Genomic DNA, 115,343 nt, shown 5'->3' on the forward strand with positions numbered 1-115,343 from the left:
CTGGCTGAAGGGATCGGTCTTGAAAACCGACAGGCGGGTAACACCGCGCGGGGGTTCGAATCCCTCTACCTCCTCCAGTTTATTTTATAAATGGCGCTTGAAAAACTCGAAAAGAATATTTTATTAACGCGGGGTGGAGCAGTGGTAGCTCGTCGGGCTCATAACCCGAAGGTCGTTGGTTCAAATCCGGCCCCCGCAACCAAAATGGTCCCGTGGTGTAGCGGTTAACATGCCTGCCTGTCACGCAGGAGATCGCCGGTTCGATCCCGGTCGGGACCGCCATTTTTTAAAAAATATGGGTCAGTAGCTCAGTTGGTAGAGCATTAGATTGAAGCTCTAAGTGTCGGCGGTTCGATTCCGTCCTGACCCACCATATGCGGGTGTAGTTTAATGGTAAAACCTCAGCCTTCCAAGCTGATGTCGTGAGTTCGATTCTCATCACCCGCTCCAATCTATGGGCCTATAGCTCAGCTGGTTAGAGCGCACGCCTGATAAGCGTGAGGTCGATGGTTCGAGTCCATTTAGGCCCACCATTATTCCGAAGTAGCTCAGTTGGTAGTAGCACCTGACTGTTAATCAGGTTGTCGCAGGTTCGAGTCCTGCCTTCGGAGCCATTTTTTTGTGGGGAAGTACTCAAGAGGCTGAAGAGGCGCCCCTGCTAAGGGTGTAGGTCGGGTAACCGGCGCGAGGGTTCAAATCCCTCCTTCTCCGCCATTGGCCCGTTGGTCAAGTGGTTAAGACACCGCCCTTTCACGGCGGTAACACGGGTTCGAATCCCGTACGGGTCATACTAAAATACAGTAGATGTAATTTACATCTACTGTATTTTTTTGTATTTCCAAATGGTCCAAAGGTGACGAATGTAATACTATTTGTCTTTAAGATACACTACAAAAATAGCATGTTACTTTTCATGTCTTTTTATTGCTAGTACCCTAATGGGATATAAAAGGTGTTTTGTGCACGTACTTTGCATTATCAATATGATCAATGATAAAAGTGGCTATATCTTGATTCGTAATTTTTGTACCAGGCATATCAGTAAGATTTTCCTTTATCTGATTAGATGTTAAGCTATCTTTCACAAATGGTAATCTAAGTAGTGTCCATTTAATTTGTTTATTATTTAATAAAAGTTCCCATTCCAATTTTTTATCCTTCATCATTTTCGGAAAGATAACTTCAAACATCTTTGCTCCAAAAAGATTCATCATGCTTTTTTTGTCCTCTTTTATCGTTAGAGAACCACCGGAAACACCTATATATCGACTAATGTTTAAATCTTCCATCACATTAAAAATAGTAGCTGTAACTTTACTATAAATAGGTTCCTCTTTAGGTGGTTGACCAAATGTATTAATAACAACTTGACAATCTTTAAGAAGTTCTCGAATGCTTTCTATCTCTTGAACCTGTCCTTTTACTATTTCAATTTTATCATTTTTATATAGTACCTTCTCCGGGTTCCTAACAAGCATCCGAACATGATATCCTTTTTCTATTGCACGAGCTGCTATATACCTTCCTACTTTCCCTGTTCCTCCAATTATCGCAATTCTACTAGGGTTATCCATTTTAAACCTCCAATTGAATATACTGGTACATATACGATGAATCTCATTAATAGGTTTCAAACTTTTCTTTTTCTATTAAGTTATTTTCCAAAAGATTGTTGCTGTTAAAACAAAAAGGCAGATTTAATCTACAAAATGTGTAGAATAAATTCCGCCTTTTTGTTTTTTAACTAAAGCCCCGTTTTAGGAAAAACAGCGATGCTTTTTAAACAATCGTGCCTTTTTGTGGAATACTTGAATACGAAATAATCTTGAAAAGTTCTGAAGGAGCTTAATCCTCTTCCTCTTGATCTAAAGATGCAGCGATATCATCACGTACATCAGACAGTTTCTTCTTATCACCATTTGGATACACAATACTCCACAATGCATAGCCATTGTAACGCTCTGTGTAATTTTCACCTTTAACGGAATTTACTGCGGCAATGGCAGCGGCTGAAGGACTACTATATTCTTTTTCTTCAAAAAGGACCTTGCCACTTGTTAGGTCGATTTCTGCCTCTCTTACGGCACCTCCATAAGTAGCTTCTAGATTTTTTTCGTCTTCATTTAGTCGTGAATACAACTCTTTCCAAGAGATATTTGATTTACGAATCGGAGAAGACGTTTTGACCGTCCTTTTTTCAGGTGTCTCATTTTTAACCGCATCGAATATCTCATCTAATACATCTTTATATTTATCGTATATTGCTACACACAACCCATCATTTACTCTTGCCATCGGCTTATTCACTCCTTTATAGACCATACGAAGATTATGTATATATTCTTCTAAAATATTTTTATTTGCTGTTGTAATTTTTGGGTGATTCAAGCAAGGCAATATGACGAAATCATATAACCCTTGATAATCAATTTGAATAAACTCGGGACATTTTGGTTTTACCGTGGCATCTGGAGACAAAAAGACCTTTAATTCATATGTATACGAGTCATCCAATTGTTTTAAGATTTTCGTATAGGTTTCGGTCTGGTCTTTGTTTTCTCTTGCCAACACCTTATTCTCCACAATGATTTTCACCAGATCGTTCGTCAAACATAAATCAAATCGAGCCCGTAATTCCTGGTTTGTCTCTGGATCGACCGCAGACTCCGATACCTCAGTTGCCACTTCCATTTCCTCTAGTTGGAGTGAGTCCGATTCGATTAAATCAAAATCAATAACGGTTTTCGCATTTGAGACATTTTCCTCAGAAATATAGTAGAGAAAACGCTTCAGTGGGAACGTCCCTAAATTTAACGAAGACGTTGGTGAAAGCAACCAACTGATAAAAGAGCTGTGCATCGTTTCGCGGTGTCCAAAACCCAATAATTGAAACAAGCTTTGTTTTTCAAAAGATTCTTGTAAACGCAAGAAATCAGAATCACTAATCAACTGATTCAGCTTGGTTTTCAACTCTTTCTCATTTCTTATCATATTCTAACCTCTCAAACTCAGTAGATTTAAAGTATAGAAAACTATTATAGCAATAATCTATTCGAAAACAGCCTTGTAGTATTTTTTTGTGATGCTATAAGCTAAGATAAATATAGAAACAAAAGTAGGGGGATGAAGATGGAAAAATTATTATGGACAAACAACCAACAATATTTGTTGCAGAAGAACGTAGAACAAGTAGTACCTTTTCTACATCATTTTTCATCAGAACAAGTAAACCGTGTTGGTAGATTTCAACGTACATATGAGAAATTTGAAAGCACACCATTACGAAGCTTAAATGCTTTTGCATCACTAGTTGGCGTACAAAGTATTTTTGTAAAAGATGAATCATATCGATTTGACTTAAATGCATTCAAAGTATTGGGTGGTGTTTATGCAATTGGGCAGTATGTTGCCAAAAAGTTAGATAGGAATATTGATGAGTTATCGTTTGAGCAGCTTAAATCATCAGAAATAAAGGAACAGCTAGGAGACTTAACATTTATTTCAACGACCGATGGCAATCATGGTCGTGGAGTAGCTTGGGCTGCTAGAGAGCTTGGTTTGAAAGCACGCATTTATATGCCAGCAGGTAGTGCTGAGGAGCGCCTCCAAAATATTAAAAATGAAGGTGCATATGCTGAAATAACGACAATGAATTATGATGATACAGTTCGTTATACTTCACAACTAGCAACAGAAAATGACTGGGTAGTTATTCAGGATACGATGTGGGAAGACTATGCGGAAATTCCTTTATGGATTATGCAAGGCTATACAACGCTAATAAAAGAAGTCGCTCTGCAGTTGAAAAAAGCACCTACCCATGTATTTTTACAAGCTGGAGTTGGATCTTTTGCAGGTGCAGTTGTAGCTTTCTTACAACAATACTATGAGCAAGAGATTACATTTGTCTTAGTTGAGCCTTTTGTAGCGAATTGCTATTATGAAAGCTTTAAAGCAGGAGCTGAGCAATTTGTAACGGTTGGTGGAGAGATGCAAACCATTATGGCAGGTCTTGCTTGTGGTGAGCCGAATCCACTAGCTTGGGATTTATTAAAGACTTATACGAAGGTGAGTATTTGCTGTGATGAGGAAATTGCCGCTACAGGTATGCGCATTCTTGGGAATCCACTAGCAACAGATGCAAGAATTATTGCTGGAGAATCTGGAGCTGCCCCAGTTGGATGTTTTTATGAGTTGATGATGAATGAGCAATATATAGAACTGAAAGATACATTACAAATAGATGAAAATTCTCGTATATTGTTTATTAACACTGAAGGTGACACAGATGTAGAAAACTATAGAAATATTATGTGGCATGGGAAATATGCAAACATTTAACTTATTATAGCGGGTGTCCAAACACCCGCATAATAGAACCCCACGTCCTGTGGCAATCTATCTGTGCGAAAGCGACAGCAACACGGTTTTAACTGTGCGAAAGCGAAGCGACAGCAACACGGTTTTAACTGTGCGAAAGCGAAGCGACAGCAACAACAACAGCAACAGCAACAACAACAGCAACAACCCACGACTGAGGGACCTACTTCATGCTGCTGACGCTGCGTTAGCACTACGCTGTCGCACAAAAAACATCTGTTGGCCCAAAGCCGATTTCGGACGCAATTAGCCAAGGCATAATTGATAATGAGCAAACTAGTGATAATAAAAATTCTAGTTTGCTTTTTTTTATACGCATGTATTGAAGGATGAAATTTGAAAGACTTATGCAATTTATATAAGTTGACCTTCGTTACGAATGGGCGACTCCTTCGTGACCAACATCGGTACCGCTGCCGCTTCGTTAGCACTATGCTTTCGCGCAAAAAATATCTGTTGGCCCGAGACCCTGAAGCGAAGCGAATGTTTTCTGTGCGAAAGCGAAGCGACAGCAACAACAAATGGTTTCTGTAGCGAAAGCAAAGCGCCCAGTCGGAACGGAAATCAACCACACTTTATGGCGAGGAACAAATTTTTTTATTTTTTTCCTTGACCTTAACGTTGCGTAAAGATTTACAGTAGTAGTAGAGGGGGTGAACAGTGTGGAATTTACGATTCAAGAGCTTGCTCAATTATCCGGAGTTAGCACAAGAACACTACGCTATTACGATGAAATTGGATTACTGAAGCCAGCAAGAACCAATGAGGTGGGCTATCGATTTTACGGACAGTTTGAAGTTGATATGCTCCAGCAAATTTTATTTTATAGAGCATTAGATATGAAGTTAGCGACCATTAAGGAAATTATTCAATCGCCAGATTTTGAACATACAGAGGCACTCAAAACCCATCGTACGGCTTTACTGAAACGCAAGGAACAGCTTGAAAAGATATTACAAACAGTGGAAAAAACCATTCAATCTATAGAGGAGGAACAACCAATGGCAAATGAAGAGAAATTTAATGGATTTAAAGAAAAACTAATCGAGGAGAATGAAAAGCAATATGGTCAAGAGGTTCGTGCAAAATATGGTGATAAAACGGTTGATGCATCGAATGCGAAGCTAATGAATATGACGGAAGACCAGTATGAGGCTATGCAGCAGCTAGAACAGCAATTATTTGCTCGTTTAAAAGAAGCGATGGCAATCGGCGATACAAACAATGATGTGGCAATGGAAGTAGCAGAGCTTCATAAACGTTGGCTTAGCTTTTCGTGGGCACAATATTCTAAGGAAGCACATGCAGGTATAGCACAGATGTATGTAGCGGATGAACGCTTTTCAGCTTATTACGATGAACGTGTTGCTGAAGGAGCAGCGCAATTTTTACATGATGCCATCCAAAATTTCACTTTAGCGTAATTATAGCTGACGTTTCGCTGTCGCTATAAAAAACGTTTACTAAATGAAAATAAATATACAAAAAATAAGTGATTCCTTCTCATCCTTTCATGTTTTAGAAATATTAATTTAGGAAAAAATGAAGGCATGAGGAGGAGATTTTTTTGAACCCACAAGTAATGGAAAAATTGAAAAAGCAATTAGAGCAGGAGCTACAGGAAATAGAACAGCAACTGGAGGAATCAGAGCGTCCACAAGCGACAGAGCTATCTAATTATGATAATCATCCAGCTGACAATGCGAGTGATTTAACGGATCAGCTAACGGAAATGGCGATTGATGAGCACCGTGGTGACGATGCTGAAGAAATAAAGGCTGCACTACAAGCGATGGAGGACGGTACATATGGTAAATGTGCTGTATGTGGTGAAGAGATTCCGATTGGTCGCCTAGAAGCTATGCCGAAAGCATTGACATGTGTTGAGCATGCGGAGCACAAAGAAGATAATTTAAGGCCAGTAGAGGAAGATGTATTGTCTTCAACCCCAAAATCAGATGATTTCATAGAACTTGAGGAATTTGGCTCTTCCGATACACCACAAGATAAAAGTTAGTAAGCATTTTCACTCACAGGCAGTATAATAGCTGTATGGGGTGAGAATATGGATATAATTGATTTACACTGTGATGCTCTATTGAAATTAACAACTTTAGAAGCGGCAAAATTTGAAGATGATGCACGTTTGCATGCCAATCGAGAGAGATTACATTTAGGGCGGGTTAAGGCACAAGTATTTGCTATTTTTATAAACCCTAACATTCCGCAAAGCATGCAATTTTTAGAGGCGGTGCGGCAAATTGAAGCCTTCCATACACATGTATTACAAACTGAGGGCATGGTGCATATTACGGATTGGTCCCAATTAGAAACTTTAGCTCCGCATGAAATTGGAGCCATTTTAAGCTTAGAGGGCTGTGGCCCAATCGGAGAAGATTTAGCAAAGCTTTCTGCCATATTAGACGCAGGTGTAAAGCTTGTTGGTCTAACGTGGAATGAAGAAAATGCTGTAGCCCACGGTGCTGAACAGGATGCAAGCCTTGGTTTAAAATCATTTGGTAAAGAAGTTATAAACTTGCTAAATGAGAGAGATATTATTATCGATGTCTCCCATTTAAATGAACAGAGCTTTTGGGATGTTTTACCACTAGCGAAGCATCTAATTGCTAGTCATAGTAATGCACGTGCAATTTGTGATCATCCTAGAAATTTATCGGATGCTCAGGCGAAAGCACTTGTCGAGCATGGCGGTCATATACATGTCGTATACTACCCGACTTTTATCCGAGACAATGCTAAGATAGATGATATAGTAGCGCATGTGAAGCATCTAGCGAATATAGTAGGGGTAGAGCACCTTGGACTAGGTTCAGACTTCGATGGTATAGATGTTACTGTCAAAGGATTAGCGCACGCAGGAGAGGCACAAAATTTGTTAGAGGCATTACGTGAACATTTTTCAATCGAAGAAGTTTGCGGTATTGCAAGTAATAATTTTCGACGCTATGTAAAAGATGCAGCAACCTTTTAAGGCTGCTGCATCTTTAATGATGGGTCATACTAATAAAAGAAATATTGAATCAATAAACCGATTCCTAAGAGGAAGCCGAAGAATGTATTTGTTTGCGCTGTAAATTTCATCGCAGGCATCACTTCTTTAGCTTCTTTTTTATCGCGGAAAATTTGAATCGCACGAAGTGGTTTTGGAACACTTAAGAATATGATTAGAGCCCAAAAGGTAATACCATCAATTGCTACAAGAGCGATTACCCATAAGTACGAAATGATAAAAAAGCCAGATAGGACAGAAATGGCATTGTCTCGGCCTACTAAAATAGCAAGCGTTTTTCGACCACCTTCTGTATCGCCAACGATATCACGAATGTTGTTGGACAGCATGATTGCCCCAACTAAAATCATACTAGGTACTGAAAGTAAAACAGCATCAAAAGTTACTGTAAGTGTTTGAATATAAAAGGCGATTAAGATAATACCCATCCCCATAACAGCGCCAGATACAAGTTCTCCAAATGGTGAATAGGCTATAGGGTAAGGTCCTCCAGTATATAAAAAACCGATCAGCATACAAACAAGTCCTACGGCAGCAAGCCACCAAGAGGTAGAGGCACATATGTAAATGCCAAGCAGCATAGCGATTGCATAAAAGCTTAAGGCAATCATCATAATAGTTTTTGGTTGAACACCGTGACGTACAATCGTTCCACCAATACCGACAGAGTTTTCGTTGTCTAGTCCTAATTTGTAATCGTAATATTCATTGAACATATTTGTTGCTGCTTGTATAAGCATACTTGCAATGAGCATAGCAAAAAATAGTCCATAATCGATTGTTTGTTTTTCAATTGCCAAGGCAATCGCTGTTCCTAAAAATACTGGAACGAATGAAGCGGTTAAAGTATGTGGACGTGTTAAATGCCACCAAACTTTAAAACCCCTATCAGCTTCAATGACTTTGGTCATAAGGTCTTTCTCTCCTTCAAATGTTGTAGACTATTCTTATTTTATACGAAGAATGAGAAATTGGATAGGTTCACAGCTTATTATATACAGTTCAGATCAATTATGCCTTGGCATAATTGCGTCCGGAATAGGCTTTATGCTTGCACAAAGAACTCCTTTCCGATTACGTGACATCCGCCGGGGGCTTTTCACTTCTTTCAGCGGCTGTTTGGACACCCGCTGAAAAGTAGCTTAAATCCGCATTCATCTCACCACCTATAGAGGAGGGAGACTTCTGTACCTGTCGCTACGCTTTCGGTACAAAGGACATTTGCTGAAAGAAGTTAAAAAAAATGATACAATAGAACATGCATTTATGAACTGAAAACAATAATTAAGATAATAGCAACAGTACAAAGAATAAGCTAGCAAAATAAAATGACAGCTATTTTAACAATATAAATATGATGTGGTAAAAGTGCAAACACTCACTTTATTATGCAAAGGTTTGTCCAATTTGTGTTATAGAAAAGCCAAAGCAGTTAAAATTTATATTGAAAGTTAGAGCGAGTACAAAACATACCGTGCGTCATTCATTATGTACATTGCAACAACGGAGGTAATTTTCATGCAACAGAAGTGGTACCAAGCCACAGAAGTAGAAGTGGACTCTTTGGGCCAAAGCCTTCATTTTTATATGGAAACAATTGAAGTAAGTCGCTTATCGGCGCTCGCATTTTATGCGGCGGGTGAGGAACATTATAAAGGTGAACGATTTTATTGGCAAAATAGAGAAAAGACAATGACATTAGTAGGGCTAGGACATGCCTATACAATACAAAATAACGCCAAAAATGATCGCTACGATGCAGTAGAAGCGGAATGGAAAAACTTAACGAAAAACTGTGTTAAGGGACAAAGTGAGCTACAGCCAATTTTATTTGGCGGATTTACATTCGATCCACAAAATAATGTTGCTGGGGAGTGGACAGACTTTCCAGAAGCTTTTTTTGCGCTCGCAACATATCAGCTTGTCATACGTGATGACAAAGCATTTGTAAGTATCCATCTTCTTTCAAAAGATGGGCAAGCAGAGCCTCAGTTTGACGCGTTACGAAAAGAGCGAGATCATTTAATTCATGCTGCGCAGGTAAAAGAAGTGAAAACGTATTCAAAGCCTGAAATCACAAGTTATTTTGAGCCATATAAGGAACCATATTTAGCTTCGATTGACCAAGTAACAGCATTGATTAAGCAAAAGAAGGCAGATAAAGTTGTTATTGCACGCTCGCTAGCATTGCAATTTAAAGAAGAAGTTTCTTCACCACAAGTATTATCACAAATTATTCATGAGCAGCCAGAGAGCTATTTATTTGGTTTAGAGCATCAAGAATTATTGTTCTTTGGTGCGTCCCCTGAACGTCTTGTAAAAGTAGAAAAGGGCCGCGCCTTTTCATCTTGTGTGGCAGGTTCTATTAAACGTGGTAAGACAGCAGAGGAAGATGAAGCCTATGGACAAAGCTTATTAAATGATTCGAAAAACGGTGGCGAGCATCAATATGTTGTCGATATGATTGCGGAAACTTTCCGTAAAAATTGTGTCGAGATGAAAGTACCAGATAGCCCTCGCTTACTAAAGATTAGAGATATACAACATTTATATACACCTGTTGAAGGTCAGTTGAATAATGGGGCAACTATATTACAACTGACAAAGTCTTTGCATCCAACGCCAGCTTTAGGCGGTGTGCCAAGGAAAGAGGCAATGGCAGCTATACGTAAGTATGAGCCTATGAATCGTGGACTTTACGCAGCTCCAATTGGTTGGGTAGATGCTGAAGGTAATGGGGAATTTGCAGTGGCCATTCGTTCTGCTGCTTTAGTTAAGGATAGGGCTTATTTATATGCTGGTGGCGGTATAGTAGCAGATTCAGAGCCACAATCTGAATATGATGAAACATTAGTGAAATTCCGTCCAATGCTTCGTGCGCTAGGAGGACAATTACATGAGTGAACGAGAAATATTAACGGATTATGTTTATAAAATGGTAGCGTCACTAGTGCAAGCTGGTGTTGAAAACGTTGTTGTCAGCCCTGGCTCACGTTCTACACCTTTAGCTTATGCATTTGCTTCAACGAAACAGCTCCATATGTATCGTCAGGTTGATGAGCGATCTGCTGCCTTTTTTGCGTTAGGAATTGCAAAGGCTACCGCAAAACCTGTTGTTCTTTTATGCACATCGGGAACAGCTGCGGCAAACTATTTTCCTGCCATTGTTGAAGCAAGCTATGCCCGTGTACCGTTAATTGTAATCACAGCTGATCGTCCGCATGAATTGCGAGAGGTAGGTGCACCACAGGCTATTAATCAGCCGAATTTATATGGCTCCCATGTCAAGTGGAGCGTGGATTTCCCGTTGGCAGATGATGCAGCACCAACATTGCCGTTCATCGAGCGTCATATCGCACGTGCGGTAGCGATTGCAATGAGCGCACCATTTGGACCAGTGCATATTAATGTACCGTTTAGAGAACCTTTGTTAATTGATTTTCGAAAGGAACTTCCTGAAGCGACATTTAAGCACAGTAGTATGGGTCAGTTAATACCTTCCATGGCGACTCAACAAGAGTTATCGGAGATTATACGTGCAACTAAAAAAGGCTTTGTTATTATTGGGGAGTTAGCACTTGATACAGATTTAACAATGATGTGGGAGTTTGTTCGCCAATTAAAATGGCCGGTCATTGTCGAGAGTTTATCTAATATGCGCTCGTCTGTCCCAGAGGATTGTCTACCATATATGATCACAACGTACGATGCAATTATGAAGAGCGAAGATTTTAAAGCATTAGTTAAACCAGATACGGTACTACGTTTAGGAGCACAGCCTGTTTCTAAATTTATTATGCAATTTATTACTAAATCGCAGCCAGATGCTTATATTGTGGTCGATGAAGATCCGATGTTCCGTGATGCTACAGGTGCGTCTACTCATTTTGTTCATGCAAGTATTGGCGAGTGGCTCACGCAATTAGAAGTCTCTGAAACAGCACTAGAAGCAGCGTATTTAGCTGAGTGGCAAGATGCTAATGATATAGCACTAGAGTATATTGAACATTATTCTGATGGTGCGATTGATGAAGGTGCAATGGTAAGTCGATTACTCAAAATGATTCCTAATGGTAGTGATATTTTTGTAAGTAGCAGTATGCCAGTGCGTGATATTGATACGTTTTTAATGGCAACACCAAAAGATCTTCGTATTATTGCGAATCGTGGAACGAACGGTATTGATGGCGTCGTATCGACAGCAATGGGCTTTAGTCAAGGAAATAACCGCGAAACCTACTTGCTTATTGGCGATTTAGCCTTTTTACATGATGTCAATGGGTTAATTGCTTCAAGATACCAAGAATGCAACCTAACAATAATCGTTATGAATAATGATGGCGGCGGTATTTTCTCTTATTTACCACAATCTACAGTCGAGGCACATTATGAAGATTTGTTCGGGACACCAACTGCCCTAGAATTCTTCGATATTGCCAACATGTACGGAATGGACTATATACGTGTAGACGATATTTCAGAGCTATCAGTAAAGTTCACTACTATGAAGAAACGACCAATGCGCTTAATCGAAATTTTCACGAACCGAGAGGAAAATGTATATGCGCATCGAGCGTTGTGGAATCGCATTAATGCGGGGCTAAAAGCATGGCAAAGCTAATGATTCGTGGACTTGAAACGAGCGTGGAAATCTGGAATGAAGAAGCGGAGCAAACGCTCGTTGCATTGCATGGTTTTACAGGAAGTACGGCTACATGGCAAAATTTAGCGAAAGCTCTACCTAATGTACGAGTTATTGCCATTGATTTAATTGGACATAGCCAAACGGCAATACCTCAGCAAATTAGTCGTTTCTCTATGCAAGAGCAAATCCAAGATTTAGAGGAAGTCTTTAGCCAATTAGAGCTAAAAAAAATTACGCTGCTAGGCTATTCAATGGGGGGAAGAGTTGCATTATCGTATGCAATCTCCTACCCTGAACGCATTGAAAAGCTAATTTTAGAAAGTGCTTCGCCAGGTTTACGAACGGCAAAGGAACGTTCTGAACGTTGTGAGAGGGATAACGCTCTCGCTGAAAAAATAATTAGTAATGGTTTGATATCATTTGTTAATACATGGGAGACTATTCCTTTGTTTGAATCTCAAAAGCGTTTACCACACAATGTGCGAAAAGCGATTAGGTTCGAACGACTTTTTCAGAAAGAGGAAGGCTTGGCAGGTAGCTTACGAGGCATTGGTACAGGAAGCCAACCATCAAATTGGATAGCATTGGAGAAGCTTGAATTTCCTGTGCTTTTAATTACAGGATCACTCGATGAGAAATTTTGTAAAATAGCACTAGAAATGAAAGCGTTATTAAAAAATGCCAAGCATACGACAGTAAATGAAGCTGGACATGCAATTCATGTGGAAAATCCCGCTGAGTTTGCTACAATAGTAGAGGAGTATTTAACTTCTTTCAACACCAATGAGAGAAGTTAAAGTCGATTCCAGACGCAATTATGTCGAGGCATAATTGATAGTAATAAAATTTTTACGTTTTCGCCTCGATTTGAACGAGACGAATTTAATTATTAGGAGGCAATTCAATGACACGTCAATGGACAAGTTTACATACTTATGAAGACATTAAGTATGAGTTCTATAACGGTATCGCAAAAATTACGATTAACCGTCCAGAAGTACGCAACGCGTTCCGACCAAAAACGGTAATGGAAATGATCGATGCTTTTTCACGTGCACGTGATGACAAAAATGTTGGAGTTATCATTTTAACAGGTGAAGGTGAACATGCCTTCTGTTCAGGTGGAGACCAAAAAGTACGCGGTCATGGCGGCTATGTTGGTGAAGATGAAATCCCACGCTTAAACGTCCTTGATTTACAACGTTTAATCCGTGTTATTCCAAAACCTGTAGTAGCGATGGTAGCAGGTTATGCAATTGGTGGAGGACACGTATTACACGTTGTCTGTGACTTAACAATTGCTGCTGACAACGCTCGTTTTGGACAAACTGGACCAAAAGTTGGTTCATTCGATGCTGGATATGGCTCAGGCTATCTTGCACGTATTATTGGTCATAAAAAGGCGCGTGAAATTTGGTACCTTTGCCGTCAATATGATGCACAGCAAGCACTTGATATGGGATTAGTTAACACAGTTGTTCCTTATGAGCAATTAGAAGATGAAACTGTACAATGGTGTGAAGAAATGCTAGAAATGTCTCCAACTGCTCTACGCTTCTTAAAAGCAGCAATGAATGCAGATACAGACGGTTTAGCAGGTCTTCAACAAATGGCTGGCGACGCTACTCTTCTTTATTACACAACAGATGAAGCTAAAGAAGGTCGTGACGCATTTAAAGAAAAACGTCAACCAGATTTCGGTCAATTCCCAAGATTCCCTTGATGATCTGAAGCGATGAACGGCTCGTATCTTACTGAGATACGAGCTTTTTGTATATCTAAATGGGCAAGTCGGATAGACTTGGCAGAGTAACGGGACTCCATGTCCAACTGAAGGATTCTATGATGAAACGGCAAGATAAGGCAGATTGGAGGAATAACGAAATGTATCTGAACTGGGTTTTACAGCGAGCGTATTTAACACCATTACGAAACGGTTTAACATATAATGGGCAGACTTGGACATTTCAAGAGTTAAATGATTTATCTTTAAAACGTGCTCGTCAACTTACAACACTGGATATTAAGCAAGGCGACCGTATTGCAATAATGGGGCCGAGTAAGCCTTCACTTGTTATTATGATGTACGCATGTATGCATTTACAATGTGAAATGGTCATGCTAAATCGTAGGCTAACACAGGATGAAATTGCTTACCAGCTAGAGGATTCAGAAGCTATGGCAGTATTAGTTGCCGATGAGGATATAGAAAAATTACCATCACATACGACTAATTATTTATTTTCTACAATAGAAAAAAGTACAGAAACGGCAATTGATATTACGAAAGAATGGTCTTTAAACCAAACAACATCGATTATGTATACATCTGGTACGACTGGTTTTCCAAAGGGCGTTTGTCAAACAGTAGGAAATCACCAGGCAAGTGCAACGGCCTCAGTGTTAAATATAGGTTTGCATGCGGATGATACTTGGTTATGTGCTGTACCACTTTTTCATATTAGTGGCTTTTCTATTTTAGTGCGTTCACTGTTGTACGGAAATAAAGTGCATTTATATGATCACTTTGATGCAGAAGCAATTTCGCAAAATATAATGGATGGCGAGGTTACACATATGTCGGTAGTCGCTGTCACATTAGAAAGGATTCTACATACTCTTGAACAGAGAAACGCACAAGCCTCACCGAAATTTAAAATGATGCTCGCAGGTGGTGGACCTGTGCCAGTGGATTATTTAAAAAGAGCGCATGCATTACATTTAGCTGTAGCTCAAACGTATGGTATGACAGAAACTTCGTCACAAACTGCAACATTAGCAAATGAAGATGCGATGAAAAAAATTGGTTCAGCGGGAAAACCATTATTTTTTAATCAAATTCGCATTGCTGAGCAGAATGACAATGGTGAAGGAGAAATTTGCATACGTGGTCCACATGTTACACCAGGGTACATTGGTCGTTTTGCTCAAAAAGAAGCAACGATTGATGGCTGGCTCCATACTGGGGATATTGGATATATAGATGAAGATGGTTATTTATTTGTTATCGATCGTCGGGCTGATTTAATTATTTCAGGTGGCGAAAATATTTATCCTGCTGAAATAGAAAATGTGCTACTTACACATCCTGCTGTAAAAGAAGCGGGAGTATGCGGCATTGATGATGATAAGTGGAGACAAGTACCAATAGCCTTTGTTGTATTAAAAGAACATGTTCAAGTAGAACAATTACAAGCATTTTGTCAAAAGAAACTTGCGAAATATAAACTTCCAAAAGAGATTATTGTTACGGACAAGCTCCCACGAAACGGCGCCAATAAGCTACTTCGGAGAAAATTAATGAACTAATACAAAAAGAAGCTTTCAAGATATTTGGATTTTATTAAAGCAGGAACAATTGCTGAAGATATAAATCCTGAAAAGCAGTTCGTTCACTATCAAATTCCTTGTTTGAACCATATAATCGATATTATTTCATATGATGAGCCTATAATTACTGAGACAAAAAGAAATTAATAATTTTCACACTAAAAGAGCATCGGAATCGATGCTCTTTTATGTGTTTAAAAAAACAAAATGATCAGGGAAATAGTATAAGCTTCTGCCAATCAAACACCACTTACTATAATTTTGTTTTATGACTCTATAAGAATGACATACTTTGTGACTTTGTTTGATTTCCGTTCCGACTGGACGCCCCCAGGAAAGCGCCTAGCCGGAACGGAAATCAACCCCTCGTTTTACAGAACAGCCATACTTTCATTTATTTCAACTAAATAATAGTTTTTTTCAACACTATAAAGGGAAGCCTTTATTATAAGAAGGCTTTTTTTATTCGTTTTAAGAGTCATCTTTAGTAAATTTTTAGGATTAAATTAATCATTCATTAACATAATAAGAAATGACAGGCATAAACTATTTAGTAAAGGAGAATGACTCATATGAGAAAATATATATATAATGTTTTCATTATATTATTTGTTCTACAAATGAGTCATGTGCAAGTATTCGCAAACTATGAACAAAAGAACACAACAACAGCCAATTCAATAGAATCCCTACAATATCAAATTCAAAAACAAGTCATGCAATTAACTACTGAATTTGACATTCAATATACTGGTAAAACGACGGAAATAAAAGATGAACTATCAGAGCTTATTAAACATGCTATTCAAGATCCATATATTTACGCCAATATTTCTAGTTTTAAATGGAAATATGAAGGCTATACCAATAATATTGTCATTAGATTTGAGTTTACCTATCATATTTCACAGCAAGAGGAAGTGTTTGTAGAACAGACTTTGGCGAATATTATTGCACCTATGCATGGATTAAGTGAATTGCAAAAAATACAAGCTGCACATGATTTTATCGTCCTATCTGCTGAATATTCAAAGGAAACGGAAGGAAGTCCATATTCCCCCTACACATTGCTTACAGAAAAAAAGGGAGTTTGTCAGGCATATGCTTTAGTACTTTATCGAATGCTAGAGATGCAAGGCTTTGAGGTACAATATGTACCAGGAAAAGTAGGGGAGCAACTACACGCCTGGGTCTTAGTAAAGCTTGATAATGCATGGTATCATATCGACGTTACTTGGGATGATCCTTTGCCTGATCATAAGGGAGAGGTACGTTATAATTATTTTTTAGTTTCTGATCGCCAATTAGAAAAAGATCACTCTTGGGACTATTCGAGTTTCCCAGCTGCTACAAACGAAGCCTATAGCGATTTACAAAAAACAAGTAAGATTGAAGTTCTTACAAAGCCAATTATGGATAGTCAGTTTTCCTTTGATAAAGGGCTGTCCGTTTTAAGTAAAAATAAACAACTAGTAAAGCCGTTAATAGAACAATCTACACTGCTTTTGAAAAGTAATAAAAGCGATAAGAGTGTTCAGGTACATCTAAATGAATGGGAACCAATTATTTTAGAAAATAATATAGCCCAATTAAAGGCTAATCGAAAGATAATACAAAATACTTTGTATAAGAAAAAAGGGCTAATAAGTATTGATAGAACGGAAAAACGAATGCCACAAGAAAAGTACGTCATAATAAAGGAGGTGTCCCCATACGATTTTCGGGGCACCTCCTTACTCATTTATTTGTGTTCGTTTAAGGCAGTATTTAAGGTTTGAATATTTTTCTTCATAAGGGTGAAGTAAGTTTCATTTTTCTTTACATCCTCTGTTGTTAAAACGCTTAAATTATGCAAGACAAGAGATTTCGCACCGACTTCTTTTTGGATAACCTCTGCTAATTTAGAAGAGACATTTTGCTCGAATAAAATGTAGTGAATATGCAATTCATTTGCTTTATCAACAATCGTTGTAAGTTCTTTTTGAGAAGGCTCATTTTGCGAGTTTAAACCGGCTATTGGTACTTGCTTTAAGCCATATTGTCCTGCAATATAGCCAAATGCTGCATGTGATACGAAGAATGTTTTCTCTTGCGCTTTATCCGCCGTTGCTTTGAATTCGTTATCTAAATCTTGTAGTTCTTTTACCAATGTCTCGTAGTTAGCTGTAAATGTAGCTTTTTGTTCTGGCATTTTTTCGACTAAAGTATTTTTAATGGAAAGTGCTAAGTCTTGACTGATCGTTGGTGATAGCCAAACATGTGGATCTACATTACCGTGATCATGATCTTCATGACTGTCTTCATGACTGTCTTCATGACCGTCTTCATGACCGTGATGTGCTTCCTCTTCATCATCATGTGAGTGACCTGAGCTCATAGCTAATTTTTCATCTGAAACCTGATCTGCTGTTGCCACCATTGTTACATCTTCATTAGCTAGAGTCTTTTTGGCATTCTCAACAAAGCCCTCTAGCCCTAAGCCAATATAGAAAAATATATCAGCATCTGCTAATTTCATCATATCTTTTTGTGTTGGCTCAAATGTGTGTTCATTGGCACCGGTAGGGTAAATAGAAGAAACCTCTACAAAATCGCCACCAATTCGTTGTGCAAAATAACTTAATGGATAGACAGTCGTGTAAATTGTTAATTTATCTTTTGTCTCTGACTGTTTGGACGTTGATGATTTATCCCCACAGGCAGCAGTGAATAGGGCAAGTACTGCAACTGAAAATAACAAAAATAATTTTTTCATCTTATTGTATACCTCTTTTTTAATAGTAATCATTACGATTTATTTTTTGAACAGTTTCTATAATAACGTACATCTTAAAAAAGCACAAGAAAAAATGACCCTCGAAAATTAATTCTTTTTCGAAGGCCATTTTTCAGGTACTGGATCAAAGCCGCCTGGATGGAATGGTTGGCATTTTGATATACGTTTAATCGTTAAATAGAATCCTTTAATGGCACCGTGTTTTTGAAAAGCTTCAAGTCCATAAGAGGAGCATGTAGGATGGAAGCGACAGGATGGCGGTGTCATGGGTGATATAAATTTTCTGTAAAACTTAATGAGCCATATAAAGGGATATTTCATATTTTTTTGTCCTCTTGTTGAGCGTTGGATTGCTTAGGCTTAGCATCGATAGTTTGTGTAAAGAAATTGCTTTTTTTCTTCAACAGGACAATGACAGATACGCCAAACATAAGCATCATCATTGCGATCATAATGATTATTGGTAATGGTACTCCCATTGCGTTCACTCCAAATTCTACTTGATAATAATATTATAAAAGAATTGCTAAAAAAAATGTACAAATTGAACTAGTCATCATCTCGATGAAAGCTTTGCTGAGGTTTTTCGTCAACTGTATGTTTAAAAGCATACGCACGATTGACACTAATAATAGTCGCGACCGTTATTAATACAACGATGATTGCGGCTACAATTAAGAGTGTGACTAAACTCATGGCATTCACTCCGTTCCTGATTCATCACTTCTATTATAAAATAGATAAACTTACTTAGTTGTGAAGGAAGTTTGACATTCCAGCGAATAAAACAGTACTTTTACCGCCATACTATGGTAAAAGGAGTGTTTTGTAAAAATGGATCGTCAGCGTGTATATTTTTCACTTGCCAATAGAACATATTATACAAATCCATATGCAGGACCGTGGAATTTTGAGCTCAATGTAGACCGACAAGCATTAGATGTATTTGAAAAAATATTTCAGCAAATGCAGATGTTGGAGATTGCGAATGCGTGGCGTGCGCAATTGCCATATATCCAATATCATCTTGATAGAGAAAATGATGAAATTGATTTACGATTAAAAAAAATCTATGCACTAGTTCATGAATATGGGGATGCGGATACAAAGGCATTTGTGGAGCAACTTCCTTATTTCAACAAACGTGCTTAAAAGTTAAGGTCACTGAATACTTCAGTGATCTTTTTTATTTAAGAATTAATTAGTGAAAACTACTTTTATTGTACTTTCAATTATAAAAGGCTGTTTTCTCAAAGATCGTTGCTAATAACTCTCATTCATGAAAATCAAACTTAATGACATGATATTTACACTTTGTAAATATTGGAGTTGAAAAGTAGTGAATTTTATTTGTTGATTGTAGCTACATGATTACACTATAGTGAAAATAAAAGACTATCACCATAACACCGAAGAATACCAATCTCTATTAATTGATTGGGCTCAGTGTGTGAAATAAGGCTTTAACATGAACAAAGGAGTTGATGAGCATGTTCTCATTTACAGATTTAAATGGTTTACGAGTGGATTTAAGTTTTATAAGAGGCGTATTGGACGTTAAGCCTAAGCATGTACTTGTTTTATTAAAGCATGAAAATAAGTGGTTATGTACGATTCATAAACGCCGTGGTGTAGAGGTTCCAGGTGGAAAGCTAGAACCTGGGGAAACATTGGAGCAGGCAGCGGTTCGGGAAGTATTCGAGGAGACTGGTGTTCATGTAAAAAACCTTAGATGGTTTGCTGAATATGCCGTTCATGATGATAATTTATTTTGTAAAACGGTCTTTACTGCACAGTTTGCGGGGCAGGAGGACATTGATTTTGATTTAGAAACTTCAGGGATGACTTGGCTAACAGATGAAGAATTTACTAATCATCCAAATTTAAGTTTTCATATGAAGGATGAAGGAATGAAGAAAATGCTGGAGGAGTTGAAACATTATGACCAATGGTAAGATCGTTAAAAAACGTCCTTATCCTTCGCCCAATCCAGCTATTCGTTTAACGGAAATCACGTATATGTCACAGGGTCTACGTGTGAAGGGATTATTAGCGGAACCTAAGGCAGAAGGTACATATGATGGTTTTTTATATTTACGTGGAGGGATGCAAAGCATTGGTATGGTTAGACCTTCGCGTGTCGCTCAGTTTGCAGCACAAGGCTTTATCGTTTTTGCCCCATATTACCGTGGCAATCGAGGTGGAGAAGGTCGAGATGAGTTTGCAGGAGCTGATCGTTATGACGCTGTATACGCAGTAGACGTACTAAAGCAGTTCTGTAATGATAATATTCATGTCTTTGGTTTTTCACGTGGCGGTATTATGGCACTTTGGACTGCAATCTTACGTAGAGATATTACATCTGTTGTAACATGGGCAGGAGTATCTGATGCAACAGCTACATATTGGGAGCGAACAGATATGCGCCGAATGATGAAGCGTGTAATTGGAGGGACACCTAATCGTGTACCAGAAGCTTATGATGCCCGAACACCACTTTTTGAGGTAGAGCATATGACAGCTCCTGTCCTTATTATTCATGGCTATCGTGATGAAAATGTAGATATTGAACATGCTAGACAGTTAGAATTTTATTTAAAAGATGCCAATATATCATATGAGACATGGTATGATCATCGCTACGCTCATCAGTATCCGCCTGCCAAAAATAGAGAGACAGTACATGCACTTTGTGAATGGATGAAACGACAATAGATGAAGTTCGGTAAAATTAGATAATTAACTCCATTTTGATTAACTCTTTTTCAAAATGGAGTTTTTTTGTTAGAAAAACTGCTCAGGTAGCCCCAAAAAACGTTCAGGTGCTTTACTGTAGGCACATGAACGTTTGGAAAAAGGAAACTTACTTTACGTATTTCACTAAAAAGTTATTAATAGTTTCCCAGTACGAATCACCAGCAACGCTTTCTGCACTGCCATGTCCAGCACCTTCAACTATCATTTTCTCCTTCGGTACATTGGCAGCCTCATATACTTCATTTAGCATATAAGATGGCACAAATGTATCATTACTTCCATGAATAAATAACATCGGCATTTTCGATTTGGCAACTTGCTCGACAGTAGTAGCTTCACCAAGCGTATAGTCAGCTCTTACTTTCGTAACAATTGAAGAGAAGTGCATAATAGGAAAGGCCGGTAAATGAAAGATTTCTTGTAATTGGTAGGAGAATTCATCCCAAACTGAGGAATAACCGCAATCCTCAATTATAGCTTTAACATTGTTAGGTAGATCTTCTCCTGAGGCCATCATCACTGTAGCGCCTCCCATGGAAATACCATACAAAATAATTTCAGCGTTTTTATCTGAATTGGTAACATTATTAATCCATGAGACTACATCAAGCCGATCGTGCCAGCCCATCCCAATATAGTCACCCTCGCTTTTTCCATGAGCTCTTGCATCTGGTATGAGAACATTGTAGCCTGTATCATAAAAATGCTTAGCATACTTTGACATTTGTGAGCCATCAGATGAATATCCATGGAAAACAATTGCCCATTTATTTGTTTCGTTTGTATTTTTAAGCGTATAGGCATGTAATTTCAAATCATCAAAAGACTTTACATAAGAATCCTGGTAATTCTCCTTAAACCATTTTTCACTCTCTTCTTTTTCTTTTGCTTCCTTAGGATTACCAGCGATTGAATTGTGCGGTGCATCAAGCACAGCTGATTTATCTGTATTAGGATTTAAGGCGAGATTATAAAAATAATTCCCTGCAAAAAATCCAGCACCAACAAACAATACTAATAGAAGACTGACAATGATAATAATCACTTTATACTTTCTTTTCATATATTTCCTCCTAAAACTACTATTATGAATTATACACAAAGTTACCAATATGAAAAGTGGACTTTTCTAAAATAGGGGAAAATAAAAAAGGGAATGACTTGAATCGATCCCTTTGTATGTTGTCGAACTACTATTAATTTAGTGTGGCTCTTCGGCAAAAATGAGGGATTGATTTCCGCTCCGACTGGGGGCGTCCGATGAGCCGCTTCGCTGCAGGGTCTCGGGCCAACAGATGTTTTTTGCGCGAAAGCGTAGTGTTAACGTAGCGACAGCAACAGGTTTTGGTTTTGTTTGTGCGAAAGCGCAGCGACAGCAACAGGTTTTGGTTTTGTTTGTGCGAAAGCGCAGCGACAGCAACATCAGGATGTTGGTCACGAAGGCGTTATCACAGGACGTGATGCTTTTAGCCTTCGTTCCTCTATATCGCTGATCGCCCAGTCTCCGCTCCAATCAATCCATTCACTCAGCGTGTATCTTCTGGCATGCTACTGTAATTAAAAGTGTTAAAACGCTAATGTTTTAAATACGAAATGGAAGCGGCAACAAAATGCAAGGCAGTGGAAGTGGCTAGATATAAAGGATAGCGAGTAGCCTAGTATGGAAATCTCTCTCATTTTCATAAAAATTTTCTCTTTCAACAAAAAAAGGGAACGACTGAAATCGTTCCCTTTGCTTAGTAAATTATTTTAATGGACCACCAAGGTTTGTGATAGCTTCAGAAACATTTGAGAATTTCTTGAAGTTTTCGTTGAATAAACCAGCAAGTTCAGCAGCTTTTTTATCATAAGCAGCTTTGTCTGCCCATGCATCACGAGGATTAAGCACTTCAGTTGGTACACCCTCAATAGTAGTTGGGATGTTTAAACCGAATACTGAATCTTGAATTGTTTCAACATCAGTTAATTTACCATCAATTGCAGCGCGCACCATTGTACGAGTGTAAGAAAGCTTCATACGGCTACCAGTACCATATTCGCCACCAGTCCAACCAGTGTTCACTAAGAATACTTGTGCACCGTGCTCGTCAATTTTTTGACCTAACATTTCAGCATAAACTGTTGCTGGAAGTGGAAGGAATGGAGAACCGAAGCAAGTAGAGAATACTGGTTCTGGCTCTGTTACACCACGTTCTGTACCAGCAAGTTTAGATGTGAAACCGCTTAGGAAGTGGTACATTGCTTGCTCTTTTGTTAATTTACTGATTGGAGGTAATACACCAAATGCATCAGCTGTTAAGAAGATGATTGTTTTTGGGTGACCAGCAACAGATGGATCAACAATATTTTCAATGTATTGAATTGGATAAGCTACACGTGTATTTTCTGTTAATGAACCGTCATCATAGTCACAAACACGAGTTTCTGGATCAACAGCTACGTTTTCTAAAACAGAACCGAAGCGAATTGCATTGTAGATTTCTGGTTCTTTTTCAGCAGAAAGGTTAATTGTTTTTGCGTAGCAACCGCCCTCAATGTTGAATACACCGTTATCAGACCATCCGTGTTCATCGTCACCGATAAGCTTACGATCAGGATCTGCTGATAAAGTAGTTTTACCAGTACCAGATAAACCGAAGAATAATGCAACATCACCAGCTTCACCAACGTTTGCTGAGCAGTGCATTGAAAGGATGCCTTGTTGTGGTAATAAGTAGTTCATAATACCGAAAATAGACTTTTTGATTTCACCAGCGTATTCAGTACCACCGATTAGGATGATTTTCTTTTCAAGTGATACAATGATGAATGTTTCAGAAGCAGTGCCATCAACGGCAGGGTCTGCTTTGAAATTAGGAGCTGAGATAACTGTGAAGTCAGCAACATGAGAAGCTAATTCCTCTTTAGTTGGACGGATAAATAATTGATGAGCGAACAGATTGTGCCAAGCATATTCATTGATTACTTGAATGCTTAATTGAGAATCTTTGTCAGCACCAGCAAAGCCTTTGAATACGAATAATTCGTCCTGTTCTTTTAAATATTTTACTACTTTTACATATAAGTTATCGAACACTTCAGAAGAAATTGGTCGGTTAACTTTTCCCCAGTCAATTTTATCTTTTGTGCTCTCTTCTTCTACCGTATATTTATCTTTAGGTGAACGACCAGTGTATTTGCCAGTTTCTGCACGAACTGCGCCATCTACTGTTAACATAGCTTCACCACGAGAAGTAGCTTTTTCAGCTAATTGTGGTACTGAAAGTTGAACATTAATGTTACTGCCGCTTAATAATTCCTTCAGTTCGTTTGCAATTTCTACTGAATTCATCGATTAAATACCATCCTTTTTTATAGTATTCCCTTGAGTCTGAGGGAGATTTTCTTAATTTCAAAAATAGTATAACACAATTGCTTAAATAATCTATACTAATTCAGAAATTATTTTTCAGATTTTATTACTTTTCAAGAAAACGACAAAAAGTAAATTGATTCGTTTTGATAATGCTTTTTACCCTATTTATTATAAGTGATCAGTCAATCACTTTCGACACAGCAAAATTGTGTTCTAGAAGCTTTTGGCTTATATGAGGTTCGCACAGGATGTGAAGTTTTCAGCTTGTTTTTTATTAGTTGGAGCTTGTCTTCGATTGAAAAGGGCTACAATCATTTTCATCCACCACATGTTCCGTAGCTGACGCTTTGCTTTCACTACAAAATGTGCTGTAAAGGGTTACACATATGTTAACACATGATGTGAGGTGGAGAGTAGGGATTATTTTGTTTGAATTTACAGGATAATACAAATGAGTTTCATAATAATGGTATAACTGTAGCTAACGCTTTGCTTTCGCTATAGATAAACAAAGCGTCGGAATCGGTTTTGTGCTTATGCCTGTAGACGTTATTTTGCGAAAGCGCAGTGTTAACGTAGTGACAGCAATGTGTTTTTGTCTTTGCGACAGTGACAGCAAGAGAGCTGACATGATTTTCGCTTTCGGTAATGCTACAGGACGTGGCGTTCTTACACTGAGTTTCCCTATTTTAGCGGGTGTTTGGGCACTCGCTGAAAGAAGTTAAAAATATTTGACAACGTTCGACCTTTTCCGTATTATGAGATATTGAACGGATACTCTTATCCCGAGCTGGTGGAGGGTCAGGCCCTGTGAAACCCGGCAACCTGCATGAACTATTTCACGACATGCGCTGGTGCCAATCTGATGCAAGGGAAACCCCTTGAACGATAAGAGTGAAAGGTTACGAAGTCATTATTCCTTTCCTCATGTAAAGTAAGCGTGAGAAAAGGATTTTTTTATTGTTAAAAACGAATGTAAAGGTAAGTATATAGTCCTTTCCTTATTATAATGACGGATCTTTCGAAAACCTCGTGTTAAAAGCAGTAGTTGTTTTTTGTGCGGAAACGTAGCGACAGCGACAGTTGTTTTTTTGTGCGAAAGCGTAGTGAAACGTAGCGACAGCAACAACTGCTTTAGAGTTCAATCTATAGGAGCGGGCTTGACATGGGTAATGAGTACCGTATTAATTCGCAAATATTATTTGTAAAAGTAATTGGAGGAAAACCAAATGACAAAACGTCGACTGTTTACATCAGAAAGTGTAACAGAAGGACATCCAGACAAAATTTGTGATCAAATCTCGGATGCCATTTTAGATGCTATTTTAGCAGAAGATCCAAACGCACGTGTAGCGTGTGAAACAACAGTAACTACTGGTTTAGTATTAGTAGCAGGAGAAATTACTACGTCTACTTATGTAGACATTAAAGGTATCGTTCGTGATACTGTAGCAGAAATCGGTTATACACGTGGGAAATATGGCTTTGATGCTGAAAATCTAGCAGTACTTGTTGCTATTGGTGAACAATCACCTGATATTGCTCAAGGTGTTGACCAAGCATTAGAGGCACGTGAAGGCTCTATGACAGACGCTGACATTGAAGCAATTGGCGCAGGTGACCAAGGCTTAATGTTCGGTTATGCATGTAACGAAACACCAGAGCTTATGCCGTTACCAATTAGTTTAGCGCATAAATTGGCTCGTCGTTTAACGGAAGTACGTAAATCTGGTGAACTAGGTTATTTACGTCCAGATGGAAAAACACAAGTAACAATTGAGTATGATGAAAACAATGTACCAGTGCGAGTTGATACGATTGTCATTTCTACACAGCATGACGAAGAAGCTACACTTGAGCAAATTCAAGCAGACTTAAAAGAATTCGTTATTGCTCCAGTTGTTCCGAGTGAATTATTAGATGCCGAGACTAAATATTTCATCAACCCAACTGGCCGATTCGTAATTGGTGGTCCAAAAGGAGATGCTGGTCTAACTGGACGTAAAATCATCGTTGATACATACGGTGGCTATGCCCGTCATGGTGGTGGTGCTTTCTCTGGTAAGGATGCAACTAAGGTAGACCGTTCAGCGGCATATGCAGCCCGCTATGTGGCAAAAAATATCGTAGCAGCTGGTTTAGCAGATCGAGCTGAAGTACAACTAGCTTATGCGATTGGTGTTGCTCAACCTGTATCTATTGCTGTTGATACATTCGGGACAGGAAAAGTTACGGAAAGTGAAATTGTAAAATGGGTACGCGAGCTATTTGACCTACGCCCAGCAGGGATTATTAAAATGCTTAACCTTCGTCGCCCAATTTATAAGCAAACTGCAGCATATGGTCACTTCGGTCGTACAGACTTAAATGTACCTTGGGAACAAACGGACAAAGCAGACGCATTAAAAGAAAAAGCAGGTTTATAAACTATTCAGCTAAAGTAATAAAGTAGTTGGACAAATATTTTAAGATACTATTACAGAAAGGGGCTTAACATGCTATTGCCCCTTTCGTTGTTTTTAACTTCTTTCAGCGGGTGTCTAAACACCCGTTGAAAGAAGTTAAAGCCCCCGGTGGATGTCACGGAATCAGAAAAGAGTGCTTAGGGGATGTTAGCCTAAAACCATCGCATTCATGCGATAACGACTAACTGACCTACATCGGTAAAAGGGACATGTCCTGTGGCATTACCGAAATGACCGACATCGTGTCGGCCTTCACGCAGGCCTAAGCACAAAGCCGATTCCGGACGCAATTATGCCGAGGCATAATTGATCAAAAAATAAGCGACATATACAATCACGTGGGGATCGGTTGTCCAAGCAACGTGGAGCTGCTTTGATTTAGTTGAAATAACTATTTATTTTTTGGTTGAAGAGATTTATAGTATTGGCCTTTTTCTACATATTCATGTATGATGCGTTCCATATCTTCTATATCTTCATCATTTAATTCTCTTACAACTTTTGCGGGACGCCCTAATGCTAAGCTATTTGGAGGAATGACTTTGCCTGGAGGAACAAGGCTACCCGCCCCAATAAATGCACCCTCTCCAATCTCCGCTCCGTCTAATATGATAGAGCCCATACCTATTAAGGCTTTCTTACGAATCGTACAGCTATGTAAAGTTACTTGATGTCCGACTGTTACCTCATCTTCGATAATTAGTGGATATTTAGGGCTTTGATGCAAGCAACAGAGGTCTTGAATACTAACTCTTTTTCCGATAATTGTCGGTGATACATCCCCTCGAATAACTGTGTTAAACCAAATAGTTGTTTCAGCACCTATTGTAACGTCACCAGTTATGGTCGCATAATCGGCAATAAATACAGATGGATCAATATTGGGTGTTTTACCTTTAAATGGATAGATCATGAGAATCGCCTCTTTTCTTTCTATGATGTAATATTATCGTATCAAATACGCAACTTGATGGAAATATTAAATTAAAATGAGCTAGATATTTCGTTATAATCATTGTGTAATTATTTTTTTAGGAGGACTATGTGAAATGTGGAAATGGGAAGCTGATGGACAAGCAAAGGCTGTGGTTGCAATTCTTCATGGTGCATATGAAAATCACCGCTGGTATGCATGGCTTATAGAAAAATTAAGATTGGAAGGCTTCCACATAGTCATGGGGGATTTACCTAATCATGGAGTGAATAAAGGGTTTTCAAATGTTCACGATGAAGATTTTAAAGAATACAACAAATATACAAGGCATTTGATCGAGAATGCTTTTTCGTATAATCTACCTGTCTTTTTAATAGGACATGGGCTTGGTGCGACACTATTACTACATACCATGCAAAAACGAAAATATGAATGCGCAGGAATTATTTTAACTTCACCATGGCTTCATTTAAAGCTACTGCCAGGTAAATTATCAAATGCTTTAACTAGTTTAAGTGCCCTGACTGCAAATGTGAAGCTGACTCATGAAATTACTATAGAATCTTTAACGCGCAGTGTAGAAGGTAGAGATGAGATGAAGGATGAAGTTCCTTTTTCGTCAATTGTTTCAGTGAAATGGTATCGAGAACTACAGCAAATGATGCGCAATTTAGTGTTATTGCCTAAGGCAGAATTCCCTAATAGACCTATGTTAGTGATGACAGCTGAAAAAGATAATATTACTGAAACTAAACAAACTCGTAATTGGCTTCATCTGCAGGACTTTACAGAGTTTCAATTTAAAGAATGGGCAAACAGTTATCATAATCTATTTCATGAAGTAGAGCGTGACGAGATTTTTGTTTATATACGTGATTTTATTAATAATGCTCTTCGAAACATTGGCTATATAATTAAGTAGTGAATGACCTCTCCAATTAACTAGAAAATTACTAACTTTTTGTTACTTGAATATAATGTTGTAATTTTCTGAAAAGTGTAATACTATAATGACCTAAAGTATTATTTTTCAAATTGGAGGGGTAAAATGGAAGCAATCGTTGGGAAAATGAATGAGATTTTATGGGGACCGTGGTTTATTTATGGCATTTTGTTAATTGGGCTCTTCTTTTCAATCATTACAAGGTTCCTACAAGTAAGACACATTAAAGATATGTTTGTTTTAATGTTTAAAGGCGAAAAATCGGAAAAGGGGATTTCATCTTTCCAAGCAATGTCTATTGCATTATCTGGTCGAGTAGGGACAGGTAATATTGCCGGTACAGCTACAGCAATCGGGATGGGGGGACCTGGTGCTGTTTTTTGGATGTGGGCAATCGCCTTTATCGGTGCGGCAACTGCTTATGTTGAGTCGACATTAGCTCAAATTTATAAAGAAGAGAAAGATACAGAATATCGTGGTGGGCCAGCTTTTTACATAGAAAAGGGAATGGGGCAAAAATGGTTTGCTGTCATTTTCGCTGTTGCTGCATTAGCTGCCATGTTAGTGTTGATGCCGGGTGTTCAATCAAATGCAATTGCGACAGCTGTTGAAAACGCTTTCTCTGTTGACACTTGGATTACAGGACTTATTATTGTTGTATTATTAGGTACTATTATTATCGGTGGGGTAAAATGGATTGCCAATGCTGCACAGGTCATTGTACCGTTTATGGCATTAGCATATATTCTTATGGCCATTGTCATTATCGCAATGAATATTAAAGAAGTACCAGCTGTATTTTCATTAATTTTTTCTAGTGCATTTGGTGCGCAAGAAATCTTCGGTGGTATTGTTGGCTCCGCTATTGCATGGGGGGTTAAACGTGGTATTTATTCAAATGAGGCAGGGCAAGGGACAGGTGCGCATCCGGCTGCTGCAGCAGAAGTATCACACCCTGCTAAACAAGGTATCGTGCAAGCGGCTTCTGTATACATTGATACATTATTAATTTGTTCAGCTACTGCATTTATGATTTTATTTACTGGCATGTACAATGTACAGGATGAAAAAGCTGCAGAAGGCACTGATTCATATGTTTATGTTGGTGATTTCAATAAAGGTGGATTAACTGGAGATGAGCAAGTAACATTTGCGAAAAGTATTAAAGAAGGGGCAGCATATACACAATATGCAGTTGACTCTTCATTACCAGGCTTTGGTGGACCATTCGTAGCGATCGCATTATTCTTCTTTGCTTTCACGACGATTATGGCATACTACTACATTGCCGAAACAAATGTGGCTTATTTATTCTCAGGAACTACAGAGAAGGTCGTCATTTGGCTAGCTAAATTTGCAATTTTAATTGCTGCGTTTTACGGTACTATACGTACTTCCGACCTTGCTTGGGCTATGGGGGATGTTGGATTAGGACTAATGGTTTGGATTAACGTTATAGCGATTTTAATTATTATGAAGCCTGCTATAGTTGCATTAAAGGACTATGAGAGACAGAAAAAAGAAGGAAAAGATCCTGTTTTTGATCCTCGTAAACTAGGAATTAAAGGTGCAGATTTCTGGATTGATTATAATGAAAAACGTAAAAATAAATAGATAATAAGATAGGAAGCTGTCTAATAGATTGAAAGATTCTATTAGATAGCTTTTTTGTTTTGTCTTTCCCGCGCTATCAGGGATATTCTCTTTTCTAAATTAAAAGGCACGATTCCAATGAGTTATCGGAATTGTGCCTTAAATAAATTATCAAGTGTGTTGATTAAACATTTTTATCTACTCAAATTACTTAGATGGCTCTGATTTCCGCTGCGGGTTACTCGCTTTGTTGCTGCCGCTACGCTTTCGCACAGATAAAACAATTGTTGCTGCCGCTACGCTTTCGCACAGATAAAACAATTGTTGCTGCCGCTGCCGCTCGCCCGCAGGAAGCCTTGCTCAGCGCGAAAGCGTCGAGCTGCTTCCTCGGCTGCGCTCCATGCAGGGTCTCGTCTGTCTCGCTTTCCTGCGGGAGTCGAGTAGCCCACCGCTACAATCAGTAAAATGGACATCCATTAGCAAAGTATTAACAAAAAAACCCTTTTATCAGTCAATAATAAACCTAAATTTGCCTAATCAACATGCATGTAAAATTTATATTAAATTATCTAACTAACTTAACGAATAATCTTTCATTTTTTCTAAAGCAATTACAAAAGGTGGATCATTTTGTTGATTTAAAAACTCGTATTTTAAAACATGTACACATTTTTGGGGAAGTTGACTGACATAGTCAATCACAGCATCTCGCTCTTCCTTCCCGCCCGGATGACCATGATAAATGACGAGGACAATAAGACCCCCTATTTTTAGCATCTTTAGCAAATCATCAATTGCTTGTATCGTCGTATTTGGCTGTGTAATGATGTCGTGATCGCTACCAGGCAAATAACCAAGATTAAAAATTGCAGCTGCAACTGGTTTGTGGATATAGTTGACTACTTCTTCATGCCCTCTATGTAAAACAAGTGCACGATGCTCTAAGCCATTATCTAAAAGGCGATGGAGAGTGGCATCAACAGCGCTCTTTTGAACATCAAAGGCGTATACTTGTCCTTCATCGCCGACAAGCTGTGCTAGAAACAAAGTGTCGTGGCCATTTCCAGCTGTGGCATCTACTACAGTGTCGCCCTCTTCAACAGTATCTTTTATTAGCTGTTGGGCATATTGTAAAACTCGTTGTAGCTTCATTTGTCATCCTCAGCTTTATAAAATTTTCCTTGCCAGCTTCCGCGGCGTTCAAGCTCAGCATCAATTCCATTTAATACTTCCCATTTATTAACACTCCACATCGGGCCAATCATTAAATCAATTGGTCCATCGCCTGTAATACGGTGAATAACCATATCTGGTGGTAGAATTTCAAGTTGATCGGCAACAAGCTTTGTATAAACATCTTGATCTAAAAATTCTAACATTCCTTTTTCGTATTGCTTAACCATTGGAGTACCTTTTAAAAGATGCAGTAAATGTATTTTAATACCTTGTACATCAAGCTTTGCGACTTCACGAGCAGTTTCCATCATCATGTCAGAGTCTTCGAGAGGAAGACCATTAATAATGTGTGAGCATACACGAATACCATGTTTTCGTAACTTTTCAACACCTTCCACATATGTTGCATAATCGTGGGCACGGTTGATAAGATTGGCTGTTTTTTCATGTACAGTTTGAAGTCCTAATTCAATCCATAAATAGGTACGCTCATTTAATTCAGCTAAATATTCAACTACATCATCTGGCAGACAATCTGGGCGTGTTGCGATGGATAATCCGACAACCCCCTCTTGGGCTAATGCAGCTTCAAATTTTTCTTTTAATACTGGTAGCGGTGCATGTGTATTTGTATACGCTTGGAAGTAAGCCATGTATTTGCCATCTTTCCATTTTTGATGCATTTTGTCACGTATTTCAGCAAATTGCACCTCGATAGGATCAACTTTGTTGCCCGCAAAATCACCTGAACCTGCAGCACTACAGAACGTACAACCGCCAAAGGCAACTGTACCATCACGGTTTGGGCAGTCAAAGCCTGCGTCTAGTGCTACTTTAAAAACTTTATGACCAAATTGCTCACGTAAATAGCGATTCCATGTATAATACCTCTTCCCGTCTGATGGAAAAGGAAAGTTAGTTTCTGTCATTTATTTCACTCCTCTAAAACTATATTTTATCACGTGCTGGTGTTTCCGTCATGAGGGAAGAATTTAATAATATGTGGATGTACTATGAGAGGAGGCAATCGAAAAGTACATCGACCATCATATATCATCAGGAGGCCCCAAAAAACTACACAAAAAATATTCTAAAGCATATGTAAAAAGAGTAAATTTATTTTTCTTGTGCTTTTGTATGTTTAAACATAAACTAACTATTTAGAGTAGCGAAATAATGGAGGACATTCTATGCCAAAAAGTGTTTGGTTTTTAATTATTGGTATGCTTGTGAATACGACGGGCAACTCTTTTTTATGGCCTTTAAACGCCATTTATATGCATGATTATTTAGGGAAGTCGCTTGCGATGGCTGGCTTTGTGTTGATGTTGAATTCTGCTGCTGGCGTATTAGGGAATCTCTTAGGTGGTTACTTATTTGATAGAATAGGTGGCTATAAATCAACAATGTTTGGCATTCTTTTGACGATTGCATCATTAATTGCTTTAACGATTTGGCACGGCTGGCCACATTATGTGTGGATTTTAACGATACTCGGCTTTAGTGGGGGTATTGTATTTCCAGGAATGTTTGCTTTAGCTGGTACTGCGTGGCCGGAGGGTGGACGAAAGGCTTTTAACGCAATTTATTTAGCTCAAAATTTAGGTGTAGCAATTGGTCCTGCACTTGCGGGTGTTGTTGCTGCTTATCAATTTGACTACGTCTTTAAGGTCAACTTAGCCATGTATATTTTGTTCTTTTTTATAGCATTTTTTACTTTTAAACGATTAGAAGCGGGGAGCATTGCGCCGAAGAATGTCGTGAGTGAAAGTAAGCGAATAATAAATAAAGCACCGTTTTTTGCATTATTAATTATAAGTTCTTCCTCTGTACTATGCTGGGTAGCTTATTCACAATGGAGTGCGACTATTTCTGCCTATACACAAGATCTAGGGTTAGGATTGAAACAGTACAGCTTACTTTGGACTATTAATGGTCTGCTTATCGTTTTAGGGCAACCGCTAATTGCGCCGCTAGTGAAACGTTGGGAAAATAATTTGAAGCGTCAATTAGTATTTGGCGTTGTCCTTATCGCGATATCCTTTGGAATCATTGCGTTTGCAAGCGATTTTAAAATGTTTGGAGCAGCAATGGTCGTGCTAACTTTTGGTGAAATGTTTTATACGCCTGCCTTACCTACAATCGCCAATCAACTTGCACCAAAAGGGCGTCAGGGCTTTTATCAAGGGATTATTAATAGTGCAGCAACAACTGGTCGTATGATTGGCCCTCTATTTGGTGGTATAATGGTTGATCAGTTTGGTATGATTGCACTCGTTTCAATTCTAGTAATAATTGTATTGCTTGCGATTATTCCATGCCTTATCTATGATTATCCTTTACGAAAGAATAGCACTGCGACAGATTAATAGATAAATTTAACAAAAATATTTTCAAAACGAGCAAAAACTGTGTGGGAAACACGTTTTTTGTTCGTTTTTTAATGTTTGACATTGAAAGTTAGCTTATATTAGCGTACAATCAACTATACATATTCAAATATTTGAATATATGAATATGATTCATGGAGGGATTTATGTGGAAGATTTGCAGCAATTTAAGGCAGATTTTTTTAAAGCTTTAGCACATCCATTACGAATTAGAATATTGGAATTACTAGTAGATGGTAAGAAAAATGTCAATGAAATTCAAAGTTACTTAGAAAAAGAGGGCTCAGCTGTTTCTCAGCAGTTAAGTGTATTACGAGGCAAAAATATTGTGTATGGAACGAAAGAGGGGAAAAAAGTTTATTATTCTTTAAGCGATCCGATGATTGGAGAGTTACTTGGCGTCGCAAAAGAAATTTTTAATAATCACTTAATAAATACAATTACAAGATTAGAAGAAATGACTATTAATGAAGATAATGAAGAGGATATGTAAACTGGAGTTTTTACGAAACATTTACCTTGCTATTATTTTGAAGGGAAGATTTATAGATGAAGTCACTGTTTACAGGGCGATATGAAGGATATTCTGTTCATCATTTGAAGAAAGATTTAATCTCAGGGACAATTGTCGGGATTGTAGCAATACCACTGGCAATGTCCTTTGCCATTGCATCAGGTGTTAAGCCTGAGTATGGAATATATACAGCTTTTATTGCTGGCATACTTATTTCTCTTTTTGGTGGTTCGAAGTTCCAAATAGGGGGACCTACAGGTGCCTTTGTGCCAATTTTATTAGGGATAGTCATTTCGTATGGCTATGAAAACTTACTAATCGCTGGATTAATGGCCGGGATTATTTTGTGCTTAATGGGTATTTTTAAACTAGGCTCATTAATAAAATTTATTCCCCGACCCGTGACAATTGGATTTACAGCAGGAATAGCCGTTATTATTTTTACAGGTCAAATTGCTAATTTCCTAGGTTTAACAAATATTAAACGACATGAGTATTTTATTGACAATGTAAAAGAAATTGTTATGCATATTGGTACGACAAACTTTTATAGTGTTTTAACGGCGATCATAAGTCTTATCATTATTTTAATAACACCGAAAGTATTACCTAAAGTTCCAGGAGCGTTAGCGGGAATTGTTGTTTCTACACTAGTGGCAACATTCTTTTTTTCTGGACAAGTTGCCACAATAGCAACAGCCTATGGTCAAATTCCTAATACACTACCAAATTTCGCAGTTCCAGATATCACATGGGAGCGTATTCAGCTACTTATTGGACCAGCTTTTGTGATTGCGATGCTTGGTGGAATTGAATCACTTTTATCTGCTGTGGTAGCGGATGGAATGACAAATACAAAGCATAATAGTAACCGAGAACTTGTTGGTCAAGGGATTGCTAATATCGTCACTCCTTTCTTTGGAGGGATCCCTGCGACAGGCGCTATTGCTCGTACTGCGACAAATATTAAAACAGGTGGAGTATCACCAATATCAGGTATTATTCACGGTGTATTTGTATTAGTCACTTTATTATTACTTGCGCCTTTTGCTTCACATATTCCATTAGCTAGTATGGCTCCAGTTTTAATGGTTGTTGCTTGGAATATGAGTGAGCAAAAGCATTTTGCACATATTGTTAAATTAAAATCAGGAGATTCCCTCGTTTTAATCATTACGTTCCTTCTTACTGTTTTTACAAGTTTAACATTAGCTGTAGAGGTGGGGCTTGTACTAGCGGTCGTATTATTTGCAAAGCGTATGAGCGAAAAGCTTGTCGTAACAAAGGTTTTACCGGATCATTCGAAAGAGAGTGGAAAGGTACAATCACATGTTGTTCATCAAAAACGAGACTGTCCACAAATTAGTATTTATACAGTTGAGGGTCCTCTTTTCTTTGGCGCAGCTCAAACCTTTGAGCAGGCAATTGTAAGTTCTATTCAGCACGAACAAAAAGTTTTAGTATTACGCATGGGTAAAGTACCTTTTATGGATGCAACAGGTGAGTCGTATTTTAGTAATGTCATTCGGAATTTTAAAGCACAGGGTGGCACTATTTTAGTTACAGGAGTACAAGACGAATTAAAAAAGGCACTACAGCACAATGGCTTATATGATGAAATTGGTGAAGATAATTTCTATCCGCATACAGGAGAAGCGATTAATAAAGCTTTAAGCTATTTAGATACAAATAAATGTATTGGCTGTAAGCATTTCGCTTTCCGTGAATGTCAGGAGCTATCCCGCAATAAAGGGCAGTAAGAATAGATGAACTGCCCCTAATTGCCCGATTGGTGAAGACTAATGATCAGTGGGGTACAGAAAATACCCCACTGATAAAGTTTCACTGTATCCCGCAATAAAGGGCAGTAAGAATAGATGAACTGCCCCTAATTGCCCGATTGGTGAAGACTAATAATCGATGGGGTGCAGAAAATACCCCATCGATTAAAGTTTCACTTTATCCCGCAATAAAGGAACGCAATTATGCCGAGTACGAGTATATTTAGACAAAACTTTCATTTTACATAGCAAATTAGAATTCGTTTTTAAATATATTTCGAGGGGTATCATAGCGGGAATCTTCTTTGAATAATTATAGAAGTATGTCTACAAATAGGCTCCGTAAAATGTGACAAAACTTATAGGGGAGGATTAAGATGAAAAAAATTATGAATCAACCTGAATCACTTGTTATGGAAATGTGCAATGGGATAGTTATGGCTCACCCGGAACTTGAGCTGTTAAAAAAATATAAAATAATTAAGAAAAAAGCAATGAATGCAAATAAGGTAACTTTAATTAGCGGTGGCGGTAGTGGACATGAACCAGCGCATGCAGGGTTAGTAGGAAAAGGAATGCTAGATGCTGCGGTATGTGGTGATGTGTTTGCCTCTCCTTCACAAATACAGGTATATCAAGCAATTAAAGCAACAGCCAGCCAAAAAGGTACACTGCTCATAATTAAAAATTACAGCGGAGATATAATGAATTTTAAAAATGGCGCCCACTTAGCCATGGAGGATGGCATTCAAGTAGAGTACGTTCGCGTAGAAGATGATATTGCAGTAGAAGATAGCCTTTATACAGTAGGACGCCGCGGCGTTGCAGGAGTTGTGTTAGTACATAAAATTGCTGGTGCAGCTGCAGAAGAAGGTATGGATTTGATGCAGGTTAAAGCTGTAGCGGAAAAAGCAGCGGCAAATGTTCGAACAATTGGTCTGGCACTAACTTCCTGTACGGTTCCTGTTAGTGGATCACCTACTTTCAAATTGGGTGAAGACGAGATGGAATATGGTGTCGGTATTCATGGAGAGCCAGGAAGAAAAAGAGAAAAAATAATGGCTGCAGATGAATTAGCTTTACGTATGACAAATGACCTTATGAAAGATTTAGGATTAGATAAAGATGCTGAAATTGCTGTTCTAGTAAATGGATTTGGTGGTACACCACTTCAAGAACTTTATCTGTTTAATAATGCGGTTACTAGAGAGCTGAGTAAAAGAAATATACGAATCAATAGAACGTTTGTCGGCAATTACATGACAAGTATTGATATGGCTGGGATCTCTCTTACAGTAATGAAACTAGATAATGAACTGAATACATTATTATCGAAAGAATGTAATACACCTGCATTTAAGGTAGATGGACCAGTTGAACGTGTAGAATATGTAGATATTAATGATAACGTAGAAGAGAAAGAGGTATTCTTTGAGACGGAAACAGAAGAAGAACACGCTATCATTAAAAACGAGGTAATCACATTAAATAATATGATTTATCTTGTAGATAAAATGAGTGAGATTATTATTAAGAACGAAGTGCCTTTCTGCGAATTGGATACCCATGCAGGTGACGGCGATTTCGGAATGAGTGTCGCAAAAGGTTTTAAGGAATTAAAACGAGGATGGAGCTCGATTCTAAATCATGAACATTTAAGTATTGGGACTTTCCTTGATGGTTGTTCCATGATCATTATGGAACATTGTGGAGGAGCTTCTGGTCCAATTTGGGGCGGGGCTTTCCGAGCTGCTAGTAAAGCAGTGGAGGGAAAAATGGAATTAACTGTCGGAGAGTTTGCTGAAATGTTACAAGCTACGCTGAAAGGTATCCAATCTGTCGGTGAGCGTTCTTTCGGAAGAGGGGCGGAGGTAGGCGATAAAACGCTTGTAGATGCGCTTGTACCTTGTGTGAATTCCTGGTCAGAAAGCGCTGCAACTGGTGCGGACTTTAAAACAGCTTTTGAGAAAGGGGCAGAGGCTGCTGTTAAAGGAGCGGAATATACAAAGGAAATCGTAGCTCGAATGGGTCGCGCTGGAACAGTTGGTGAAAGAAGTCTAGGTTATCCGGATGCCGGTGCTTATGCGCTAGGAGTTATCTTTACGGAGCTTTCTTGTAGTTTAAAATAAAGCGAGCACTATGGATACAACTTATTTCGAATATTGTTACCTTCTTAGGGATTTAATTTGTTCAAAAATGGTTAGTATGTAAACAAAGTCTTGTGCTTTTCAGTACTTTCCATTAGAATAAATGCAATACATGTAAGACAATGATGAGGAATAGTAAATTTGTGTTTCTTTTTAGAGAGCTAGCGGTTGGTGGGAGCTAGTAGGAAAGCAAATTGAACTCGCCTTCTGAGTCTGCCCGAGTGAAACAACTCGTGCCGTTCCTTCCGCGTTAAGGAAGCTAAAGCCGAGTGTGATCACTAATGTGGGTGGTACCGCGGGAGATACGAATTCTCTCGTCCCTTTCTAATGAAGAAAGGGGCGAGTTTTTTTATTTTTTAAATATTTTGTCAATTCTTAAGTTGAAGAGCATGACACATTCAAAGGAGGAAAAATAATGAGTTTTAATCATCAACAAATCGAAAAAAAGTGGCAGCAATATTGGGCTGATAATAAAACGTTTAAAACTGAAAACGAAACAGAAAAACCAAAATTTTATGCGTTAGACATGTTCCCATACCCATCTGGAGCTGGTCTTCATGTAGGGCATCCAGAGGGCTATACAGCGACAGACATCCTTTCGCGCTTCAAGCGTATGCAAGGTTATAACGTCCTACATCCTATGGGCTGGGATGCATTCGGTTTACCTGCAGAGCAATATGCGCTTGATACAGGAAATGACCCTGCAGAATTTACAGCGAAAAATATTGCAACATTTAAGCGTCAAATTCAAGAGTTAGGTTTTAGCTATGACTGGGATCGTGAAATTAACACAACAGATCCAGAATATTATAAATGGACACAATGGATCTTTATCCAACTTTATAACAAAGGCTTAGCCTATGTAGATGAAGTAGCTGTAAACTGGTGTCCAGCACTTGGAACAGTACTTGCAAACGAAGAAGTTATTGATGGAAAGTCAGAACGTGGTGGTCACCCTGTAGAACGTCGTCCAATGAAACAATGGATGCTTAAAATTACTGCCTATGCTGATCGTTTAATCGATGACTTAGAGGAAGTTGATTGGCCAGAGTCTATTAAGGATATGCAACGTAACTGGATTGGTCGTTCGGAAGGTGCAGAAGTAACATTTAATATAGATGGAACAGATGAAAACTTCACGGTGTTTACAACTCGTCCTGATACATTATTTGGTGCTACATACTGTGTTATTGCACCCGAGCATAAATTAGTGGATCAAATTACATCTGCTGAACAACGACAAGCTGTTGAAGCTTATTTAGATAAAGTAAAATTGAAATCTGATTTAGAACGCACAGATTTAGCAAAAGAAAAAACAGGCGTATTCACAGGTGCCTATGCAATTAATCCGATTAACGGTAAAAAAATGCCGATTTGGGTTGCGGACTATGTATTAGTATCATACGGTACTGGTGCAATTATGGCAGTTCCAGCACATGATGAGCGCGACTATGAATTCGCTACAGAATTTGGTTTAGAAATTATTCCTGTCCTTGAAGGTGGAGACATTAGCAAAGAAGCCTTCACAGGTGATGGTAAACATATTAACTCTGACTTCCTTGATGGCTTAAACAAAGAGGAAGGTATTGCTAAGGCAATTCAATGGCTTGAAGAAAAAGGTGTAGGAGAGAAGAAAATCTCTTACCGTCTTCGCGACTGGTTATTCTCTCGTCAACGTTACTGGGGTGAGCCAATTCCTATGATTCATTGGGAAGATGGTACAACGACGCCAGTACCGGAATCAGAATTACCATTAGTACTACCAAAAACAGATAATATTCGTCCTTCAGGTACGGGTGAATCTCCGTTAGCGAACATTTTTGAATGGGTAAATGTTGTTGATCCTGAAACAGGCAAAAAAGGTCGTCGCGAAACGAATACGATGCCACAGTGGGCAGGTTCTAGCTGGTACTTCATTCGTTATATTGACCCAACAAATAAAGAAGCAATCGCAGATCCTGAATTACTGAAACGTTGGTTACCGGTTGATATTTATATCGGTGGGGCAGAGCATGCGGTATTGCACTTACTATACGCTCGCTTCTGGCATAAAGTATTATACGATTTAGGTGTTGTACACACGAAAGAGCCATTCCATAAATTATTTAACCAAGGGATGATTCTTGGTGAAGGTAATGAGAAAATGTCTAAATCAAAAGGTAATGTCGTTAACCCAGATGAAATTATTTCTTCACACGGTGCTGATACTTTACGTTTATATGAAATGTTTATGGGTCCACTTGAAGCATCTGTTGCATGGTCAACAAATGGCTTGGACGGGGCACGTCGCTTCTTAGATCGTATTTGGCGTCTATTTGTTAATGAAGAAAATGGTACAATCGCTGCGAAAATTCAATCTTCTAATGATAAAACATTAGAAAAATCATATCATCAAACTGTGAAAAAAGTGACAGAGGATTATGAAGGTATTCGCTTCAATACAGCTATTTCACAAATGATGGTATTCATCAATGATTGCTACAAAGCGGATGTAATTCCAACAGAATACGCTGAAGGCTTTGTGAAAATGCTAGCTCCAATGGTGCCACACGTTGCTGAAGAACTATGGCAGATATTAGGTCATGAAGAATCACTTTCATATAAGGAATGGCCAACATATGATGAGGCTAAACTTGTAGATGATGAAGTGGAAATCGCTGTACAAGTACTAGGCAAAGTACGTGCAAAAATCGTCGTAGCGAAAGATGCTTCAAAAGAAGAAATCGAAAAAGTAGCTCTTGCAGATGATAAAGTACAAGAGTATATGGCAGGCAAAGACTTAGTAAAAATAATTGTCATTCCAGGTAAGCTTGTTAATATCGTTGTGAAATAATAATGTCAAAAGTGTCCAATATTTGGGCACTTTTTTCTTTTTTGCTGAAACCATATAAGATTTTGATACGACTATAGTGTGAATAGGAGGTGTTTGTTTGAGTGAGCATTTAGCAAATATTATGGAAGAGCATGGTGAGTATTGCCTTCGTGTAGCTTATTTATTTGTGAAAGACTGGGCTATTGCAGAAGAAATCGTTCAAGATGTCTTTTTTGCTTATTATCGGCAACAGGAGCGCTTTGAACAACGATCCTCGCTAAAAACATATTTAGTAAAAATAACAGTACATAAAAGTCATGACTATTTACGAAGTTGGAAAAATAAGCGACATATTTTATTTGAAAAGCTGCACATTGGCGTCAATAAACGATCGCCAGAAACAAATTTGATTGAAAAGGATGAACGAAGAATTGTAACAGCAGCTTTGTTTGAACTTCCCATCAACTACCGAGAAGTAATTATTCTTTATTATTACCAAGAATTAAAGGTTCGTGAGATAGCGGAGGTACTTGCATGTACCGAAAACACAGTGAAAACAAGACTTCGTAGGGCTAGACAAATATTGCAGGGAAAACTGGACAAAAACCATTGGGAGGTGCTAGAAGATGACATCATTTAAAAATAAACTGGATAAAGAGCTTGGAGAAGCCCCGCGTTTCTCACAACAATTGCAGGAGCGTATTTTGCACAATGTAGTTCAGCAAAATAAACAACCTCGTAGATGGCAATATCCAATGGTTTTCATTGGAGCAGTCGTGACGATCCTCTTCTTGATTGTAATTGGTCCATGGAAGCAAGTAGATTTATCTAAGCATGCTACGATTATTGAACTAGCCCAACATGAGGTTAAACAGTTTACGAGTGCGTATAATTGGGAGGAGGATACCTTTAAGGCCGGAAGAACTGGCTGGATTTTAGGGCAACAGTCTTATAAAAATGATTCGGAAACAAAGCTCATTGCCAATACGCTTCAAAAGGCAGTTATTTCGAAGAAGGATGATGATTACTATGCATATCGTGATGTATGGGTAGAGTTTGACAATGGGCAGGTTGTGCAGCTAAAAATGTACTTAAACGATGAGCTGTTAGCTTTTAGCGATAGACATACAAATATCTTCTACAAGGTGGAAGATGCTGACACTGCGTCAGCATTTATTGCCCTTATGCGAAAAGATGATAAAGATATTAGTTTCGGTGAGATGGTTACTTTTTTAATAATTGCTCTCTTTCTAGGGTTACTTATCGAGATAGTTATTAGAAAAAAGTTTAGCATCTCAAAGGAGCCAAAATATATAAATACAGGCCATCAACGTACAACGTATATTGTTAAGTTTATAGAAGGGGCAATTTTAATTTTAATGAATCTATATGGATGGTTTATCTATATAGCTGCAATATCCGGATTTTTAGCTGTCGCCATGATAAGTTCTATTGCGATTGACTATTATTATGGGCGAGAGGAAAAAAGACATTATATATCAATTGGATTGTTTATTATGTCACTAGTACTAATAATTGTATTTATCATTTATTTTTCATAAAAAGGAAAGAGGTGCTCTGAAATTCTTCGAGCATCTCTTTTTTTGATATGTAACTAGATTAATGGGGAACTTCATTTCAAAATATGTCTTGAAGATCGCCTTAGATTGACCGTCTCTAATAGAATGCATACCTTCGTCAAAGTTAGTATTTACATAAAAAAATCTATAATTGGTTTTTATAAACATTAACAGTATTTGGTTGAAAAGTACTGTTTTTACTTGTGCGCTATAGCAAATATTTCTGTTATAACTGATTGGTTTAGTTGTTTTTTAGTTTGAAAAGTATAACTAGCCATAGCTAAAAAGAATGTGTAGGATTTTTACTAAAAGAAAAAATATATATTTGAATAATAAAAATCAATAAGTAATTATTAATCGTTTTAAAGTATGCACAATGTGTATTGTATTTATTTAATTGAATATCCATTAAAAGTTAATTAAATCATTTAATATGATTTTCACATTCCCTTTTGCATGAACGAAATTTGTCTATTTAGGCTTTAAAATTCTCTTTTATCCACGTTATTTCTACTTAATGGATATTTGTTTATGACCCTTTATAGAAACACGAAGAAATAATAAGCGTTAGAAAAAGTGGGGTATACATTGATTGTATGTGAAAATATGCACAAAATTAATTATATTAATATAGTTAATGCGAAGTTGGATAATAGAGTAGAAAAATAATAATAGCTAAAAAATGTTATGGTTTTTGTTTAAAAAACATCTATTTGCTTAGAGACTGTAGGGTTTACGTTATAAAATTATTGGGGTGAAAAATAAAATACTTTTTGCAGAAATAATATTTTTTTAAAAAACATCTTGCATTTGAATAATTCTAAGTGGTAAATTGTTTTACAGAGACGTTCATAAAATTTTCACAGGTAGCAAAAGAGGGGAGAAAAGAGAAATTATGAATAAAAATAGATGGTTAATTGCATTATCTGCAATCGCTATTCACCTTTCAATCGGTGGAGCATATGCATATAGTGTATACAAGATACCGATTGTTACAGAAATGGGATGGAGTGAAACAAACGTAACGGTTGCCTTCACAATAATGATGGGGCTTGCTGGTTTTTCGGCAGCATTATTTGGTAACTTAGTAGAAAAAATGGGGCCACGTAAATCTGCGATGATAGCAGCTGTTCTATTTGGGGCAGGACAAGCTGGTGCAGGTGTAGCTATTTCAATGGATTCCGTAACATTATACTGGTTAACATATGGTTTACTAAGTGGATTGGGTATGGGTATTGGTTATATTGCGCCTGTATCGACATTAGTAAAATGGTTCCCGGATCGCCGAGGACTAGCAACAGGTATGGCCGTACTTGGATTTGGTTCAGGAGCACTTATTACAGCGCCAGTCGCAGCTAACTTAATGGGGGCTGTGGGAATTTCTACAACGTACTTTATTTTAGGGGCAAGTTATTTCACGTTAATGATTTTAGGGGCTTCATATATAGCACCGCCTAAACCTGGTTATATGCCAGCGAATATGAAGGCGGCTGCAGATAATGGTAAAGAAGTAGTGAAGAAAGATTTAGCTGTCATGTCAGCACGTGAAGCTGTGAAAACTAAGCATTTCTGGATGCTTTGGTCAATGCATTTAGTAAACGTAACAGCAGGTATTATGATGATTTCTGTTGCATCTCCAATGGCTCAAGAAATTGTAGGTTTATCAGTTGCGGGAGCCGCAGCAATGGTAGGTATAATGGGATTATTTAATGGTGGTGGTCGTTTAATATGGGCTGCTGTGTCTGACTATATTGGTCGTTCGAATGTCTTTGTAATTTTCTTTATCGCACAGCTAGTTACATTTATCGTCTTACCGCATACTACAAACGTTATTATTTTCCAAGCACTTATTTTCTTAGTTGTTAGTTGCTATGGTGGAGGTTTCTCTAATCTACCTGCATTTGCAAGTGATTTATTCGGTACGAAACAACTTGGAGTTATTCATGGTTATTTATTAACGACTTGGTCTTTAGGTGGTATTTTTGGTCCACTTTTAGTAAGCACTATTAAAAATGCTTATGGTAGCTATATTCCTGTATTCTATGTATTTACAGGGTTAATTGCAGCTTCATTAATTATTGCATTAACATTACGTGCAGATGTACGTAAACGAACAGCATTAAAAGAAGCTTCTCAAAAGGTTGGAGACGTCTCCGCTACACAATAAAGTTTACTTTCAATTCGCACTTGAAGGTAATGGCCATATGAGTGTCATTTCGCACATGACGCTTGTATGGTCTTTTTTTGTAGCTATTGTTATATAACACTCGATTAATCTCTGTTTAATGTATAACAGTTGATGTCTGCTGTCAATATCATTATGGGAAATAAAGTGATTTCGCTACTAAAAGAGAAATTTTGTAACGGAAAGCAAATGCGAGGTGTATGAACTAATTTGCTAGTGGGTTTAGATACCATTTCATTTTTTGAAATTTCATGAATAAAAGATTCAACGCATCATTCAATCGTTTGTTTTTACCCCTCGGATAATTTGGTTGAATCTTTCCGGAACTTAAAACGTATATAAAATAAATAAGGAGGCATTGATATATGGGGAAATTTTCTTTAAATGAGTTTATTAATAAAACACAGCAGGACGATAGCGAAAATGAATATTTCGAGTTAGAAACTGAGCGTGTATTAGAGGTTAACCTAAATGGCGAGGTTTGGTCGAAAATGGGCGCAATGATTTCTTATGTAGGAGATATTAAGTTTGAGCGTGAGCGTGTGCTGGAGCATGGCTTAGGTAAAATGTTTAAAAAGGCATTAACCGGTGAAGGTACTCAACTTATGAAAGCGATGGGTAAGGGGCGACTTTATTTAGCCGATCAAGGGAAAAAAGTAACAGTCTTCGATCTAAAGGATGAAACAATTTGTGTAAACGGTAATGATTTACTCGCATTTGAGCCTAGTATTGATTGGGATATTCATTTAATGCGTAAAATGGCAGGAGTTATGTCTGGTGGATTGTTTAATGTAACTTTACAAGGAAGAGGGAAGGTTGCCATTACAACTCATTTCGAACCGTTAACCTTGTTAGTAAAGCCTGGTGAAACGGTTTATACTGATCCACATGCTACTGTAGCTTGGTCAGGTACTTTGTCCCCAGAGTTTAAAACAGATATTAGCTTCCGAACATTTATCGGTCGAGGTAGTGGTGAATCTATTCAAATGGCATTTTCAGGTGAAGGGTTTGTCATCATTCAACCATATGAGGAATTATATATGTCAAAAGAAAGCTAAAAAAGCGTGTCCGCGTTCTCAGGACACGCTTTTTATAATGTGGAAAAATAAAATGTTCAAGGAAATCTTTGTGAATGTTATGGCGCATTTAATGAGGTGATTTCCGTTCCAGGCTACTCGCTTTGTTGTTGCTGTCGCTACGCTTTCGCACAGATAAAACATTTCTTGCTGCCGCTACGCTTTCGCACAGATAAAACATTTGTTGCTGCCGCTGTCGCTGTTGCTGCCGCTGTCGCTGTTGCTGCCGCTGTCGCTGTTGCTGTCGCTGTCGCTACGCTTTCGCGCAGAGCAAGGCTTCCTGTGGGCGGCTCATCGGACGCCCATAGGAAAGCGCTCAGTCGGAAACGGAGCTTAACCCCTCGCTTTGCCGAAGAGCTTTATTACCCAATAGTTTTTATGTGATAAAACCACTAATATAAGTCCGAAATAGAGTATCTTACATTCCTGCGTTCATCCCTGCAATACGTCCTGTAACGAGTGCAGACGTAATATTATAGCCACCTGTGTAGCCATGAACATCAAGGATTTCCCCGCAGAAAAATAAACCATTCTTTTTCTTCGAAGCCATAGTCTTTGGTTCAATCTCTTTAACAGAGACGCCACCGCCAGTGACAAATGCTTTTTCAAGAGATTGTGTCCCGCTAACTGTCATTGTGAAATTGACGAGTAATCTAGCTAAGTTGCGGACTTTCTCCTGTGATAATTCAGCGCCTGTCATTTGCACATCGATATTTGCACGCTCACATAAAAATAGTAGCCAGCGTTCAGGAGCAATACCCTTCCATACATTTTTCACCGCTTTTTTGGGATCTTCTTTAATGAGTTTGTTTAAATGTTGCAAGCACGTTTCCTCATTATAATCAACAAGTGTTTGAATACGCATTGTCACAGGTTCGTATCCTGTTTTCATCAATTCTTTCACGATAAATTGACTGCAGCGTAAAACAGCAGGACCGCTTATCCCAAAATGAGTGAAAAGCATGTCCATTTGATGTGTTACTAGTACTTTGCCCTTCTTGTTTAAAACAGAGACAGCGACATCGCGTAACGCAAGTCCTTGTAGCTCACGAGCTTGAATGAAATCCTCTTTTGATAGAACAGGAACCTCAGTAGGGAAAAGTGTAGTAATTGTATGGCCGGCACGCTCTGCCCATGGATAACCATCGCCTGTTGAGCCAGTTTGTGGAACAGCTTTCCCACCAACGGCAACGACTACTGCCTCGCTACGAATTTCTGTGCCATCTGTAAGGCGTACCCCGAGAATTTTTTCTTCATCCATTAGAAGTTTATTAACGGGTGTGTTTAAGCGCACTTCAATATGAAGTCTCTGAAGCTGACGAATAAGTGCATCTACAACATCCTGCGCGCGGTTAGATACAGGAAACATACGTCCGTGATCCTCTTCTTTTAATGCCACACCAAGTCCTTCGAAAAATGCAATAATATCTTCGTTATTATAAACCGTGAATGGGCTGTAAAGAAAACGGCCATTTCCAGGTATGTGCTTGACTATTTCTTCAACGGGCAAACGATTAGTGACATTACAGCGACCACCGCCTGAAATGGCCAATTTTTTGCCGAGCTTTGTTCCTTTTTCTAGTAATAAAACTTTCTTTTTACGTTCTCCAGCGGCTATAGCAGCCATTAAACCGGATGGGCCACCACCGATAACGATAACATCGTACATATATTTAAAAACTCACTTTCTTTTCAAATTAGGAATCTTTCCTATTATACATGAAGTCTATATAGAGAGGCTTCTTTCACATTGAAAATACGACAAAAGTATTTTATAATTTCTTATCTTCTACTTTCACGAAGGGCTCGTCATCAAGTGTTGGGGATGCCATTTGTTAAAACATATGCCATGCCATATTAGTTGATCTTCGTTACGACTGGGCGACTCCTTGGGGATCAGCGATATAGAGGAACGAAGGTTAAAAGCATCACGTCCTGTGATAACGCCTTCGTGACCAACATCCAAAGCGCCCGGCCGGAACGGAAATCAACCACACGTTTTAATGAAGAGCTTTCATGTGTGGATTTTGGATGGAAGATGTGAAATTGAAGTGTTTTTAAATGAGATAAAGTGCTCGTTGGTTGAACGAATAATCGGTGTAGAATAAATTAACTGATGAAAGTTTTGCTTTATATGTATTGTCGGTATGAAATGAATGTCTTTTCATGCTATTATGGTAAAGGTTATGCACTAAATTATGAGGTGAAAAATAGAATGTGCGGATTTATAGGCTATATTAATGGAACAAATGTGATTGATCATCATCAAACGATTGAAAATATGATGAATACAATTATTCACCGCGGACCTGACAGCGGTGGGATTCATAGTGATGATAAAATAACGTTAGGATTCCGTCGATTAAGTATTATCGACTTATCAGACGTGGCAAATCAGCCGTTGTACAGTGCGGATGGTAATATCGTTCTAGTATTTAATGGAGAAATCTTTAACTTCCAAGAGCTACGTGCTGATTTGGTTGAAAAAGGTCATAACTTTAAAACACACTCTGATAGTGAAGTTATTATTTATGGTTATGTTGAATATGGTGTAGAATTTGTCAAAAAGCTTCGCGGAATGTTCGCATTCTGTATTTGGGATAAAAAGAATGATTTACAATTCATCGCTCGTGATGGCTTTGGTATTAAGCCACTGTATTATACAGAAAACACAACAGATGGTACGTTTATTTTCGGATCAGAAATTAAATCATTTTTACCACACCCATCATTTATTAAAGAATTAAATAAAGATGCGCTACGTCCTTATTTGACGTTCCAATATTCTTCAATGGACGAAACGTTCTTCAAAGGTGTGTACAAATTACAACCAGCACACTATATACTAATTAAAAATGGACAAAAGCAAATTGTGCAGTATTGGGATAAAAAATTCCATGCAAAAGAAGCTCCAATTGAAAAATATGTAGAAGAAATTCGTACGACAGTAAGAGAATCAGTAGATGCGCATCAAATTAGTGATGTGAAGGTCGGTTCTTTCTTATCAGGTGGTATTGATTCAAGTTATATTACTTCATTATTACGCCCTGATAAATCCTTCTCTGTTGGTTTCTCTGACTACGAGGATATGTTCAATGAAACAAATTTAGCAAAAGAATTATCGGATACATTAGATATTCAAAATGAGCGTAAATATATTTCGGCAGATGAGTGTTTTGAAGCATTACCGAAAATTCAGTGGCATATGGATGAGCCACAATCGAACCCATCTTCTGTACCGCTATACTTCCTTTCTGAGTTAGCATCGAAGGATGTAACAGTAGTACTTTCAGGTGAAGGTGCGGATGAAATTTTTGGTGGCTATTCATGGTATCAAAACTCTGGCAAAATGCAAAAATATGAAAAAGTTCCATTTGGTATCCGTAAAGCGTTACGAGGCATAGCAGAGGCGTTGCCTAAAAATCAATATACGCACTTCCTTGTTAAAGGTGGTCAAACAGTAGAAGAGCGCTTCATCGGAGAAGCGGTAGTATGGGATGAAGAAGATGCATTAAATGTCTTGAAACCAGACTATAAAAATGGTCCATCTGTAAAATCGATTACAAAACGTATTTACGATGAAGTTCCAGGCGATGATGATGTTACTAAAATGCAGTATCTTGATTTAAATCTTTGGATGCCAGGCGATATTTTATTAAAAGCAGATAAAATGAGTATGGCCCATTCAATTGAATTACGTGTACCATTTTTAGATAAAGAAGTGATGGAATTAGCGAAAAACATTCCTTCGAAATATCGCGTAAATGATATTGATACGAAATATGTTCTTCGTCAAGCTGCGCATCAGGAATTACCTGAAGAATGGGCAAAACGTCCAAAACTTGGCTTCCCAGTGCCAATCCGTCACTGGTTACGTGAAGAAAAGTATTATAAACTGGTAAAAGAAATGTTTACAACGGACTTTGCCAATGAATTCTTTGATACAAAACAATTAGTAGGCTATCTAGATGAGCACTATGAAGGAAAAGCAAATCGTGGGCGTTATATTTGGACAGCCTATGTGTTCTTAGTATGGTATAAACAATTTTTCGTAGATATGTAATAGAGAAGTAGCTTTAATCGGTGGGGGTTTTCGTAATCTCCACCGATTATTTTGAAACTTCTATTTTCCTTTGGGAGGACATAACTGCTATTTTTTTTTGAGTGCTAGAACTTTTTAATGTATTTATGCGTCTGTTTACCTAGTAAATGTGTTAAGATTACAGTTGCTTTACTTTTTTAATGTTTTCTAGGGTTATTGTATTCTGAATTTTGTTAATGTAGTTCTGTAGTTTTTACAGTGAGAGTAAGTTTTTTATATGGCAGCGTTTACAAGTTATTGTGAAACAAGTGCTTTATTCGCAGAAAGATCTGCTCAAGAAGTAGCTTAAACCTTGAGTACATTGAAATTATGCCTAGGCATAATTGATTGGCAAATAGTTTATAAGTTTTTTTTAAGTGTTAAGATAATGAAATTATTGACTTTAAAATGAATGGATGGTTACAATGTCCAATTTAATGAAAGGTACTGCGATATTAACGATGGGGATGTTTTTATCGAAGGTGCTCGGATTAATTTATATTTTTCCATTTTATGCGATTGTGGGTGAGGAGAATGTTGCCCTCTATCAATATGCATATATTCCCTACTCGATTATGCTAGCAGTAGCCATCTCGGGTGCGCCAATTGCTGTATCCAAGTTTGTTTCTAAATACAATGCAATGGGTGATTATCAATCAGGCCGCAAGCTTATGAAATCCGGCATACTTATTATGATGTGTACGGGGTTAGCGGCGTTTGTTGTTCTCTTTATATTAGCTACACCAATAGCAGGCCTTGTTATTAAAAGTGATGAACAGGCATTTTCGGTAGAGCAAATTGCCTCAGTTATTCGCTGGGTTAGCTTTGCGTTAATTGTAGTGCCATTTATGAGTCTTTGGCGTGGATTTTTCCAAGGCTATGACAAAATGGAGCCTACTGCAGTTTCTCAGCTAGTAGAGCAAATTGTTCGTATTGTAGTGTTATTAGGTGGTTCATTCTTAGTTGTAGTAGTTTTTAATGGGAAACCAGAAACAGCTGTTTCCTTTGCGGTGTTTGCTGCCTTTATTGGAGCAATTGGCGGGTTGCTAGTACTCTATTATTATTGGAAAAAATATCAACCTGAATTTGATTTATTGCGCAGTCAAAGTGTTACATCTACACAGCTACCAATGTCCAACATATATAAAGAAGTAATTACGTATTCGATTCCGATGGTGTTTGTAGGTGTTGCTAACCCATTATTCCAATTAGTGGATATGCTTACGTTTAATGGAGCTATGGCATCTATAGGCTTAGCGGAAGTAACGGATAAGTATTTATCAATGATTAACTTTACAACACATAAGGTTGTCATTATTCCAGTAATGCTAGCTACAGGTTTTTCAATGGCGCTAGTACCGACGATTACAAAATTTTTTACGCAAGGTGAATATTTATCGTTACGAAATGCAATGGATAAGACATATCAAATATTAATTTTCATTACATTACCAGCAGTAGTTGGAATTTCGTTGTTATCGAATGAAATATATTTTATGCTCTATTCGGAAAGCGAGATGGGGGCTATGATTTTAGCCCATTATGCACCTGTTGCTATTTTATTTGCATTATTCCAAGTGACCGCAGCACTTTTACAGGGGATTGATTTCCAAAAGTGGATTGTCCTCAGCTTATTATCTGGGATTTTAGTCAAACTAGCGATTAATATTCCGTTAATTCGTTTAATGGAGGCAGATGGTGCACTTCTTGCCACAGCCATTGGCTATAGTGTTTCAATTATCATTAATATACTTGTGCTACGACAAACATTGAACTACAGATCAGAAATGGTTATTCGTCGTGTCATGCTCATTTCTCTTTTGACAGCGATAATGGCGGTAAGTGTATTCATCGTTCATACGCTTTTAGAGTTATTAATGGGACCAGTAGGTGGTAAATTCTCAGCATTAGTTTATTCTGTTATTTGTGCTGGAGTAGGTGTAGCAGTATATGGCTTCTTGTCTTTACGCCTAGGCTTAGCACAAAAGCTTCTCGGTGAACGATTGACAAGAATAACGAACAAACTGGGATTTAAATAGGAGGTACTAATGCGATTAGATAAATTACTGTCGAATATGGGTTACGGGTCACGCAAGGAAGTTAAGTTGCTTCTAAAGCAAAAAGCAGTGACAGTAGATGGCGCATATGTGAAGGATGCAGCATTACATGTTGATCCTGAAAAGCAGGAGGTTTCTGTATTTGGGGAGCGTGTGAACTATACAGAGTTTGTATATTTTATGATGAATAAGCCTCCAGGCGTTATTTCTGCAACAGAGGATTTACGAGATGAAACCGTCATCGATTTGTTAGAGCCTTTACATCAGCATTTCCAGCCTTTCCCTGTTGGTCGCCTTGATAAAGATACAGAGGGATTATTGCTAATAACAAATGATGGTTCTTTAGCACATAATTTATTGTCTCCTAAAAAACATGTGCCAAAGGTTTATTATGCACAAATAGAAGGAATTGTGACTGAGGAAGATTGTGAGAAATTTGCTCAAGGTGTTGAGCTAGATGATGGTTATGAAACCAAACCAGGAGAGCTCATCATATTAAAATCTGCTCAACAATCTGAAATTGAGTTAACGATTCAAGAAGGTAAGTTTCATCAGGTGAAGCGTATGTTTGAGGCTGTTGGAAAACGTGTAACCTATTTAAAACGTCTATCAATGGGCAACCTAAAGCTAGATGACAGTTTGAAATTAGGTGAATATAGAGAATTAACGGCTGAAGAACTAGCCTGCTTACAAAATAGGGATTAGAGAATTCCTCGATGCTAACGACGATTAGTATCGGGGTATTTTTTATATACATACTTATACCAGTAACTGTATAATTAATGTAACCTATGTTAAAAGCTATTTAGTCTATGGTACTAAAAATCACTAAAAGTTTCGAAAAAAATGATGGTGAAAATAAGTAGAGGACACGTTAATGAAAAACCTAAGAATTAAATTATTAATATCTTTAATTGCTTTTGCATTAGTACTAGTTGCTGTAATTTTTTATTTCAATAGGCAAATACTTACATCTGATATCAAAAAACAAGAAGTTATGAATAGAACATTAATTGAAAATCATATTTTGACAGATATGCAAACGGTAGATAATGCACATTTTTATTTTGATAAAACTCTCTCAGAGAAAATGGAAACGGTATTACGAAACCTAATTACATATTATGAAGAAAACCCTCATATAGCAAAGTGGGACTTGGAGAAAATAAAAAATGAGCATGGAATGGATGTGTACATACTCGATCAATCAAATACTGTAATTTATACAACTTTTGAAAAAGATAAAGGTTTAAATTTTTCTCAATGCTGCACACGTTTTTCTGCTTTACTAGACGAACGTCGAATAAGTGGGGAATACTATGTTGATGGTATAGATATTTCAACAACTACTGGGGGATATCGAAAATTTGGTTATTTAGCAACACCTGACAAGAAATATTTATTCGAGGTCGGTATAGACTTACTTAAAGATCCTGTATTCCAAACTTTTAACTTCGAAAAGACTGCTGACTATTTAATTGATAAATATGCTGATTTATTAGAAGTACAAACGATAACGGCGGGAGGGGTTTTCTTTGAGGATTCTAAATCTCGTAAAACTGTAAATGATCAATCGAAAATATTTCAAGAGCATTATAAAATGGCCAAAGAAACGATGAAGCCAACGGAATATCAAAAGGAGTTTGAAAATGGTTATATCGAAAAGTACCGTTTTTTACCTTATGAAGCAGAAGCGGAAAAGATTCGGGGAGAATCCTCTAAAAGAGTTGTATATGTAAAATACGGTAATTTCACAGAAATTAGAGCGCTTACTAAAAATACAAAGCAGTTTCGAATCTTACTGTTTATTGCCTTAGTAACTTCTTTCATCATGCTATTAGTCATCAATAAACTTCTTTCCAAAACGATTCATCTCGCAACATATGATCCATTAACGAATGTTTATAATCGTGCTACCTATATTAGAAAAATGGGCAATTTATTAAGGAAAAGGAAGACGAATCAACCAGGTTTATTGTTGTTAGATTTAGATAATTTTAAACAAGTAAATGATCGATTTGGTCATGTTGAAGGTGACAAGATCCTGATTGAAACAGCTAGAACTTTAAAACGAGAAGTAGGGAAAAATGGCTTTGTTGTTAGATTTGGTGGAGATGAATTCGCAATTGTATTATATGATACGGAAGATGAATATATGGAAAAATTAGCGCATTCTATTTTGGAGAAAATTCATCACTTGAAGTTTGCGGATAAAATTTCTGTTGATAAATGGTCTGTGCTTTCAGTCAGTTTGGGCGGTGCCATTTGCAGTCATCCAGATGAGTCAGAAAGAAGCTTATTTGAGCGCGCAGATAAGGCATTATATCAATCGAAAAATGCTGGTAAAGACCAATACACCATTTATGAAGAAGTTACAGTTGAGGGAGAAAGTTAAAGCCACTTTAAAATTTTGGATATAATTGTAAAACCAATCATTAGCTCGCTCCAATCCTATTAGTAAGGTCAAGCAAGTATATCAAATGCTTGAGATTCGCTGATAGACATGGAGCGATTTTTTCCTTTGACTGTTAACTCCTTAATAACCCGATTGGTGAAGACTAATAATCAGTCGAGGAAAGAACTCGGTGATAAAATTTATCCCTGTTGTGGCTTATGATCTGATCTGTAAAATATACAACTACATAAAACAAGAACAGCAATAACCGCAAACATTGCATCCGTGTAATGTGTTAAAAGCCACCCGCCAATAATTGGTCCAATAAAGCCACCTAAATTTTTAAATTGGGCTGCTCCTAAATAGACACCCTTTTGAGTATCAGGCGCAATTTCATCAATCAAGATGCTCATAGTTGGAAAGGCAAAAATTTCACCAATCGTGAATATAACCATAGCGATCATATATAGTGGATAGTTATTCGAGAAGCCGAATAGTAAAAGGCCAAATGCAAAGAACAGAATTCCTACTAATAGCGTAGCCGAGGATGAAAAACGTTCTGAAAGTATACTAATCGGCAATTGAAGTAATAATACAACCGCTGCATTTAGTGAAATTAATACAGAATAGAGCTTGGTACCTTCTTCGATTTTAAGCTCAATGATTTGTGGCAGTGTCGAATCAAATTGAGAGTAACCAATATTTATTAAAATTGCCCCAAAAATAAAGCTTAGTAGTACACGATTCGTCAAAAGTATCGTGAAGGTTTGCAGTATTTTTGTAGGTGTTGGAGCTTTTGGTTGCTGCATTTCATAGTGATTTAAAACTAAAAATAAAAATAAAGCATAAATAATATACATAATTCCTGTCAGCATAAACGGAATACTTGGGCTAGACAATTGAGAAATATAAACACCAATAACAGGACCGATGACAGCTGCTATGTTAATCGCTGTATAGCGAAGCGAGAACAATCTTTTCCGTTTTTCCACAGGCGTAAAATCAATCATTAATGCTTGTGTCGAGGGTTCAAAGAAGGAGCGACATAAGCCATTTAAGGCATTCAATGCTACGAAGAGCCAAACCGTATGCGCTGTTGCAAAGCCAAAGAATACAATGCTCCAAACAACAATAGTAAGTAAAATGATGCTTTTCCTGCCAAACCGGTCAGTTAGATAACCACCAAAGAATCCTCCTACAGTGGAGATTAACGGTGCAATACCAATCGTCAAACCTATTTGTAAAGGGGATGCTTCAATTTCGTTATGTAAGTAAATGGCTAAAAAGGGCATTGCCATAAAACTTGCTATGCGTGTAAAAATAGTTCCACCTAAAATGATCCAAACTAGAGGATGAAACAGTTTAGAAAGCTTCATAAAAATCCTCCTTTCAAAATGTAGAGTGTTTCGATTTTAACGGATTGTTAAGTAATTGTAAATAGTAGGAAAAATAATTTAATATAATACCGAGGAAGCAAATGTTGTAAAATAAATGAATTCTTAGCGAATATAGTGCTTGTATAAATACGGTTCATCACCATAATGTGTGGTTGATTTCCGTTCCGACTGGGCGCTTTGTAGCTGCTATTTTCGCTTTCGCGCAGTTAAAACAATTTGCCGCTGCCGCTGCCGCTACGCTTTCGCGCAGTTAAAACATTTGCCGCTACGCTTTCGCACAGAGTATAGCTTTCTGGGGCATCCGATGAGCCGCTCAAACCAACAGATGTCATCCTCAACTTTAATGATGAGCTAATGAATATTTATCGTTAGAGGGAAATTTCACTAAAAGTAACCGTGATTTTTTTGGAGTATTTGCTTGATAGTTTGATAAATTGTGGGGAATCAAAAAAAGTAGAAAACAAAAAAAAGAATGACCACGACGAAAGGTCATTCTTTTCCAATACAAAATGTTTTACGTGTTACACGTAAAAACTAAGACGTCAATTTCACTTTTTTCTTCGTCGTTGTCCATTTGCCTCGACTTGGACTCATCACCAAATCGTTAAAGGCTAACACGTTCAAATCTCTTTGAACGGTGCGAGGAGTGATACTAAACTCTTCGACTAAATCCTGTGTAGACACGGTTCCTTTGTCTAAAATAAACATGTACACATCTTTAATACGATTAAGCATTCGATCAGTAGTTGGTTTCATAAATGAACCACTCCTTCATCTTAATTCTCTTGGCAAAGACTAGCGGACGACAATATGTGCGGAGTGCACTTAGGCTAATAAGTAGCTGCCTTAGACATCCCCTTTTCTAATTTTATATTCAGAAAAATAATTCTGATAAGTTCATTATATAGAAAAACAAGTCAGTTTTCTAGTGAATGCAAGAGGAATTTACAAATCAGACATAAAATTTTCACTGTATTTTGTGGGAATAAGTGAAAAACGTGCTATATGTGGTAGTGATTGAAGTAAGTTTTTGAAAACTTGCCAGAAAGATGATTGTAAATTATGTTGTAAAGAGTAGAATAATGTTATTACTTTAGAGGAGGTACATCATATGGATTGGTTACAAGCTGCAAAGGAAAGACAAGATGAATTGATACAAGATTTACAGGAGCTTGTGCAAATTAATAGTGTTCTCGATGAGAATACGATCACTACTGAAGTACCTTTTGGTGATGGTCCATTAAAGGCTCTTGAATGGTTATTAACAAAGGGCGAAGCTGAAGGATTACAAACTAAAAATATTGATAATTATGCTGGTCACATACAGATGGGCGAAGGTGACGATTTATTAGGTATTTTATGTCATGTTGACGTGGTACCAGTTGGTGATGAAACAGATTGGACATACCCACCCTTTAGCGGCACTGTAGCAGATGGAAAGCTATTTGCTCGTGGTGCAATAGATGATAAAGGCCCAACAATTGCAGCATGGATGGCCATGAAACTTGTCAAGGATGCAGGTATTGAGCTTAATAAAAGAGTACGTATGATAATCGGTACGGATGAAGAAACAGGCTTCCGCTGTGTCGACCACTATTTTAAACATGAGGAAATGCCGACGATTGGCTTTGCACCAGATGCGGATTTCCCGCTCATCAATGCTGAAAAAGGCATTGCAGAGCTAGTGTTCTCTCAAAATAGAACAGGCGATGCTTCGAAAGAACAGCTATTACTATTTAATGCTGGAAAGCGACCAAATATGGTACCGGATTTTGCAAAAGCAACAGTTCAATTTGTTTCCGAACAATTCGAACAGAATTTTCACACATTTTTAAGCAAAAATCAGCTAGAAGGCTCTTTATTAATCGAGGGTTCTCGCTATATAATAACTATCAAAGGTAAAGCAGCCCACGCAATGGAGCCGGAAAAAGGTGTCAATGCAGCTGTTTATCTTACAGCATTTTTACAACAAGAGTTGACGACAGAGGCAAGTAAGCAATTTGTCGACTTTGTCGCAGATGTTTTTTATCAAGACCATTATGGCAATAAGCTTGCTTTACAATTCGAGGATGCAATGTCTGGTAAAACTACATTAAATCCCGGTATTGTAACTTACGATGTAACTAAAGGTGGTAGCCTGGTCATTAGTATGCGCTATTCTGTCACATATCCGTTTGATGAAAAAATCACGGAAGCACAACCTTTAGCTGTGGCAAAAGGATTTTCATTGGACATTCAAGATGACTCTAAACCTCATTATGTAAGCGAGGATGATGAATTTATCCAAACTTTAGCAGATATCTATAGACGTCAAACAGGAGATTATGAAACGCCTTTATTGTCTACTGGTGGTGGTACGTATGCGCGTGTTATGAAAAAAGGTGTAGCATTTGGCATGCTATTCCCAGGTGAACCTGATGTAGCGCATCGTGCGGATGAGTTTGTTGTCATTGAAAATCTTATAAAAGCAACAGCTATTTATGCTGAAGCAATTGTTGAACTTGCAGGAAATAAATAAATTAGATATGAAAAGGATGAACGAAACATGGCATATTCATTATGGAATGATCAAATCGTAGAAGAAGGATCTATTACAGTCTCTCCAGAAGACAGAGGTTACCAATTTGGTGACGGCATTTATGAAGTAATAAAAGTATATAACGGAAATATGTTCACAGCACAAGAACACATTGATCGTTTCTATGCGAGTGCCGAAAAAATTCGTCTTGTCATCCCTTATACTAAAGACGTATTACACAAATTATTACATGAACTTATTGAAAAAAATAATTTGGAAACAGGCCACGTTTACTTCCAAATCACACGTGGTACAACTTCTCGCAATCATATTTTCCCAGATGCAAGTGTTCCGGCTATATTAACAGGGAATGTTAAAACAGGCGAGCGTTCATATGAAAACTTTGAAAAAGGTGTTAAAGCTACCTTTGTAGAGGATATTCGCTGGTTACGTTGTGATATCAAATCATTAAACTTATTAGGTGCTGTAATGGCAAAGCAGGAAGCATCTGAAAAAGGTTGCTATGAAGCTATTTTACATCGCGGTGACATCGTAACAGAATGTTCATCAGCAAATGTTTACGGCATTAAAGATGGTAAGCTATATACACACCCTGCAAATAACTTCATTTTAAACGGTATTACACGCCAAGTTATTTTAAAATGTGCTGAGGAAATTAATTTACCTGTTATTGAAGAACCAATGACTAAGGCTGATTTATTAACAATGAGTGAGATCATTGTGTCATCTGTATCTTCTGAAGTAACACCTGTTATCGATGTTGATGGTAACAAAATTGGCGCTGGAGTTCCAGGTGAATGGACTCGTAAATTACAACAAGCATTCGAGGCGAAATTACCGCTTTCTATTTAATGGAAAATAAATGTAAGAGAGCTACCCTAAACTTTAGGTAGCTCTCTTTTTCTATAGAACAAATTATGGATGTTTTCTCCTGGAACGTCATGTAAAATAAAAACGATGACTACAGTTGTAGAATGATTGCCATCGGGATTTAATTTCAATGAGCAAATGTCGATGTAATGTATGCAATTGTCTATTTCTCTTCATTTAGCAATGATTGCGACAGCACAATTACGCCAAGGCGAATTGATATTGCGATTGATTTGCTTTCTAAGCAAGAGTGGAGAAATTAGCAAATTAGATATAGGGCGAGTAAGATTGGAGTGACCAAAACACATGGCACAATTGGTGAAATTACAAGATTATATTTCACGCTATCAAATTGATTTAGCAAGATATCCAACACAGTTTGTACGCTTAAAGCAAAGTCAATGGGAGCGTGTTAAGCGACAGTGGGAGTTAGGAGAAGAAATTAGCGAGTGGCAACATAACGACGGCGGTTCAGAAAATGATTCTTTTGAGGAAAAAGAAAGGTTCTCTTTATTCAAAAAAATATTTGCCGGTCGTCAGAGGGAAGAAATTGAGGATATTGAAGAGGTCGAAATAACGAATGAGCTAGTGAGTGATGAAGATAGCATACCAGAAGAAGAAACAACTTTAACATTTGAACCAAAAATTGTTTATGCACCACAATCTATTCATGAATTAAAACGAATGTTTATCGATCAATTTTTCCATTTCCAAATGAAATGGGCAAGTTCAACACTACGTGAAAAGTCGTATGTGGATCCTCGTTTTATGCGTGATCCCCTGTTGCGAAATTTGTTACAAAAATTACCGGATAACTATTTGCTTTTTTATTATCCTATTTTACAAATTAGAAAAGCACCTATAGAGCTTGATGTCGTGCTAATGTCACCGACAGAATGTATTTGTATAACAGTACTAGAAGCTGAAAATCAAGCAGTTTATGTAGGAGGCAGTGAGCGATTCTGGATAAAAAAAGTAGGGACGAAGGATTCAAAAGTACTTAATCCAATGATAAGTTTGAATCGTATGGAGTCCGTATTAACTCAATTATTTAAGCAGGACAATATAAATATGCCGATTCGCAAGGTTATTTTATCACAGAATGGCTATTTCGATTATCCAGGTTCACCTTACGGAATTCAATTTGTTGATCGTCGAAATTATGGAGAATGGATGGAGCATTTAAGGAAAGTTTCCTCTCCTATGAAGCATATGCAAATTCGTGCTTCTCAAACGATTTTAAGCAATGTACAAACAACTTCCTTTAATCGAGATATTTGGCAGCAATCTTCTCAACCAGCCGGGGATTAGGTAATGCAAGTATTATTTATTGTGAATGAAGCAGCGGGGCACGGTAAAGGTAAAAAAGTTTGGCACCGTCTTCAACAGCATTTAACAATTAACTATGACGTCGCCTTTACAGAATATGAGGGACATGGTCAAGAGCTTGCGAAAAATTGGGCGCAAGATGCTCAAACAAAAAAATTAATTGTTATTGTTGGTGGTGACGGCACAATACATGAGGTTGTTAGTGGCGTTGTACATAATAAATTAATAATTATTGGTGTAGTTCGTGCTGGTTCTGGAAATGATTTTGCACGATACTTTTCTACATTTCAAGATGCCGTTCAAATTGAAAATTATATACAAAATGAAATGGTTTACCTCCCAATGGATGTTGGTGCCGTTCAGCTTGGAGATTATCAACAAGAAATATTTGTCAATAATGCGGGTGTGGGCTTTGATGCATTTGTCACTAAACGTATTAATACATCTCGTTTGAAGCTTTACCTCAATAAAATAGGGCTCGGTAAGCTATCCTATGCTGTGGCTGTTGTAAGAGGACTTTTTAGTTTTAGACGCTTTGATGTAAAGATACAAGCGGACAATCAAGAATGGCACTTTCAACAGGCATGGTTTGTTGCGATGTGCAATCAACCTTATTTCGGAGGGGGAATGAAAATTTCACCTACTTCTAAACCTGATGATGGACAAATCGAAATAACAATCGTTCACGGTATTTCCCGACTTAAATTATTACTAGTATTTGTCACTGTGTTTTTTGAAAAACATACAAAATTTAAAGAGATTACTTTTTTGCAAGGCCATCAATTTAACATTTTCGTGCACGGAAATGACGTTGATTGTCATACTGATGGTAACTATATTGGAGAAATAAGAGAGGGAACGAGGATTCATAGTACAGTGCAACGCGATGCTTGGCAGGTACTATCGGAGGAACATTGAAAAAAATGGTCTTTCACTAAAAGTTGAAGATGACAATTGTTAAACTATGCTATGCATAAAAGTTGATTGGAGTGGAGACTGGGTGACTCCTTGAGGATTAGCGATATAGAGGAACGAAGGCTAAAAACATCACGTCCTGTGATAACGCCTTCGTGACCAACATCCTATTGGCCCGAGACCCTGGAGCGAAGCGGCTCATCGGACTCCTCCAGAAAAGCGCCCAGTCGGATCGGAAATCAACCCTACGCTATAGTGATGAGTCTGAAAAATACCATTTCGCAATAATTTCATGCGAATTTAATAGTAATACGTTATACTATAAAAAATTAATAATTTCATGAAAAAGAAATGAGGAAGAAAATTGAGATTAAGAAATAAGCCTTGGGCGGAGGAAATGATTACGGATCATCCAGAGGTGATTGTTCCAAATCCTGAAGACTTTAAAGGAAATTGGCAGGCTGTTTTCGGAAATGACAACCCAATACACATTGAAGTAGGTACTGGGAAAGGACAATTTGTCACAGGTATGGCCTTACAAAATCCAGATATAAATTATATTGGCATTGAGCTTTATGATAGTGTAATTGTTTGTGCATTGGAAAAAATTTTAGAGGCTAAATCTCCAGCGAATTTACGACTATTAAAAGTAAATGGCGCAGATTTAAATAAATATTTTGAAAAAAATGATGTAGACCGTGTGTATCTGAATTTCTCAGATCCTTGGCCAAAAACGCGCCATGCTAAGCGACGTTTAATGCACGAGGGTTTTTTGAAATTATATGAGTCGATTTTGGTGGATAATGGGGAAATCCATTTTAAAACGGACAACCGTGGTTTGTTTGAGTATTCATTAATGAGTATGTCTGAATATGGTATGTTACTTAAGTATGTATCACTCGACCTACATGCGAATATGCCTGAGGATAATGTTATGACTGAATATGAGGAGAAATTCTCTGCTAAAGGACAGCCAATTTATCGTCTAGAATCGCAATTCTTAACTAACTAGGGGGAGAATGGATGGATCAGTTAAAGTTTCACAATATGTCATTATCATGGCTAAACGGGGGTGTCACTTGCCTTGATGGCGGTGCTATGTTTGGGGTTGTGCCAAAGCCACTTTGGGCACGCAAATATCCAGTCAACGAAAAAAATCAAATCGAGTTACCAACTGAGCCGATATTAATTCAATATGAAGGCAAAAATTATATTATTGATACAGGCGTTGGTTTTAACAAATTAAATGAAAAGCAGCTACGTAACTTTGGGGTAACTGAGGAGTCAACATTAGCGGCTAGTTTACAGGAGTTAGGATTAACAACTGCTGATATTGATGTAGTATTAATGACGCATTTACATTTTGACCATGCTGGAGGTTTAACGCAATGGGAAGATGATGTACTTGTGCCAACATTCCCGAATGCAAAAATCTTTGTAACGAAAATTGAGTGGGATGAAATGCGTGAGCCAAATATCCGCTCGAAAAATACGTATTGGAAAGAAAACTGGGAGCCAGTTCAGCACTTAATCGAAACGTATGAAGGTACGTTAGAGGTAGCTCCGGGTATTGAAATGATTCATACTGGTGGTCATAGTGATGGACATGCCATTATAAAATTGACTCAAAATGGCGAAGTATTATTGCATATGGCAGATATTATGCCAACACATGCACATCAAAATCCGTTATGGGTTTTAGCGTATGATGATTATCCAATGACGAGTGTCTTTGCGAAGGAACGTATAATGAAAGAGGCGCTGGCGAAAGGCTACGGCTTTATCTTCTACCATGACGCGTATTATCGCATGATAAAATGGGATGAAACAGGTAAAGAAGTTGTAGATAAATTAGAACGTGGCAGACAAGCTGTTATTACATTCTAAATAAAAAACGTGTGAACCTTTTGCGTTCGCACGTTTTTTTATTGATGTGTAGAAAAGTATTGAACAATGAAATTAAGGTAAATAAACATGTGATTGGGGAAATAAGGTTTATTAGTAGCTGATAGAAAGAATTTTTTGATATTTTGCTAATGTATGACTATTTTAACTGATTGTAGCGTAGGGCTACTCGACTCCCGCGGGAAAGCGAGTAGCCCGTAGAGGAAATCAGAGCCTTTAAATTAATTAGAGTAGATAAATAACTAAAGTATGGCTCTTTGGTAAAACTACATTATGGTCTGTAGCCTAATTCCCCTTTTTTTTGACACTTTTTTCGTGAACATTTTGGAAAATATGATACACTAAAAACTATACTAAAACATAAAAGAGAGTTGAAAATACATGGCAACGGAGCAACCATTTTTACCAGTATTACTAGGATCAGATATGAATGCATATGGTATGGCACGTGCATTTTATGAGGCATATGGAATTAAACCACTTGTATTAGGACGTTCACATTTAACGGCAACACAAGACAGCCATATCATAAATTTCCAAGAAATTGATCGCTTAAATGAACAGGATGTATTTGCACCTGCACTTGCAAAGGTCGCAAAAAAGTATTCTGATAAAAAACTATTGTTGTTAGCGTGTGGAGATGATTATGCAAAGCTTATTATCAAAAATAAGCCAGCATTACAGGAACATTTTACAGTACCATATATTGACGAATCATTAATGGATGAAATTTTATTAAAAGAAAATTTCTATAAAATGTGTGATAAGTACGATTTTAAGTATCCAGGTACGACGACTGTGACAGCTGGCAATTACGAAAACTTTACACCACCTTTTGAATATCCAATTATTTTAAAGGCATCGAACTCGGTGGAATACTGGGCATGTTCATTCCCAGGTAAGAAAAAAGTGTTTGTTGCACATGATGAAGCGGAAAAAACGGCTATCTTAAAAGCAATCTATAGCTCAACTTATCAGGATACAATGATTATTCAAGAATTCATCCCAGGTGACGATTCTTATATGCGTGTATTAAATGCATATGTAGGGAAAGACGGCAAAGTGAAGCTAATGTGTCTAGGAAATCCAATCTTAGAAGAGCATTCACCTGAAGGAATTGGTAGTTATGCAGCAATCGTTACAACATACGATAAAGAATTAATGGATCAAGTACGCTTCTTCTTAGAGGATATCGGTTATACTGGCTTTGCTAACTTCGATATGAAATACGATATGCGGGACAAACAGTATAAGCTGTTTGAAATCAATTTGCGTAATGGCCGCTCAAGCTACTATGTTACGGCAAGTGGTCATAATTTAATGAAATATGTAGCTGATGACCATATGTTAAATATTGAGCAAGAAGTAACTTATGTTCAGGATAAGCATTTATGGATGATTATTCCTAAAGGTGTATTATTTAAATATGCATCTAATGAAAAGCTTAAACTGGAAGCTAAAAAATTAATTCGTGAAGGGAAATATACAAACTCCCTTTACTATAATCAAGATATGAATGCGAAACGTTGGGTGAAGCTAACGTTAAATAATTTAAATTATTATCGAAAGTATAAAAAGTACTTTAACAATAAAGGTTTGACTGAATAAAACAAAGAAGCCATCTCAAATAACTGAGATGGCTTTTTCATAGAATTGGAAAACAAAATGATTAAGGAGAAATTTATAAAAGTTGTACTTTTTTAAATGTGAGTTATTTCCGTTCCAGGCTACTCGATTTCCTGTGGGCGAGCGTCGAGCCGCTTCCTCCGCTTACGCTCCGTGCAGGGTCTCGCCTGTCTCGCTTTCCCACGGGAGTCGAGTAGCCTTCCACTCCAATCAGCAGTAGCGTATAATTTATTCATTTCAAAAGTGAACGATATGGCTACTCACTATAATTGAACAGAATAGATTTAAAACAGTGACTCAATTATAAATATATTATTATTGTAGTAATTTAAATAAGTATTTGTTACTATCGCTACATTATCATTGAGCTTTCGCACAGATACATTGTTGCTGCCGCTTCGCTTTCTCACAAAAAAATTTGCTAAAGTTTTGTTTGATCACTATAAACTATAGTAAGATGCCAGAAGATACACTCTATGTTAAGTGGTTGATTGGAGTGGAGACTGGGCGACTCCTTGGGGACTAGCGTCACAGATGAGACCCTGGAGCGAGCAACGCGAGTGAAGCGGCTCATCGGACGCCCCCAGGAAAGCGCCCAGTCGGAACGGAAATCAACCTCTCGTTTTGTTGAAGAACCACACCTTAATTTGATGGACATAAAATTTTTTCATAACAAGGAAGAAGCCATCTCAAATAGCTGAGATGGCTTCTTTTGTAGTCTATAATTTTTGTTCGCGTATTACTGTGTAAGGTTATACTTCTTGTAGCTCTACTACAACACCCGAGCGAGCGTCAGCGGCAAATTCAAATGTTTGCATTTCACCCTCGTGTAAACGAGAGATACCTCCACGGTATACAGGAATAGTCATAATGCCGTTTGAGAAATTGTCTGTTTTCATAAAAATCCATGAACCGTCAATCGGTGAATCTTTTTTAAATTCCTTTTTTATGTTTTCGAGTACTTGTCCTGCAGGTACATACGGAGAAACCTTTTCACTTGCTTCTTTAACAATGACTGCGGCAGCAAGGCCAGTAGCAACACCAATTAAAAAATCACGTAATTTCATGCTCTTTTCCTCCTTTTTCTATAGGTTCATTTTAACATAGCATATAGAGTGAATGCACGTTCACACGTTAGCACTTTTTTAGGAAATGTATCATATTTGCGAATTAGGCATTTGTAGCTGAGGCTTCGCTTTCGCACAGATAAAAACTTTAGCGACATGGGACACACTGTGAAGATGAACTCCATGTGCACTTATTCCGCTACTCATTGGAAAATGGGAGTCTTCCGCTGGATATAGATAAATATGTTACAATGGACAAGGAAGAATATTCTACTTCGTGGGGAGAGAGTCAACATGAATGAGGAAACATTACAATTATTTAAAACATTAACAGAATTACCAGGTGCGCCGGGTAATGAACATGCGGTACGTGCATTCATGCGTTCTGAGTTGGAAAAGTACTCGGATGAGATCGTTCAAGATAATTTAGGGGGTATTTTCGGTGTAAAGCATAGTGAAGTTGCTGATGCACCAAAAGTGTTGGTTGCTGGTCATATGGATGAAGTGGCATTCATGGTTACTTCTATTACCGATAACGGGATGATCCGCTTTCAAACATTAGGTGGTTGGTGGAACCAGGTAATGCTAGCGCAACGCGTTGAGGTATTTACTAAAAATGGCGCGATTCCAGGTGTGATTTCATCAATACCACCACACTTATTAACAGATGCTGAACGTTCTAAACCGATGGATATTAAAAATATGCTTATAGATGTTGGCGCAGACAATAAAGAAGATGCTATTGCACTTGGCGTTCGTCCAGGTCAATCAATTATCCCTGTCTGCCCATTTACACCGATGGCCAATCCGAAAAAAATTATGGCCAAAGCTTGGGATAACCGCTATGGCTGTGGACTGGCAATTGAATTAATGAAAGAAGTTAAGGGTGAAAAGCTAGCTTCACATTTATATTCAGGTGCGAATGTGATGGAAGAAGTTGGTTTGCGTGGTGCTCAAGTGTCCGCAAATATGATTAAACCAGATTTATTTTTCGCCCTAGATGCTTCACCTGCAAATGATATGTCAGGTGAAAAAAATCAATTTGGTCAGCTTGGAAAAGGGACATTATTACGTATTCTTGACCGTACGATGGTTACTCATAAAGGCATGCGTGAGTTCATCTTAGATACTGCTGAAACGAATCATATTCCTTATCAATATTTTGTATCACAAGGTGGTACGGATGCAGGACGTGTGCACACAGCGAATGACGGTGTTCCTAGTGCAGTAATTGGAGTTTGCTCACGCTATATTCATACATCTGCGTCGATTATTCATATTGATGACTATGCAGCTGCAAAAGCTTTAATTGTGGAACTAGTGAAAAATGTAGATCGTTCGACATTAGCAACGATTCGCGCTAATGTGTAAAAAAGACATCCGTTTGAAATAAGTTAATAGATGCCTTTAGGGGCATCTTTTTCTATGCAAAGAAAGAGGTATTAGAAAATGAACATAGCTATTGGTACAACAAACAAAGCAAAAACAGAGGCTGTTGAAGTTATAGCTAGAAAGTATTTTGATAAACCAATTTTCACTTGCGTTAAGGCTGCATCGCAAGTATCGGATCAACCGATGACCCATGAAGAAACACGCTTAGGCGCAATAAACCGTTCGAAAAACGCAATCGATGAGACGGGTGCCCAATTATCGTTTGGATTAGAGGGTGGAGTGACTGAAATTGATGGTGTGATGTATGTTTGCAACTGGGGAGCTCTTACAGTATCAAATGGCACAACTTATACAGCTTCGGGCGCACAAATTATATTACCAGAAGAAATTGCCCAGGAAATAAGAGCAGAGAAGGAACTTGGACCTGTAATGGAGCAATATACACAACGTCGGGATATCCGACAAGGTGCGGGAGCTGTAGGTATTTTTACGCAAGGATTAGTAAGTCGTCAGATGATGTTTGAACATATAGTTTCACTCCTTATTGGTCAATATTTATTTTCATTAACGCATGAGTAGTGTCAGTTAATTAGTAAAAATGGAATAGTGAAGTTGCATAATTGATAAAGCTTTTTTAAAATAGAAAAAGGTTAGCAATGAAAGGAAGAAGAATATGTCTTTTACATCGGTGAGAGTTGTTGGCTTACTACTTCTACTTTTGGGGCTTACTGGTTGTAATCTATCGGTTGATGAACAAATTCAAGATGGACTTCAAAATATGAAGACCGTTTTTGCAGAACAACCAGAGGAGCAAACAGATCGTATTGGGGATGTAGAATTATACTTACCTTCAAACTTTAAAGTTGACGACAGTTCAGATGCATATAATATATTAGTAACGACAGGAAAAGAGCGTTATATTCTTTTCATTAATGATCGTGAAGATGCAGATAGTAAACTATATTACAATCTATTAAAAGCTGATAGCTCAAAAAACATAATCGAAGAAAATACTTATGAAAAGAATGGTATTTTCGGCTTTGCGACTGTTTTAAAAACTGATAATGAGAACGAATTTGAGCTTATTGTTAGTAATGGTGGTGTAAAAATGACGACCATTTCGCACGCGGAACATATTAAAGATAATCTACACGAGATGACGAAAATCGTTCATTCGGTTAAGATTAAATAATTGGATAGTTTTGAACAGAGCGGTTCACAAACATGTGAGCCGTTTTCTCTTCATTCGGCATATTTTAAGCTACAATAAAGGAACTCAGTTTATAAACGTCACATCCAGTGACGTTATCTGCGCAACAGTGCTGAACCTAAATTGATTTGGAAGAAAGGATGTGAACTAGGTGAAACAAATTAAATCAGAACAACTTGTGTCCCTATTAAAACAACAATTGAATGAGGAAAAGTTTGATTTTGAATTTGACAAAAAGTACGATAAATTACGTCTAAACCATAAAAAAATTGGTAAAGGGATGGAGCTTTCCCTGCCAGGCATTTTAGCCAAATATAATGACAAGCAGGGGGCTGCAATCGATGAAGTCGTTTATACAATCGAGCAAACCTTTAATGCGATGGAGCGAGAGATGGAACAAGGATTCCAAGCGACTACAAAAATTTATCCAGTTATTCGTGCAACATCCTACCCTCAAGCCTCGAAGGAAGGGCATGTATTCATCACGACTGAACATACAGCTGAAACACGTATTTTTTATGCGCTTGATTTAGGAAAAACTTATCGTTTTATTGATGAATCCATGTTAGAGGTACTACAATTAACAGTAGAGCAAGTTCGTGACATGGCACGATTCTCTGTAAAGCAACTACCAACAGTTTATAAGAAAGATGAAGTTGCAGGGAATGTTTTCTATTTTGTTAATGCTAATGATGGCTATGATGCAAGTCGCATTTTAAATGAAAGCTTTTTGAAAGAAATGCAGACTAAAATTGAGGGTGACATGACGTTATCTGTGCCACATCAGGATGTATTAATAGTAGGTGATATTCGTAATGAAACAGGGTATGATGTATTAGCACAGATGACAATGCATTTCTTTGCTGTCGGTACCGTACCGATTACGTCATTATCTTTTATTTATGAAGATGGGGAACTAGAACCAATCTTTATATTAGCAAAAAATAGAGTTAAAAAGGAGCAAGAAAAACAATGAATATATTTTACAACAAAGAGCATGTAGGCGATGTATTGCTAGTACAATTAGCGACAGAATCAATCGTTAAAACAAAGGTAGAGCGTGCGGGTGATATCGCTATTTTAAAGGAAGCACAAACAGGAGAAATTAAAGCATTTAATTTATTTAATGCTAGTAACTATATACAAACTGAAGCACAAGGTTTAGTTGAAGTTACTCCAGAATTAGTTGCACAGCTAGAGACAGCTATTACAAAAAACGGAGCTGAAATCAGCTTAGATGTAGATTTTTCTCCAAAATTTGTTGTGGGCTATGTAGAAACAAAGGACAAGCATCCGAATGCTGATAAACTAAGCATTTGTGCTGTAAACGTAGGTGACGAGACATTACAAATCGTATGTGGCGCACCAAATGTGGAGGCGGGCCAAAAGGTTGTCGTAGCGAAAATCGGTGCAGTAATGCCTTCTGGAATGCTTATAAAAGAGGGTAATTTACGAGGAGTTGAATCATACGGTATGCTATGTTCAGCACGCGAATTAGCAATACCAAATGCACCTTCTGAAAAAGGGATTTTAGTATTACCAGAAGATGCAACAACTGGTAGTGCGTTCGAAGCGCCAACTAAATAAAGTCTTGGAAAACACGGTTTAGCTTTGCGAAAGTAAGCGATAACTCAATTTATACCAAGGTCGAATTGATTATATGTACTTAAAATCGTTATGCTACTAATATGCTAGTAACATAACGATTTTTTTGTCTAGAATGAGCCTCTAAATACAAGTTTCTATTACATTTTTATGGTATGCTTTTTGTTATAGACATTTAACTTCTTTCGGCAAATATTTCCTGTAGCGAAAGCGACAAGGTTTTAACTGTGCGAAAGCGAAGCGGCAGCAAAAATACATGACCGAGTGACCAACGTCGTGTTAGCCCAAAGCCTCCGGCGGATGTCACAGAATTATAGGATGCTAGCCTAAAACCATCGCATCCATGCGATAACGGCTAACTGACCTGCATTGGTAAAAATGCCATGTCCTGTGGCATTACTGAAAGAGCGACATCGTGTCGGCCCTCGTGCAGGCTTAAAACAAAGCCGATTCCGGACGCAATTATGCCGAGGCATAATTGATTTAGTTAATGCTATAAATGAAGTGTAAGAGAAATGAGTGAAACAATGTGAATTGGTTAAAAAAACAAATGGATAAATTTTTAAATAAAGATGACAATGATTACGAATATGAAGAGTTTTATGATGACTATGAAGAAGAACAATCTGAGCAACAAAACTCATTTAAAGAAACAACTGCTGCAAAGCAAAAAACTTTTCGTTTTCCGTTAATTGAGGATGAGGAATTTTCAGCTCCACCATCATTAAAAGAAGCATTCAATCAAATGGACGATGCATCCTCCGGACAAATTGAAGATTTATCGCTACCGAGGCATTTAAATAATCATATTGTAGATTCAAGTGTGTATGATATTGAGGTTTCAGGTATTCGAGAACTATTAGCAAATCGAACGAAAAGAACAGGTAGAACGACGATTACGCGAAGTCAGCCTCAACCGGAGAATCGTTCGAAAGCAAGTCTGGTTTTTCGAGATGCGCAAAATGAATTGCCTACTACACCTAAAGAAACGAAGTATCCATCAGAAAAAACAGATGAAAGTGATTTGCAGGCTAATCGCAAACGTTTTGTACCAACTGATGTTCCGTCACCAGTCTATGGTTTTACTAAGCCGAGCCCAATTGAACAACTATTAGAGAAACGGAAGGAAGAGCACGACAAAAAAGAGTTAGAAATACCTACAGCAACTGAGTCTATAAAAGAAGCGACAACAAATGAGGCTATTGAAAATATACTGGAAATAAAAGAGCCTATTAGCGCAGAGCGAAAAGAAGGACCTGAACAGTTAGAAATCCCTGAAACAATTGAAGCATTTACTAAGCAACCGATTACTTTTGAAGATAAATTATCAGACGAAACCAATCATCCTAATGATAAAACGACAGCGGAATTACCTGTACCGCTAACAACTTCTTTTGCCGTAGAATTTGAAGACCAAGTGAAAGAAGCTGTTCAGCAAGAGCTGAATATTGAACATCTTCCGGTTGATCAATCAGAAGTTCATGTGAAAGAAGTAGTTGTAGAACAAGTACAAATCGAAAATTCTACCATCCATATTGGTGAAGTTACAGTAGTCCAGCCATCCGTGAATGAAGATCGTGAGCAAGATATATTGCAAGAACAATCTGTAGAAGAGCAACCGGAAGAAAAGAAAGAAAAAAGTGGTGGCGTTCCATTCAATGTTTTAATGCTTAAAACAGATAAAGAGAAATGGAGAATTCGACAGCAATTAAAAAATACGATGCCGACCCCTACAATTGTTGAAAAGGATCAAGAGGAACAGGCGCCTTCTTCTGAGCCGTTTCATTTAGAGGAAGAACATCGATTAGTACCGTCCAATGAAGATAAGATTCAACAATCTATACATTTAGAAATTAGAGAGTTAGAGATGGATGAAACAGCAGCACCACATTCGTCGAAGGAAGACGAGGTTTCTATTCCAAATACTGCTCCATTCAATGCTACAACAGAAAGTGTGTCGGTCATTTCAATGGCACCAGTTGCATCAATGTCGAACGTTTCGACATTAGAAAAGACTGTAATTGATGTTGAAAGCTCCGACGAAATTTCAGCGACTACTGAAAAGGAAGTAGAAGTACCTACTGAAACGGAAATGGAAGCAACTACCGAAAAGGAAGTAGAGGTACCTATTGAAACGGAAATGGAAGCAACTACCGAAAAGGAAGTAGAGGTACCTATTGAAACGGAAATGGAAGCTACTACCGAAAAGGAAGTAGAAGTACCTACTGAAACGGAAATGGGAACGACTACTGAAAAGGAAGTAGAGGTAACTAACGAAACGGAAATAGAATCAACTACTGAACAGGAGCTTACTACCGAAAATGTAGTGATTCCCGAGAAGAATTATGTTGATCTAGAAGAGTATCCAGAACAATCTTCTAAATCAGATGAAACATCCGTGGAAAATCAAGTGATGGAAATGCCTCAAAAACCTGTGCATGTGTATCAAAAGCCAGATGATGAGTTTTTAGAGCCACCTGAGGAAAAAACACAGGATACTGAGTGGATGGAGCAACAGGGAGATACGTTAGTCGAAGCTTTGTCTTATTTCCAAGTCTCAGCTCAAATAGAATCGATTATGCAAGGACCTGCCGTGACGCAATTTGAAATAACAGTGAGTCATGGTACGAAGGTTAGTAAAATCCGTAATCTATCAGATGATTTGAAGCTTGCATTGGCAGCGAAAGATATCCGCATCCAAGCGCCGATTCCTGGGAAGAGCTCAATTGGCATTGAGATTCCGAACCGTGTATCTCGCGCTGTTCGATTATCGGAAGTGACAAATAGTGCTTCTTTCCTTGAGTCAGATTCACCGTTAGAAGCAGCATTGGGTCTGGATTTAACAGGGAAGCCTGTAACCATTGATTTACGAAAAATGCCACATGGTTTAATTGCCGGAGCTACAGGTTCTGGTAAATCAGTTTGTATTAATTCAATTTTGGTTAGCTTATTATATAAAGCTGCACCACATGAATTAAAGCTGATGCTCATCGATCCTAAAATGGTAGAATTAGCACCGTTTAATCATATTCCACATTTAGTTAGCCCAGTCATCACAGATGTTAAAGCGGCTACAGCTGCACTGAAATGGGCAGTGGAGGAAATGGAGCGTCGTTATCAGTTATTTGCTCATGCGGGTGCACGTGATATTACACGTTATAATGCAATTGCGGATAAAAATAATGAACATAGCTTAAAATTACCGTATATTCTAATTGTCATTGATGAATTAGCAGATTTAATGATGATGTCTCCTGCAGATGTAGAGGAGGCCATTTGTCGTATTGCGCAAAAGGCACGTGCTTGTGGTATCCATTTAATTGTTGCAACTCAAAGACCTTCTGTTGACGTTATTACAGGGCTTATTAAATCAAATATTCCTACACGTATTGCTTTCGCGGTATCTTCACAAATCGATTCGCGTACGATTTTAGATGGGCAAGGTGCAGAAAGGTTACTTGGACGGGGCGATATGTTATATTTAGGCAATGGTATGTCTGCTCCAGTGCGTTTGCAGGGTACATTTGTGACAGATGATGAAATTGAAGCGATTATTGAGCATGTTCGTGAACAAGGAGAGCCAGATTATATATTCGATCAAGAGGAACTTTTAAAGAAGACGGAAGTTTCGGCTGAGCAAGATGATCTGTTTGAGGATGTATGTCGATTTGTTTATGAGCAGGGCGGTGCTTCTACTTCCTTGATTCAGCGCAAATACCATATTGGTTATAATCGTGCTGCTCGTTTAATCGATATGTTGGAATCACATGGTTTTGTGTCTGAGGCAAGAGGCAGTAAACCGAGAGAAAGTTATATTACAGAAGAAGATTTAATTGCTATGTTTGAATAAGAATTGTATTGTTTTCGTATAGATTATCTTAATTACGTCGAAATTAGTTTTTTTAGAAAAGTTACACATTTATCCTTATGCATAAATAGTGCTATAATAGACAAGATGTGTTGATTAGTACGTATTTTTTAGTACTACCAAAGGTATTAATACCTAATAATTAGTGAAAAAATACGTTACACCTAATAGATGATAGAAGGGATATTGAATTCCCGGGGGGTTTAATTAATGACAGTTTTTCATTTCACAGGCATTAAAGGTTCTGGCATGAGTTCACTTGCACAAATCTTATTTGATGCTGGTGAACAAGTACAGGGCTCAGATATTGATAAATATTTCTTCACGGAACAGCCGTTACGTGAGCGTAATATTTCAATTTTTTCATTTAATGCAGATAATATTAAAGAAGGTATGACAGTTATTGCAGGGAACGCATTTCCTGATGATCATCCCGAATTAGAGCGTGCACGTGAAATCGGTGTAGAAGTTATTCGTTACCATAAATTTTTAGGTGAATATATCGGTAATTATACGTCGATTGCTATTACAGGTGCACATGGTAAAACATCTACGACAGGCTTAATGTCTCATGTTGTAGGTGGTTATAAGCCAACTTCTTATTTAATCGGTGATGGAACAGGAGCTGGGCATGAAAATGCTGACTTCTTTGTAATGGAAGCATGTGAATACCGTCGACACTTTTTAGCTTACAATCCCGATTACGCAGTAATGACTAATATTGATTTTGACCATCCTGACTATTTTGCAAACATAGAGGATGTATATTCAGCCTTTCAAGCATTAGCATTACAAGTTAAAAAAGCCATTATTGCTTGCGGTGATGATGAACATTTACAACGTATTCAAGCGAAAGTACCTGTTGTTTATTACGGATTTGGGGCTGAAAATGATTTTGAAGCTCGTAATGTTGAAAAAACAACAAAGGGTACAAAATTTGATGTATTTGTCCGCAATGAATTTTATAGTACATTCTTTATCCCGTTGTTTGGCGATCATGCGGTATTAAATACTTTAGCTGTTATTACACTTTGCCAATATGAAGGTATTTCACCAGACATCGTTCAAGAACGTTTAAACACATATAAAGGTGTGAAAAGACGTTTTACAGAAACGGAAATTGGGAATAATGTTTTAATAGATGACTATGCACACCATCCAACTGAAATCCGTGCAACGGTTCAATCGGCACGACAAAAATTTCCGGATCGTGAGCTAGTAGCTATTTTCCAACCACATACATTTACACGTACACAAGCTTTTTTACAGGATTTCGCAGATAGTCTAAGTCTTGCAGATACAGCATATTTATGTGATATTTTTGGCTCTGCAAGGGAAACACAAGGCGCACTTTCAATCCAAGATTTAGCGTCTTTAATTGAAGGCAGTGCAGTGATTACCACTGAAGGAATCGATGTGTTGACAAAGCATAAAGGCGCAGTATTTTTATTTATGGGCGCTGGCGATGTTCACAAATTCCAAGATGCTTTTGAAGGCGTGCTAAAGAACAACGAAACAGCTTAGTCCGCAAGGAATAAGCTGTTTTTTCTCAAAAATGAGAAGGGATTCCGTTTTTTTTGTCGAAAATAAGGAAATGAATAGTAAAGAGAATTTGTACTTGCAGGAGGTCTAGTTATGGAAGTTATTTTGTATATTGCAGCAATCATCGCAGCAATCGGTTTTTTAATTTTTTGTGTGAGTGTAGGAATGACATTAATTTCGCTCAAACCAATCCTTAACAGTTTAGCAGGAACATTATCAGGTATAGAAGGTCAAATGGAAGGTATTACACGTGAAACGACTTCCTTACTAACTAAAACAAATAGCTTGGCAGAAGATATTCAAGAAAAATCTGAACAGTTAAATTCTGTTGTTCATGCAGTCAAAGGGATTGGCGACTCTGTGAATGGTTTAAATAAATCTGTACAGCAAATTACTTCTTCAATTTCTACAAGTGTGGAACAAAATGAAGAAAAAATTGCACAGGTTGTTCAGTGGAGTAATGTCGCAATCGGCATTGCTGATAAGTGGAAAAAACGTAAAATTATCGAACAAGCCAATGAGGCGATTCAAGATGATGTTTATCCTTTTGAATCAGCGCAAACTGAGAAATCGAAAAGAAAATGGGGCCGTAAAAAATAATTATTGTTCGGTAGGCGTTAATGCCAGCTGAATAAAAATAAAGTCTTAGGCATAAGTTGAAGAATGCATCCGCAAAAGCAGATGGACAACCAGTCTAGGCAAATTAGATAATAAGATGGGGAGGAATTGTTGCATGACAACTCAAAAGCCGAATTTTAATGAAGTGAAGGAACAACAACTTGAAAGTTCATTGCCGCAGCTTTATCATCCGCAAGAATCGATTTATGAAGAGGAGCGAGTGAACATGAAGGATTTCGTTATTGGTGCATTAGTTGGGGGTATAGTAGGTGCAGCTGCTGGCTTATTACTAGCTCCGAAATCAGGAAAAGATTTACTTAGCGATGTAGCAGTACAAGCTGTTAACTTAAAAGATAAGAGTGCAGATTTCTCGACAACTGCAAAAGATAAAACCGTTCAATTATCTAAACAAATTCAAGAACAATCTACACAATTAGTAGAGAAAGTAAAAACATTAAAATCAGCAAAGGCACCAACTGTTTTTGACGATGGTACTGTTTCTTTCGAGGGTGAAGAGCCACTGGAGGATTTCATTCCTAGCGAAGAACCTGAAGCACAGGATGCTAGTGAAAATAAGGAACAAGCTGAAGAAAAAAGTGAAGAAGTTCGCGCGTAATAGATAAAAGGGATACGATACATCTGACAACGATGTATCGTATCCCTTTTTTTAAGATATAGGCGCTTTTTCTAGTAAAATTTCTAGTTTATCTCCACCGAAAATCTCCATATCGAAGGTTGCTGGTTGACCATTTCGTAAAATTGTAAAATTACCTTTAAAAGTAGTAGGCAGTTGCCAATTAGAGAAGCGGAACACATCCTGGTATATCCAACGACTTCGGTCTTTCTCTTTAAATGAAATAGCGGCTCCATTTGGAACGGTTGAATGAGGTGATACCACTACTCGATTAACGAGAACTTCGTTAGCCATTTTTTTTAGCTCTACTACCTCGTTTTGAAAGTGTATGATGATTTTATCCTCAAGTAAAACACTCATTTGGTCAGCAATCCGTTGAACGGTAGGGTATGTTTGTTGCTGAAATGTAAGTACATCACCATCTTGTACAGCATATGACATTTTTGATGGTTTACCATTAATCATTAAATGAGCTGAAAAATCTGGTAAATAAAGTGGCTTTCCATCCACTTGAATATAAAATGACTCAAATTGTTTTAATAACGCCCAATTATTTGTGCGCTTAAATACATCCTCGACTGTTTCAGCTATTTCAAACATCACAACATCTCGATCATTTAATGCACTATCGAGTGATGCAGGGGAACCATTAACAGTTATTTGTGGCTCAATTACATATTTTGTTTCTTGAATCGTAACGGTTTTAATGGCAGCATCATCTACAATATCTCTCACCGTAGCATTAGCTTGCTGACCGTCTTGACCTTCAATTAGCTGGATGGCATCACCGGTTTTAATCATCGTTTTAGTGGATGCTTGGTGGCCATTCACTAAAATTTCTGCCGGTTGACCGTGACCACCAGGAATGAAAATATCTTGTCCATTTACATTCACTGATAGTCCATGCCCTGGTTTTCCATATAACTGCTTTGCTCGAATATTGGCTGCTAAAAATGCATCAGCAACAGTCATTTCTTTTAATTCAAAAAGGCGCACTACTTGTTCATTGACAGTTAGACTCATATATTGAATAGGCGTTTTTTTTGCCGCAATGGCAATACCAATTGGAGTCACTAATTCAGGAGATGCTTTAATATGATCTTCCTTTGTTAAGTTTTGAATAGCGTCAATCCCTCGAACAGCAATGCGATTGGCAGGTAAATTTAGTATAAGTCCAAGTTCAGTTGTAAGTTTGGGTGTTAAGCTACCTCCACCAACAAGCATTACCGCTTTAGGAGCTGACTGATTATTAAGACGTAATATTTCTTCTCCAATGGCTTTCGCCAGTTGCTTGACAGCAGGATCAATTGCTTGAAGAACTTCCTCTTTCGGATAATATTGATCAAAGCCTAAAATATCCTGAATTAATATTTCTTCTGCTGTTTGCAGTTGTCGTTTCGCTTGTTCGGCAACTGGGAAGTCGAGTAAATAATGGTCACTTAATGCTTCTGTTATTTCATCACCAGCTGTTGGTACCATGCCATACGCGACAACAGTACTTTTATCGGTAATGGCAATATCAGATGTACCAGCACCAATATCAACTAACGCCACATTTAAACGACGCATCGTTGGGGGGATAAGCACGTTAATAGCTGCAATAGGTTCTAATGTTAGTGCATCCATCTCTAAATCCGCCCGTTTAAGAGCCGCGATAAGGGATTCTACGACAACTCTTGGCAAGAACGTAGCAATCACTTCAATTTGTGCTTCATCGCCTTGCTGATCGAGTAGGCTACCAATCTCTTCTCCATCTAAACGATAGTATAGAACTGAATAACCAACACAATAATAGTGGCTTATTTTAGCATCATCTTTGTGTTGAAGGAGCTGTTGTTGTGCCTGTTGAACTGCTTGTAGTTCTAAACGGCTTATATCCTCTTCTGTAAAGATTGGCCGATTACGAATATTGATTGTCACGCTTGCTTGTTCTGTTTTCAAAGAGCGACCAGCGGCAGCGACACTCACTTTTGTTAAAGGACCATGCTTCTCTTCAAGTTGATGTTTAATTTCATTGATTAAATCTGCCACATACATGACATTATGTATTTGACCATCTACCATGGCGCGTTCTTTATGTTCTTTTACTAAAATGTCTTCCACGTGAAAGTGGTCATTATCTTCTGCTAAAATAATTCCTACTACAGAACGTGTACCGATATCAAGTGCAAATAATTTTGAACTCAATGTACTCGCTTCCTTTCTCGTAATATGTTAATATAATTATATAGTTTAGCGAGTTGAAGCGCTAAATTAAAAATACGTGACATTCTGTGCAACATTGATTATAATGTTGCTATTATCTAAAAATGTAACATACATTTCAGAGTTCTGAAAGTGTCTGTCATTAGGAGAGGAGCAAGAAAGCATGAGCCAAAAAGATTTAGAAAGCTTACGTAGTCAAATTGACGGTTTGAACTTAGAAATTCTTCGTCTAATTAACGAACGAGCAGCAGTAGTTGATGAAATCGGTAAGATTAAAGAAAAACAAGGTGTGATTCGCTATGATCCATTGCGTGAACGACACATGCTTGATCTTATTAAAGAACACAATCAAGGTCCATTAAACCAAATGACGGTAGATTATATATTTAAACAAATTTTTAAAACAGCTTTAAAACAACTTGAAGCAGACAAGAAAAAAGAGTTACTTGTATCACGTAAGAAAAAATCAGAAGATACTGTCATTAATATAAATGGTGAGCTAATAGGACAAGGAAAACCATCTTTCGTATTTGGACCTTGTGCTGTAGAGTCATACGAACAAGTAGCAGCGGTAGCAGAATCTATTAAAGCAAAAGGTGAAAAATTAATTCGTGGTGGTGCTTATAAGCCACGTACTTCTCCATATGACTTCCAAGGTCTAGGGTTAGAAGGACTAAAAATTTTAAAACGTGTGTCAGAGGAATACGGTTTAGGCGTTATTACGGAAATTGTTACACCAGGTCATTTAGAGGAAGCATTAGATTACATCGATGTTATCCAAATTGGTGCACGTAATATGCAAAACTTCGAATTATTAAAAGCAGCGGGTGCAACAAATAAACCTGTCCTTTTAAAACGAGGCTTAGCAGCGACAATAGATGAATTCATTCACGCAGCAGAATACATTATGTCTAAAGGAAATGAAAACATCATTCTTTGTGAGCGTGGTATTCGTACTTACGAAAAAGCAACACGTAACACATTAGATATTTCTGCTGTACCAATTTTAAAACAAGAAACGCATTTACCAGTATTTGTAGACGTTACGCATTCAACAGGTCGTCGTGATTTACTATTACCATGTGCTAAGGCGGCAATTGCTATTGGAGCTGATGGCGTCATGGCAGAGGTGCATCCAGATCCATCTGTAGCACTTTCAGATTCACAACAACAAATGGATATTCCAACATTTGATGCGTTCTACCAAACACTACAAACTTTCATGAAGAACCATGAAATCAATGCTTAACCTTTTCTCAGCAATTATTTTCTGTACCGAAAGCGTAGCGACAGGTACAGAAGTCCCCCACCTCTAGAGCAGGTGAGATAGAATACAGATTTAAGTTACTTTTCAGCGGGTGTTCAAACACCCGCTGAAATAGAGGAACTCAGTCTAAAAACGCCACGTCCTGTGGCAACGGCTGAATGACCAACATCGGTGTTGTGTTGTTGTCGCTTTGCTTTCGCACAGACAAAAACACGATGCTGCCGCTACGTTAGCACTACGCTTTCGCGCAAACATCTGTTGGTCCAAAGCTGATTCCAGACATAAGTTGTCGGGGCATAATTGATATGTTGATAAACACCGCTTGCTTTAATCGGCAGGTGGTGTTTACTATATAGTGACAAAATAATGTCTAGAAGAGTACTACTTGTACTTGGTTTTTCTTTGCATATACATACTGCTTCTTGAAAAGAATATGAAAATTATCGTATGATAAGGCTATTAAAGGAAAAAGGGAGGCACGTACGATGACTGTTACAATTTATGATGTTGCAAGAGAAGCAAATGTTTCAATGGCAACTGTCTCTCGTGTAGTCAATGGTAATCAAAACGTAAAACCGGCAACACGAAAAAAAGTATTAGAAGTAATTGAACGATTAGAGTATCGTCCAAACGCAGTAGCGCGAGGATTAGCAAGTAAGAAAACAACAACAGTTGGCGTGATTATCCCGGATATTGCAAACAATGTTTATGCGGAGCTGGCACGTGGTGTTGAGGATATTGCAACAATGTATCGTTACAATATTATTTTAGCCAACTCAGACCAACATGAAGATAAAGAGCTTCAGCTACTGGATACAATGCTGGGGAAACAGGTTGACGGTATTGTCATGATGAGTGATGAAGTAACTGAAAAAATGCAACAAACTATGGATCATTCTCCTGTGCCAATTGTACTTGCAGGTTCAGTAGATGAATCACAAACAATTGCGACTGTTAATATTGATTATTACCAAGCGGCTTATGAGGCGGTTACATTACTTATTCAAAATGGTCATAAGCGAATCGCTTTCGTAACAGGTCCGCTTTCGTATACTATTAATGGAAAATTCAAACTTGCAGCTTATAAAAAAGCATTACAAGATGCAGGTTACCCTATAGATGAATCACTAATCGCTGCAGATGAATCGAGCTATGATATGGGCTTAGAGGCGTGGGAAACATTATCCTCACTTGAAAATCCTCCAACTGCTTATTTTGCAGGTAGTGATGAATTAGCAATTGGATTGATTCATGGTGCACAGGATGCAGGCAAAGATGTACCTGAGGATATCGAAGTAATTAGCTTTGAAAATTCAAAATTAGCTCGCATGGTTCGTCCACAGCTAACAAGTGTCGCATTACCACTGTACGATATCGGAGCTGTCGCAATGCGCTTGCTGACAAAATTAATGAACAAAGAGCCTGTTGAGGACGAAGCGGTTATTTTACCGCATCGTATTGAACATCGACAATCTGTCAAAAGTAAATAACGATACTTAACACGTAAATCTGTTTAAGGATTTACGTGTTTTTATATAGACGTATAGATGACTAAGAGCAAACGAAAAGCCCCACGATAGTCGTGAGGCATAGTGTTAAGCGCGGTTCTCATTGCGAATAATATGTAGCGCTTTGGTTAGCATTTGCGTGTTTTTTTCTTCGATTTCAGTCTTTCTAGGGATTGGTTCATATAGTGGATTTGGATCCTCCCAAGTTGGAATAAAAGGCACTGGTGATTCAGGCTGCCATCGATCTAACCATGCTTGAGGGAGGGGTCCTGTCGGTAATTGCTGATCTGTCATTTCAAGCCAAAGCATAGACCATGCGCGAGGCACAACGCGCCAAATATCGTAGCCTCCACCGCCAACAGCAATCCATTTCCCCCCGCAATATTCATGTGCTAATTTATGTGCAAGTTTTGGAATTTCCCGATAAATGTTCATTGTCCCATATAAATGTGTTAATGGATCAAAAAAATGTGCATCTGCGCCGTTTTGTGTTAGCACAACATCCGGCTTGAAAAATTCAAAGACTTCTCGCATAGCTTTTTCATATATTTCTAGGAAACTCTCATCTTCCGTAAAAGCATCGATTGGAAAATTAAAAGAAGTGCCATAACCCTGTCCATTTCCACGTTCCGTAATATTACCAGTTCCGGGAAAAAGATAACGACCTGTTTCATGAATAGATAATGTACAAACATCTGGATCTTCATAAAAACTCCATTGCACTCCATCCCCATGATGGGCATCGGTATCTACATAAAGTACACGAGCATTGTATTTTTCCTGCAAATAGCGAATGGCTACAGAACTATCGTTATAAATACAAAAACCTGATGCACGGCCACGGAAGCCATGATGTAGCCCTCCACCTAGATTGAGGGCGTGCTCGGCCTTTCCTTCCATAACATAATCGACAGCTGTTAACGTTCCACCGACAAGCTGTGCACTTGCTTCATGCATATTTTTAAAAATGGGTGTATCTTCAGTACCGATGCCATAGCTTTCACATTGTGCCTCTGAAAGCTCGCCATGACCTGCTCTTTTAACGATATCAATATATTTTTGATCATGTGCAAGTAAAAGCTCTTCCTCTGTAGCGACACGAGCTGGAACGATATCAAAATCAGTAAGAGCATCAATATTCTTTAGCAAATCCATTGTAAGTGTCAAGCGTTTATGATTGAAAGGATGAGTATCTGAAAATTTATATCCGAGTTGCTCTGGCGAGTAAACAAATACTGCTTTTTTCATTGTAATGAAACACCTGGTAAATTTGGCCATAATACATCAAAGCCTTCTTTACGAAGTTTTTCAATCATAGCTAGTGGATTCAGGGTTTTTACTCGGACACTTAATATTTTATTTTGCGTATTTTCAGAGTCAGGATAAACTAAGACACTTTGGACATTTGCATGATGTTCGCTAAAAATTTTTGTGACTTCAAATAATATTCCTGGCGTATCGGCTACACGAATTTCAATTTTTGAGCCAGGTTCAGTGGCGCCTGTTAACTCTATATATGTATAGAGTAAATCTGTAGTAGTTACAATCCCAACTAATTTCCCTCTTGAGACAATGGGTAAACATCCTATTTTGGATTCATAAAAAGTAAGAGCTACTTCTTCTACGAAATCAAGTGGATGACCGACAAGTGGATTTTTAATCATAATTTCTTCCACTTTTGCATTAAAAACTGGAGAGTTAGGTTCATCCCGTAATGAGGAAGGTAAAGCCTCTTTTATATCTCTTTCTGTGATAACCCCGAGAACGTGATGTTCCTCATCTACAACTGGCAAATGACGTACTTTTTTCTCACGCATTAATTTCAGTGCTTCAACGACTGTATTTGTCGGAGCCAGTGTGTGAGGCTCATCATTCATAATTTCTTCTACGATCATATACTCATCCCCTTGTGTTGGTTTTAATACATGAAGCGATTTCTAAAACGAAGTCTATCAAATCTTTCCATTGTCTCAGGGGGCACGCGTTTTCCTTCACGTGCCATCAAGCAGTTAGCAGGATGTGATGTAATTTCAGGGTCATCTGTAGCAAAATATTCGAAGTTGGCAGAGCCCATCATTTTCTCCATCATTTTGCGATAATCCCAAACATTTAAACCAGTCCCTTTTAAGTCCCAATGCCAATAATATTCGGTAGTGATAACAAGATAATCTTCCATTTCATCTCCCATAAAAGACACGGCTAGTAGTGCCTTGCCAGCACCTGTACCACGATATTCTGGAATGACTTCAATAGCACCTAGCTCAATCATGTTATCAATTCTATCTTCCGCCCATCGCTCAAGTGGATCGGGATATAAGTAAGTGACGTAGCCTACAATAATGTTTTCGTTTCGAATAATAATAATTCGTCCTTCAGGGAGCCCTGCAATTTCTATAATGGCTTGCTGTTGTTGCTTTGGAGGTCTAAAAGCAACCAAGCCTTCGTGGAATGAATATGTAGCTAATTTTTCTGGAGGAACAGGTCCTTCCACATACACAGTACCATGCTTTGTTTCCTTTGTGACAGAAAAAAAAGTTCTTTTATGTTCCATGATTACACCACCTGAGTTTAATAATTCCATTATAGCTGATTTCCTGCGGAAAAACGCTATTTATTGCAAAATATACCTGTGTTTTTAGAAAAATGAAAATATTAAGACATTCTTAGTGAATTCGTGTAAAATATATGTATATTGCAACTGTTATTCAACAGATGAATGCAGTGTGAATAAGCATTCGCTAATTTTATACTGCCTAAACTGTTGTATAACAATTGCTGCATAACGTATTTGTCTTTGGGGATGGTGGCGGATTTTGAAGAGGGAAAATGATGAAATTATGATTTGAAATTTGCTTACTAATGTACTAAGGCGATAGCAAAGAGAGGGGTAGTTTCATGGGGATGAAAATGTTGGAGAAGTTGAATGCTTTACCGGGACAATATAATTTGCTTGATTATGAAAAAGCTGCGGCAACACATGATTGGGCAGAGACAGAAAAGGGATTTAGTTGGTATGAAACAGGGCTTGTGAATATGGCATACGAGGCAATTGACCGTCATACGGAAACGCATCGGAAAAACAAAGTTGCACTTTATTTTAATGATGGAAAACGTAAAGAGGCTTATTCTTTCAATGAAATGAAGAAGCTGACAAATAAAGCTGCAAATGTTTTTAAGGCAGCAACAAATTTAGAAAAAGGTGATCGATTATTTATTTTTATGACCCGTTCACCGGAGCTTTATTTTTCTTTATTAGGCGCTTTGAAAATGGGCGTAATCGTAGGTCCGTTATTCGAGGCATTTATGGAAGGTGCTGTTTATGACAGACTTGCAGATAGTGAAGCTAAAGTATTAGTGACAACACCGGAGTTACTTGAACGTGTACCTTTAGAAAAACTACCACATTTGCAGCAAGTCTTTTTAGTAGGATCTGATATAGAGGAAACAACACAAATTTTAGATTTTAATAGACGCTTGAAAGAAGCATCTTCTCAATTTGACATTGAATGGGTGGACAGAGAGGATGGTATGATTCTTCATTATACGTCTGGATCAACAGGGGCACCAAAGGGAGTATTACATGTTCATAATGCAATGCTTCAACAATATCAATCAACACAATGGGTATTAGATTTGCGTGAAGACGATATTTACTGGTGTACGGCTGATCCAGGATGGGTGACAGGCACGGCATATGGCATTTTTGGTCCATGGTTAAATGGTGTCACAATGCTAATTGTGGGTGGAAGATTTTCACCACAAGCTTGGTACCAAGCTATTGAGGATTATAGTGTAACAGTTTGGTATAGTGCACCAACTGCTTTCAGAATGTTAATGGGTGCTGGCAGTGGTATGCTTGAGAACTATGATCTATCTTCGGTACGTCACATTTTATCTGTTGGTGAGCCGTTAAATCCAGAGGTCATTCGTTGGGGGACGGATGAGCTAGGTCACCGTATTCATGATACGTGGTGGATGACAGAAACGGGTGCGCATATGATTTGTAACTATCCTTCTATGGATATTAAGCCAGGTTCAATGGGTAAGCCATTACCAGGTATTTATGCGACGATTGTTGATGACGCTGGTAATGAAGTACCGCCTTTTACAATGGGAAATCTAGCAATCCGACGTGGTTGGCCAGCGATGATGCGTCAAATTTGGGGAAATCCAGAGCGTTATGAATCCTATTTCTTAAAAGGTGAATGGTACGTGACTGGGGACTCTGCCTATATGGATGATGATGGTTACTTCTGGTTCCAAGGGCGTGTAGATGATGTTATTATGACAGCTGGTGAGCGGGTAGGTCCTTTCGAGGTAGAAAGTAAGCTACTAGAGCATCCTGATATCGTCGAGGCAGGGGTGATTGGCAAACCAGATCCTGTACGAGGTGAAATTATTAAAGCGTTTGTATCCTTACGTGAGGGTGTAGAACCTTCGGATGCATTGACTGAGGATATTCGTAATTTTGTTAAGAGGGGCTTATCTGCACACGCAGCACCTCGTGAAATCGAATTTAAGGATAAGCTACCAAAAACACGCAGTGGTAAGATCATGCGTCGAGTGTTAAAGGCGTGGGAGTTAAATTTACCAACTGGTGATTTATCTACGATGGAAGATTAAGACTCAAATAAATTTTTAATATTTTATATAATATTTTCACGTCCAGTTCATAAAAAGAAGGCGGAAATTCATTCGATAAGTGAATTTCCGCCTTCTTTTAACTTATTTCAGAAGTAGAGGGTATCATTTTTTCTTCTAAGTTTGATCATGTCGCTCATATAGCCGGTACACCTTTACAAAAAATTGATTATGGGGCTTTAGAGAAATTTGATGTTGTTTTTACAAGTACGCCTTCAGGGGTGACAAGTGAGCTATTACCTCCGCTGGTAGGAAAAGGTCCTAAATTAATAGACTTGTCTGGTGACTTTCGTTTACAAGATCCCGAGCTATGAAGCGTGGTACGGTAAAAAAGCGGCACCATTGGAAATCATTCAACAAAGTGTATATGGCTTAACCGAATGGAATGCAGAAAATGTTCAACATGCTTCTCTTATCGCAAATCCAGGGTGTTACTCAACAGCGGTATTACTTTCGTTGTTAACGTTTGCTAAAAGAAAGATTGATTGATTCGAGCTTTTTAGTGATTGATGCAAAAAGTGGGATTTCAGGAGCCGGAAACAAACCATCGCAAACAACGCATTTTAGCGAGACGAATGAAAGTTTATCCATCTATAAAACGAATGCACATCAGCATATACCAGAAATTGAGCAGGCTATTTCAATGTTTACAGGGGTCGATACAACCATATCTTTTAGCCTACAAAGTGTAGCTGTTATGCTCTTAGCCTACATGGCTAACAATCGAGGTGTTACCTCATTTTTATCAATAGTAAAAGGGAACTGTACCATAGATCCATTTATTTTTAGTTGTTTGCTTTTTGAAGAGACATTTTGTACAGTGGTAGCATAACAGGTATGAAGGAGGCTTTTAAGATGGAAAAAATTTGTTTTCAGTACGATCAAACATTGCGATTTATGGGGCATCATGAAATGGAGTACAAGCAAGATTTTATTACATCGGCGCATCATTCATTACATAGTCGAAAAGGGGCAGGAAGCGAATATCTAGGTTGGCTTGATCTACCACAGAAGTATGATCAAGAGGAGTTTTCACGAATTCAAGCGACTGCTCGAAAAATAACGGCTGATAGCGAAGTCCTACTTGTCATCGGGATAGGTGGTTCTTATGTAGGGGCAAGAGCCGCGATCGAGGCATTAAATCATTCCTTTTATAATATACAATCGTCTAAACAACGAAAAAGGCCACAAGTGTTTTTTGTTGGCAACAATATTAGCTCTACGTATATAAGCGATCTGCTTTCCTTACTCCAAGGTAAGGATGTCTCTGTCAATGTCATTTCAAAGTCAGGAACAACTACAGAGCCAGCGATTGCTTTTCGTATTTTAAAAAAATTCCTGGAAGAGAAGTATGGGAAAGAAGAAGCACGATCACGAATTTATGTAACAACCGATAAAATGAAAGGGGCTCTTAAAACACTCGCGATGACCGAAGGATATGAGTGTTTTGTTATCCCAGATGATATAGGTGGGCGTTTTTCAGTACTGACCGCTGTGGGCCTTTTACCGATCGCAGTCAGTGGACTGTCTATTCAATCAATGATGGATGGGGCTCTAGCTGCTCAAAACAATTTTAATGATCCTTCTCTTGTCACGAACGAAGCGTATCAATACGCTGTTGTGAGGAACATTTTATACGATAAAGGGATGACGACAGAGGTACTTGTCAACTACGAGCCTTCGTTGCATTATGTAGCGGAATGGTGGAAACAGCTTTTTGGAGAGAGTCAAGGAAAAGATGGTAAAGGATTGTTTCCAGCTTCGGCTAATTTCTCGACCGATTTACATTCCGTGGGACAGTATGTTCAAGAGGGGCGTCGCAACTTATTTGAAACGGTATTGAATGTGAGAAAAGCTCGTGAAGAATTGACAATTGAAGCGGCGGCTACAGATTTGGATGATCTCAACTATTTAGCCGGGAAAACGATTGATTTTGTCAATAATAAAGCTGTTCAAGGAACGATGCTCGCCCATACTGATGGAGGCGTTCCTAATTTGCTTATTACAATTCCTGAATTAAACGAATATCATTTTGGGTATTTGGTGTATTTTTTTGAACTGGCATGCGCTATGAGTGGCTATTTGCTAGGGGTTAACCCATTCGATCAACCTGGGGTTGAAGCGTATAAGACAAATTTGTTCGCTTTGCTTGGAAAACCAGGTTTTGAAAAGCAACAAGCTCTGTTGGAGAAACGACTGCGAAAATGAGATTTGAATAATTGAATAATTGAATAAGATTACATTAAATGCCAGTAGAAGTGTTATTTCTTTTCCTGGTTTTTGGTATGCACTTGGCGAATATGACAACTCGGTGATCCAAGCCCACTCTACTCTTGACAGTGGAACGGGTAGCAAAAATGGGATTAGCCTCTGCTAGGAACATGACGAGAAAACCAAAAGTTTTTTACACGAATAAAATTGAACAACTCAAAAGGGCTTGGGAATTTTTCATTCTCAAGCCCTTTTGATCATCGAATTGTTCTGGTGTCAACGTAAACTGGTGTATTTTTAGGATGTAACGTTTTGAAAAAACTGAGGTAAAAACTCTTTGTGTGCTTCTAACATTTCATCTACAATTTCTTTGGCAATGGTGTCAGAAGGAGACAGTGGGTTGATTGTTAACGCAAGAACTGCTTTATTGTAGTCCCCTGTTACTGCGGCTTCCGTTGCTACTCTTTCAAATGACTTGATTTGTTGGACTAACCCTCGAACTTGTACAGGAAGATCTCCCATCACAATTGGTTTAGGGCCGTCTTTTGTAATAATACAACTCACTTCTACTGCCGAGTCATTTGGAATACTGGCGATTGCACCATTATTTCGTGTGTTAACTGGTTGAATGTCTCTTTTGTCTGTATAGATAGACGTAATTAAGCGAACTGCTGCATCCGAGTAATGCGCGCCACCACGTTTTTCTAATTGAGGTGGTTTAATCGCTAGGTCCGGATCTTTATATAGTTCAAATAATTCGGTTTCTAACTTTTGAACGACCTCGGCGCGAGTACCTTCTTTTTTAGCGTTATCAGTATCTCTTTCTACCATTTCTCTTGTTTTGTAGTAATACATATGGTAAGGGCATGCTAGAACATCAAGAGCTTTAATGAACGCGGGTTCCCAACCTAAGCCTTCGATATTTTTTACAAAGCTGCTATTATTAGGATCCATTAACAGATTAATGACTTGATCTTTAACGCTCTCGCCATCCACATATACGTCTAACCCATAAACCATATGATTGAGACCTGCAAAGTCAATACGAATTCGAGAATGGTCTACATCTAGTAACTTGGCAATCCCCATTTCCATTCCGATTGGAACATTACATAGGCCGACAACTTTTTTTATGGTAGAGTAACGCAATACGGCTTCGGTTATCATGCCAGCAGGATTTGTAAAGTTGATTAACCATGCATCAGGACAGAGCTCTTCCATGTCTTTACAGATATCTAAAATAACCGGAATTGTGCGCAATCCTTTAAATAAACCACCTGGTCCATTTGTTTCCTGACCAAGGACACCATATTTTAATGGAATTCTTTCATCTTTTGCACGAGCATCTAACAGTCCTACACGAAATTGAGTCGTCACAAAATCCGCATCTTTTAAAGCAGCTCTGCGATCAAGCGTTAAGTGCACTTCGATGGGAAGTCCTGCTTTTTCGATCATGCGCTTGGCAAGCCCTCCAACGATTTCTAATTTTTCTTTTCCAGCTTCTATATCGACTAACCATAGTTCCTTTAGAGGTAATTCATCATAGCGTTTAATGAAACCCTCTACTAATTCAGGTGTATAACTTGATCCTCCGCCAATTGTTGCAATTTTAACCCCTTTTGTCATCGTCTAAGCACCTCCGTATAATTTAGCAAACATAGCTATGGAATTTCTTAACTCTTAAGGGTATTACAAAGTGACGTATTCTCACTTTCTGATTTGATTGTATACTCGATTCAGTAAGATGGTGAAGAGAGAAAGAGCATTTAGTTTTTTATAACAAAAGAAAGTATTTGTTACAACGATGTAACGTTGTGTTTTATTGAAAAGATATGGTACGCTACCTTCAAAGTATTGTACTGGTTGTCTTCTCATTTTATAAGGAAAGGAGAATCATTTAGACATGTTTACAATTGAGGCGATTGCGTCATTCAATGAGTTAGAGACATCTGTCTACAACTATATTTGTCAAAACGGCGAAAAAGTGATCTATATGCGGATACGTGAACTTGCAGATGAAACCCATGTATCAACCTCTACGATTTTACGTTTTTGTCGAAAAGTAAATTGTGAGGGCTTTTCAGAATTTAAAGTGAAGCTAAAATGGCATTTAGAAAAAAATAATGCGATTCAGTTAAAAGGCTCCGGGCATTCTGTAATGGAATTTTTCGAGAGGACATTAACAGGAAATCTAGAAGAAAATATTAAGGAAGCTGCTCGTGTTGTGTCAGAATCAGATAATGTCATTTTTATTGGAATCGGAGGTTCTGGTATTCTAGCTGAATACGGAGCACGATATTTCTCAAGCTTAGGTAAATTTTCTGTGTATATAAAAGATCCGTTCTTTCGGATTCAAGCCAACTCAAATAGCGTAACAATCGCTTTATCTGTCAGGGGTGAAAATGATTTTACGGTCACTCATATCAATCAGTTGAAACAAGAAGGAAGTAAGATTATTAGTATTACCAATAGTAAACATTCGACCATAGCGAAAATTTCTGATATAAATATTCCTTATTATGTAACAGAAGAATGGTTTAAAAACGCAGATATTACGACACAGGTACCCGTTATTTATATCTTAGAATCAGTGGCTCGTGAAATTTATAGACTTACTCAAGAAGAAAACTAGTTATAGTTCGCTCCTTGTCAACGTAGAGGGTAATAAAAAATATTTTTTTTATCTTTATTTAGACAATGTCCGTGTTCCGAACGGGCTCTTTAAACCCACGCCGGCTCTCTTTTGTCATCGTCTTCTTATGTTTGTTTTAAACATTTTGTAGAATTCAAAATGTATATTGTTCTTACAAAAAAAGATTATTATTTGTTAAGATAATAAAAAAAGAAAGCGCTTACAGTTGAATGTATGTGTTGTTCCTGTTTGGTAGGCAAAATCTACGTTTGAAATCAAATTGCTAAAAGGCTATTCTTAAATCCACATTTAGATTTTTATGTCATCGTTATTTTTATTTGCAAACAACTCGTGAAGGGGGAGTCTAAATGTACATCAAAAAGATTTTAAACAATAATGTTGTTGTGACGACTACTAAATTGAATCAGGAAATTGTAGTTATGGGGAAGGGGTTGGCTTTTCAGAAGAAAATTGGTGAGACTATTGATGCTTCCAAAATTGAAAAGACCTTTGTATTGGAGAACAATGAGATCTCTGAGAAGCTTTCTATTTTATTGAAAGATACTTCTGAACTATACATGAATATTTCTTCAAAAATTTTTGACTATGCCCAATCCCAACTTTCAAGCAAATTGGATGAGTATTTATATGTTGCATTAACGGATCACTTAAGCTTCGCGATTAGCAGACACAAACAAGGGATGTATTTAAAGAACGTATTGTTATGGGAAATTCGAAAATATTATAAGCAGGAGTTTCAAATTGCCTTAAAATCCTTAGATATCATTGAAAGTGATACAGGAATCCGACTTGGAGAAGATGAGGCCGCTTCGATTGCCTTGCATTTAGTGAACAGTCAACTATTCAGTGAAGATATGGCTACATCTGTACGAATTACTGAAATTGTTAAAAATATTTTGAATATTGTTAAATATCATTTCCGGATGGAATTAGATGAAAGTTCAGTCAACCATGAACGTTTCTTAACTCATCTTCGTTTCTCTGCAATCCGGTTTATTCGGAAAGAGAAAGAGAAAGAGAAAGAGAAAGAGAAAGAGGCCAAAAGAAATGACCCATTCCTTTATAAACAAGTAAAAAAGAAATATTCAACGGCCTTTCAGTGTAGTCAAAAGATTATGGTCTATTTGGAGAATACGTATGGTTGGGTTATATCGAATGAAGAAATAACTTATTTAACATTACACATTCATCGTATCATCAACCGATACAAATTAGATGGTTCATCTGAATAAAAACTTATTTTTAAAAAATACTGAAAAATTTGACTTTAATATTAATTCAGTATATTGTGATTATAAGATAATTATCAATCTATTAAAAAACAACTAATAAGGGAGGCAGTTACTATGAAAAAAGTAACTATTAATAAAGTAGAGAAAATACTTCCTCTAATCAACATATTTAATTTTAGAAACATTACTACTTATTAGTTAACTAATTCTATTGATTACTTATAAGGTTTTAGATAAATTGTCGGGCATGAGAACCGTGTCAAGCAACTTGGGTTAATTTAGTAAAACGAATGAAATATAAGGGTACTTGCAATAAAGTAGTCAATATAAGAATCTTTTCTTTGGTGTTTGTTTCAACGCAATAACCTTAACAGAAATGGGTTCTTTTTCATATTTTAAGTGAAAAAGAGAATCCAAAGAAAAGCTGATAGGTAATTTTTCAGTGGGATTTTGTATATGTGGATAAATAATCTAGGGTAAATTAAATATCTTTTGAAGGAATGTTACCATCTTTGGGCATAACCTGATTTACTTTGAACGGCACGATGTATGAATGTGCCTTGTTCCAAGTTGAATCAGGTTTTTTTGTTGAAAAAATCACCATCACTTGTTTTGAATGATTTCTCACTAGCAAAATGGTTGCTATCTAGGAGTGTTCAATGTGTGACGGCGACATCCCTTAAAGATGGTGGAAAACATTATTGAGAAAGCGCTACTAATAAATTGGATTGCTTTTTTGAACCCGATTTACCGGACTTGCTCTTTTCAAAAAGAGAACGACTTTTCGATTTAAAATTCCTAATATAGTGTATTTTATCTGGTTTAAGAGGACTATATTATGTAGGTTTTTTGATGTCTGTGTTCATTTGTGAAAAAAGGATAGAAAGGGGAGGTGGAGTCAGTTGAAGTATGAACAATTGGCAAAAGATATTATTGAAAATGTTGGCGGTAAGGAAAATGTGATCAGCGTTGTTCATTGTATTACTCGTTTGCGTTTTAAGTTAAAAGATGAAGGAAAGGTACAGACTGATGTCCTAAAGAATATGGAAGGCATTGTTATGGTCATGAAAAGTGGTGGTCAGTATCAAGTGGTCATCGGAAATCATGTACCAGATGTCTATAAAGCAGTTGTCGAGATTGGCGGTTTTCATACAGAAGCGTCTGTAGAAGATGTTGATAAAAAGAAAGAAGGGTTATTTACCCAATTTATTGACGTCGTTTCGAGTATCTTTACTCCGATTCTTGGTGTTTTAGCAGCAACCGGGATGATTAAAGGGTTTAATGCTCTGTTTGTCACATTGGGCTGGTTAAGCAATACTTCAGGGACTTATCAAATCATAAACGCTATAGGCGATTCATTGTTTTATTTTTTCCCAATCTTCCTCGGTTACACAGCTAGTAAGAAATTCGGGGGAAATATTTTTATCGGGATGGCTATAGGGGCCTCATTGGTTTATCCAACGCTGTCTCCAGCACTGTCTGACCTAACAGATGGTGAACCGCTGTATACATTGTTTGCGGGCACAATCATTGAATCACCTATTTATCTCACATTTTTAGGAATGCCTGTTATTTTAATGACATATGCATCGTCTGTTATTCCGATCATTCTTGCCGCTTATTTTGGGGCAAAAGTAGAGAATGGATTTAAAAAAGTAATTCCCGATGTTGTGAAAATGTTCTTGGTGCCTTTCTTTACATTGCTTGTTGTTGTACCGATTACATTCATGGTCATTGGACCCATTGCAACATGGTCTGGTCAACTTTTAGGACAAGGAACAATTTGGATTTATGAACTAAGCCCATTAGTGGCTGGAGCTTTTCTAGGTGGTTTGTGGCAAGTATTTGTTATTTTCGGTCTGCACTGGGGTTTGGTTCCGGTTGCGATAAACAATATTTCGGTTTTGGGTTCAGATCCAATTTTAGCATTGACATTTGCGGCTTCTTTCGCACAAATCGGAGCTGTTCTGGCAGTGTGGATTAAAACGAAACAGCAAAAGTTGAAAACTCTTAGTATTCCAGCGTTTATTTCTGGTGTTTTCGGCGTCACTGAGCCAGCGATTTATGGAGTGACCCTTCCATTGAAAAAACCGTTTATTATGAGTTGTGTTGCTGCGGCTGTTGGAGGAGCAATCCTAGGAGTATCGGGGACTCAGCAATTTATGATGGGAGGCCTAGGGATTTTTGGTTTTCCAGCCTTTATCGATCCCGAGAATGGGTTCACTGCAGGATTTTTGGGCGCCTTTATCGCGGTTCTTGTTGGTTTTGTACTCGCGTTTATCCTGACGTTTTTATTTGGAATGGGAAGAAGGACAAAAATAGCGGAAACTGCTGGCGATACGCTAGTTTCAACACAAAATGCGAACAGCGGAGAACCAGAAATGCCTGTTGAAAATGATGTGATTGCGAGTCCGTTAATGGGTGAAGTGATAGGTGTATCAGATCTGAAAGATGCAGCATTTGCATCAGGTGCACTCGGAAAAGGAGTTGCTATTGAGCCTATAGAAGGGAAATTATTTTCACCCGTTTCTGGAACGGTTTCTGCGCTTTTTCCAACTAATCATGCGATTGGGATTACAACCGATCAAGGGGTAGAAATTTTAATTCATCTAGGGATGGATACTGTCCAACTTGATGGGAAATATTTCACTGCTCATACAGCACTAGGTGCTCGTCTAGAGAAAGGGCAACTTCTGATTGAATTTGATATTGCGGCAATTAAGGCAGCAGGATATGATGTGACAACACCAATCGTTGTGACCAATTCTGATAACTACAATCTTCTAGTGATAACGAAAGTTAAGCACGTTGAAGTCGGTGATTGTTTAATCGAGTTGGAGGGGATAACTTCAGGCAGTAGTTTGTCACTACTTTAAGTGATGGGTTAGTATCCAGTCGGAGGGGAAGCCCCCTCCGGCAGATGTCGCAATTTTGAAAGGATTGGGGGAATGCACGTCCTTTTAAAAACTAGGCGTAAGTGATCTCTTTATTATCAATATGAAGGGAAGCGTTGTTGAACTCACAATGCACGTTTTCCTTCCACTACTATTATAAAGGAGTTTTAGTATGTATAATTTAGTATTTCCTAAAGACTTTTTATGGGGCGGTGCAATCGCTGCCAATCAAGTTGAAGGAGCTTCTTTTAAAGATGGAAAGGGATTAACAATTGTTGATTTGCTGCCGACCGGCAAAAAACGCTGGGAAGTGATGACTGGACAAATCAATTCCTTTCAACCAATCGAAGAAGAATATTACCCATCTCATGGTGCGATCGATTTTTATCATCATTTTAAAGAGGATATTGCTTTGTTTGCGGAAATGGGATTCAAAGTGCTGCGTGTTTCCGTGGCTTGGGCACGAATTTTTCCAAATGGTGATGAGGATCAACCAAATGAGGCAGGCTTGCGGTTTTATGATGATTTATTCGACGAACTTTTAAATAATGGAATTGAACCTGTTGTGACGATTGCTCATTTTGATGTACCTATCCACTTGATCGAAACGTATGGTAGTTGGCGAAATCGAAAATTGGTCCATTTTTTTGAAACGTACGCAACAACTCTGTTTACTAGGTACAAGGATTAAGTAAAGTACTGGATAACATTTAATGAGATCAATATGCTTCTGCACTTACCGTTTGTAGGCGCTGGCCTTGTTTTTAAAGAGGGAGAGAATAAACAACAAATTCAATATCAAGCGGCACATCATCAGCTTGTCGCATCTGCACTTGCTGTTAAAGCTTGTCATGAAATCATACCGAATGCAAAAATTGGTTGTATGTTAGCAGCAGGATCTACCTATCCATATACATGTCATCCGGAAGATATTTGGAGTGCAATGGAAAAAGACCGTGAGTCCTTTTTCTTCATTGATGTGCAATCACGAGGCCAATACCCAAGCTATGCAAAGCGCTTTTTTAAAGATCACCATTTGACGATTGAAATGGAAAAAGAGGATGAAGAACTTCTGAAAAATCATACCGTTGATTATATCGGGTTCAGCTATTACGCAAGCAGGGTAACAAGCACGGATCCTGAAGTATTAAAAAATACGACAAATGGGAATGTATTTGGTTCTGTTGAAAATCCGTTTTTAGAAAAGTCGGAATGGGGTTGGGGGATAGATCCTAAGGGTTTACGGATTACTGCGAATCAGTTATACGATCGCTATCAAAAGCCTTTATTTGTGGTTGAAAATGGCCTAGGTGCTGTCGATAAAGTAACTCCTGAAGGTGAAATTAATGACGATTATCGGATCGAATACTTAAGAAAACACATTGTAGAAATGGCTGAAGCAATCGAGGATGGCGTAGAGATAATAGGGTATACAAGTTGGGGACCAATCGATCTGGTCAGTGCTTCTACGGGCGAAATGAAAAAACGGTATGGCTATATTTATGTCGACAAAGATAATGAAGGTAAGGGATCGCTAAAGAGAATGAAAAAGAAGAGCTTCCACTGGTACAAGAAAGTGATTGAATCCAACGGAGAAAAATCTCGATTAACCAAAGCCGATTGAGTTTGGAGCTTTTTAAATGTACCCTTTATAAAGGATGTTGAAAAAGGTTAGGCAACTTTTGAAGCTGCTGTCTGTATTTTGCAGGCGACAGCTTTTTTTTAATTTCATTAATCTCGATAAATAAAGATTACGAAAAATCCGAAAATAAATAAAAATTCAGTTGACTTAATAAATATGCAGACGTATACTAACTTTAACTTATTACAGAGGTGAGTGCATTGAGAGTAGGAATTGTTGGTGCAACCGGGTATGGTGGATTAGAGCTTATTCGATTTTTACATAATCATAAAGCGGTGGAGCGGATCGATTTATTCACATCCTCAGAAGAGGGTGTCACTTTTTCTTCTAAGTTTGGTCATCTCGTTCATATAGCCGATACACCTTTACAAAAAATTGATTATGAGGCTTTGGAGAAATTTGATGTTGTTTTTACAAGTACGCCTTCAGGGGTGACAAGTGAGCTATTACCTCCGCTGGTAGGGAAAGGTCCTAAATTAATAGACTTGTCTGGTGACTTTCGTTTACAAGATCCAGCGAGCTATGAAGCGTGGTACGGTAAAAAAGCGGCACCATTGGAAATTATTCAACAAAGTGTATATGGCTTAACCGAATGGAATGCAGAAAATGTTCAACATGCTTCTCTTGTCGCAAATCCAGGGTGTTACCCAACAGCGGTATTACTTTCGTTGTTACCGTTGCTAAAAGAAAGATTGATTGATTCGAGCTTTTTAGTGATTGATGCTAAAAGTGGGATTTCAGGAGCCGGAAATAAACCATCGCAAACAACGCATTTTAGCGAGGCGAATGAAAGTTTATCAATCTATAAAACGAATGCACATCAGCATATACCAGAAATTGAGCAGGCCATTTCAATGTTTACAGGGGTCGATACAACTATTACTTTTAATACCCATTTAGTGCCAATGACTAGAGGGATTTTATCTACCTCATATGCACCTGTTATGCCTGGTGTTACAGAAGAGCAGCTAGTAGCTTGTTTACGGAGTGCTTATGAAAAGCATCCGTTTGTACGGATTGTTACAGATGCTAATAGTCTGGGAACAAACCGTGTTAAAGGTTCGAACTATTGCGATATTTTAGTGAAAGTAGATAGCCGTACGAATCGTGCCACAATCGTTGGCGTTATCGATAATTTAGTCAAAGGGGCTGCTGGGCAAGCCATTCAAAATATGAACGTTCAATTAGATTTACCACAAATTACAGGATTGGATGTCGTTCCATTCTTTATTTAACTTCTTTCAGAAAAATGTTTTATGTAGCGAAAGCATAGCGTCAGCTTCAAATGTTTCTTATCTCTTATGTCGAGGATAATTGATTAACTAAGGAGGAAAGATTTTATGACATTAATAGCATCCGCAAGTATGATGAAAAAATTATCAAGTAAAAATATTGTTTCACCAAAGGGCTTTAAAGCTGCGGGTTTACACTGTGGTTTAAAGCATAAGAAAAAGGATTTAGCTGTATTAGTCAGTGAAGTACCAGCGAGTGTAGCAGGTGTCTTTACAACGAATGCTGTGCAGGCAGCACCATTAAAAGTAACAAAAGAAGTTGTGTACACAACGAAAAAAATGCAGGCGATGATTGTCAACTCCGGAAATGCTAATGCATGTACAGGGAAGCAAGGAGCGAAGGATGCACAAACAATGCAATTCCTAGTAGCGGAAAAGCTTGGTATCGAGGCAAATTTAGTAGGAGTTTGCTCGACAGGTGTCATCGGTGAAATTATGAAAATGGAGCCAGTAGCAAATGGGATTAATCAGTTAGAGCCAAAGGATAATTTAGAAAGTGCGATTGATTTTGCCCAAGCGATATTAACAACAGATACCGTTATGAAAAACACGAGTTACAGCACTATCGTTGATGGTAAGGAGGTTATTATCGCTGGTGTTGCAAAAGGTTCGGGTATGATTGAACCAAATATGGCGACAATGCTAGGTTTTATTACGACAGATGCAAATATTGAATCAGAAGTTCTACAGGCTACTTTATCTGATCTAACAAACTTGACTTTTAATGCAATTACAGTGGATGGAGATACATCTACAAATGACACAGTAGTTGTGATGGCAAACGGCTTAGCAGGCAATGAAGCTCTAACTCCTAATCATCCAGATTGGCAAAACTTCTACTTTACTTTGAAAACAGTAGCTCAAGACTTAGCGAAAATGATTGCCAAAGATGGTGAAGGTGCAACGAAGCTAATTGAGGTTGAAGTTGAAGGGGCAATTTCGGATGAAGAAGGGCGTAAAATTGCTAAAACAGTAGTCGGTTCACCGCTTGTGAAAACGGCAGTATTTGGCTGTGATGCAAACTGGGGACGTATTATTGCTGCTGTAGGCTATAGTGGCGCAACGGTTGATCCGGAAAAAATTACGATCCAAATTGGCGGTGTAACTATGGTTGAAAACGGTGAGCCAGTTCCATTCTCGGAGGATGAGTTAATTCAAATTTTAAAAATGCATGAAGTGAAAATTTATGTGTCACTTGGTATTGGGGAAGGCAAGGGGCATGCTTGGGGATGTGATCTAACTTATGACTACGTTCAAATCAATGCCTCGTATCGCTCGTAAACGAATGGTTATTAAGCTTGGGGGTAGTACGCTAGAAGGGTTAAATGAATCATTTTTTGAGAATTTTAAAAAACTTCAAGAGAGCGGTGCAGAGCTTATTATTACCCATGGTGGTGGCCCAGCTATCAATCGTGAACTTGCGGAGCGTGGAATAAAATCACATGCTATAAACGGTATTCGTGTAACGAGCGAAGCTGTAATGGATATCGTACAGTCAACGTTATTAGGAAAGGTCAATCCGGCGCTTGTTCATGAATTAACAACGGCTGGCATAGCTGCAATTGGTTTAAACGGATTTGATGATCAGTTGATTGTAGCCGATTATTTAGATAAAGATGTATTCGGGTTTGTTGGTGAAGTGAAGACCGTCAATACACCTTTGCTAGAAACATTAATAAATGCAGGGGTAGTACCAGTTATTGCTTGCGTCGGAGCGGATGTACATGGTCAAGCGTTGAATATTAATGGAGATACGATAGCAAGTGAAATAGCACTAGCTTTAGAGGCAGATAGCTTATTACTTGTAACAGATGTAAATGGTATTCGAATAAACGGTGAATATCAATCGAAAGTAACACCTTCTTTCATCAATCAATGGATAGAGGAGGGGCATATTTACGGTGGGATGATACCTAAGGTTCAAGGAGCTCTCGAATGCTTAAATTCAGGTATTCCATCCGTGCAAATTGTTGGGGAATCCTTAGTAGGTACGACAATTTTATCTCATTTGAATTAAATGCTTGTCCCCGCCTTTGAAAGTTATTCTTCGTTTTAGTAGGAATGACTGTTCTAATGGCATATAGGTAGCAATATAGTTGAGTAAGATTGAAGATTTTTAGCTATGAATTTAAGTAGGGGTGATTAGATGAGTGCTTTATTTGGAAACTATGGAAATCGCCGCGCCCAAATTGTCAAAGGGCAAGGAACAGTTGTTGAAGATGCTGCGGGGAAAAAATATTTAGATTTTACAAGTGGAATTGCTGTAGTGAGTCTTGGTCATGCACATCCTGCGATTGTGGAGGCTATTCATGATCAAAGTAGAACGCTTTGGCATATTTCTAATTTATTTACTATTCCTGGTCAGGAGAAAGTTGCACAAAAATTAATAGTTGATACACATCTTTCATATGCATTTTTCTGTAATAGTGGTGCGGAAGCAAATGAAGCGGCCATCAAGCTTGCACGTAAGCATACAGGGAAAAATCATATTATTACTTTCGAGAAATCCTTTCATGGACGAACTTTTGGAGCAATGTCCGCAACAGGTCAGGGCAAGGTACATAACGGCTTCGGACCACTTGTTGAAAAATTTACAATTCTTCCTTTTAATGATGTGGCAGCACTTGAAGCAACGATTGACGATTCTGTCTCAGCAATTATGTTGGAGATGATTCAAGGTGAGGGTGGCGTTAACAGCGTATCACCAGAGTTCGCAGCAGCAATAGCTAAAGCTTGTGACGACAAAGGAATATTACTAATAATCGATGAGGTTCAAACGGGTATTGGACGAACAGGAACAAAATATGCTTTTGAACAAACGATTTTAAAGCCGCATATTGTAACGTTGGCAAAAGGGCTTGGTGGAGGTTTCCCTGTCGGTAGTATGCTTGGCACAGCAGAGCTATATGAAACATTTAGTCCTGGCACACATGGGACAACATTCGGTGGAAACCCACTTGCAATGCGTGTTGCTGAAACTGTGCTTGATCATGTCTTTGAACCTGCATTTTTACAAAATGTACAGGAGCTATCCGCATATTTTGTGAAGCAGTTAAAAGAGAATCTCCCTTCTGCGTATACCGTACAGGGCCAAGGCTTACTTCTTGGCATTGGCTGTGGTGATTCTGAGGTAGCCTCGTATATAACTGCGGCAGAGGAAAACGGCTTATTATTAGTAGGTGCAGGGCCAAATGTAATTCGTCTACTACCTCCATTAACCGTATCAAAAGCAGAAATTGATGAAGCAGTTGCGATTTTAAAAACGATACTGTTATAGTATCAGGTCAAATTAAATACGATAAAAAATGAATCTGCTAGACTTTCTTTTGTGAGAAGTCTAGCAGATTTTTAATAGCTAATCAAAAAAGACTTATCACCATAACGTGTGGTTGATTTCCGTTCCGGCTGGGCGCTTTCCTGGGGGCGTCCGATGAGCCGCTTCACTCGCGCTGCTCGCTCCAGGGTCTCATCTGTGACGCTGATCCCCAAGGAGTCGCTCAGCCTCCACTCCAATCAACTTACATGGTTTACGTTTTAACAAATGCCATCCGCAAACTATTGGGTAGTTTAGTAAAATTTTATCGCAGCTCTTTTACTAATGTTTTCACTAGAGTAGGGAGCCAATCATGAAGTTGACTAAATGTAAAGCCCGCAGCTTCTGCTTTTGTAGCTGTCATATACCAATCTGCTGGAACCCCGTATGGTGACTGCGACATTTCATCGCCACCTACCAGAGAAATTTTTGCATGCTTTCCGGTTGTTTCTTCAATAAGCCCCAGTAAATCCTTTAACGAAATTGCGCCTGCCGCTGTTGCGTTATAAGGGCCTTCAATTGGTGTAATGCCAGCAAAATACAAAAATGCAGCTGCTTCGTCATCTGTAATAAAGCTCATTTTTGCTTCAATATTTGGCAATGAAATAGGCTGTTCCTGTAAAATTCGTTCAACATGAAAATGTAAACGGCGTGTATAGTCGTTCACACCCATAACAATAGGGAAACGGACGGCGACAACAGGGAACGTAGCGTCTCTGAAAAGTACTGCTTCTGCTAGACGCTTTCCTTCACCATATGAAAAATCTTCGCGATTCCCCATTCGAATTTCATAATTAAATGGATTAAAATCTTCTTCTGTTTTGACATTGCCGTCTATTTCGTAGGTGGATAGAGTAGATGTAAAAACGAGCTTTTTCGTTTTACCTTCTAAAATTTCACATATTTTAAGAGCTTCATTCGGAGAGTAGCAAATATTATCATAGACAATGTCCCATGTAGTACTTGATAGCGCCTGTGACAATGAATTGGCATCATCTCGATTAACAAATAGCTGTTTCACCTTCGTACCAAAAGGATTTCCACTTTGTCCACGTGTTAAAATAGTTACGTTATGCCCATTTTGAAGACAAAGCTCAACAAGTTTTTTACCAAAGAGGCGAGTGCCTCCTAAAACTAAAATGTTCAATTATTTCCACCCCTTCAAATTTATAGTCACCTATATAATGACAAAAAAACAGGCATACTACAATTACTTTTTAAATGTAGTATGCCTGCCTGTTTATTATTGTTTAGGTGGGTCAGTCGGCGGAGTAATATTTCCGTTGTTTCCTCCATTAGAGCCGTTTCCGTTATTTGAGCCATTTCCAGTGCCACCGGAACCGTTGCCGTTACTTGAGCCATTCCCGTTGTTTCCGGAACCGCTGCCGTTATTTGAGCCATTTCCAGTGTTTCCGGAACCGCTGCCGTTATTTGAGCCATTTCCAGTGTTTCCAGAACCGTTGCCGTTATTTGAGCCATTCCCGGTGTTTCCAGAACCGTCGCTGTTCCCGTTACTACCATCAGACCCATCGCCATTCTCTGAGCCGTTTCCATTTTTGTCCGAGTCATCGCCGTCAGTCGGTGGAGTAGTTGTTGGGACCTCTTCTTCCTTGTCTTTTTCAGGTTGTTTTTCACTTGCGTCGCCACCCGTAGAAACGATATTGGATTGCGGTGAAGTTAAACCTGTAATATCTACAGCGACAACAACATAGGCTTGACCACTTGCTACCGTCATACTTTGTGATGATTCAAGCACTGATCCAACAAGGGTTCTTTCGCCATTTGTTACTTTATAAATTCGGTAACCGACTACATCATTTGAAGAGCCAGTCCATGATAATGTATTCCCATTAATTGAAGCAGATACTGCTGCTGGTGCATTGCTATCTGCTGGGAAATTGACAGCTGATACCGATGAATTCGCTAATGTCGAATTTTTTGGTAATAGGCTGGCCGGATTACCGCCAAGTGGGCCAAGCATTCGTTTAATAAATGCCTGATTAATTCCTGCACCGCTTGCTTTTACAAATTCTGCTGGTGTGCTAGGAAGGGCATTATAGGTTTTACCTTTTATTGTAACAACGCTTGAAGAAGCTAAGCTATCATCAGCTTGAGAAGGTAAAAATACTTTCGCATTAAACAAATCAGAGCGCACGAGACCAGCATTAGCACATGCTGCAGATGGCGCTAAACCAGAAATACCGCAGAATGATGCAGTGACAACGTTTTTCGGTTGCACAAATCTATTTTTAGGGGCAATTAACTGTGGATCTACATCATATACAGAATTCATTAACGTTCCCCATAGCTTGTTAATTCGCACGCTAGGTTGTTGATACGTATTATTAAATGCATATAGTGATTGATTTTTATCATAACCCATCCATACACCAAGAGAAACATTCGGGTTATAACCAACTAGCCACACGTCTTTGTAGTTTTGTGAAGTACCTGTTTTAGCGGCAAAGTCAGCAGAGAATTTTAATGTATTTCTTGCTACTGTACCTGTTCCTTTTGTTAGCACATCTCGTAACATATCTGTAATGATATAAGAAGTTTCAGGACTAAATACTTGTTCAGGTTTAACTTCGTGTTTATAGATGATATTTCCATTTTGGTCTTCAATTCTATCAATCATATAAGAGTCTATGAATTGTCCACCATTTGCAAAAGTTGCAAAGGCATTGGTGTTCTCTTCAACAGTAATACCTTCTTTTACGCCTCCGATACCAGCTGCAATGTTTGTGAAGTCATCGGGCTTTAGGGTTGTGATCCCCATCTTTACTAAATAATCGGCAGGGCGTCTGTTAAGAATACTATAATATAGTCGTAAAGCTGATAAGTTTTGTGAATCTGCTAATGCCTCACGTGCAGGAATTAGACCTCGTTCATCACTAGTAATATAGTTGCTCGGGCTCCAGCTACCAATCGAGAATTTTACGTCGACTAATGGGCTACCTGCACCGATTACACCGTATTCTATTGCAGGTGCATATACGAGTAAAGGCTTCATTGTTGAGCCATTTGAGCGTTTTGCCTGTGTTGCATAGTTATAACTTTTTAATTCAAAATCACGACCACCGACAAAGCTTAAAATACGTCCAGTAGTATTTTCAATTAAAATACTACCAACCTGTACAGGCATTTGGACATCAATTTCTTCACCTGTTACAGGGTCTTTGTCTTTAACAGTGTAAGTATGACCGTAATTTTTAAAGTTTTCCGCTGCGCTTTGCATCGAATCGTACATATCTTTATTAATAGTTGAATAGATACGATAACCTTTTGAGCGGACATCACGATCTGCTAAGATCGTATACTTTTCTTTTAATTTTGTTTCATTTTTTAAGCGCTCTGGATCAATACCATCTGCTTCTGCTAGTTTTTCCGCAATAATGTCTCTTGCTCGACTTTCAAGCTCATACGTTAGCCATGGGTAGCGATCTTCTGCGCGCATCTCCGGTGAACGGAAGTCAGCAGTGATATCGTAAGCAAGTGCTTCTTTATATTGAGCTTCGTTAATATAACCTGCGTCTTTCATACGAAAAAGTACAGTTTTCATTCGATCAATACCCGGTTGCAGAGCTTCTTTACTTTTAAGTACACCTGTATTTGTGAAAGGTGTGTAAGCAAAAGGTGATTGAGGTATACCAGCTATATACGCTGCTTGAGGAAGCGATAAATCCTTTGCTTTTACATTGAAAATACCTTCGGCAGCTGTTTCTACCCCTGCAATATTTCGACCAGAAGCGTTACGGCCATAAGGTATTATGTTTAAATAGGCCTCTAAAATTTCTTCCTTTTTCATAAAGTGCTCTAAACGCATCGCAAGTAAAAGTTCTTTTGCTTTTCGTTCATAAGATACTTCGTTTGTTAATACTTGGTTTTTAATAAGTTGCTGTGTTAGTGTAGAACCACCTGTTTGTGTGGAAGAGTTGGTTACGTCTTGAAGTAACCCGCGGATGACGGCTTTCGGAACTATTCCGTTATGTTCACGGAAATACTCGTCCTCGGTCGCTAATACCGCATTAACAACATCAGGTGAGACAGCATTTAATGTTGTTACTCGACGGTCTAAATCTGTCCGTAATTTTCCGATATAAATATCGTTGGCAAAATAAATCTCACTTGTTGAATCATAGTTGAAAATTTCTTTTCGTAATTCTTCCTTAGAGCGTAGTGGCTCTTCTTTTACAAGTGAAGCAAAATAGCCAGCGCCAACTGAACCGGCAAATACAGTGCCTACCAATGCAAAGACTAAAAATAGTAAAAATAAGTTCCAGGCAACACTTCCTGAAATACGTAATTTCTTCATCCATTTTTGTTGAATTAAATCATCGATCTTTGCATTGATTTTCTCAATCCAATCTTTCAATGTATCGACCCCCTAAAATCTTGTCTATTATAGCACATATTGATTTAGGTCGAACATAATTATTGACAATGAAAAAGAATCGTTTAGAATAATGCTTATAGTTTTCTAGCGAAGAAGAGCTTGCAGTAGTGTCTATATTCCCTGTTTAGAGAGCCAGCGGTTGGTGAAAGCTGGTCATAATGTAGAGACGAATTACGTGCTTGGAGCTTAGACGTGCGCGCCTGCGATAAAGGCGGTTGAATGAAGTGGAAGATGGATGACATCTTCAAGCTGGGTGGTACCGCGTTAGTTTATAACGTCCCTGCATGCAATATTTTGCGTGTAGGGACTTTTTTGTTTCTCCCTACACGGAATTATTAAACACTTAGGAGGAGTAAAAATGACGAACGATTTATTACAAGACTTAGAATGGCGCGGATTGTTATACCAACAAACTGATGCTGAAGGTATGGCCAAATTATTAGCTGAACAATCTGTATCTTTATACTGCGGTGTTGATCCAACTGCGGATTCTATGCATATTGGACATATTGTGCCTCTTTTAACGTTACGTCGATTCCAAAAGGCGGGCCACCGTCCAATTTTATTAGTTGGTGGTGCGACAGGGATGATTGGAGATCCATCTGGACGCTCTGAAGAACGCCAATTACAAACTGTTGAGCAAATTGATAAAAATGTTCAAGGTATCCGTAGCCAATTAGAGCGTATTTTTGAATTTGCAGAAGATGGCAATGGTGCTCAGTTAGTTAATAACCGTGACTGGATTGGCAATATAAATACGATTGAGTTTTTACGTGATTATGGGAAATTAATTAACGTGAACTACATGTTAGCAAAAGATACAATTGCATCACGCCTTGATACAGGGATTTCATTTACTGAGTTTGCGTATACATTAATTCAAGGTATTGATTACAATCATTTATACAACCATTACAACTGTCGCATTCAAGTTGGTGGCTCTGATCAGTGGGGGAATATTACAACTGGTTTAGAAGTTATTCGCAAAACACATGAGGAAGAGACAAAAGCTTTTGGTATCACAATTCCGTTAGTAACGAAAGCAGACGGTACGAAATTTGGTAAAACAGCAGGTGGCGCTGTATGGTTAGATAGTGAGAAAACATCTCCATATGAGTTCTACCAATTCTGGATTAACGCTGCGGATGCTGATGTTGTAAAATACTTAAAAATCTTCACATTCCTTTCTCGTGAAGAAATTGAAGCTTTAGCAGTATCTGTAGAAGAGGAACCACATTTACGTAAGGCACAAAAAGCACTAGCTGAAGAAATGACTCGTTTAGTTCATGGTCAAGAAGCATTAGACCAAGCGATCCGCATTACAGCTGCTTTATTCTCAGGTGACTTAAAAGCACTTTCTGCTGATGAAATGAAGGATGCGTTTAAAGATGTTCCTTCTATTGAAATGGCGAAAGAAGATAAAAATATCGTGGAGTTACTTGTGGAAGCAGGTATTTCTCCTTCAAAACGTCAAGCTCGTGAAGACGTAACAAATGGTGCGATTAGCGTGAACGGCGAGAAGGTCACGGAATTAGAATATGTCATCGACAGCAAAGATCGTTTAGAAGATGCATTCAGCATTGTTCGTCGCGGCAAGAAAAAATACCATATGGTAAAGTTTGTTTAACTCAAACCTACAAATCATGGCATCCCCTCAAATTTGAGGGGATGTTTATCGTTTTGTTTGTCCTATTGAATAAAGTATGGCTCTTCTTCGGCAAAACGAGGGGTTGATTTCCGTTCCGGCTGGGGGCGTCCGATGAGCCGCTTTTGATGTTGGTCACGAGGCGTTTTCACTGGATGTGATGCTCTTAGCCTTCGTTCCTCTATCGCTGATCCCGAAGGAGTCGCCCAGCCGTAACGGTCAACCAATTCATATAGCATGCTGGTAGCGTCTTCTAGATTAACGGTCCGAAATGATGTATGTAATTTTTCACATCCTTGTTAAATCAGCAAAAAGCGTATAAAATCTGATAGAAATACGGCTTAAATAATGGAGAAAACCTTTATATATCGTTTAAGTAGTATGAAAACAAAAAAAGTAAAAGAGTGAGGAAATGTATAAACACAAAAATTCGTTCATTGTAGCAACTACAAATATTATCGGTATTTGTTTAATTCCAATCATTTATGTATTCATGCTAAGAAACACCATTGAATCATTTATGTTTAACATTACGATTTTCCCTTTAGTTATTGCATCTATCAATATTATTCTTTGGTTTAGTAAATTCAAACTTAATTTTTGGCAACATGTGCTTTGGGCTTATGTAGCTTCATTGTTGTCCTTTATTGTTTCATATATTTTAATAATAGACCCTAATAAAGAAATGCCTCTCGGTGAAGTAGACGGAGATTTGATATACATTATGCTTATCACAATCGAGCAGTCTATTGTTTTACTAGTGTTAACGGGCATTCTTTATATAGCGAAGATACTTTTTACAAAAAAATTTAGAAGAAGGTTGTTAAATAGATATTAGAAAAAGGAAGTAATACCAAGGATCAAACCCTTGGTATTACTTCCTTTTCTATTACAAACTTCGGTGCGAAAGCAAATCGACAGCAACAGATGTACAATGGCTTTAACTGTTAATTAGTCTGTTCCATTATGAGTAACCATAATCTCATTTATAAATCATAAAATTTATATAAGTTCTACACGATTGTTGATTGGAGTGGAAGGCTACTCGACTCCCGTGGGAAAGCGAGTAGCCTGGGACGGAAATCACTCTCATTTAAAGCGTTACAATATTAACAAAGACTTCCTTGACCGTTTCTTTTAACTATCTAAAAAACTAGGAAGCTTTATGTGCTCATATTTTTGGGGGTGAAGCAAATTCGCAAGCTTTAAGGCACCCTCTAAAAGGCGTGGTGATGGACGACAATAAAGCCATTCCTCCGTTACATGGAGTTGTTTCATTTTAACGGCACGTAGCTCCTGCGCATGGGAACGCTTTAATAAATTTGCGGGTTGAATACGCTCGAAGGCAACTCCTACCCAAGCCATCATAATATAGTCTGGGTCACGCTTTACTACATCAGCCCAATCAGTTTGTACGCTTGCAAGTTCTACATCCTGAAACAGATTTTGCCCACCGGCAATGGCACTAATTTCAGTTAGCCAATTAATGTTACCTGGAGTAAAAATAGGATTTGGCCACCATTCCCAATAAAGAGTAGGTTTTTTAGGAATCGTTTGAGCAACTGTGCGGAGACGAGCAATACATTGTAAATATTCCTCAGAAATTTCTTTAGCACGACCTTCAACCCCACAGGCTTTCCCTAAAGTATGGAGATCCTGTGCGATTTCCTCTAATGAATTGGCATTAAAAACAATGTGGGGAATATTTCTAGCTTGTAACGCTTCAATATTTTTTTCCATGCCTGGGACACTTAAGGATGCGAGTACAAGATCAGGCTGTAATGCTTCTAATGCATCCATATCAATTGATAAATCAGGGCCAAGTTGAGGTAAGTCTTTTACTGCTAATGGCCAATCCGAAAAATCATCGACACCAACAAGCTGATCAGTCAGGCCTAAATAAGCGACTAGCTCAGTATTACTCGGACAAATTGAGATTAAACGCATCTTCTTATCTCCAATTCTTTTTAAGAAAAGTATAGCGAGAGTTGGGTTCACATACAATGCCCGAATGTTATCCATCCGCAATAAAAAAGCATGCCTACAAGAGACATGCCTTTTGTTTACTATTAAGAAAGTGCGATAGCTTCGAGTGATTCTTCTTTTTTCGCTACAGGGCCCATCGCATTTGTAATAATTTGTTTAATGTCTTCTAAAGTTGCTTTACGTGGGTTTGTTGCAGCGCATACATCTAACATTGCGTTTTTTGCTAAGATTTCAATATCCTCATCCTTCGCACCTAATTCGCGGAAGCCACTTGGAATGTTCAAATCTCTAGAAAGATTTTCGATTGCTACAATTGCTTTCTCAGCAGCATCACGTTTACTTAACGCTTCAACGTTCTCGCCTAACAATTCTGCGATTCTCGCAAAACGCTCAGTACGTGCTGTTAAGTTGAAGCGGCAAACATGTGGCAATAGAATAGCGTTACATACGCCATGTGGTAGATTATAGAAACCACCTAATTGATGAGCAATTGCATGCACATAGCCAAGCGATGCATTATTAAACGCCATACCTGCTAAAAATTGTGCGTAAACCATTTGCTCACGTGCTTCTAAATCTGCACCGTTTGCATAGGCACGTGGTAAATATTCAGGAACTAGCTGAAGTACCTTTTCTGCACATGCATCAGTAATTGGTGTTGCGTTTGTCGACACAAATGATTCGATTGCATGTGTTAATGCATCTAAACCAGTAGCCCCCGTTAGAGCAGGAGGTAAGCCAATCATTAACTCAGGGTCATTAATCGATAGTAGTGGAGTGACATGTTTGTCCACAATGGCCATCTTCACTTTACGAGCTGTATCCGTAATAATTGTGAAGCGAGTCATTTCACTTGCTGTACCAGCGGTTGTGTTAATAGCGATTAAAGGAACCAGTGGGTTTTGTGATTTGTCAACGCCCTCGTAATCATGAATGCGTCCACCATTCGAAGCAATAAGTCCGATACCTTTTGCTGCATCGTGTGCACTACCGCCTCCAAGAGAAACGATTGAATCACAGTTTTCAGCATGATACACTGCAATCCCGTCTTCAATGTTTTGATCTGTTGGATTTGGTTCTGCTTTCGGGAAAATTGCTACATCTATTCCAGCAGCTATAATGATGTTAGCAATTTGTTCAGAGAGACCTAATTTGTGTAAGCCCTCATCTGTTACGATTAATGTCTTTTTCACTTCTAAATCATTTAAACGTTTACCAACTTCTTGAATTGCTCCAGGTCCAAATAAGTTTGTTTTCGGCATAACAAATTGCTTTAGAACGTCTGACATAATTCCAACCCCTTTAAAATAATTGTTATTGCTTGAATGATGGCGAACCACCTTTCGAAATTCATAGTATTCTATTCCTTGTAAAAGTTCAACTCGTATTTTTATTAAAATTGTTAATTTTAATCATGTTATTATTTTACAAAAAAGATAGATAGGTTTTTGATATGATGAAAGGTTGAATTGTCTAAGAGTGTTAAATTAAAGACGTTTAGGAAATTGTTTTCCTATGAAAGTAAAATATATTTTTGGGAAATGTGTTCTATTTTAAAGGATTGTTGAATAGTAAATAACTGATATTTGTTTTTAATATAATAGTAGTGATTATGGTGTTTTTTAATTCCGTAATTACTATTTTAAAGTACATAAAATCGTCATACTTTATAGGTATTTTAAAAATTATTCGACTCTCCTTTTTAAATTGTTTAAGGAAATCCATAATGCGAGAGCTACATAAAGAATGACAGTATATCCGAGTAATGCGCACATATAGAAAATTGCCTTTGAATCTGAACTGATTGGAGGATAACCACTGTGAGCATTAAAATGATATACCTCCTGCTCAGTACCGAACCAAATAGCTACTAATAAAAAGTTGATTAGAAGAAGAGCCAGTAAAGCTTTTTTATGAAATGTGATGTGCAGCAGACTTTCTTTAAAAGTAATTGGACGGTTTGTTTTCTTGCTTTTAAAGGGAACTAAGAAAAAAATCATGATGCCACTATAGACTAAAACCAGCACAGTAAGTTCAGAAACCCCCATTATTTCCTCCTTTGAATTTCTAATATTTCCTATTTAGACTTCCGTAAATATAAAAGGGTTCCTTTTTCATTGATATATCAAATATTAAAGTTTTTATTTTTTAGGCACTTTTCAGGGATATTTGCAATTTTATTGAATAATATTTCAATGAATGTACTTTCAATAAAGAGGTGAGGGAGATGTCAATTAGACATGAACAAAAAGAACAACGAAGGGTCTTAATTTTACAATCTGCATTAGATTTGTTTATTCGAAAGGGGTATGGTGAAACGAAAGTTGCTGATATTGCTAAAGCTGCTAATATGAGCATGGGGTTGCTTTTTCATTATTTTGACTCTAAGGAAAAGCTTTATGAAGAGCTAATTCGCATAGGATGTGAAAGACTTCAGATGGATTTTAGTTTTACTAATGAATCACCGTTAGCTATTTTTACAGCTGCTGCTGAGGAGTTGTTTGACATGATTCGTACAAACCCATCTGCAGCAAAAATGTTTGTCCTAATGGAGAATGCACAACATCTTGATTCCTTGTCGGAAGATTTAAAAGAAATGCTTATGGAAGCAGATAAATTAATGAAAAAGAGTATTCCATTAATAGAGAAGGGGCAATTGTTAGGTGAAATTAAACAGGGGAATGCTGAAGCGCTTGCAGTAGCATTTTGGTGTTCTATTCAAGGAATCGCTCAATACGTTGCGCTGCATCCCGAGACTCCTTGTCCCGATGCGATGTGGATTATTTCAATCCTTGAAAACAGGGAGGAGGATTGAAAAATGAAAACTAAACGCAACATAATAATCTTTATAGTTGTTGTTTTGCTATGTGGTTGGCTTGGTGTTTTTGTAGATCGCTTCATCCCTGAACAGCCTAGAGGTGACACACTTGGGATGGGGATTTGGTTAGTATTTCCGCTGCTGACAACTATATTGTTACGTGTCTTTGCGGGAGATGGTTGGCGAGATATAGGCTTATTGCCTAATTTAAAAGATAACATAAAATGGTATATTGTCTCGCTCCTAGTCTATCCTGTCGTCACTTCTATAGTTTTGTTAGTAAGCTATCTATTTGGCTGGATGGATTTTTCGGATTTTAATGTAGATACATTAGTTTCAGTTTTTGCTGGTGGTTTACTGATTCAATTTGTTAAAAACTTTTTTGAGGAATCAGTTTGGAGAGGTTATTTGACAAGTAAACTTTTAACGTTAAAAGTAAATGATTTTTTGCTGTATTGTATCGTTGGTGGTGTTTGGGGAGCGTGGCATATGCCGTATTTTTTAGTGTTCCTATCAGAAAGTGATATCCTAAGTGTGCTTCCTGTGAATAGGTGGCTATTTGCGTTAATAGGTATTGTGACGATGATTTGCTGGACAGTAATGTATACAGAAATTTATTTAATGACGAAAAGTATTTGGCCACTTGTCCTTATGCATATGACAGAAGATGCACTTGTGAATCCACTAATTCTTGATGGCTATATAAAAATTGCTCAAGGGAAAGAATTCCTTGTTTCCCCCACAGCAGGCATTATTACTACAATGCTTTACCTATTGATCGGGCTTTTATTACGAACTAAACGGAAAAAGTATCAACTGCAAATGAAATAGTTCCAGTTCTATAAACTCGCTTGCAAAGAACGGTTGAATACAGTTAACGTCTTACCCTCTACTTATATTATAACCCCATCTGAAAATTATTTATAGACTACATTTTCGCCCATTCTTTACCTTATACTGTTATACGCAAGTCAAAAAAATATAAGGGGTGCGTTTATATGAATGACAAAGAAAATATCTTAGATCCCGGTCCGTTCTTTCATGGTACTAAAGCAGAACTGAAAATCGGAGACCTGCTTGAACCTTTGCACTTATCCAATTATCAGGATAAAAAATCAAACCATATATATTTTACTGCAACATTGAACGCGGCTAAATGGGGTGCTGAATTAGCAAGATCTAACTCAAAAGAGAGAATTTATATTGTAGAGCCATTAGGTGATTTTGAAAATGATCCGAACGTAACTGACAAACGATTTCCTGGAAACCCAACACGTTCTTATAGGTCTAAATCTCCTTTGAAAATAATAGCTGAATTAAATTCATGGGAAAGACATTCCGATGAAGAAATAAATCATATGCTTACTTTTTTAAAAAAGTTAAGTGAACAAGGACAATATGTAATATACGATTGATTCTCACATTACTACAACTCCCGCCAAAGACATGAGCTAACGGGGGAATTACAAAAAGGTAACGTAGAGTAGCTTGTAACAGGAATGGGTAAATTTACATGAAGAAAATTGGGTTGCGTAAGCAGCTCTTTTTTCTTTGTTGAACTAACGGCGCAGTATAGTGGAGGAAGAAAGGTATTTGCAATGATAACTTATTCGCTGCATGTATTAAAAACTATGGGGTGATGATTCAGTTGAGATATACTCCAAAAAAGTAATTTTAATTTAAAAAAAGCCATAGTTGAATTGATAAGGAAAGAGTCCATTTGAGGAGTTTAATTCAAAATGGATTCTTTTCATTTTATTATAATTAAACAAAAACAACATATTATTTTTAATAAAGTTAAAAAATATTTTCACATTATTTATAATTATGTTAAACTTATGTTAATAAAAGTAAATGGGGGGCATAGACGTGGATATTAACAATATTCCAAACTGGATTTTAGTCTTGGAAAATGAGGATTTAGAGTTTGTTAAAAACTTAGTACTTCATTCAGGTTCTTTAAAAGAGATTGCAAAGGTTTATGAGGTATCGTATCCAACGGTAAGACTTAAACTTGATAGATTAATCAATAAAATAAAAATGAATGATGCCGTAGAAAACGAGGAATTTATTAAATTTATCAAGAGCCTGTCGATTGATGATCGCATAAGTGTAGCAGATGCAAAATTAATTATTGAAAAATATAAACAAGAAAGAGATGAGAAATAATGTTATTTGGTATTTATGGGGTTTTTATTATTGCAGGTATTTTAGCTGTTCAATTCTTCTTTTCAACTAGGAACAATATCTATTGGGGAGCAATTTTACCAGTTGCATATATTGTGTTTTTGACATGGCTGTTTGTAACGAATCATATTGAAAGTAATATGGGCTTTATCCTCTATCTATTGTTAGGGATACTTTTCCTATGTGCAGAATGGAATGGAGGTAGAAAGTATATTCACGAGAAAAGAAAAAAGGAACTGGATAAAATGAAAACTCACGACATGAAATAGAGAAAATGGGAAGTTATTAATTATTCGCATAAGTCGTACTAATATTTAATAGGTGGAGTCAAAATGAAATATCTTAATTTTAGGCAAAAAGAGTTTTTGTAAAGTCTTAATATCTTAGTTTATTTCACTAACAGGGAGCTTTAGTTAAATTTTGATTCATTAAATATCAAAACAAAAAGGCAGAGTTTTTTCTACACGTTTTGTAGATTAAATCTGCCTTTTATTTTTAACAGCAACAATCTTTTGGAAAACAGCATAATTTTT

94 protein-coding genes, 8 tRNA genes, 1 pseudogene, 1 riboswitch and 2 other annotated features are annotated in these 115,343 nt (G+C 37.9%); of the genes and pseudogenes, 77 read left to right on the plus strand and 26 right to left on the minus strand.

Translation table 11 applies throughout. The features are described from left to right. The first annotated feature begins 127 nt into the window (after nucleotides 1–127). From ABNX05_RS07170 to ABNX05_RS07205, 8 genes are all read left to right on the plus strand, one after another. A tRNA-Met gene (locus tag ABNX05_RS07170) sits at nucleotides 128–202 on the plus strand. Between the two features lie 4 nt (nucleotides 203–206). Next, nucleotides 207–282, plus strand: a tRNA-Asp gene (locus tag ABNX05_RS07175). A 15-nt stretch (nucleotides 283–297) separates the two neighbouring features. Further along, a tRNA-Phe gene (locus ABNX05_RS07180) sits at nucleotides 298–373 on the plus strand. Nucleotides 374–376: 3 nt separating this feature from the next. Beyond that, nucleotides 377–450: transfer RNA gene (locus ABNX05_RS07185), tRNA-Gly, on the plus strand. Nucleotides 451–456: 6 nt separating this feature from the next. Continuing rightward, nucleotides 457–533 (plus strand) — tRNA-Ile (locus ABNX05_RS07190). Nucleotides 534–537: 4 nt separating this feature from the next. Next, nucleotides 538–614: transfer RNA gene (locus tag ABNX05_RS07195), tRNA-Asn, on the plus strand. Between the two features lie 9 nt (nucleotides 615–623). After that, a tRNA-Ser gene (locus ABNX05_RS07200) sits at nucleotides 624–714 on the plus strand. A gap of 2 nt (nucleotides 715–716) precedes the next feature. Then, nucleotides 717–788: transfer RNA gene (locus tag ABNX05_RS07205), tRNA-Glu, on the plus strand. A 147-nt stretch (nucleotides 789–935) separates the two neighbouring features. Here the strand turns inward: ABNX05_RS07205 and ABNX05_RS07210 are convergent. Next, a complete protein-coding gene (locus tag ABNX05_RS07210) occupies nucleotides 936–1,574 on the minus strand; it encodes an NAD(P)H-binding protein (protein WP_349659106.1) in 639 nt (212 codons plus the stop codon). A gap of 271 nt (nucleotides 1,575–1,845) precedes the next feature. Further along, a complete protein-coding gene (locus ABNX05_RS07215; RefSeq protein ID WP_349659107.1) occupies nucleotides 1,846–2,991 on the minus strand; it encodes a PD-(D/E)XK nuclease family protein in 1,146 nt (381 codons plus the stop codon). 138 nt (nucleotides 2,992–3,129) lie between these two features. On the opposite strand from ABNX05_RS07215, the gene ABNX05_RS07220 reads away from it, so the two are divergent. The 5 genes from ABNX05_RS07220 to ABNX05_RS07240 all read left to right on the plus strand — a co-directional run bounded on the left by ABNX05_RS07220 (nucleotide 3,130) and on the right by ABNX05_RS07240 (nucleotide 7,372). Then, on the plus strand, nucleotides 3,130–4,341 hold the full coding sequence (locus ABNX05_RS07220) for a diaminopropionate ammonia-lyase (protein WP_349659108.1): 1,212 nt from the start codon (nucleotides 3,130–3,132) through the stop codon (nucleotides 4,339–4,341). A gap of 63 nt (nucleotides 4,342–4,404) precedes the next feature. Next, nucleotides 4,405–4,560 (plus strand): hypothetical protein, encoded by a 156-nt coding sequence (locus tag ABNX05_RS07225; RefSeq protein ID WP_349659109.1) that lies wholly within the window; start codon nucleotides 4,405–4,407, stop codon nucleotides 4,558–4,560. 482 nt (nucleotides 4,561–5,042) lie between these two features. After that, nucleotides 5,043–5,804, plus strand: coding sequence for a MerR family transcriptional regulator (locus ABNX05_RS07230; RefSeq protein WP_349659110.1), 762 nt, complete (start codon nucleotides 5,043–5,045; stop codon nucleotides 5,802–5,804). Between the two features lie 143 nt (nucleotides 5,805–5,947). Then, nucleotides 5,948–6,397: a TraR/DksA C4-type zinc finger protein gene (locus tag ABNX05_RS07235; protein ID WP_197140214.1), complete on the plus strand. Its 450-nt coding sequence runs from the start codon at nucleotides 5,948–5,950 to the stop codon at nucleotides 6,395–6,397. A 48-nt stretch (nucleotides 6,398–6,445) separates the two neighbouring features. Further along, nucleotides 6,446–7,372, plus strand: a complete 927-nt coding sequence (locus ABNX05_RS07240) for a dipeptidase (RefSeq protein WP_349659111.1) — start codon at nucleotides 6,446–6,448, stop codon at nucleotides 7,370–7,372. A 29-nt stretch (nucleotides 7,373–7,401) separates the two neighbouring features. On the opposite strand, the gene ABNX05_RS07245 is transcribed toward ABNX05_RS07240, so the two are convergent. Continuing rightward, entirely contained in the window at nucleotides 7,402–8,322 is a 921-nt protein-coding gene (locus ABNX05_RS07245; RefSeq protein ID WP_349659112.1) for a 1,4-dihydroxy-2-naphthoate polyprenyltransferase, read from the minus strand. Between the two features lie 607 nt (nucleotides 8,323–8,929). Between ABNX05_RS07245 and ABNX05_RS07250 the strand changes: the two genes are divergently transcribed. The 6 genes from ABNX05_RS07250 to ABNX05_RS07275 all read left to right on the plus strand — a co-directional run bounded on the left by ABNX05_RS07250 (nucleotide 8,930) and on the right by ABNX05_RS07275 (nucleotide 17,164). Continuing rightward, nucleotides 8,930–10,315: an isochorismate synthase gene (locus tag ABNX05_RS07250; RefSeq protein ID WP_349659113.1), complete on the plus strand. Its 1,386-nt coding sequence runs from the start codon at nucleotides 8,930–8,932 to the stop codon at nucleotides 10,313–10,315. Beyond that, a complete protein-coding gene (gene menD / locus ABNX05_RS07255; RefSeq protein ID WP_349659114.1) occupies nucleotides 10,308–12,032 on the plus strand; it encodes a 2-succinyl-5-enolpyruvyl-6-hydroxy-3-cyclohexene-1-carboxylic-acid synthase in 1,725 nt (574 codons plus the stop codon). Before ABNX05_RS07250 ends, menD begins: the two co-directional genes overlap by 8 nt. Continuing rightward, nucleotides 12,020–12,853: a 2-succinyl-6-hydroxy-2,4-cyclohexadiene-1-carboxylate synthase gene (gene menH / locus ABNX05_RS07260; RefSeq protein ID WP_349659115.1), complete on the plus strand. Its 834-nt coding sequence runs from the start codon at nucleotides 12,020–12,022 to the stop codon at nucleotides 12,851–12,853. Before menD ends, menH begins: the two co-directional genes overlap by 13 nt. Nucleotides 12,854–12,960: 107 nt before the next feature. After that, entirely contained in the window at nucleotides 12,961–13,779 is an 819-nt protein-coding gene (gene menB / locus ABNX05_RS07265; RefSeq protein WP_053485078.1) for a 1,4-dihydroxy-2-naphthoyl-CoA synthase, read from the plus strand. A gap of 161 nt (nucleotides 13,780–13,940) precedes the next feature. Next, nucleotides 13,941–15,365: an o-succinylbenzoate--CoA ligase gene (locus ABNX05_RS07270; protein ID WP_349659116.1), complete on the plus strand. Its 1,425-nt coding sequence runs from the start codon at nucleotides 13,941–13,943 to the stop codon at nucleotides 15,363–15,365. 593 nt (nucleotides 15,366–15,958) lie between these two features. After that, entirely contained in the window at nucleotides 15,959–17,164 is a 1,206-nt protein-coding gene (locus ABNX05_RS07275) for a transglutaminase domain-containing protein (RefSeq protein ID WP_349659117.1), read from the plus strand. On the opposite strand, the gene ABNX05_RS07280 is transcribed toward ABNX05_RS07275, so the two are convergent. The 4 genes from ABNX05_RS07280 to ytzI all read right to left on the minus strand — a co-directional run bounded on the left by ABNX05_RS07280 (nucleotide 17,128) and on the right by ytzI (nucleotide 18,858). Next, nucleotides 17,128–18,141 (minus strand): metal ABC transporter solute-binding protein, Zn/Mn family, encoded by a 1,014-nt coding sequence (locus tag ABNX05_RS07280; RefSeq protein WP_349659118.1) that lies wholly within the window; start codon nucleotides 18,139–18,141, stop codon nucleotides 17,128–17,130. The genes ABNX05_RS07275 and ABNX05_RS07280 overlap by 37 nt on opposite strands. 108 nt (nucleotides 18,142–18,249) lie before the next feature. Continuing rightward, a complete protein-coding gene (gene yidD, locus ABNX05_RS07285) occupies nucleotides 18,250–18,483 on the minus strand; it encodes a membrane protein insertion efficiency factor YidD (RefSeq protein ID WP_053485074.1) in 234 nt (77 codons plus the stop codon). Then, nucleotides 18,480–18,641 carry a hypothetical protein gene (locus tag ABNX05_RS07290; protein ID WP_197140193.1) on the minus strand — a complete coding sequence of 54 codons (162 nt, stop codon included), beginning with the start codon at nucleotides 18,639–18,641 and terminating at the stop codon, nucleotides 18,480–18,482. The genes yidD and ABNX05_RS07290 overlap by 4 nt, the downstream gene beginning before the upstream one ends. Nucleotides 18,642–18,711: 70 nt before the next feature. Beyond that, entirely contained in the window at nucleotides 18,712–18,858 is a 147-nt protein-coding gene (gene ytzI / locus ABNX05_RS07295) for a YtzI protein (RefSeq protein ID WP_349659119.1), read from the minus strand. Nucleotides 18,859–18,996: 138 nt separating this feature from the next. Between ytzI and ABNX05_RS07300 the strand changes: the two genes are divergently transcribed. The 3 genes from ABNX05_RS07300 (at nucleotide 18,997) to ABNX05_RS07310 (ending at nucleotide 20,877) form a co-directional block, all read left to right on the plus strand. Next, nucleotides 18,997–19,314, plus strand: a complete 318-nt coding sequence (locus tag ABNX05_RS07300) for a transposase (protein ID WP_197140191.1) — start codon at nucleotides 18,997–18,999, stop codon at nucleotides 19,312–19,314. A gap of 338 nt (nucleotides 19,315–19,652) precedes the next feature. Further along, nucleotides 19,653–20,117 carry an NUDIX hydrolase gene (locus ABNX05_RS07305; protein WP_349659120.1) on the plus strand — a complete coding sequence of 155 codons (465 nt, stop codon included), beginning with the start codon at nucleotides 19,653–19,655 and terminating at the stop codon, nucleotides 20,115–20,117. Further along, nucleotides 20,101–20,877 (plus strand): alpha/beta hydrolase family protein, encoded by a 777-nt coding sequence (locus tag ABNX05_RS07310; RefSeq protein WP_432760131.1) that lies wholly within the window; start codon nucleotides 20,101–20,103, stop codon nucleotides 20,875–20,877. Before ABNX05_RS07305 ends, ABNX05_RS07310 begins: the two co-directional genes overlap by 17 nt. A 148-nt stretch (nucleotides 20,878–21,025) precedes the next feature. Here ABNX05_RS07310 and ABNX05_RS07315 read toward each other — a convergent pair whose 3' ends face one another. Together ABNX05_RS07315 and pckA are read right to left on the minus strand one after the other, a co-directional pair. After that, a complete protein-coding gene (locus tag ABNX05_RS07315; RefSeq protein ID WP_349659122.1) occupies nucleotides 21,026–21,982 on the minus strand; it encodes an alpha/beta hydrolase in 957 nt (318 codons plus the stop codon). Nucleotides 21,983–22,663: 681 nt separating this feature from the next. After that, nucleotides 22,664–24,250 carry a phosphoenolpyruvate carboxykinase (ATP) gene (pckA, locus tag ABNX05_RS07320; RefSeq protein ID WP_349659123.1) on the minus strand — a complete coding sequence of 529 codons (1,587 nt, stop codon included), beginning with the start codon at nucleotides 24,248–24,250 and terminating at the stop codon, nucleotides 22,664–22,666. A gap of 801 nt (nucleotides 24,251–25,051) precedes the next feature. Continuing rightward, nucleotides 25,052–25,169, plus strand: a riboswitch (SAM riboswitch). A 334-nt stretch (nucleotides 25,170–25,503) separates the two neighbouring features. Here pckA and metK point away from each other — a divergent pair. Further along, nucleotides 25,504–26,700 carry a methionine adenosyltransferase gene (metK, locus tag ABNX05_RS07325; RefSeq protein ID WP_349659124.1) on the plus strand — a complete coding sequence of 399 codons (1,197 nt, stop codon included), beginning with the start codon at nucleotides 25,504–25,506 and terminating at the stop codon, nucleotides 26,698–26,700. Nucleotides 26,701–27,130: 430 nt separating this feature from the next. Here metK and ABNX05_RS07330 read toward each other — a convergent pair whose 3' ends face one another. Beyond that, nucleotides 27,131–27,652: a gamma carbonic anhydrase gene (locus ABNX05_RS07330; RefSeq protein ID WP_349659125.1), complete on the minus strand. Its 522-nt coding sequence runs from the start codon at nucleotides 27,650–27,652 to the stop codon at nucleotides 27,131–27,133. A 136-nt stretch (nucleotides 27,653–27,788) separates the two neighbouring features. On the opposite strand from ABNX05_RS07330, the gene ABNX05_RS07335 reads away from it, so the two are divergent. Both ABNX05_RS07335 and ABNX05_RS07340 read left to right on the plus strand, forming a co-directional pair. After that, a complete protein-coding gene (locus ABNX05_RS07335; RefSeq protein ID WP_349659126.1) occupies nucleotides 27,789–28,595 on the plus strand; it encodes an alpha/beta hydrolase in 807 nt (268 codons plus the stop codon). A gap of 126 nt (nucleotides 28,596–28,721) precedes the next feature. Then, entirely contained in the window at nucleotides 28,722–30,230 is a 1,509-nt protein-coding gene (locus tag ABNX05_RS07340) for an alanine/glycine:cation symporter family protein (RefSeq protein WP_349659127.1), read from the plus strand. Between the two features lie 552 nt (nucleotides 30,231–30,782). Here ABNX05_RS07340 and mnmM read toward each other — a convergent pair. Together mnmM and mnmL are read right to left on the minus strand one after the other, a co-directional pair. After that, the gene (gene mnmM, locus ABNX05_RS07345) at nucleotides 30,783–31,361 is read right to left on the minus strand and encodes a tRNA 5-(aminomethyl)-2-thiouridylate-methyltransferase MnmM (protein ID WP_349659128.1); all 579 of its coding nucleotides are present in this window, start codon (nucleotides 31,359–31,361) and stop codon (nucleotides 30,783–30,785) included. Beyond that, nucleotides 31,358–32,314 carry a tRNA modification radical SAM protein MnmL/YtqA gene (gene mnmL / locus ABNX05_RS07350; protein WP_079561670.1) on the minus strand — a complete coding sequence of 319 codons (957 nt, stop codon included), beginning with the start codon at nucleotides 32,312–32,314 and terminating at the stop codon, nucleotides 31,358–31,360. The genes mnmM and mnmL overlap by 4 nt, the downstream gene beginning before the upstream one ends. A gap of 261 nt (nucleotides 32,315–32,575) precedes the next feature. On the opposite strand from mnmL, the gene ABNX05_RS07355 reads away from it, so the two are divergent. The 10 genes from ABNX05_RS07355 to ABNX05_RS07400 all read left to right on the plus strand — a co-directional run bounded on the left by ABNX05_RS07355 (nucleotide 32,576) and on the right by ABNX05_RS07400 (nucleotide 46,207). Further along, complete coding sequence (locus ABNX05_RS07355; protein ID WP_349659129.1) at nucleotides 32,576–33,754, plus strand: MDR family MFS transporter; 1,179 nt, start codon at nucleotides 32,576–32,578, stop codon at nucleotides 33,752–33,754. 142 nt (nucleotides 33,755–33,896) lie between these two features. Then, complete coding sequence (locus ABNX05_RS07360) at nucleotides 33,897–34,268, plus strand: ArsR/SmtB family transcription factor (protein WP_349659130.1); 372 nt, start codon at nucleotides 33,897–33,899, stop codon at nucleotides 34,266–34,268. A gap of 56 nt (nucleotides 34,269–34,324) precedes the next feature. Beyond that, nucleotides 34,325–36,049, plus strand: a complete 1,725-nt coding sequence (locus tag ABNX05_RS07365) for a SulP family inorganic anion transporter (protein ID WP_349659131.1) — start codon at nucleotides 34,325–34,327, stop codon at nucleotides 36,047–36,049. Nucleotides 36,050–36,447: 398 nt separating this feature from the next. Then, entirely contained in the window at nucleotides 36,448–38,199 is a 1,752-nt protein-coding gene (gene dhaK / locus ABNX05_RS07370; RefSeq protein ID WP_349659132.1) for a dihydroxyacetone kinase subunit DhaK, read from the plus strand. A 131-nt stretch (nucleotides 38,200–38,330) separates the two neighbouring features. Beyond that, nucleotides 38,331–38,542, plus strand: a binding site (T-box leader). 90 nt (nucleotides 38,543–38,632) lie between these two features. Further along, nucleotides 38,633–41,050: a leucine--tRNA ligase gene (gene leuS / locus ABNX05_RS07375; RefSeq protein WP_349659133.1), complete on the plus strand. Its 2,418-nt coding sequence runs from the start codon at nucleotides 38,633–38,635 to the stop codon at nucleotides 41,048–41,050. A gap of 97 nt (nucleotides 41,051–41,147) precedes the next feature. Further along, nucleotides 41,148–41,669: a sigma-70 family RNA polymerase sigma factor gene (locus ABNX05_RS07380; protein ID WP_349659134.1), complete on the plus strand. Its 522-nt coding sequence runs from the start codon at nucleotides 41,148–41,150 to the stop codon at nucleotides 41,667–41,669. Next, nucleotides 41,656–42,591, plus strand: coding sequence for a hypothetical protein (locus ABNX05_RS07385; RefSeq protein WP_349659135.1), 936 nt, complete (start codon nucleotides 41,656–41,658; stop codon nucleotides 42,589–42,591). The genes ABNX05_RS07380 and ABNX05_RS07385 overlap by 14 nt, the downstream gene beginning before the upstream one ends. A gap of 913 nt (nucleotides 42,592–43,504) precedes the next feature. Next, on the plus strand, nucleotides 43,505–44,776 hold the full coding sequence (locus ABNX05_RS07390; protein ID WP_349659136.1) for an L-lactate MFS transporter: 1,272 nt from the start codon (nucleotides 43,505–43,507) through the stop codon (nucleotides 44,774–44,776). A 383-nt stretch (nucleotides 44,777–45,159) separates the two neighbouring features. Continuing rightward, entirely contained in the window at nucleotides 45,160–45,852 is a 693-nt protein-coding gene (locus ABNX05_RS07395; protein ID WP_349659137.1) for an AIM24 family protein, read from the plus strand. A gap of 199 nt (nucleotides 45,853–46,051) precedes the next feature. Beyond that, nucleotides 46,052–46,207: a hypothetical protein gene (locus ABNX05_RS07400; RefSeq protein WP_349659138.1), complete on the plus strand. Its 156-nt coding sequence runs from the start codon at nucleotides 46,052–46,054 to the stop codon at nucleotides 46,205–46,207. Between the two features lie 81 nt (nucleotides 46,208–46,288). On the opposite strand, the gene ABNX05_RS07405 is transcribed toward ABNX05_RS07400, so the two are convergent. Next, nucleotides 46,289–47,539 carry a BaiN/RdsA family NAD(P)/FAD-dependent oxidoreductase gene (locus ABNX05_RS07405; RefSeq protein WP_349659139.1) on the minus strand — a complete coding sequence of 417 codons (1,251 nt, stop codon included), beginning with the start codon at nucleotides 47,537–47,539 and terminating at the stop codon, nucleotides 46,289–46,291. A gap of 546 nt (nucleotides 47,540–48,085) precedes the next feature. On the opposite strand from ABNX05_RS07405, the gene asnB reads away from it, so the two are divergent. The 4 genes from asnB (at nucleotide 48,086) to ABNX05_RS07425 (ending at nucleotide 54,403) form a co-directional block, all read left to right on the plus strand. Next, nucleotides 48,086–49,933: an asparagine synthase (glutamine-hydrolyzing) gene (asnB, locus tag ABNX05_RS07410; protein WP_349659140.1), complete on the plus strand. Its 1,848-nt coding sequence runs from the start codon at nucleotides 48,086–48,088 to the stop codon at nucleotides 49,931–49,933. A 443-nt stretch (nucleotides 49,934–50,376) separates the two neighbouring features. After that, the gene (locus tag ABNX05_RS07415) at nucleotides 50,377–51,990 is read left to right on the plus strand and encodes a putative polysaccharide biosynthesis protein (protein WP_349659141.1); all 1,614 of its coding nucleotides are present in this window, start codon (nucleotides 50,377–50,379) and stop codon (nucleotides 51,988–51,990) included. A gap of 9 nt (nucleotides 51,991–51,999) precedes the next feature. Beyond that, nucleotides 52,000–52,713, plus strand: coding sequence for a pseudouridine synthase (locus ABNX05_RS07420; protein WP_349659142.1), 714 nt, complete (start codon nucleotides 52,000–52,002; stop codon nucleotides 52,711–52,713). A gap of 172 nt (nucleotides 52,714–52,885) precedes the next feature. Next, entirely contained in the window at nucleotides 52,886–54,403 is a 1,518-nt protein-coding gene (locus ABNX05_RS07425; protein WP_349659143.1) for a diguanylate cyclase, read from the plus strand. A 200-nt stretch (nucleotides 54,404–54,603) separates the two neighbouring features. Here ABNX05_RS07425 and ABNX05_RS07430 read toward each other — a convergent pair whose 3' ends face one another. Next, a complete protein-coding gene (locus ABNX05_RS07430) occupies nucleotides 54,604–55,779 on the minus strand; it encodes an MDR family MFS transporter (RefSeq protein ID WP_349659144.1) in 1,176 nt (391 codons plus the stop codon). 555 nt (nucleotides 55,780–56,334) lie between these two features. After that, nucleotides 56,335–56,556, minus strand: coding sequence for a DeoR family transcriptional regulator (locus ABNX05_RS07435; RefSeq protein ID WP_049667439.1), 222 nt, complete (start codon nucleotides 56,554–56,556; stop codon nucleotides 56,335–56,337). A 355-nt stretch (nucleotides 56,557–56,911) separates the two neighbouring features. Here ABNX05_RS07435 and pepV point away from each other — a divergent pair, with 355 nt between their 5' ends. The 7 genes from pepV (at nucleotide 56,912) to ABNX05_RS07470 (ending at nucleotide 64,966) form a co-directional block, all read left to right on the plus strand. After that, complete coding sequence (gene pepV / locus ABNX05_RS07440; protein WP_349659145.1) at nucleotides 56,912–58,318, plus strand: dipeptidase PepV; 1,407 nt, start codon at nucleotides 56,912–56,914, stop codon at nucleotides 58,316–58,318. Nucleotides 58,319–58,345: 27 nt separating this feature from the next. After that, nucleotides 58,346–59,191 (plus strand): D-amino-acid transaminase, encoded by an 846-nt coding sequence (dat, locus tag ABNX05_RS07445; RefSeq protein ID WP_349659146.1) that lies wholly within the window; start codon nucleotides 58,346–58,348, stop codon nucleotides 59,189–59,191. A 324-nt stretch (nucleotides 59,192–59,515) separates the two neighbouring features. Then, on the plus strand, nucleotides 59,516–60,520 hold the full coding sequence (locus tag ABNX05_RS07450) for a nuclease-related domain-containing protein (RefSeq protein ID WP_349659147.1): 1,005 nt from the start codon (nucleotides 59,516–59,518) through the stop codon (nucleotides 60,518–60,520). 3 nt (nucleotides 60,521–60,523) lie between these two features. Continuing rightward, nucleotides 60,524–61,456: a diacylglycerol/lipid kinase family protein gene (locus ABNX05_RS07455; RefSeq protein WP_349659148.1), complete on the plus strand. Its 933-nt coding sequence runs from the start codon at nucleotides 60,524–60,526 to the stop codon at nucleotides 61,454–61,456. Nucleotides 61,457–61,817: 361 nt separating this feature from the next. Then, nucleotides 61,818–62,465: a tRNA (guanosine(46)-N7)-methyltransferase TrmB gene (gene trmB / locus ABNX05_RS07460; protein ID WP_349659149.1), complete on the plus strand. Its 648-nt coding sequence runs from the start codon at nucleotides 61,818–61,820 to the stop codon at nucleotides 62,463–62,465. A gap of 11 nt (nucleotides 62,466–62,476) precedes the next feature. After that, entirely contained in the window at nucleotides 62,477–63,340 is an 864-nt protein-coding gene (locus ABNX05_RS07465; protein ID WP_349659150.1) for a YtnP family quorum-quenching lactonase, read from the plus strand. 399 nt (nucleotides 63,341–63,739) lie between these two features. Then, nucleotides 63,740–64,966, plus strand: coding sequence for a carboxylate--amine ligase (locus ABNX05_RS07470; protein ID WP_349659151.1), 1,227 nt, complete (start codon nucleotides 63,740–63,742; stop codon nucleotides 64,964–64,966). A 770-nt stretch (nucleotides 64,967–65,736) separates the two neighbouring features. Here ABNX05_RS07470 and ABNX05_RS07475 read toward each other — a convergent pair. Beyond that, entirely contained in the window at nucleotides 65,737–66,051 is a 315-nt protein-coding gene (locus ABNX05_RS07475) for a peptidase M4 (protein ID WP_053485038.1), read from the minus strand. Nucleotides 66,052–66,345: 294 nt separating this feature from the next. Here ABNX05_RS07475 and ABNX05_RS07480 point away from each other — a divergent pair, with 294 nt between their 5' ends. The 9 genes from ABNX05_RS07480 to ABNX05_RS07520 all read left to right on the plus strand — a co-directional run bounded on the left by ABNX05_RS07480 (nucleotide 66,346) and on the right by ABNX05_RS07520 (nucleotide 76,902). Continuing rightward, on the plus strand, nucleotides 66,346–67,422 hold the full coding sequence (locus ABNX05_RS07480) for a M42 family metallopeptidase (RefSeq protein ID WP_349659152.1): 1,077 nt from the start codon (nucleotides 66,346–66,348) through the stop codon (nucleotides 67,420–67,422). Between the two features lie 78 nt (nucleotides 67,423–67,500). Beyond that, a complete protein-coding gene (locus ABNX05_RS07485) occupies nucleotides 67,501–68,022 on the plus strand; it encodes a DUF84 family protein (RefSeq protein ID WP_349659153.1) in 522 nt (173 codons plus the stop codon). 94 nt (nucleotides 68,023–68,116) lie between these two features. After that, the gene (locus tag ABNX05_RS07490; protein ID WP_349659154.1) at nucleotides 68,117–68,635 is read left to right on the plus strand and encodes a hypothetical protein; all 519 of its coding nucleotides are present in this window, start codon (nucleotides 68,117–68,119) and stop codon (nucleotides 68,633–68,635) included. Between the two features lie 169 nt (nucleotides 68,636–68,804). Beyond that, entirely contained in the window at nucleotides 68,805–69,629 is an 825-nt protein-coding gene (locus tag ABNX05_RS07495) for a DUF1444 domain-containing protein (RefSeq protein ID WP_349659155.1), read from the plus strand. Next, complete coding sequence (gene ytpR / locus ABNX05_RS07500; protein WP_349659156.1) at nucleotides 69,626–70,240, plus strand: YtpR family tRNA-binding protein; 615 nt, start codon at nucleotides 69,626–69,628, stop codon at nucleotides 70,238–70,240. Before ABNX05_RS07495 ends, ytpR begins: the two co-directional genes overlap by 4 nt. 547 nt (nucleotides 70,241–70,787) lie before the next feature. Further along, the gene (locus ABNX05_RS07505; RefSeq protein WP_349659157.1) at nucleotides 70,788–74,108 is read left to right on the plus strand and encodes a DNA translocase FtsK; all 3,321 of its coding nucleotides are present in this window, start codon (nucleotides 70,788–70,790) and stop codon (nucleotides 74,106–74,108) included. Between the two features lie 228 nt (nucleotides 74,109–74,336). Next, nucleotides 74,337–75,650 carry a UDP-N-acetylmuramate--L-alanine ligase gene (gene murC / locus ABNX05_RS07510; protein ID WP_349659158.1) on the plus strand — a complete coding sequence of 438 codons (1,314 nt, stop codon included), beginning with the start codon at nucleotides 74,337–74,339 and terminating at the stop codon, nucleotides 75,648–75,650. Nucleotides 75,651–75,761: 111 nt separating this feature from the next. Next, on the plus strand, nucleotides 75,762–76,268 hold the full coding sequence (locus tag ABNX05_RS07515) for a DUF948 domain-containing protein (RefSeq protein WP_349659159.1): 507 nt from the start codon (nucleotides 75,762–75,764) through the stop codon (nucleotides 76,266–76,268). 133 nt (nucleotides 76,269–76,401) lie between these two features. Further along, nucleotides 76,402–76,902, plus strand: a complete 501-nt coding sequence (locus ABNX05_RS07520) for a YtxH domain-containing protein (protein WP_349659160.1) — start codon at nucleotides 76,402–76,404, stop codon at nucleotides 76,900–76,902. A 51-nt stretch (nucleotides 76,903–76,953) separates the two neighbouring features. Here ABNX05_RS07520 and ABNX05_RS07525 read toward each other — a convergent pair whose 3' ends face one another. After that, nucleotides 76,954–79,107, minus strand: coding sequence for a cell division FtsA domain-containing protein (locus ABNX05_RS07525; RefSeq protein WP_349659161.1), 2,154 nt, complete (start codon nucleotides 79,105–79,107; stop codon nucleotides 76,954–76,956). A 181-nt stretch (nucleotides 79,108–79,288) separates the two neighbouring features. Between ABNX05_RS07525 and ABNX05_RS07530 the strand changes: the two genes are divergently transcribed. Both ABNX05_RS07530 and ccpA read left to right on the plus strand, forming a co-directional pair. Then, nucleotides 79,289–80,374 carry a bifunctional 3-deoxy-7-phosphoheptulonate synthase/chorismate mutase gene (locus ABNX05_RS07530; RefSeq protein ID WP_197144650.1) on the plus strand — a complete coding sequence of 362 codons (1,086 nt, stop codon included), beginning with the start codon at nucleotides 79,289–79,291 and terminating at the stop codon, nucleotides 80,372–80,374. 503 nt (nucleotides 80,375–80,877) lie between these two features. Continuing rightward, a complete protein-coding gene (ccpA, locus tag ABNX05_RS07535) occupies nucleotides 80,878–81,882 on the plus strand; it encodes a catabolite control protein A (protein ID WP_349659162.1) in 1,005 nt (334 codons plus the stop codon). 105 nt (nucleotides 81,883–81,987) lie between these two features. Here ccpA and ABNX05_RS07540 read toward each other — a convergent pair whose 3' ends face one another. From ABNX05_RS07540 to ABNX05_RS07550, 3 genes are read right to left on the minus strand one after another with little or no spacing between them, the layout of a single operon-like run. After that, nucleotides 81,988–83,148 carry an acetoin utilization protein AcuC gene (locus ABNX05_RS07540; protein ID WP_349659163.1) on the minus strand — a complete coding sequence of 387 codons (1,161 nt, stop codon included), beginning with the start codon at nucleotides 83,146–83,148 and terminating at the stop codon, nucleotides 81,988–81,990. Then, the gene (locus ABNX05_RS07545) at nucleotides 83,145–83,795 is read right to left on the minus strand and encodes an acetoin utilization AcuB family protein (RefSeq protein WP_349659164.1); all 651 of its coding nucleotides are present in this window, start codon (nucleotides 83,793–83,795) and stop codon (nucleotides 83,145–83,147) included. The genes ABNX05_RS07540 and ABNX05_RS07545 overlap by 4 nt, the downstream gene beginning before the upstream one ends. Nucleotides 83,796–83,818: 23 nt before the next feature. Next, complete coding sequence (locus ABNX05_RS07550; protein ID WP_079561699.1) at nucleotides 83,819–84,451, minus strand: GNAT family N-acetyltransferase; 633 nt, start codon at nucleotides 84,449–84,451, stop codon at nucleotides 83,819–83,821. Nucleotides 84,452–84,795: 344 nt separating this feature from the next. Here ABNX05_RS07550 and acsA point away from each other — a divergent pair, with 344 nt between their 5' ends. The 5 genes from acsA to ABNX05_RS07575 all read left to right on the plus strand — a co-directional run bounded on the left by acsA (nucleotide 84,796) and on the right by ABNX05_RS07575 (nucleotide 88,749). Beyond that, on the plus strand, nucleotides 84,796–86,523 hold the full coding sequence (gene acsA, locus ABNX05_RS07555) for an acetate--CoA ligase (RefSeq protein ID WP_432760129.1): 1,728 nt from the start codon (nucleotides 84,796–84,798) through the stop codon (nucleotides 86,521–86,523). A 182-nt stretch (nucleotides 86,524–86,705) separates the two neighbouring features. Beyond that, a complete protein-coding gene (locus ABNX05_RS07560) occupies nucleotides 86,706–86,855 on the plus strand; it encodes a hypothetical protein (RefSeq protein ID WP_349659308.1) in 150 nt (49 codons plus the stop codon). Then, entirely contained in the window at nucleotides 86,824–87,030 is a 207-nt protein-coding gene (locus ABNX05_RS07565; RefSeq protein ID WP_349659165.1) for a hypothetical protein, read from the plus strand. The genes ABNX05_RS07560 and ABNX05_RS07565 overlap by 32 nt, the downstream gene beginning before the upstream one ends. Beyond that, on the plus strand, nucleotides 87,023–87,373 hold the full coding sequence (locus ABNX05_RS07570; protein ID WP_349659166.1) for an Asd/ArgC dimerization domain-containing protein: 351 nt from the start codon (nucleotides 87,023–87,025) through the stop codon (nucleotides 87,371–87,373). The genes ABNX05_RS07565 and ABNX05_RS07570 overlap by 8 nt, the downstream gene beginning before the upstream one ends. 23 nt (nucleotides 87,374–87,396) lie before the next feature. Continuing rightward, nucleotides 87,397–88,749 carry a glucose-6-phosphate isomerase gene (locus ABNX05_RS07575; RefSeq protein ID WP_349659167.1) on the plus strand — a complete coding sequence of 451 codons (1,353 nt, stop codon included), beginning with the start codon at nucleotides 87,397–87,399 and terminating at the stop codon, nucleotides 88,747–88,749. A 300-nt stretch (nucleotides 88,750–89,049) separates the two neighbouring features. Here the strand turns inward: ABNX05_RS07575 and ABNX05_RS07580 are convergent, their stop codons facing one another. Continuing rightward, on the minus strand, nucleotides 89,050–90,378 hold the full coding sequence (locus tag ABNX05_RS07580) for a 6-phospho-beta-glucosidase (RefSeq protein ID WP_349659168.1): 1,329 nt from the start codon (nucleotides 90,376–90,378) through the stop codon (nucleotides 89,050–89,052). A gap of 277 nt (nucleotides 90,379–90,655) precedes the next feature. On the opposite strand from ABNX05_RS07580, the gene ABNX05_RS07585 reads away from it, so the two are divergent. The 8 genes and pseudogenes from ABNX05_RS07585 to argD all read left to right on the plus strand — a co-directional run bounded on the left by ABNX05_RS07585 (nucleotide 90,656) and on the right by argD (nucleotide 101,742). Continuing rightward, nucleotides 90,656–91,384: a MurR/RpiR family transcriptional regulator gene (locus tag ABNX05_RS07585; RefSeq protein ID WP_349659169.1), complete on the plus strand. Its 729-nt coding sequence runs from the start codon at nucleotides 90,656–90,658 to the stop codon at nucleotides 91,382–91,384. A 368-nt stretch (nucleotides 91,385–91,752) separates the two neighbouring features. Then, entirely contained in the window at nucleotides 91,753–92,637 is an 885-nt protein-coding gene (gene licT / locus ABNX05_RS07590; RefSeq protein WP_349659170.1) for a BglG family transcription antiterminator LicT, read from the plus strand. A 902-nt stretch (nucleotides 92,638–93,539) separates the two neighbouring features. Then, nucleotides 93,540–95,513 (plus strand): beta-glucoside-specific PTS transporter subunit IIABC, encoded by a 1,974-nt coding sequence (locus ABNX05_RS07595; RefSeq protein WP_349659171.1) that lies wholly within the window; start codon nucleotides 93,540–93,542, stop codon nucleotides 95,511–95,513. A gap of 190 nt (nucleotides 95,514–95,703) precedes the next feature. After that, nucleotides 95,704–97,155, plus strand: a pseudogene (locus ABNX05_RS07600) (6-phospho-beta-glucosidase). Between the two features lie 218 nt (nucleotides 97,156–97,373). Continuing rightward, nucleotides 97,374–98,408, plus strand: coding sequence for an N-acetyl-gamma-glutamyl-phosphate reductase (gene argC, locus ABNX05_RS07605; RefSeq protein WP_349659172.1), 1,035 nt, complete (start codon nucleotides 97,374–97,376; stop codon nucleotides 98,406–98,408). 105 nt (nucleotides 98,409–98,513) lie between these two features. Next, a complete protein-coding gene (gene argJ / locus ABNX05_RS07610; RefSeq protein ID WP_349659173.1) occupies nucleotides 98,514–99,746 on the plus strand; it encodes a bifunctional glutamate N-acetyltransferase/amino-acid acetyltransferase ArgJ in 1,233 nt (410 codons plus the stop codon). Next, nucleotides 99,709–100,482: an acetylglutamate kinase gene (argB, locus tag ABNX05_RS07615; protein ID WP_349659174.1), complete on the plus strand. Its 774-nt coding sequence runs from the start codon at nucleotides 99,709–99,711 to the stop codon at nucleotides 100,480–100,482. Before argJ ends, argB begins: the two co-directional genes overlap by 38 nt. Before the next feature lie 129 nt (nucleotides 100,483–100,611). Next, nucleotides 100,612–101,742 carry an acetylornithine transaminase gene (gene argD, locus ABNX05_RS07620; RefSeq protein ID WP_349659175.1) on the plus strand — a complete coding sequence of 377 codons (1,131 nt, stop codon included), beginning with the start codon at nucleotides 100,612–100,614 and terminating at the stop codon, nucleotides 101,740–101,742. Nucleotides 101,743–102,043: 301 nt separating this feature from the next. Here argD and ABNX05_RS07625 read toward each other — a convergent pair whose 3' ends face one another. Continuing rightward, entirely contained in the window at nucleotides 102,044–102,925 is an 882-nt protein-coding gene (locus ABNX05_RS07625) for an NAD-dependent epimerase/dehydratase family protein (RefSeq protein ID WP_349659176.1), read from the minus strand. Nucleotides 102,926–103,021: 96 nt separating this feature from the next. Continuing rightward, nucleotides 103,022–106,153, minus strand: coding sequence for a transglycosylase domain-containing protein (locus ABNX05_RS07630; protein WP_349659177.1), 3,132 nt, complete (start codon nucleotides 106,151–106,153; stop codon nucleotides 103,022–103,024). 102 nt (nucleotides 106,154–106,255) lie between these two features. Next, nucleotides 106,256–106,459 (plus strand) — a binding site (T-box leader). A gap of 73 nt (nucleotides 106,460–106,532) precedes the next feature. Between ABNX05_RS07630 and tyrS the strand changes: the two genes are divergently transcribed. Next, complete coding sequence (gene tyrS, locus ABNX05_RS07635) at nucleotides 106,533–107,801, plus strand: tyrosine--tRNA ligase (RefSeq protein WP_349659178.1); 1,269 nt, start codon at nucleotides 106,533–106,535, stop codon at nucleotides 107,799–107,801. Nucleotides 107,802–108,231: 430 nt separating this feature from the next. Further along, entirely contained in the window at nucleotides 108,232–108,657 is a 426-nt protein-coding gene (locus ABNX05_RS07640; RefSeq protein ID WP_349659179.1) for a hypothetical protein, read from the plus strand. Nucleotides 108,658–108,956: 299 nt separating this feature from the next. On the opposite strand, the gene ABNX05_RS07645 is transcribed toward ABNX05_RS07640, so the two are convergent. From ABNX05_RS07645 to ABNX05_RS07655, 3 genes are all read right to left on the minus strand, one after another. Then, nucleotides 108,957–109,766 carry a cobalamin-binding protein gene (locus ABNX05_RS07645; RefSeq protein ID WP_349659309.1) on the minus strand — a complete coding sequence of 270 codons (810 nt, stop codon included), beginning with the start codon at nucleotides 109,764–109,766 and terminating at the stop codon, nucleotides 108,957–108,959. Nucleotides 109,767–109,888: 122 nt separating this feature from the next. Next, complete coding sequence (locus ABNX05_RS07650) at nucleotides 109,889–111,094, minus strand: iron-containing alcohol dehydrogenase (protein WP_349659180.1); 1,206 nt, start codon at nucleotides 111,092–111,094, stop codon at nucleotides 109,889–109,891. 396 nt (nucleotides 111,095–111,490) lie between these two features. Continuing rightward, complete coding sequence (locus ABNX05_RS07655) at nucleotides 111,491–111,853, minus strand: hypothetical protein (RefSeq protein ID WP_349659181.1); 363 nt, start codon at nucleotides 111,851–111,853, stop codon at nucleotides 111,491–111,493. A 179-nt stretch (nucleotides 111,854–112,032) separates the two neighbouring features. On the opposite strand from ABNX05_RS07655, the gene ABNX05_RS07660 reads away from it, so the two are divergent. The 5 genes from ABNX05_RS07660 to ABNX05_RS07680 all read left to right on the plus strand — a co-directional run bounded on the left by ABNX05_RS07660 (nucleotide 112,033) and on the right by ABNX05_RS07680 (nucleotide 115,079). Next, on the plus strand, nucleotides 112,033–112,620 hold the full coding sequence (locus ABNX05_RS07660) for a TetR/AcrR family transcriptional regulator (protein ID WP_349659182.1): 588 nt from the start codon (nucleotides 112,033–112,035) through the stop codon (nucleotides 112,618–112,620). A gap of 3 nt (nucleotides 112,621–112,623) precedes the next feature. Then, on the plus strand, nucleotides 112,624–113,454 hold the full coding sequence (locus ABNX05_RS07665) for a CPBP family glutamic-type intramembrane protease (protein ID WP_349659183.1): 831 nt from the start codon (nucleotides 112,624–112,626) through the stop codon (nucleotides 113,452–113,454). Between the two features lie 167 nt (nucleotides 113,455–113,621). Further along, nucleotides 113,622–114,038 carry an NAD(+)--rifampin ADP-ribosyltransferase gene (gene arr / locus ABNX05_RS07670; RefSeq protein WP_349659184.1) on the plus strand — a complete coding sequence of 139 codons (417 nt, stop codon included), beginning with the start codon at nucleotides 113,622–113,624 and terminating at the stop codon, nucleotides 114,036–114,038. Between the two features lie 454 nt (nucleotides 114,039–114,492). Further along, nucleotides 114,493–114,792 carry a DUF2089 family protein gene (locus ABNX05_RS07675; RefSeq protein ID WP_142509789.1) on the plus strand — a complete coding sequence of 100 codons (300 nt, stop codon included), beginning with the start codon at nucleotides 114,493–114,495 and terminating at the stop codon, nucleotides 114,790–114,792. Then, nucleotides 114,792–115,079, plus strand: a complete 288-nt coding sequence (locus tag ABNX05_RS07680) for a hypothetical protein (protein WP_349659185.1) — start codon at nucleotides 114,792–114,794, stop codon at nucleotides 115,077–115,079. The genes ABNX05_RS07675 and ABNX05_RS07680 overlap by 1 nt, the downstream gene beginning before the upstream one ends. The last annotated feature ends 264 nt before the right edge of the window (nucleotides 115,080–115,343 follow it).

The organism is Lysinibacillus zambalensis (assembly GCF_040183165.1).
Lineage (GTDB): Bacteria > Bacillota > Bacilli > Bacillales_A > Planococcaceae > Lysinibacillus > Lysinibacillus zambalensis.

Coding starts and splice junctions, on each gene's coding strand:
- ABNX05_RS07210 (WP_349659106.1), bottom strand. CDS start 1,574: ATGGATAACCCTAGTAGAATTGCGATAATTGGAGGAACAGGGAAAGTA.
- ABNX05_RS07215 (WP_349659107.1), bottom strand. CDS start 2,991: ATGATAAGAAATGAGAAAGAGTTGAAAACCAAGCTGAATCAGTTGATT.
- ABNX05_RS07220 (WP_349659108.1), top strand. CDS start 3,130: ATGGAAAAATTATTATGGACAAACAACCAACAATATTTGTTGCAGAAG.
- ABNX05_RS07240 (WP_349659111.1), top strand. CDS start 6,446: ATGGATATAATTGATTTACACTGTGATGCTCTATTGAAATTAACAACT.
- ABNX05_RS07245 (WP_349659112.1), bottom strand. CDS start 8,322: ATGACCAAAGTCATTGAAGCTGATAGGGGTTTTAAAGTTTGGTGGCAT.
- ABNX05_RS07250 (WP_349659113.1), top strand. CDS start 8,930: ATGCAACAGAAGTGGTACCAAGCCACAGAAGTAGAAGTGGACTCTTTG.
- menD (WP_349659114.1), top strand. CDS start 10,308: ATGAGTGAACGAGAAATATTAACGGATTATGTTTATAAAATGGTAGCG.
- menH (WP_349659115.1), top strand. CDS start 12,020: ATGGCAAAGCTAATGATTCGTGGACTTGAAACGAGCGTGGAAATCTGG.
- menB (WP_053485078.1), top strand. CDS start 12,961: ATGACACGTCAATGGACAAGTTTACATACTTATGAAGACATTAAGTAT.
- ABNX05_RS07270 (WP_349659116.1), top strand. CDS start 13,941: ATGTATCTGAACTGGGTTTTACAGCGAGCGTATTTAACACCATTACGA.
- ABNX05_RS07275 (WP_349659117.1), top strand. CDS start 15,959: ATGAGAAAATATATATATAATGTTTTCATTATATTATTTGTTCTACAA.
- ABNX05_RS07280 (WP_349659118.1), bottom strand. CDS start 18,141: ATGAAAAAATTATTTTTGTTATTTTCAGTTGCAGTACTTGCCCTATTC.
- yidD (WP_053485074.1), bottom strand. CDS start 18,483: ATGAAATATCCCTTTATATGGCTCATTAAGTTTTACAGAAAATTTATA.
- ABNX05_RS07290 (WP_197140193.1), bottom strand. CDS start 18,641: ATGGGAGTACCATTACCAATAATCATTATGATCGCAATGATGATGCTT.
- ytzI (WP_349659119.1), bottom strand. CDS start 18,858: ATGAGTTTAGTCACACTCTTAATTGTAGCCGCAATCATCGTTGTATTA.
- ABNX05_RS07300 (WP_197140191.1), top strand. CDS start 18,997: ATGGATCGTCAGCGTGTATATTTTTCACTTGCCAATAGAACATATTAT.
- ABNX05_RS07305 (WP_349659120.1), top strand. CDS start 19,653: ATGTTCTCATTTACAGATTTAAATGGTTTACGAGTGGATTTAAGTTTT.
- ABNX05_RS07315 (WP_349659122.1), bottom strand. CDS start 21,982: ATGAAAAGAAAGTATAAAGTGATTATTATCATTGTCAGTCTTCTATTA.
- pckA (WP_349659123.1), bottom strand. CDS start 24,250: ATGAATTCAGTAGAAATTGCAAACGAACTGAAGGAATTATTAAGCGGC.
- metK (WP_349659124.1), top strand. CDS start 25,504: ATGACAAAACGTCGACTGTTTACATCAGAAAGTGTAACAGAAGGACAT.
- ABNX05_RS07330 (WP_349659125.1), bottom strand. CDS start 27,652: ATGATCTATCCATTTAAAGGTAAAACACCCAATATTGATCCATCTGTA.
- ABNX05_RS07335 (WP_349659126.1), top strand. CDS start 27,789: ATGTGGAAATGGGAAGCTGATGGACAAGCAAAGGCTGTGGTTGCAATT.
- ABNX05_RS07340 (WP_349659127.1), top strand. CDS start 28,722: ATGGAAGCAATCGTTGGGAAAATGAATGAGATTTTATGGGGACCGTGG.
- mnmM (WP_349659128.1), bottom strand. CDS start 31,361: ATGAAGCTACAACGAGTTTTACAATATGCCCAACAGCTAATAAAAGAT.
- mnmL (WP_079561670.1), bottom strand. CDS start 32,314: ATGACAGAAACTAACTTTCCTTTTCCATCAGACGGGAAGAGGTATTAT.
- ABNX05_RS07355 (WP_349659129.1), top strand. CDS start 32,576: ATGCCAAAAAGTGTTTGGTTTTTAATTATTGGTATGCTTGTGAATACG.
- ABNX05_RS07360 (WP_349659130.1), top strand. CDS start 33,897: ATGAATATGATTCATGGAGGGATTTATGTGGAAGATTTGCAGCAATTT.
- ABNX05_RS07365 (WP_349659131.1), top strand. CDS start 34,325: ATGAAGTCACTGTTTACAGGGCGATATGAAGGATATTCTGTTCATCAT.
- dhaK (WP_349659132.1), top strand. CDS start 36,448: ATGAAAAAAATTATGAATCAACCTGAATCACTTGTTATGGAAATGTGC.
- leuS (WP_349659133.1), top strand. CDS start 38,633: ATGAGTTTTAATCATCAACAAATCGAAAAAAAGTGGCAGCAATATTGG.
- ABNX05_RS07385 (WP_349659135.1), top strand. CDS start 41,656: ATGACATCATTTAAAAATAAACTGGATAAAGAGCTTGGAGAAGCCCCG.
- ABNX05_RS07390 (WP_349659136.1), top strand. CDS start 43,505: ATGAATAAAAATAGATGGTTAATTGCATTATCTGCAATCGCTATTCAC.
- ABNX05_RS07395 (WP_349659137.1), top strand. CDS start 45,160: ATGGGGAAATTTTCTTTAAATGAGTTTATTAATAAAACACAGCAGGAC.
- ABNX05_RS07405 (WP_349659139.1), bottom strand. CDS start 47,539: ATGTACGATGTTATCGTTATCGGTGGTGGCCCATCCGGTTTAATGGCT.
- asnB (WP_349659140.1), top strand. CDS start 48,086: ATGTGCGGATTTATAGGCTATATTAATGGAACAAATGTGATTGATCAT.
- ABNX05_RS07415 (WP_349659141.1), top strand. CDS start 50,377: ATGTCCAATTTAATGAAAGGTACTGCGATATTAACGATGGGGATGTTT.
- ABNX05_RS07420 (WP_349659142.1), top strand. CDS start 52,000: ATGCGATTAGATAAATTACTGTCGAATATGGGTTACGGGTCACGCAAG.
- ABNX05_RS07425 (WP_349659143.1), top strand. CDS start 52,886: ATGAAAAACCTAAGAATTAAATTATTAATATCTTTAATTGCTTTTGCA.
- ABNX05_RS07430 (WP_349659144.1), bottom strand. CDS start 55,779: ATGAAGCTTTCTAAACTGTTTCATCCTCTAGTTTGGATCATTTTAGGT.
- ABNX05_RS07435 (WP_049667439.1), bottom strand. CDS start 56,556: ATGAAACCAACTACTGATCGAATGCTTAATCGTATTAAAGATGTGTAC.
- pepV (WP_349659145.1), top strand. CDS start 56,912: ATGGATTGGTTACAAGCTGCAAAGGAAAGACAAGATGAATTGATACAA.
- dat (WP_349659146.1), top strand. CDS start 58,346: ATGGCATATTCATTATGGAATGATCAAATCGTAGAAGAAGGATCTATT.
- ABNX05_RS07450 (WP_349659147.1), top strand. CDS start 59,516: ATGGCACAATTGGTGAAATTACAAGATTATATTTCACGCTATCAAATT.
- ABNX05_RS07455 (WP_349659148.1), top strand. CDS start 60,524: ATGCAAGTATTATTTATTGTGAATGAAGCAGCGGGGCACGGTAAAGGT.
- ABNX05_RS07465 (WP_349659150.1), top strand. CDS start 62,477: ATGGATCAGTTAAAGTTTCACAATATGTCATTATCATGGCTAAACGGG.
- ABNX05_RS07470 (WP_349659151.1), top strand. CDS start 63,740: ATGGCAACGGAGCAACCATTTTTACCAGTATTACTAGGATCAGATATG.
- ABNX05_RS07475 (WP_053485038.1), bottom strand. CDS start 66,051: ATGAAATTACGTGATTTTTTAATTGGTGTTGCTACTGGCCTTGCTGCC.
- ABNX05_RS07480 (WP_349659152.1), top strand. CDS start 66,346: ATGAATGAGGAAACATTACAATTATTTAAAACATTAACAGAATTACCA.
- ABNX05_RS07485 (WP_349659153.1), top strand. CDS start 67,501: ATGAACATAGCTATTGGTACAACAAACAAAGCAAAAACAGAGGCTGTT.
- ABNX05_RS07490 (WP_349659154.1), top strand. CDS start 68,117: ATGTCTTTTACATCGGTGAGAGTTGTTGGCTTACTACTTCTACTTTTG.
- ytpR (WP_349659156.1), top strand. CDS start 69,626: ATGAATATATTTTACAACAAAGAGCATGTAGGCGATGTATTGCTAGTA.
- murC (WP_349659158.1), top strand. CDS start 74,337: ATGACAGTTTTTCATTTCACAGGCATTAAAGGTTCTGGCATGAGTTCA.
- ABNX05_RS07515 (WP_349659159.1), top strand. CDS start 75,762: ATGGAAGTTATTTTGTATATTGCAGCAATCATCGCAGCAATCGGTTTT.
- ABNX05_RS07520 (WP_349659160.1), top strand. CDS start 76,402: ATGACAACTCAAAAGCCGAATTTTAATGAAGTGAAGGAACAACAACTT.
- ABNX05_RS07530 (WP_197144650.1), top strand. CDS start 79,289: ATGAGCCAAAAAGATTTAGAAAGCTTACGTAGTCAAATTGACGGTTTG.
- ccpA (WP_349659162.1), top strand. CDS start 80,878: ATGACTGTTACAATTTATGATGTTGCAAGAGAAGCAAATGTTTCAATG.
- ABNX05_RS07540 (WP_349659163.1), bottom strand. CDS start 83,148: ATGAAAAAAGCAGTATTTGTTTACTCGCCAGAGCAACTCGGATATAAA.
- ABNX05_RS07545 (WP_349659164.1), bottom strand. CDS start 83,795: ATGATCGTAGAAGAAATTATGAATGATGAGCCTCACACACTGGCTCCG.
- ABNX05_RS07550 (WP_079561699.1), bottom strand. CDS start 84,451: ATGGAACATAAAAGAACTTTTTTTTCTGTCACAAAGGAAACAAAGCAT.
- acsA (WP_432760129.1), top strand. CDS start 84,796: ATGGGGATGAAAATGTTGGAGAAGTTGAATGCTTTACCGGGACAATAT.
- ABNX05_RS07575 (WP_349659167.1), top strand. CDS start 87,397: ATGGAAAAAATTTGTTTTCAGTACGATCAAACATTGCGATTTATGGGG.
- ABNX05_RS07580 (WP_349659168.1), bottom strand. CDS start 90,378: ATGACAAAAGGGGTTAAAATTGCAACAATTGGCGGAGGATCAAGTTAT.
- ABNX05_RS07585 (WP_349659169.1), top strand. CDS start 90,656: ATGTTTACAATTGAGGCGATTGCGTCATTCAATGAGTTAGAGACATCT.
- licT (WP_349659170.1), top strand. CDS start 91,753: ATGTACATCAAAAAGATTTTAAACAATAATGTTGTTGTGACGACTACT.
- argJ (WP_349659173.1), top strand. CDS start 98,514: ATGACATTAATAGCATCCGCAAGTATGATGAAAAAATTATCAAGTAAA.
- argB (WP_349659174.1), top strand. CDS start 99,709: ATGACTACGTTCAAATCAATGCCTCGTATCGCTCGTAAACGAATGGTT.
- argD (WP_349659175.1), top strand. CDS start 100,612: ATGAGTGCTTTATTTGGAAACTATGGAAATCGCCGCGCCCAAATTGTC.
- tyrS (WP_349659178.1), top strand. CDS start 106,533: ATGACGAACGATTTATTACAAGACTTAGAATGGCGCGGATTGTTATAC.
- ABNX05_RS07640 (WP_349659179.1), top strand. CDS start 108,232: ATGTATAAACACAAAAATTCGTTCATTGTAGCAACTACAAATATTATC.
- ABNX05_RS07645 (WP_349659309.1), bottom strand. CDS start 109,766: ATGCGTTTAATCTCAATTTGTCCGAGTAATACTGAGCTAGTCGCTTAT.
- ABNX05_RS07650 (WP_349659180.1), bottom strand. CDS start 111,094: ATGTCAGACGTTCTAAAGCAATTTGTTATGCCGAAAACAAACTTATTT.
- ABNX05_RS07655 (WP_349659181.1), bottom strand. CDS start 111,853: ATGGGGGTTTCTGAACTTACTGTGCTGGTTTTAGTCTATAGTGGCATC.
- ABNX05_RS07660 (WP_349659182.1), top strand. CDS start 112,033: ATGTCAATTAGACATGAACAAAAAGAACAACGAAGGGTCTTAATTTTA.
- ABNX05_RS07665 (WP_349659183.1), top strand. CDS start 112,624: ATGAAAACTAAACGCAACATAATAATCTTTATAGTTGTTGTTTTGCTA.
- arr (WP_349659184.1), top strand. CDS start 113,622: ATGAATGACAAAGAAAATATCTTAGATCCCGGTCCGTTCTTTCATGGT.
- ABNX05_RS07680 (WP_349659185.1), top strand. CDS start 114,792: ATGTTATTTGGTATTTATGGGGTTTTTATTATTGCAGGTATTTTAGCT.